Source organism: Cerasicoccus frondis, assembly GCA_031296915.1.
Classification (GTDB): Bacteria; Verrucomicrobiota; Verrucomicrobiia; order Opitutales; family Cerasicoccaceae; genus Cerasicoccus; species Cerasicoccus frondis.
The window spans coordinates 288,358-371,521 of sequence record JAVDPC010000001.1 but is presented as its reverse complement, the minus strand read 5'-3'; the positions used below and the strand labels follow the sequence as shown (position 1 = coordinate 371,521).

67 protein-coding genes, 1 tRNA gene and 1 pseudogene (1 of these 69 cut by a window edge) are annotated in these 83,164 nt (G+C 51.8%); 26 read left to right on the top strand and 43 right to left on the bottom strand.

Annotated elements, in window-relative coordinates; all coding sequences use genetic code 11:
* Positions 1–231: 231 nt before the first annotated feature.
* The 14 genes from RBB63_RS01530 to folD all read right to left on the bottom strand — a co-directional run bounded on the left by RBB63_RS01530 (position 232) and on the right by folD (position 16,225).
* A complete protein-coding gene (locus tag RBB63_RS01530; RefSeq protein ID WP_309380397.1) occupies positions 232–1,722 on the bottom strand; it encodes a hypothetical protein in 1,491 nt (496 codons plus the stop codon).
* 136 nt (positions 1,723–1,858) lie between these two features.
* Positions 1,859–4,969, bottom strand: a complete 3,111-nt coding sequence (locus RBB63_RS01525; RefSeq protein WP_309380395.1) for a glycoside hydrolase family 2 TIM barrel-domain containing protein — start codon at positions 4,967–4,969, stop codon at positions 1,859–1,861.
* A gap of 66 nt (positions 4,970–5,035) precedes the next feature.
* Entirely contained in the window at positions 5,036–6,274 is a 1,239-nt protein-coding gene (locus RBB63_RS01520) for an MFS transporter (protein WP_309380393.1), read from the bottom strand.
* 108 nt (positions 6,275–6,382) lie between these two features.
* Complete coding sequence (locus tag RBB63_RS01515) at positions 6,383–7,300, bottom strand: LysR family transcriptional regulator (RefSeq protein WP_309380391.1); 918 nt, start codon at positions 7,298–7,300, stop codon at positions 6,383–6,385.
* A gap of 202 nt (positions 7,301–7,502) precedes the next feature.
* Entirely contained in the window at positions 7,503–7,925 is a 423-nt protein-coding gene (locus tag RBB63_RS01510; protein WP_309380389.1) for a hypothetical protein, read from the bottom strand.
* Between the two features lie 40 nt (positions 7,926–7,965).
* Complete coding sequence (locus RBB63_RS01505; RefSeq protein ID WP_309380387.1) at positions 7,966–8,118, bottom strand: hypothetical protein; 153 nt, start codon at positions 8,116–8,118, stop codon at positions 7,966–7,968.
* Positions 8,115–9,881: an SLC5/6 family protein gene (locus RBB63_RS01500; RefSeq protein WP_309380385.1), complete on the bottom strand. Its 1,767-nt coding sequence runs from the start codon at positions 9,879–9,881 to the stop codon at positions 8,115–8,117. Before RBB63_RS01500 ends, RBB63_RS01505 begins: the two co-directional genes overlap by 4 nt.
* Positions 9,882–9,941: 60 nt before the next feature.
* The gene (locus RBB63_RS01495) at positions 9,942–10,742 is read right to left on the bottom strand and encodes an aminotransferase class IV (protein WP_309380384.1); all 801 of its coding nucleotides are present in this window, start codon (positions 10,740–10,742) and stop codon (positions 9,942–9,944) included.
* Between the two features lie 36 nt (positions 10,743–10,778).
* On the bottom strand, positions 10,779–12,146 hold the full coding sequence (gene pabB / locus RBB63_RS01490; protein ID WP_309380383.1) for an aminodeoxychorismate synthase component I: 1,368 nt from the start codon (positions 12,144–12,146) through the stop codon (positions 10,779–10,781).
* Positions 12,140–12,622 carry a 2-amino-4-hydroxy-6-hydroxymethyldihydropteridine diphosphokinase gene (gene folK, locus RBB63_RS01485; protein WP_309380381.1) on the bottom strand — a complete coding sequence of 161 codons (483 nt, stop codon included), beginning with the start codon at positions 12,620–12,622 and terminating at the stop codon, positions 12,140–12,142. The genes pabB and folK overlap by 7 nt, the downstream gene beginning before the upstream one ends.
* Before the next feature lie 2 nt (positions 12,623–12,624).
* Positions 12,625–13,428 (bottom strand): pyrroline-5-carboxylate reductase, encoded by an 804-nt coding sequence (proC, locus tag RBB63_RS01480; protein ID WP_309380379.1) that lies wholly within the window; start codon positions 13,426–13,428, stop codon positions 12,625–12,627.
* The gene (locus RBB63_RS01475) at positions 13,421–14,647 is read right to left on the bottom strand and encodes a response regulator (RefSeq protein WP_309380377.1); all 1,227 of its coding nucleotides are present in this window, start codon (positions 14,645–14,647) and stop codon (positions 13,421–13,423) included. Before RBB63_RS01475 ends, proC begins: the two co-directional genes overlap by 8 nt.
* Positions 14,648–14,747: 100 nt before the next feature.
* Positions 14,748–15,347 carry an RDD family protein gene (locus tag RBB63_RS01470; RefSeq protein WP_309380375.1) on the bottom strand — a complete coding sequence of 200 codons (600 nt, stop codon included), beginning with the start codon at positions 15,345–15,347 and terminating at the stop codon, positions 14,748–14,750.
* A gap of 2 nt (positions 15,348–15,349) precedes the next feature.
* Entirely contained in the window at positions 15,350–16,225 is an 876-nt protein-coding gene (folD, locus tag RBB63_RS01465) for a bifunctional methylenetetrahydrofolate dehydrogenase/methenyltetrahydrofolate cyclohydrolase FolD (protein WP_309380373.1), read from the bottom strand.
* Positions 16,226–16,452: 227 nt separating this feature from the next.
* Between folD and RBB63_RS01460 the strand changes: the two genes are divergently transcribed.
* Both RBB63_RS01460 and hemB read left to right on the top strand, forming a co-directional pair.
* Positions 16,453–17,877 carry a glycoside hydrolase family 16 protein gene (locus RBB63_RS01460; RefSeq protein ID WP_309380372.1) on the top strand — a complete coding sequence of 475 codons (1,425 nt, stop codon included), beginning with the start codon at positions 16,453–16,455 and terminating at the stop codon, positions 17,875–17,877.
* A 97-nt stretch (positions 17,878–17,974) separates the two neighbouring features.
* Complete coding sequence (gene hemB, locus RBB63_RS01455) at positions 17,975–18,985, top strand: porphobilinogen synthase (protein ID WP_309380370.1); 1,011 nt, start codon at positions 17,975–17,977, stop codon at positions 18,983–18,985.
* Between the two features lie 363 nt (positions 18,986–19,348).
* Here the strand turns inward: hemB and recD2 are convergent, their stop codons facing one another.
* The 5 genes from recD2 to malQ all read right to left on the bottom strand — a co-directional run bounded on the left by recD2 (position 19,349) and on the right by malQ (position 26,039).
* Positions 19,349–21,553: an SF1B family DNA helicase RecD2 gene (gene recD2, locus RBB63_RS01450; protein ID WP_309380368.1), complete on the bottom strand. Its 2,205-nt coding sequence runs from the start codon at positions 21,551–21,553 to the stop codon at positions 19,349–19,351.
* A gap of 23 nt (positions 21,554–21,576) precedes the next feature.
* Positions 21,577–22,140: a GNAT family N-acetyltransferase gene (locus RBB63_RS01445; protein ID WP_309380366.1), complete on the bottom strand. Its 564-nt coding sequence runs from the start codon at positions 22,138–22,140 to the stop codon at positions 21,577–21,579.
* 67 nt (positions 22,141–22,207) lie between these two features.
* Positions 22,208–24,151: a 1-deoxy-D-xylulose-5-phosphate synthase gene (dxs, locus tag RBB63_RS01440; RefSeq protein WP_309380364.1), complete on the bottom strand. Its 1,944-nt coding sequence runs from the start codon at positions 24,149–24,151 to the stop codon at positions 22,208–22,210.
* A gap of 24 nt (positions 24,152–24,175) precedes the next feature.
* Positions 24,176–24,424, bottom strand: a complete 249-nt coding sequence (gene xseB, locus RBB63_RS01435) for an exodeoxyribonuclease VII small subunit (protein ID WP_309380363.1) — start codon at positions 24,422–24,424, stop codon at positions 24,176–24,178.
* An 85-nt stretch (positions 24,425–24,509) separates the two neighbouring features.
* Positions 24,510–26,039, bottom strand: coding sequence for a 4-alpha-glucanotransferase (gene malQ / locus RBB63_RS01430; protein WP_309380361.1), 1,530 nt, complete (start codon positions 26,037–26,039; stop codon positions 24,510–24,512).
* Between the two features lie 124 nt (positions 26,040–26,163).
* Here malQ and RBB63_RS01425 point away from each other — a divergent pair, with 124 nt between their 5' ends.
* On the top strand, positions 26,164–26,730 hold the full coding sequence (locus tag RBB63_RS01425) for a hypothetical protein (protein ID WP_309380359.1): 567 nt from the start codon (positions 26,164–26,166) through the stop codon (positions 26,728–26,730).
* A 252-nt stretch (positions 26,731–26,982) separates the two neighbouring features.
* Here the strand turns inward: RBB63_RS01425 and RBB63_RS01420 are convergent, their stop codons facing one another.
* Entirely contained in the window at positions 26,983–27,900 is a 918-nt protein-coding gene (locus RBB63_RS01420; protein WP_309380357.1) for a dihydrodipicolinate synthase family protein, read from the bottom strand.
* Between the two features lie 22 nt (positions 27,901–27,922).
* Entirely contained in the window at positions 27,923–29,566 is a 1,644-nt protein-coding gene (locus RBB63_RS01415) for an FGGY-family carbohydrate kinase (protein WP_309380355.1), read from the bottom strand.
* Between the two features lie 200 nt (positions 29,567–29,766).
* Here RBB63_RS01415 and RBB63_RS01410 point away from each other — a divergent pair, with 200 nt between their 5' ends.
* Positions 29,767–30,777 carry a XylR family transcriptional regulator gene (locus RBB63_RS01410; RefSeq protein ID WP_309380353.1) on the top strand — a complete coding sequence of 337 codons (1,011 nt, stop codon included), beginning with the start codon at positions 29,767–29,769 and terminating at the stop codon, positions 30,775–30,777.
* Positions 30,778–31,013: 236 nt separating this feature from the next.
* On the opposite strand, the gene RBB63_RS01405 is transcribed toward RBB63_RS01410, so the two are convergent.
* The 3 genes from RBB63_RS01405 to RBB63_RS01395 form a co-directional block, all read right to left on the bottom strand.
* Entirely contained in the window at positions 31,014–31,745 is a 732-nt protein-coding gene (locus tag RBB63_RS01405) for a hypothetical protein (protein WP_309380351.1), read from the bottom strand.
* 109 nt (positions 31,746–31,854) lie between these two features.
* Positions 31,855–32,790, bottom strand: a complete 936-nt coding sequence (locus tag RBB63_RS01400; RefSeq protein ID WP_309380349.1) for a PEP-CTERM sorting domain-containing protein — start codon at positions 32,788–32,790, stop codon at positions 31,855–31,857.
* 190 nt (positions 32,791–32,980) lie between these two features.
* Positions 32,981–34,069, bottom strand: a complete 1,089-nt coding sequence (locus RBB63_RS01395; RefSeq protein ID WP_309380347.1) for a hypothetical protein — start codon at positions 34,067–34,069, stop codon at positions 32,981–32,983.
* A 161-nt stretch (positions 34,070–34,230) separates the two neighbouring features.
* Here RBB63_RS01395 and RBB63_RS01390 point away from each other — a divergent pair, with 161 nt between their 5' ends.
* Complete coding sequence (locus RBB63_RS01390) at positions 34,231–35,058, top strand: type II secretion system protein (RefSeq protein ID WP_309380345.1); 828 nt, start codon at positions 34,231–34,233, stop codon at positions 35,056–35,058.
* Here the strand turns inward: RBB63_RS01390 and RBB63_RS01385 are convergent.
* From RBB63_RS01385 to RBB63_RS01365, 5 genes are all read right to left on the bottom strand, one after another.
* Positions 35,052–36,242, bottom strand: a complete 1,191-nt coding sequence (locus RBB63_RS01385; RefSeq protein ID WP_309380343.1) for a serine hydrolase domain-containing protein — start codon at positions 36,240–36,242, stop codon at positions 35,052–35,054. The genes RBB63_RS01390 and RBB63_RS01385 overlap by 7 nt on opposite strands.
* Before the next feature lie 727 nt (positions 36,243–36,969).
* Positions 36,970–37,392, bottom strand: coding sequence for a hypothetical protein (locus RBB63_RS01380; protein ID WP_309380341.1), 423 nt, complete (start codon positions 37,390–37,392; stop codon positions 36,970–36,972).
* Positions 37,393–37,494: 102 nt separating this feature from the next.
* Positions 37,495–37,890, bottom strand: a complete 396-nt coding sequence (locus RBB63_RS01375) for a hypothetical protein (protein ID WP_309380339.1) — start codon at positions 37,888–37,890, stop codon at positions 37,495–37,497.
* Between the two features lie 51 nt (positions 37,891–37,941).
* Positions 37,942–39,342, bottom strand: coding sequence for a hypothetical protein (locus RBB63_RS01370; protein ID WP_309380337.1), 1,401 nt, complete (start codon positions 39,340–39,342; stop codon positions 37,942–37,944).
* A gap of 18 nt (positions 39,343–39,360) precedes the next feature.
* Complete coding sequence (locus RBB63_RS01365; protein ID WP_309380335.1) at positions 39,361–41,265, bottom strand: DNA translocase FtsK; 1,905 nt, start codon at positions 41,263–41,265, stop codon at positions 39,361–39,363.
* A 199-nt stretch (positions 41,266–41,464) separates the two neighbouring features.
* On the opposite strand from RBB63_RS01365, the gene RBB63_RS01360 reads away from it, so the two are divergent.
* Positions 41,465–43,708 carry a glycoside hydrolase family 3 N-terminal domain-containing protein gene (locus RBB63_RS01360; protein WP_309380334.1) on the top strand — a complete coding sequence of 748 codons (2,244 nt, stop codon included), beginning with the start codon at positions 41,465–41,467 and terminating at the stop codon, positions 43,706–43,708.
* A 3-nt stretch (positions 43,709–43,711) separates the two neighbouring features.
* Here the strand turns inward: RBB63_RS01360 and RBB63_RS01355 are convergent, their stop codons facing one another.
* Positions 43,712–44,599, bottom strand: a complete 888-nt coding sequence (locus tag RBB63_RS01355) for an alpha/beta hydrolase family protein (protein ID WP_309380332.1) — start codon at positions 44,597–44,599, stop codon at positions 43,712–43,714.
* A 224-nt stretch (positions 44,600–44,823) separates the two neighbouring features.
* Between RBB63_RS01355 and RBB63_RS01350 the strand changes: the two genes are divergently transcribed.
* The 5 genes from RBB63_RS01350 to RBB63_RS01330 all read left to right on the top strand — a co-directional run bounded on the left by RBB63_RS01350 (position 44,824) and on the right by RBB63_RS01330 (position 49,008).
* Positions 44,824–45,426 (top strand): RNA polymerase sigma factor, encoded by a 603-nt coding sequence (locus RBB63_RS01350; protein ID WP_309380330.1) that lies wholly within the window; start codon positions 44,824–44,826, stop codon positions 45,424–45,426.
* A gap of 83 nt (positions 45,427–45,509) precedes the next feature.
* Positions 45,510–46,154, top strand: a complete 645-nt coding sequence (locus RBB63_RS01345) for a hypothetical protein (protein WP_309380329.1) — start codon at positions 45,510–45,512, stop codon at positions 46,152–46,154.
* 230 nt (positions 46,155–46,384) lie between these two features.
* The gene (locus RBB63_RS01340) at positions 46,385–46,774 is read left to right on the top strand and encodes a hypothetical protein (RefSeq protein ID WP_309380327.1); all 390 of its coding nucleotides are present in this window, start codon (positions 46,385–46,387) and stop codon (positions 46,772–46,774) included.
* Positions 46,775–46,832: 58 nt separating this feature from the next.
* Positions 46,833–48,818 (top strand): hypothetical protein, encoded by a 1,986-nt coding sequence (locus RBB63_RS01335; RefSeq protein WP_309380326.1) that lies wholly within the window; start codon positions 46,833–46,835, stop codon positions 48,816–48,818.
* A 100-nt stretch (positions 48,819–48,918) separates the two neighbouring features.
* A tRNA-Ser gene (locus tag RBB63_RS01330) sits at positions 48,919–49,008 on the top strand.
* Between the two features lie 623 nt (positions 49,009–49,631).
* Here the strand turns inward: RBB63_RS01330 and RBB63_RS23625 are convergent.
* The 7 genes and pseudogenes from RBB63_RS23625 to RBB63_RS01295 all read right to left on the bottom strand — a co-directional run.
* Positions 49,632–50,669 (bottom strand): annotated as a pseudogene (locus RBB63_RS23625) (recombinase family protein); the annotation flags it as partial.
* Positions 50,670–50,747: 78 nt separating this feature from the next.
* Positions 50,748–51,122, bottom strand: a complete 375-nt coding sequence (locus RBB63_RS01320) for a helix-turn-helix domain-containing protein (protein ID WP_309380321.1) — start codon at positions 51,120–51,122, stop codon at positions 50,748–50,750.
* A gap of 713 nt (positions 51,123–51,835) precedes the next feature.
* The gene (locus RBB63_RS01315) at positions 51,836–53,599 is read right to left on the bottom strand and encodes a sodium:solute symporter family protein (protein WP_309380320.1); all 1,764 of its coding nucleotides are present in this window, start codon (positions 53,597–53,599) and stop codon (positions 51,836–51,838) included.
* Between the two features lie 112 nt (positions 53,600–53,711).
* Positions 53,712–55,091 carry a hypothetical protein gene (locus tag RBB63_RS01310; protein ID WP_309380318.1) on the bottom strand — a complete coding sequence of 460 codons (1,380 nt, stop codon included), beginning with the start codon at positions 55,089–55,091 and terminating at the stop codon, positions 53,712–53,714.
* Between the two features lie 111 nt (positions 55,092–55,202).
* Positions 55,203–56,021, bottom strand: coding sequence for a hypothetical protein (locus tag RBB63_RS01305; RefSeq protein WP_309380317.1), 819 nt, complete (start codon positions 56,019–56,021; stop codon positions 55,203–55,205).
* Between the two features lie 62 nt (positions 56,022–56,083).
* Positions 56,084–56,776 (bottom strand): type II secretion system protein, encoded by a 693-nt coding sequence (locus RBB63_RS01300; protein ID WP_309380315.1) that lies wholly within the window; start codon positions 56,774–56,776, stop codon positions 56,084–56,086.
* A gap of 290 nt (positions 56,777–57,066) precedes the next feature.
* Positions 57,067–59,670, bottom strand: coding sequence for an MGH1-like glycoside hydrolase domain-containing protein (locus tag RBB63_RS01295; protein WP_309380313.1), 2,604 nt, complete (start codon positions 59,668–59,670; stop codon positions 57,067–57,069).
* A 386-nt stretch (positions 59,671–60,056) separates the two neighbouring features.
* Here RBB63_RS01295 and RBB63_RS01290 point away from each other — a divergent pair, with 386 nt between their 5' ends.
* The 4 genes from RBB63_RS01290 to RBB63_RS01275 all read left to right on the top strand — a co-directional run bounded on the left by RBB63_RS01290 (position 60,057) and on the right by RBB63_RS01275 (position 64,372).
* A complete protein-coding gene (locus RBB63_RS01290; protein WP_309380312.1) occupies positions 60,057–61,052 on the top strand; it encodes a hydroxyacid dehydrogenase in 996 nt (331 codons plus the stop codon).
* A gap of 28 nt (positions 61,053–61,080) precedes the next feature.
* On the top strand, positions 61,081–61,815 hold the full coding sequence (locus tag RBB63_RS01285) for a hypothetical protein (protein ID WP_309380310.1): 735 nt from the start codon (positions 61,081–61,083) through the stop codon (positions 61,813–61,815).
* A 41-nt stretch (positions 61,816–61,856) separates the two neighbouring features.
* Entirely contained in the window at positions 61,857–63,245 is a 1,389-nt protein-coding gene (locus tag RBB63_RS01280; RefSeq protein WP_309380308.1) for a hypothetical protein, read from the top strand.
* Positions 63,246–63,340: 95 nt separating this feature from the next.
* Positions 63,341–64,372 (top strand): LacI family DNA-binding transcriptional regulator, encoded by a 1,032-nt coding sequence (locus RBB63_RS01275; protein WP_309380306.1) that lies wholly within the window; start codon positions 63,341–63,343, stop codon positions 64,370–64,372.
* A gap of 310 nt (positions 64,373–64,682) precedes the next feature.
* Here the strand turns inward: RBB63_RS01275 and RBB63_RS01270 are convergent, their stop codons facing one another.
* Positions 64,683–64,997, bottom strand: coding sequence for a hypothetical protein (locus RBB63_RS01270; RefSeq protein WP_309380304.1), 315 nt, complete (start codon positions 64,995–64,997; stop codon positions 64,683–64,685).
* A gap of 155 nt (positions 64,998–65,152) precedes the next feature.
* Here RBB63_RS01270 and mobF point away from each other — a divergent pair, with 155 nt between their 5' ends.
* A complete protein-coding gene (mobF, locus tag RBB63_RS01265; protein ID WP_309380302.1) occupies positions 65,153–67,978 on the top strand; it encodes a MobF family relaxase in 2,826 nt (941 codons plus the stop codon).
* A 151-nt stretch (positions 67,979–68,129) separates the two neighbouring features.
* Here the strand turns inward: mobF and RBB63_RS01260 are convergent, their stop codons facing one another.
* Positions 68,130–68,426, bottom strand: a complete 297-nt coding sequence (locus tag RBB63_RS01260) for a helix-turn-helix domain-containing protein (protein WP_309380300.1) — start codon at positions 68,424–68,426, stop codon at positions 68,130–68,132.
* Positions 68,427–68,447: 21 nt separating this feature from the next.
* On the opposite strand from RBB63_RS01260, the gene RBB63_RS01255 reads away from it, so the two are divergent.
* Positions 68,448–68,732 carry a hypothetical protein gene (locus RBB63_RS01255; protein ID WP_309380298.1) on the top strand — a complete coding sequence of 95 codons (285 nt, stop codon included), beginning with the start codon at positions 68,448–68,450 and terminating at the stop codon, positions 68,730–68,732.
* A 272-nt stretch (positions 68,733–69,004) separates the two neighbouring features.
* Here the strand turns inward: RBB63_RS01255 and RBB63_RS01250 are convergent, their stop codons facing one another.
* The 4 genes from RBB63_RS01250 to RBB63_RS01235 all read right to left on the bottom strand — a co-directional run bounded on the left by RBB63_RS01250 (position 69,005) and on the right by RBB63_RS01235 (position 71,022).
* A complete protein-coding gene (locus RBB63_RS01250; protein ID WP_309380296.1) occupies positions 69,005–69,439 on the bottom strand; it encodes a hypothetical protein in 435 nt (144 codons plus the stop codon).
* A 507-nt stretch (positions 69,440–69,946) separates the two neighbouring features.
* The gene (locus RBB63_RS01245; protein ID WP_309380293.1) at positions 69,947–70,528 is read right to left on the bottom strand and encodes an integrase core domain-containing protein; all 582 of its coding nucleotides are present in this window, start codon (positions 70,526–70,528) and stop codon (positions 69,947–69,949) included.
* On the bottom strand, positions 70,525–70,791 hold the full coding sequence (locus RBB63_RS01240) for a hypothetical protein (protein ID WP_309380291.1): 267 nt from the start codon (positions 70,789–70,791) through the stop codon (positions 70,525–70,527). The genes RBB63_RS01245 and RBB63_RS01240 overlap by 4 nt, the downstream gene beginning before the upstream one ends.
* Positions 70,792–70,899: 108 nt before the next feature.
* Complete coding sequence (locus RBB63_RS01235; RefSeq protein ID WP_309380289.1) at positions 70,900–71,022, bottom strand: hypothetical protein; 123 nt, start codon at positions 71,020–71,022, stop codon at positions 70,900–70,902.
* A gap of 128 nt (positions 71,023–71,150) precedes the next feature.
* Between RBB63_RS01235 and RBB63_RS01230 the strand changes: the two genes are divergently transcribed.
* The 9 genes from RBB63_RS01230 to RBB63_RS01190 all read left to right on the top strand — a co-directional run.
* Complete coding sequence (locus tag RBB63_RS01230; protein WP_309380287.1) at positions 71,151–73,331, top strand: hypothetical protein; 2,181 nt, start codon at positions 71,151–71,153, stop codon at positions 73,329–73,331.
* Positions 73,332–73,340: 9 nt separating this feature from the next.
* Entirely contained in the window at positions 73,341–74,594 is a 1,254-nt protein-coding gene (locus tag RBB63_RS01225) for a hypothetical protein (protein ID WP_309380285.1), read from the top strand.
* A complete protein-coding gene (locus RBB63_RS01220) occupies positions 74,563–76,386 on the top strand; it encodes a hypothetical protein (RefSeq protein ID WP_309380283.1) in 1,824 nt (607 codons plus the stop codon). Before RBB63_RS01225 ends, RBB63_RS01220 begins: the two co-directional genes overlap by 32 nt.
* 166 nt (positions 76,387–76,552) lie before the next feature.
* Entirely contained in the window at positions 76,553–77,674 is a 1,122-nt protein-coding gene (locus tag RBB63_RS01215) for an integrase core domain-containing protein (RefSeq protein WP_309380281.1), read from the top strand.
* A 681-nt stretch (positions 77,675–78,355) separates the two neighbouring features.
* Complete coding sequence (locus tag RBB63_RS01210) at positions 78,356–79,747, top strand: M48 family metalloprotease (RefSeq protein ID WP_309380280.1); 1,392 nt, start codon at positions 78,356–78,358, stop codon at positions 79,745–79,747.
* A complete protein-coding gene (locus tag RBB63_RS01205) occupies positions 79,744–80,361 on the top strand; it encodes a DUF1353 domain-containing protein (protein WP_309380278.1) in 618 nt (205 codons plus the stop codon). The genes RBB63_RS01210 and RBB63_RS01205 overlap by 4 nt, the downstream gene beginning before the upstream one ends.
* A gap of 525 nt (positions 80,362–80,886) precedes the next feature.
* On the top strand, positions 80,887–81,873 hold the full coding sequence (locus RBB63_RS01200) for an integrase core domain-containing protein (RefSeq protein ID WP_309380276.1): 987 nt from the start codon (positions 80,887–80,889) through the stop codon (positions 81,871–81,873).
* Between the two features lie 470 nt (positions 81,874–82,343).
* Positions 82,344–82,823 (top strand): hypothetical protein, encoded by a 480-nt coding sequence (locus tag RBB63_RS01195; protein WP_309380274.1) that lies wholly within the window; start codon positions 82,344–82,346, stop codon positions 82,821–82,823.
* 27 nt (positions 82,824–82,850) lie between these two features.
* Positions 82,851–83,164: the start of a choice-of-anchor D domain-containing protein gene (locus RBB63_RS01190; RefSeq protein ID WP_309380272.1), read on the top strand. The gene runs 8,332 nt beyond the window's last position; only the first 314 of its 8,646 coding nucleotides appear in the window; its start codon is at positions 82,851–82,853; its stop codon lies beyond the right edge, outside the window.

Here is an 83,164-nt window from a genome sequence, read left to right as displayed (position 1 = left end):
CAATGGACCGCTTCAGCTGATGACATCTTCCACAAAATTAATCAATTTTGCAATAAACTAAGCTAACGGAACACTAGGGTCACGCAGTGACCAATGGTGATGCCGGGTATTTTTGAGGGAGGTTCTTGTACCACTGTAGGTATGCCACTAAAACTCAAGCTCCGATCATAGGCCCGGAGCTTGGCGATGCCGGGTAGCCGAGTCTGGCTCCCGTTTGATTCAAGAGGTGGATTAGTCTACGTCTACGCGCTGGGTAACACTGTAGAATTCCGCATTGCCGCCAGATGAGCCTAGAGCGATCAGACTTGTGCCGGATGGCGCATCTGCTTCACTCCAGTCGCTGGGACTTCCATCCAGATTGTTACTGGTCACAACTTTTAAGTTATCGCCGCCGTTGAGGGTGATCACCGTTTCGCCGTCGACGGTAACCAGCCGCACATCAACTTGGTCGGCAAATGTTTGTGGGGCGCTTGAACTTGTTTTGGTGAGTACGTGGATATTCAACTCGTCCGAATCCAGAGAGAAATTATAGGCGAACGTCTTCGAGGCATTGATGAAAACTGGCGCGGGGTCTTCGCCATCGGAGAAGGTTAAGGTGTTGCCGCCCGCCAAGCTAAAGTCGCCATTCAAGAGGCCGCTGACGGAGCCCAGTGAGTCAATCTGTATGCTGCCCTGTTCAGTTTTGAAGTTGGAAGTGTAGTAGAGATCAACGAACAGTTCGGGCTGGCCAGTGCTGCCAGCGTAGTCGTTGATGTCACCCTCTCGGTTTGTTTCCGCGTCTGCATTGTAGTAGCTTTCACGCAAATCGACTGGCACGATTAGTGAAGCGACGCGCCATGTTCCTTCGAGATCCGATAAGCTGAGAGACGCAGGCTTTCGGGCCAGGATGATTAATTCGATGCTTTCGCCTTCATCGAAATCGGTGCACACCATCAGGTCCTTACTTTGATTTACGGAAAAGGTGAGGGAGCCAGCATCTGGATCATCCGGCATAATGAGGGCCTTGAGCCCGTTAGTACTGACTTCCCCGGAAAAAAGTCCACTGAAACTACCATCATCGATGGTAATCTCCCCCCAATAGCTCTCAAATTCGTCAGGACGATGTAAGTCGACTAACTCTTCGCCCTCCTGAGCATAGTCACTGTTATCGGCCTGACGATTGCCGGATTCAGAGGCGTAAGACTCGATAAGAGTCGCGGGAATGTAAGCGGTGCCGATTGTCCAATCGCCATCTAACTCGGCGAGGCTAAGGGTTGCTGGTTCGCGGACGAGAATCGTGAGCTCCTGGCTATCGTCTTCGGTGTCGGAGGTGACTAAGAGCTCATTGAGCAGACTCACAAACACCGGGACTGCTTCGGCGAGTGATTCGTCATTGTCCTTGGTTAGGATGCGACCGCGGTTGAAATCCAGAATTTGGCCGGAAAAATCACTCCCACTGTAAACGCCCTCGGTGGATATGTTCAATGAAGCCTGCACAGCCTCAAAGCTGGTGCTGAAATAGGTGTCGACCAGCCTTTCATTCTGTTGTGCGTAGTCTTGCGAGTTTTGGGATGTGCGGGTGGTCTGGGTATCGTAGTTGTAATACGTTTCCTTCAGAGCAGTAGGCGTCTCCAAGGTATGTTCAACCCAAGTGCCTGCAAGGTCGGCGACATCGTCAGCAAAAATGAATGAAACGGGCAGTGCGTAGAAGAGGGCGCCCAAAATCCTAAAGTGTGATATCATTCTGATAGTCTGGCAGTTACCGAATTTTCTGTCAACAGTGCATGGTGGGGTATTAGGCTCACCAATGCAGGGTGATCCGACCTTAAGCTATGGGAAAGTTACACGAAGCGCTTCTGATTTCACTTCGTGTAATTGCTCAAGCCAGACTGTAGGGGGTAATGGTGTAGCTGAAAGCGTAGCTACCCGGTTTAATACAGTACTCTTCAGATGTTTGCGGGCCACAACTGCCGGTGCCCAGTCCGCGCTGTTTGTGGTCGATGTGAATCAGCGTTTCAGCGCGCTTTTTATCCTCCAATTCATGAGGATGGTAACTGGTAAAAATATCCTCGTCGGTATAGTGTCGAACTGAGAATTCAAATGTTGGATCGGCTTTGAATTGTAAGCCAACTTGTCCGTTGTCCAGACTGAACCAGCGAACATCAGACTTGGCGCCGTTTTCTTGAGGCATGGCGTATTTAACATACTGCTCGTCGACAGTGCCTTCATATAAGCCAACTGGGCAGCAGGCATCGCGATCGATGTAATTTTCCCATGGGCCTTTGCCGTACCAACGTAAGTTCTCAAAACCTGCGGGAGTCGCCATCACGACGCCAACCCGGGGTAGGGTGGGCAATTCCTGATGATAATCCAAAGCATGGCGAACTGCCAAGACGCCGCTAGGGAGAACCTGAAGCGTTTGCTCATGTATGATCTCTCTGTCTGCATCCTGGCCGACCCAGATCGTGCGTTGAGAAACGGTTGCGCCATCAATGCTGAGACTATGGCTTTTCTTCTTTAAGTTATTGAAACCGGCATTTAGCCACATGCCCAAGGGCTTTTCATCCTGGCCTGTCCATTGTCGAATGCCGTCATTGTCTGTTGTCGCCCGCCAGCAGCTGAGTTTGGCGGATTGGCTGAGTAAGCTTTGTCCGGCAAAGTTGATGGCGGTGATTTCCTGTTCGTTGACATCTGCAATGAGCTCCAAGTCTCCACAGCTAATAGACGTCGTTGAGTCGCTCACATCGATCGTTACTTCCTGCGAAGGAGCCGGTTCCGCTGGAGTGATGTTTGTGGCTGGCATGGAAAACTGCTCCCAGGCTACTTCATGATCAGCTTCCGCCCAAGTCGTAGCTTCGCGGAGCGTGAAACTAACAGTGAGGAACGACTCCTGGTCGGCGCGGCGGGTGATCTTCGGCAAGTCGAGTTGCACAACTTCTGAAGCTTCGGGCATCGTGCTCAGCGCAGGCAGCATGCCCTCGGCAACGACTACGCCTGCCGTTTCAATTTTCCATTTGCCAACGTATTGAGCCAACGTGGTGAAGTAGTTCTTATTTGCGATTCGCAGCTTCCCCTTGGTCAGGTCGATTTGCGTAATGCCGATCGGTTGCGCAAGCTTCTTGAATTCCCAAACTGCAGGGCGGATTGTGCGATCGGGCGCGACCATCCCGTCGGTGCAAAAATTGGAGTCATGCTGGGGTTCGCCGAAGTCGCCACCGTATCCCCAGTATTCGCGGCCTTGTGCGTCGGTTGTTAAGATGCCATGGTCGACCCACTCCCAAATGAAGCCCCCTTGGAGGCCTGGATAGCTTTCAAATAATTCCCAGTAGTCTTTGAGACCACCGCAACTGTTGCCCATCGCATGGGAGTATTCGCAGTAAATGAATGGCCGGTGGTCAGTGGTTGTTTCCGCCCATTCCTTTAATTCCTCCAAGCTGGAATACATCGGGTTGATCATTTCGTTGTGAATGGGCTGCGTTTCGGCCCAGTCTTTGGGGCCTTGATTCCACTGGAAGTGCAGCTCGCCCTCATGGTGGAAAATTCGGGTGCTGTCCAAGGCAAGCATTGCCGCGCCCATCGCTTCGTGGTTGTCGCCATGACCAGATTCATTGCCCAGAGACCAACTGAAGATACAGGCGTGGTTGCGGTCTCGGAGCACCATGCGGACGCCTCGTTCTACGAATTGGTTGCGCCAACGTGGGTCGCGGCAGATCGTTGCATAGTTGGCATGGGTTTCGAGATTCGCCTCATCCATAATGTAGAGGCCGTATTCATCGCAGAGGTCATACCACAGTTCATCGTCAGGATAGTGCGACGTGCGCACAGCGTTGAAATTAAAACGCTTGAGAATCAGAATATCCTCGATCATATCCTCGCGCGTGAGCGAACGACCGGTGCGCATGTTAAACTCATGACGATTCACGCCGCGAATCATAACAGGCTTGCCGTTGATGAGCATTTCACGGCCCTCGACTACAACATTGTTAAAGCCGATACGCGTTGATTTCGCCTCAATCAATTCGCCTTCATCGTTGTACAACGAAACAGTCAGTGAATACAGGTTTGGTGTTTCTGCGGACCAGGCGGCGCAGTTCGGAATCAGCGCAAAGAAATTCGCAGCGTAATTGCTGATACGGTAGCGGGGATCGATTTCTTGACTGTCAGCGAATACAACCTCTCCCTGTGCATCGTGCAGCTCGGCTTCAACCGTCCAGCCTTGTAGTGGCCCAGTGGGCAAATGTGCGCCGATGTCCAACCCGAGCTTGATCTGCAAATCGAGTTCACCTTCCTTAGTCAGGGTGTCGTAATCGGTCTCTGCAAAAACATCCTGCAACCAAGCCTTATTAGTCGAGTACAGGAACACTCGGCGGTAAATGCCGGCATGCCAGAATTGATCCTGGTCCTCGATATAGTTCGAGTCGCACCACTTGAGCACCTTGACGGCGAGCGTGTTGGCGCCTTCTTTAATCACCGATGAAATATCGAACTCGGACGGCAGGCGATTGTCTTTCGACATGCCTACAAAGACGTCATTAACGTAGACTTCGAAATAACTTTCCACCCCCCCGAAGTGCAGCACTGTACGCCGCTCGGCCCAGGCCTTACTGATTTCGAATGTGCGTCGATAGACGCCGGTCGGGTTTTCCTCTGGAACGACTGGCGGCGTGTTGTCATAGGCCATTTTGACGTTCGTATAAATCGGCTTATCCCAAAAACCCTGTAGCGTCCAAAGAGAGGGGACTTTCTGTGCGCTCCATTCGGTGTCATCGAAGTCTTCGGTTAACATATCGTCGCTGACGTCGGATGCTCGATGAAACAGTGCGAACTGCCACTCACCGTTCAGGCAGTGCGTCCACTCGGACGGGCCACCTTGTCGTGCGGCTTCGACGCTTGGATAGCCCAGCATGCCGGAATGCATGTCGAGTCGGTTCAAGTGCGTGAGTTCGGGGATTTCCCAAAGATTTTTCGAAGTGCGAATTGGATATTCCATAGACTGCGGGGATGGAGAAATCAGCAATCCATGTCTTTACGCAGTCTGCCGCAAGATAAAATCTGCTTAGCTTGGTGACTCGGAGCGGGGATCTTTCACCCGAGAGATAAAGTAGAGTGATATGAGGATGCCTACAGTCGCGAACACTGCTTGCAGCTTCATGGAGTCATAGGCTGTCCAGAAATACGAACCAACGAGCGCGAAGATAATCATAGAGGGACCATTGAGTATGCCCGCAAGCGCTCCGTATGTGGGCCTCCGGTGATCGGGCGCGATTTCCAACATCAGCGTGATGTTGCCAATGATGTTGATGTATTTGGTCATGCTCGCGATGAAGAAATACGCCATGAAGGCCGCGTAACTCTCGGCAAATGCGGCAATCAAAAAGGACGTGATGAACAGCACGCGCGCCACGACCAGGAGCACTTTGCCCCCAATGCGGTCTCCCAAATAGCCAGCGCCGACATTGCCAAGCACCTGACCAATTGTAGCGGCGACCAATGCGTCACCAGCGAATCCCTCATTAGCGCCGAGAACCCTGATTGCGTAAATGGCGACAAAGGGCATCAAGAAATTAGATGATGGCCCCATTAACCGCATGATCGCGAAGTTACGGAAGTTGCGATCTACGCGCAGGATGTCCACTAAATCGCGTAGGTAGGCTTTGAAGCTTCGCTTGGGCTGCACATTGACAGGCTCCACCACCTTTTCTTCAACAAACAGGAAACTGATGTATGAGAAGACCAGGAAGGCAAATGCGATTAGGTGCAATAGCCCAAAGCCCAGCGAGCCGTCATAGCGATCCAAAAGCCATTTGATGATGAATCCAGCGACGAGGGCAATGGCCGCTGCGATGAGGTTGCGGTTTGCGGTGAGTGATGAACGCCGATTCGTGGGCACCGTTCGCGCGACTACCTGAACCCAGGCGCCATGACCGATGCCGCCGCTCAATCCTGATAAAATCGGCGCCAGTGCGAGGGCCGCTAATGCTATTTGAGGGTGTTCATCTCCGTACAGTATAATAATGACTCCAGCAATCAGGATTACCAGTCGTTGAGGCACGCCGGTAAACAAGACGATGCGCTTCATGTAGCGACTTCTTTCGATGAATGACGCCGTAAAGATCGGCGCCATAATCAGCCCGATGAACATGGATGTTGGCAGCAGAGATATCAGCCAGTTTGGCGCCCCCAACTGCTGCGCCATCACCGTTAGGACTGTATCGGCCGCCAGAAACGACATGCCGCCCATGAACAAACCGCCTTCGAGTGTATGCGCGAGGTAGTTTTTCCGATCCCGATTCATTGGCCGTGGGGGAGGTGAGTCCCGATGTAACGGCGTGAAGCGATTGGCTGTAGAGTAGGCGTCACTCACCTACGCTGGGCAGGAAACGTCTTTAGCGCAACTGGAATGTCAACTTGGTGTAGCGCGGGCGGAGGTTGTTTTTTCCTGCCATAGGTCACGGACGGTTTGAATTGCCGCTTGAATCATAGGCTCATCTTGGCGGCTTTTTAAGTAGCCGAGTGACAGGGTAACGGATCCGCTCAGCTGGGGAATAATCGCTACTCTGTCCCGATGGACTGAGTTCCGGACGACCTCTTCAGTTAGGACGCTTAAGCCAAGACCACTGGCGACGAAGTTCATCGTTGAGTGCTCCTCATTGTTGGAGCGAATGCGTTCTTCGATGTGGATGTTGTGCTCGGCCTGCCACTCCTTGGTGAATTTATACAGTGAGCAGCCTTCGCTGGCGAAAATCCATGGATACTCCTGGAGTTGGGCAATCGGAGCTTTGGCTAAAGCGTCAGCCCAGTCCAGAGGCGCCAATAGCAGGATGCGGCGCTTTTCCAGTGAAATGGATTCTATATCCGCATAACCGCTTTTGCCCTCAAAGAAAGCGATGTCGAATTCCTCATTTTTCAGACCACTGAGAGTGAATTGAGATGGGCCGAACTGGCAGTCGAAGCGCAGCATGGCAAAGCGCTTACCCAGACGACCAATGATTTCGTCGATATAAAGTGTCTCAGGCGGATTGTTTACTCCGATGCGCAGCGTGCCTGCCACGTCCCCTTCAAGCAATTGCGCTTTCCGGCGGAGCTTGGCAGTATATTTTAAAATATTCTCTGCATCTTCCCAGAGGGACCGCCCCGACTCCGTCAGCATCATGCCACGAGAACTACGGGTAAAAAGGCGCACACCCAGCTCCTCTTCCAAAGCTTTGATATGGGCGCTAACCGAAGGGGCGCTGAGGTAGAGACGTTCAGCGGCGCGCGAGACATTTTCTTCCTCAGCGACAACACAGAAGGTGCGCAGTTGGTGTAAATCCAAGCTCATAGCGAAATGATTCTCCCATTGATAAACAGCTTGCGGCCTTTAGGCAACTGCTGGCTGTTGAACATGGTAATTGCTGGTAGTTGCCGAAAGAGGCGGATGATACGCTTTTTCATGCGCCAAGTATAGCGCAGCGCACGCTAGACGACCATGAGTGTTCACTGAGGGCGCATTCAGAAAAGCTGAATGCAACTTCTGATGCTCATTAATCCGGCAAACGAATCTCGCTGCCGTGCTGCATTTTCAACTGATAACCAGCCTTCTGGTAATCCCAAAGATCGAGACGTCCGTCTACAAACTCCAAGTATAGATAGCCTGAATTATCAGCCCAATCCGGTGACCAAGCTCCGCTGTTAGGCGTGAGATAATATTGTTCCGATCCATCAGTGAAGGGCGTTTCCGACGGCATCGGTCGTGCGGTGTATTCCCAAGTCTCTACGTTTTCGACTTTTGATTGCGCCTGTGGAGCGCCTAACGCGATGTAAACCGCCTGTCGACTATCGCCTATGGCGATGCCACCATCAAGCGCCCGCTTTTGGGCGCCTGCGTCCAATCCTCCAAACGCCTCTGAGTATTGGCGCGCCCGGTGAGCTTGAGTGGAATCGCAGCCGCAAAGGAACACTAGCAATGCGAATATCAGACCGGCGCTTTGCTCCGCGCAGCGTCTGTTATTCTTTATCCAGTGTTTCCTCATCGACGTTGAATCCATGAATGTGCTCGGATTCTCCCGGCGTGGTCATCACTTTCCACATGCACCAACTGAACAGCGCAATAACGCCCCCCACGGAAACGATCATGAATAGCCAGCCACCTGCGGTCATGCTTCCTCCTTCCAGTTTTTATGAACAGCTTCGTAACGCCTTACGCTGGAAACCAGGACCGCGAAAAAGGCAAAAAGTATAGCGACCAGACCCAAGCTGAGCCAGGCAGCGAGATTCACAGTTTTTCCGTCACCTCCAATCAGGTCAGTCACGTAACCGCTTAAATCCGGTTCGCCGCCCGTGAAACTGATTCCGAATACATTGGTTAGGATAAAGCAGACGAAAATAATTATCAGAAACAGCGGACTGACGTACTTCATGATGAACCTATAGATCTTTGGGATGCGGATCGCCGCCCCCTCATGGGCTTCGGTAAATCCTCGGTCGATGCCAAACACCCACCCAAAGAGGATTATCTGAATTGTCGCCAGCACGAAGATCAGGAACGTGCCCACCCAGAAATCCAGTGTGTCCAGCGCTTTGATGCCAGCGCTGAAATAAACCACAAATCCGCAACCAATCGCAGTGATGATGCCGAGGATCGCGCAAGAGCGTTTTCGATCAGCCCTCATCGTCTCCTCAATGAAGGCGATGCCTGGCTGGAGCATCGAGATCGAACTGGTCATTGCTGCAAGGAAGAGCAGGAAGAACCAAAGGGCGCCGAAAGCATTGCCAATCGGCATTTCCGAGAACACTAGCGGCAATACTTTAAAACCGAGGTCGAAGGTGCCCAAACCAGCGCCTGCCAGACCCGCAACACCGATAAACGCCACCGCAGCGGGAATGGTGATCAGGCCACCGAGCGCAACTTCGCAAAATTCGTTGGCGCTGGTGGCGGATAGGCCACTGAGCACGACGTCGTCATTTTTGCGCATGTAGCTGGAGTAGGTGATGATTACGCCAAAACCCACGGAGAGGGAGAAAAATATCTGTCCGGCTGCTGCCAGCCAAAGCTCTGGGTGGCGTAATTGCTCAATGACTCCGACTTTATCGACTTCGTATTTCACGCCATCAACGGTTTGGCCATCAAGGCTGGCATACTTTGCCTTAAAGCCTTTATCGACGATTTCGCGTCGAGTGGAATCACCGGAAGCGACATCGGTTTCGACCACGAAAGTCTTCACTGGATTCCAGAGAAAGCCCAAGCCGTTGTTGACGTTTTCCTCGGGAGCCGTGACGTCCGTGGTCAACGTCATCACGCGAATCAGCACGATGACGGCGATCACCACGAGGGTGGGGACAGCAATCTTGCAGAAAAACTCAATGCCACCGGAAATTCCTCGAAAGATGAGGATGAAATTCAGGATAAACACAAAGAAGAGGTATGGGCCAACGTGTGAAACGCCAAAGCCCTGAAAGGCCTGCCCATCATTTTCAATGCCGATGAATGAGCCCCACCAGGCTTTGGATTCATCAATCGTCGTGAACTCCATGTTGCCCAGAGCAAAATTGACTGCATAGCCCAAGCACCATGCCTCAATGTAGACGTAGTACATGTAAATGACTACCGGGATGATGACGCCGATGATGCCTACATACTTGGAGATTGGGCTCCGCCAGATTGCATTAAAGATGCCCGGGCTGGAATTGAAGCCTTTTTGACCTCCGTGTCGGCCCATTGTCCATTCGGCCCAGCAGATCGGTAGGCCGATCAGCAGAAACGAAATAAAATAGGCGATCATAAAGGCGCCGCCGCCATTCTGTGCGACTTGTCCTGGAAAACGAAGAAAATTCCCCAAGCCCACAGCGCTGCCAGCGACTGCCAGAATCACCCCCAGTCGGGAGTTCCATTGTTCTTTTTCAGTATTAGTAGAAGATGCCACCTTGGGGCGGCATTTGAAGCATGAGGCGCGCCAAGAGCCAGCATAAAATGGCGCCTAAGTTTAACGAACTTCAGGAAAAGCCGCCTGAAATGCTGCAGTCACCTTGGATGTAATTTCACCGGGCGCTGTTAGTTTGTAATCCTGCAAGGTGGACACGGGCTTGATTTCAAAGGACGAATTAGTGATGAAAATTTCCGGCGAACGAAGCAACTGCTCTCGTGTCGGCGACTGCTCGCGAATGGCTGGAAAGAGCTCCATGACTTTTCCGCGAATAACGCCCGGCAGCGCGCCGCTTGATAGGGGAGGCGTGCACAGGCATTGCTCCTCATCGACCCAGAAAAAATTACTGATGCCGCCTTCGACAACTTCGCCATGCGCATTGCTGAGAAGGCATTCATCCCATTCTTCCGCGCGTGCTTCCAGATGCGCGGCGCGAAACAGCGCGTAGTTGTTGCTCTTGATGGCTGAATAAGGACTTAATCCGGGGTGGGGCCAGTCGCTAAATTTGAGGCGGTAGAGATCTGGCGGGTCTGCACGGCGTGGCGCGGTAACGAATATAGTGAAATCAATCCCTTCGTGTCTGGGGTGACAGGAAAAGCGGACCCAGCCTTCCGAAAATTCATTCACGCGGCCAAGCTCGACAATGTGTTCATGGACTTTATCTGGGTCGAGTTCCAGTTGGATATCGAGCGCCTGCATGTTGCTGGTAAAACGCTGCCAGTGCTCTTGGAAAAAACGCGGCATGCCGCCTTGAAGTCGTAGGGTAGAGAAGCAGCCCAGACCGTAGAGCACTGCAGGCTCATAGATGCCAATTTTAGCCTGATCGTGCTCGATCAACTCGCCATTGAACGCGATTTTCATGAATTTATATTACAGAAAGGTGATACAGGTGGAAGCCTATTCGCTTTTCAATGCAGCAAAAAGCGCCTTGGCTTTGTGAAGCGTTTCGTCGTATTCGGCTTCCGGCTCGGAGTCCCAAACAATGCCCGCGCCAACTCCGAAGTCGGCTCGGCCTTCCTGGCAGGTTATGGTGCGAATCGCGATGTTCAGTGCGATGTCGCCGTTGAATCCCAACCAGCCGATCGATCCGCAAAAGATATCGCGGGGCGAGGGTTCGAGTTCTGCAATGATTTCCATGGCTTTCAGCTTGGGAGCGCCAGTAATGGAGCCGCCTGGGAATGTGGCGCAAAGCAGTTCGCGCAGCGTTACGCCAGGCCTTAGCGTGGCTTCCACTTCGCCAATCAGGTGATGAACGGTAGCGTAACTCTCTAGGCGATACAGCTCATTTACGCGGACAGTCCCAAATTTTGCGAGGCGACCGAGGTCGTTACGCTCCATATCGACGATCATCAGCAGTTCAGCGCGTTCCTTGGGGCTGGCGAGTAACTCCATGCGAGAGCATGCATCATCCGCCTCGTTCGCGCCTCGTGGACGAGTGCCTTTAATCGGCCGTGTGACGATTCTATCGCCTTGAACCTGTAGGAAAAGTTCTGGTGAGCTGCTCAGAATTTGTCGGTTCCCCTGATGCAGGTAGGCGGCATAAGGAGCGGGGTTTTGCTGACGCAGGCGGTTAAACAAGGTGGCGGGGTCGCCCTGAAATGCAGTAGAGAAAAACTGCGCCAAGTTCGCTTGATAGATATCACCCGCGGCAATGTGTTGACGTGCTTTCGCAACTGCCTGGCAGTAGTCTTCCCGACTTCGATTGGGGGTAAAATCCGCGCCGCAAAACATCGGGCCATCTTCGGCGGGGGGGAGCATGAGTATGCGTTGCAGCGCCTGTAACGCCTGTTGCCCGTCTGGCGTGTCGGTTGCTCGCAATGACGCAATCCCATTGTCGTGATTGTAGACATAGACCGCCAAATAGAATTGAAACTGGAAGTCTGGCCAATGCTGTGCCCGCCCGCGCTGATCATTTTGACCAGCAAGCCGACGACCGAATTCATAGCTGAAATGCCCAATGGCGCCTCCGGCAAACTCGACTTGATTGGCATGCGCTTCAATTGTTGACGCCAAGATCTCCAGGCTGTCTCCGGTCAGGTAATCAATACCCTCGGCTGTTATGCGCTCGATGCGTGGCCCCCATGCCCGCAGGGTCATCGAGGGACGGGCGGCCAGGATGGAGTGACGTTGCAAGCTGCTGGAGCCTGAGCCGCTGTCCAGCCAGCAACAACCTGCTTCACGGCGTAAGCGCGCGAATGCCTCCTCTGGAGATAGATTGTTGGGCTCAAGCAGGGCCATCCGCACAGCCTGAGGCTCTATCAGCAACAGTCAAACTTACGTACGCCCTCGCAGCCAACTTCCTCAAGGTGCTCTGCGATGCTTTTGCCGTCGATGACGAAATGCGGGGCAAGCTCGGCCCATGGCGCTAGAACAAAGGCGCGTTTGGTGGCTTCGGGGTGGGGGAGGGTGAGCTCTGCGGTCGAAATCTTACTTTGCCCAAAGGCGAGTAAATCAATGTCCAACGTGCGTGGGCCCCAGTGAACGTCCCGGGTTCGACCGCAGCTTTGCTCGATCTGCTGACCAAGCGCCAACAATTCGTGGGGCGAGAGGCTGGTCTCAATTTCGATGACCGCATTTAGAAAGTCTGCCTGTTCAATCGGCCCAACCGGCTTGGTTTCAAAAAACGATGAGCTACGGACACTTTGGATGCCATGCGCCTGTTCAAATTCCGCCAAGGCATGTTGGAGAGCGGCGGCGCGATCTCCGACATTGCCGCCTAAGCCGATGTAGGCACGAGCCACAGTTAGCCTTGAGCCAGCTCGATGGACCGCGTTTTGGCGGCAATGACTGCATGGCGCACGATATCCCGCAGCTTGTCATCGGAAAATTGCTCCAACGCTGCCTGAGTGGTGCCTCCCGGCGAAGTCACCTGGCGGCGCAATTCTTCTGGGTCCTCGGAGGACTCTTTCAATAGATTGCCTGAACCGATAACCGTTTGGCGCGCCAACTTGGCGGCGACTTGTGGAGGCAGTCCCGCCGCGATTCCTGCTTCAGCCAGTGCGGCGGTGAATTCAAAGACGTAGGCTGGACCACTGCCGCTAACAGCGGTTACGGCATCCAACTGATCTTCAGGCACGGCGACCACTTCACCCAATGCGCCAAGGACCAATTGAACAATTTCGTTGTCGGAATCGGACAGCCGTTGGTCACTGGCATAGGCGCTGATGCCTTCGCCAATCTGGCCGGGAGTATTGGGCATGGAGCGCACGCGATTGCGGGCGTCCGGAAAACGCGCGTTGATGCGAGCTAAGGGGATGCCTGCTAGAATCGAAATGATCAGCTGGTCTTTGGCCAAGGCGGCAATCGTCGCATTGAGCCCGTTGAACTGCTGCGGTTTGCAAGCGAGCACGATGATGCTTGAAGCGCTGAGCAATTTCTCCAATTCCGGCTCATAAACGATGCCGGTGCTCTTGGCCAATTGGGGACCAGTGGGATCATCGCCACAGGTGCAGCCAATCTCAGCGGGGCTGTAATGGCCTGTTTTGAGCAGGCCGCGAACCATGGCGGACGCCATGCGTCCGGCGCCAATAAACGCTACTTTAATCATGCCGTGAAACGCTGCTCGCGATATTCTCCGTCCGCGTGGAAATTAAGGAGGCGCCTTGCGATTGATGGGTCGAACCGCTGTTCGGAATCACAGGCTCTATAGTGGGTTGCTTGACGGGATGATGCATGGTGGCGACACAGCCGGTATCCGCGCGATTTACGAGGGTTAAATCTCCTTTGAGGTTGCGCATCGCGTGTCGCGCCATGGTCAGGCCAAGGCCACGCCCAACCGAAGTTTTCGACGTAATAAACGGATCAAATATATGGTCCCGAATATCGGCCGGAATGCCATTCCCTTCATCCAGTACTTTCACCAGCAGGGTCTGCGCATCATCGGATAATTTTACCTTCAGCGCGATCTTCTTATTTTCGTCCTCAGTGCTCTTGGGGTAGGACTCCCAGGCGTTGACCAATAGTTTCAGCAAGACGCTTTCAAAGACTTCGCTGTTTGCTTCGAACTTATACGACTCTGGAATGGAGTATTCAACCGGCGCCTCCATTTCTACGTCATACTCGTCCTTGAAACGCTCCAAGGCCCCATCGATGAGGATGCCGATCTGCAATGGAGAGATTTGGACGCGCTCGTTGGTGGCAATCGAGCTTAGGTGCCGGATGATGTTCACCATGCGCTGAATGGCCTGATCCATCAGTGATACGCTGCGCTTAACCATGTCTGGGCTGTCATAGCCGTTGCGCAACAAGTCGAGATAGCCGACGACAACACCGAGCAGATTATTCAAATTGTGGGCGATGCCTTGAGTAATGGCGCCCACTGCGGCGCTACGGCGAATTTCACCCAATTGCGTCTGCAGTTCGATGTTCTCGCGATAAATCTCCTGAATGCGGAGCTGGGTTTTCACACGCGCCAAAGTCTCTTCCAGGTCGATCGGCTTGGTAATGTAGTCGACAGCGCCGACTCCAAGTCCTTCCAACTTACCTTCTTTGGATGACTTCGCGGTGATGAAAATGACGGGGATCGTTTCCGTTTCTTCGTTTTCCTTCAGCTTCTCGCAGGTCTCGATGCCATCCATTTCCGGCATCATCACGTCGAGTAGAATCAGGTCCGGCTTGCGCTGGCTGACGATGTTCAGGCATTCCTGGCCGTTGAAGGCGGTTAATACCTCGTATCCCTCACGTTCTAATTTACGCTGGAGCAGCTTGATGTTGATCGGTTGATCGTCAACGACGAGGATGAGCTGTTTTTTAGATTCGGGAGGCACTGCGCAGGAAAATTATGGTCTAAAACCGGGGTGTTGTTACTCAAATTTTCAACAGACTGCCTAACATATGAAGTCGTTTAGACGTCGCAAGTTAAATTAATCATTGGGTTTCGTCCGATGCCGCAACCGTAATCATGGCTGGAGCAGCCACCACCAGAGTCGAAGCGGGGATGTCGTGCAGCGCCTGTCGCTGTCGGTGAAACAGCATGACAAAGTAATTCACAACCAGCAATGGGACCACCATAAAGATGCAGGACGCCTTGATGCTGGCTCTGACGCCGGCTTCGAGCGGAGTGGGGGGACCCGCATGGCGCAGGCTCATGACGCGAAGCCCGAAGACGGATTTGCCCAACGAGCTTCCTTGCATGAGGACCTCGCTGAGAAAGAAATACAGCCAAACCAAACCTGCGGTGAGCGTGTAGGCGAATAGAATTCCCTCTTGGGCCGACATGGACAAAGGGGGGATTTCCGGGAAATCCTGCATGTAGGCCTCCGACCAAGCCATGTATTCTGTCCAGGTTTGAGGATACATGGTCGGCCAGAAAAACTTGCTCAGGAGAAATCCCGCCACCAATAGAATGATGGAAAAGTCCAGCAGTGCGCTGATAGTCCGCTTTTCCCGCGTTGCGACAACAATGACTGGCAATTCAGGCAGTTGTTGAGGCAGCGGGGGAGGCTGAGAGGGGTTTCGTTTCGCCATGATCAGGCGCTGACTGCGCGGCGATAGGCGCTGACGGTATTTTTCATCAGCATAGCCACTGTCATGGGGCCGACTCCACCCGGGACAGGGGTGATCTGCGCGCACTTGGGAGATACTGCGTCAAAATCGACGTCGCCGACAATGCGGTAGCCTTTTTTCTTAGTGGCGTCATCCACGCGATTGATGCCCACATCGATCACGACGGCGCCTTCCTTAACCATGTCAGCGGTGATGAAGGCGGCCTTACCCATCGCGGCGATGACGATGTCCGCCTCGCTCACTACTTCGGCAAGGTTGGCTGTGCGGGAATGCGCAATGGTCACCGTGGCGTTGCCGAACTCAGCTTTCATCATCAGGAGCAGGGCGGCGGGCTTGCCGACGATCAAACTACGACCGACGACCACGACGCGCTTGCCGCTGGTGGCGACGCCGCTGCGCTTGAGTAGCTCGATTACGCCGGCTGGCGTGCAGGCGACGAAAGCGCTTGGGTCTTCCTGGACGAGCTTGCCAATGTTGATGACGTTGAAGCCGTCGACATCTTTATCGGGCGAAACGCGGTTAAAAATGACGCGTTCTTCAATGTGGTTGGGCAGGGGGGCCTGGACGAGAATGCCGTGGACGGCAGGATCGGCGTTCAACTGATCGATCACCGCGAGCAGTTCGTCCTGCGTGATGTTCTCAGGCTGAACGTGCAGGGTGCTTTCAACGCCAATTTGCGCGGCAACCTTCTGCTTCTTGTTGACATAAAAAACGGAGGCTGGGTCTTCGCCCACGCGGACAAAAGCCACGCCGGGTTTGGGGCCATTGAGCGTGGCCAGCTCAGCCTTCAGTTCTTCGAGAATTTGCTCGGATATCGCGTTTCCGTCGATCAGTTCCATGCGGGCGATTGCAGAACCCCCCGTCGCCGATGGCAAAGCAAAAATCGCCCGATGGTAAACTTACGGAATGGAACCAATCATGCGCCGTCGAATGAGTGTCCTGCGTACTGAATTTCCCCACCCAGTCTGTTATTGCCAAATAAGAAGTCGGATTTGACCTAACGCTTTTACGCTAAATGTGTTATCGATAGTGCACCGATTATTTCTCATTGCTCGAAAACTCCAATATGAAGACACTTTTCAAATTAGCGAATGCAGTAACACTGGCGCCAGCCGCTCTGTTTTTCTCCGGCTCCATGCTTGATGCGCAGCAGTTGACGCTGAAGCAAGCCGAGGCAATGCGGGCTGATGCTGAGGCAGCTTCGACCTCGCTGGATAGCATCCAGACCAGTGCGCAGTCGCCCGAAGTCAGTGAGCAGGCACAGTCAGCGAAAGACGCCGTTGGCCGTATCGGTGAGCAGCTCGACAAATACATTGATGAAGCCAAAGCTGCTGCGGGCCCTGAGGATATCTATGATAAGGGCAAAAAATACCCTGCTGCCGCGAAAGTGCGCATCTCGAGCTTTGACGTGCCGGTTAACGCGACCGAGGTCCATGTCCCGGTGACGCTTGACCGTGAAAGCCCAAACACCGTCATTGCTTATGTGCGTGTTTATGACGGCTCTGGCGGCCGCGCCAAGCCGGATAAGACAAAGTCCGTCATCTTCTATCCGGGTGACCCACTCACCAAAACCCTGAGTTTTGACGTCACGGGCATGAGTGAGGGGAGCAATGTGCGTGCGGTCCAGCCATCGGTGCCCGATGGCGCCTATCGAGCGGGTGGGGGCATCCTGATTACCGCCAAGGCCGACGCCGTCAATGAGCCAATTACGGGCGGTCGCGAAGCGACGAAGTTTGAGCCGTTGGGCAAGCTTTGCTACGATGAGACAGGCGAAACGATCCAATTCGATGATCGCGGTGGGCCGAACAGCTTTTCCACATCGCTTTCTCATGGCCGCACTCAGGTTGGCAATGGAGAAACCGGCTACTATGGCGAAGTCAAATACGGTGGCTTCCAACGGACTGGGGAAGGACTGGTGTTGTCGACGCGGAGATTGAACGCCCCCGTCAAAGTCGGTTCGCCGGCAATTGAATACCCATTTCTCGCAACGATGCTCTCGGGGCATCGCACGCCTGAAACTCAGTTCCAATATGGCAGCGTCGAGTGGGTTGTGAAGATGCCCAACCGCTTCGGCTCCTGGCCAGCGCTGTGGCTCCTGCCAACCGCTGGATGGCCGCCGGAGATCGATGTCTATGAAGGCTTTGGCTACAACGGCGAATGGAAGTTCGCTTCGGACCTCTCGACAAACCTGCACGGTGGCGACCACTTGCGTCGCACCTTTACTCGCCCGGCAATGCGGATGTCGATGGGCGTCTTTGGTCTGCCGAACACCCTGGACACGGAGTTTCATCGCTTCGCGGTGACCGTCGACGAAGAGTGGATCACCATGTTTGTGGACGACATCGAAACGATGCGTTACGCCAACCCATTTAAGGGCGAAACCTGGTATCCGCTGACGAATGTCGCGGTGAAAGCCAAAGTCGACTCCCCCTACGATCAAGGCTCTGGCGACATGGTCGTAAAGTCGATCAAAGTGTGGCGTGAGAAGTGAGCTAGCGTAACCGCCGTTTGATAGTCTCTCTGTTCGGGAGCGAGTCCCCGAAACCTGATCTTGCAGGCTAGTCGAAGCTGGCTACGATTTCGGAGCAATGAGTGACTCCGAACCCAGACTCAATTTGACCTATCGCCCACGACGTTTGCGCCGCACGGACGCCATTCGCCGCCTCGTGCGTGAGACCGAAGTGCGCGTCGACGACCTGATCCAGCCGCTGTTCGTGATCGATGGCGACGGTGTGGTTGAGCCGATTGAGTCGATGCCGGGGCAGTCACGGTTGACGATTAAAGCGCTGGTCGACGAGTGCCTGGCTTTGCGCGATGCCGGCATTCCAGCGGTGGCGGTCTTCCCGAAGCTGGACTCGTCTCTTAAGACCGCTGATGGCAAGGAAGCGCTCAATCCCGAGACGCTGGTCCTGCGGGCGGTGCGCGCAGTCAAGGCCGCAGCGCCGGAGCTGGCGATCATTACCGATGTTGCACTCGACCCCTACACGAGCCACGGCCACGATGGCGTGCTGACCGCTGATGGGCAGGACGTTGCGAACGACGCCACCGTGGAAATTCTTTGCGAAATGGCTAAGCTCAACGCTGAGGCCGGCGCAGATTTCGTGGCGCCGTCGGACATGATGGACGGCCGGGTGGGGGCCATCCGTGTCGCCCTCGACGATGCGGGCCTCAGCAACACGGCGATCATGGCGTATTCGGCCAAGTTCAACTCCGCCTACTACGGACCATTCCGTGATGCCGTGGGCAGCGCCAAGGCCGCCGGGACGAATCTGCTGGGCAAGCACACTTACCAATGCGATCCCGCGAACCGCCGCAGCGCGATCATCGAAACCGAGCTCGACGAAATGGAAGGCGCTGACGTGTTGATGGTGAAGCCTGGTGGGCCATATTTGGACATTATCCGTGAACTGCGCAACCGCACGTCCTTGCCCGTGGCGGCGTATCAGGTGAGCGGCGAGTACTCGCAAATCCATGCGGCGGCTCAATTGGGCTGGCTCGACTATGAGCGCACCCGCGACGAAAGCCTGCTGGCGATCAAGCGCGCCGGGGCCGACATGATTTTGACCTACTTTGCCAAGGAATTGGCGCTTCGGAAGTAGCTGGTCCAAAAGTGCTTGGGTGTCTCGCCCCCTCTTTTGGGCGCTGAGTATCGCGGCATAAAAAGAAGTTGTAGGAGGGGCTATACGCCCAGATGATTAGATCAGATTTACCTTTTCGCTCCAACCCTTAGGTGTTTTACGTTAAAAACCACTAGTGTTTTCTGTCAAAATGCCCATGGGGAAACTGACGCAACCCACTGGTGTTTTCCGACAGAATGCCCCAGTGTTTTTCGCCGCAACCAATCAGTGTTTTGTGTCAGAACCCACTGGTGTTTTGCGGCACAATCCTCAAGGGCATTGCGTTGAATTGCCCCAGTGGGTTGTGTTGCGATAAGACTGGTGGTTCCGCGAATGCCCGTGTCCTTAACCGGCAAATACGTCGCTCAGGCGCTGGCCGAGACCAGTCAGGCGGCGGAGGGAGTCCACATTGCGCACGGCCATGGCGTAAGCCGTTGGATCGCCGACGATGAATACCTTGCGCCGTCCACGGGTGATTGCTGTGTAGAGCAGGTTGCGCTGCAACATGACGAAGTGCTGTTTCAGCAGTGGGATGATCACGATCGGGAATTCACTGCCCTGGCTCTTGTGAATGGTGATGGCGTAGGCGAGGGACAAGTCGAGCAGCTCGGGGCGCTCGTAATCGATTTCGTTGCCTTCGAAATTTACCGCCACGGTGCCCGCCTCGGCGTTGACTGCGCTGACGCGACCGAGGTCGCCATTGAAGACGCCTTTTTCGTAGTTATTGCGGGTCTGAATGACCTTGTCGCCGACCCGATATTTGGTGGCGCCGTAGACGATGCCGCGGCTTTGCGCATTGAGCGTATTCGGCAGCTCCTCGTTCATGCGGCCAACGCCGCCCGCGCCTTTGTGCATGGGCGCGAGGACCTGGATGTCCATGAACTTGTCGGCCCAGTCAAACCAGCGTGGCAGGTAATGCTGGATCAGCGCGGTGACTTGCTTGACCGCATCTTCGGGGTCTTCGGTCGCTAGGAAATGCAGGTCTTGCTTGGGGTCGATATCCTTCACTTGGTTGACCACAAACGGGGCTCCGGCGCGCCCTTGCAGGATTGCGTGCGCAGTGGCGACGATGGCCGAGCGCGCACCTTGGCGGAAGATTTTCTCCAGTCGGGTGACGGCCATGTGTTGGTGCGGTTTGGCCTCGATGAACTGAATGATGTCGCTGAGCACTGCGCCGGCGCCCACTGATGGCAACTGATGGATGTCGCCCACAAGCAGCAAATGCGCGGAGTCGGGCAGGGCGCGCAAGAGTGACGAGGCCAGCCGCGAGTCCAGCATCGAGCTTTCATCGACGATCATGAACTCCGTTTTCAGCTTGTTATCGTCGGTGTGGAGAAAGCCGCCCGCCTCGTGGTCAAACTTCAGGAGTCGGTGAATGGTCATCGCAAACGCGCCCGTGCTTTCGGACATGCGCTGGGCGGCGCGACCAGTGGGCGCCGCCAGGGTCAGGCGAACTTTCTTGGCTTTCAGGATTTCCACCAACGCGCGCAGGATAGTGGTTTTACCAGTGCCCGGACCGCCGGTGAGGATACTGACCTTGCAGCGCAGGCCCGCGCGAACGGCATCAGCCTGTTCCGGCGCAAATTTGAAGCCTGCCTTGTCCTGCGCCCAGTCGACGGCTTTGTCGATGATGATGGGGGGGAGGGCGGATTGGGCTTCAGCTAGGTCAGCGATGACCTGCGCAATGGCCACCTCCGAACGGCGCAGCGCGGGGAGCTGAATGAACGCTTCGCCATCGATGCCCTCGGTCGCGACCAGATGCGAGTTTTCGGTCAGCGCCTTGACGCGCGGCGAGATCAAGTCCTCAACGACGTCCAGCATCTCGGAGGCCTTCTTGACCAGATCGGAAACGGGATAGCCCGTGTGGCCGTCGACCTCCAGTTCCTGCAGGGCGAACAGCAGCCCGGCGTCGATGCGCTGCGGACTCTCGTTCGAGTAGCCCAGGTTCACGGCAATGCGGTCGGCGGTCTTAAAGCCAATGCCGGGCACCTCGCGGGCGACCCGGTAGGGCTCGTTTTGCAGAATGGTCTTGGCGGCGTTGCCATACTGGCGGATCAGCCGCAGACAGAGATTGGTTCCCACGCCATAGGTCTGCAAAAAAGTCATGACATCTCGGAGCGCGGCCTGCTCGTCCCAGGCTTTTTTGATTTCCTTGGCGCGCTTGGGGCCAACGCCAGGTATCTCACGCAGGCGGCCAGACTCTTCCGAAATGACGCGCAGCGTGTCCGCGCCGAACTTGGCGACGATTTTCTTGGCGAACTTCGGACCGACTTTGGGGATTTGCCCGCTGCCCAAGTATTTCTCGATGCCATAAACCGAGGCCGGGAGTTGCGAGGTGAACTCCTTGATCTTGAACTGTTTACCGTGGGTTGCATGGGTGGTCCAGTCTCCCGTCAGCTTGAGCGTTTCACCACACTGCACGCCGGGGAGATTGCCCAGCACGGTGATGGGGCCACGGTGGTCGCTGGCCTTCACTTCGCCAATGGTGAAGTGGTTCTCCTCGTTGTGGAAAACGATGCGATCAAGAACGCCTGTGAGGGTATCTGCCATGAAGTTGAAACACGCACTGAAAACTATTTTTGGCGATTCGCCAACCAGCTTTCCCGCGTAATGCCGAGTTCGTTCTCCTCGACCCACTGGCCGCGCTTTTGGAAGCCCTGTGGCAGGTATTGCCGGAATGACATGCCGTTTTTGCGCATGACGGCTTCGCTGGCTTTATTCCAGAGCGCGTGGCGGGCGATGATGTCACGGGCGTCGAGTTCCAGAAACCCGAATGCGATCAGCCGCGCGGCGGCCTCGGTCATGTAGCCCCGATTCTGTCTTTCTGGGTGCGTCCAGAAACCCAGGTTCCAAACTTCGGGGGTTGCTTCACGCCGAATGGCGATTCGGCCGATAAAGCCGTCATCCGAGGAGTCAATGATTGAGAAGCAGAACGCCTCGCCGCTTACCCATGCGGCGCGCATGCTTTCAAAGATCGGCAGCAGCTCATCCGCATGCTTGGGAGGCTCCCAAAGCATGCCGTCGGTGAAGCCCGGATACTGCGCTGCCGAAATAGTGTGGCGCCGGTCGTCCAGTGTAGGGATGCGGTAGCGACAACGGCGCGACTCAAGGATCAGGGATTCGGGAAAGTGCTTCATGGATTCTGGACATAAAAAAGGCCGCTCGAAGTGAGCGGCCCTTCAAAAGAAGTGTTGGAAGCAAGGACTACTTGCCGCTCGGGAATTGGATTGCGCCGTGGTTGGCGGATTCAGCCTCTACGCCAATGCTGTTGAAGCGTTCGAGGATGTCGGCCTCCATTTGCTGGGGGGACATGCCGTTGGCGGCGCGCAGTTCTTCCACCGTGCTGCCATGACCAACGAATTTGTCCGGCCAGCCAATGCGCACGACAGGTGTGCTGAGGCCTTCGTCTTGAAGTTCTTCCAGAACCGCGCTGCCGAAGCCGCCCTTGAGGACGTTTTCTTCGATCGTCGCGATCATGCGGCACTTCTTGGCATGCTCAAACAGGAGTTCCGTGTCGATTGGCTTGGCGAAGCGGGCGTTGACCACGCCAACGTGCAGGCCTTGCTCGGCGGAAATCTTGTTCGCGAGCTTGAGTGCGTCGTGAACCATTGGCCCGAGGGCCCAAATCATGATGTCGTCGCCGTCGCGAAGAAGCTCGGCTTTACCGATTTCGACTGCTTCTGGCTCTTCTTTCATTTTCACGCCAACGCCGTTACCGCGCGGGTAGCGGATGAAGGTGGCGCCCTTGTAATCGATGCCAGTCTTCATCATATCCACCAGCTCATCTTCGTCCTTTGGCGCCATGATGACGGCGCGGGGAACGCAGCGGAGATAGGAGACATCGAAAAGTCCGTGGTGCGTGGGGCCGTCATTCGGTGACAGGCCAGCGCGGTCCATGCAGAACATCACGTCGAGGTCCTGGAGGGCCACGTCGTGGATGATACAGTCGTAGGCGCGCTGGAGGAAGGTCGAGTAAATCGCAACAACCGGCTTGATGTCGCTGGTGGCGAGGCCGGCGGCAAACAACACGGCGTGCTCTTCGGCGATGCCGACGTCGAAATACTGGCCAGGAACTTCATCGCGGAGGTATTTCATCCCCGTGCCGGACGGCATGGCGCCGGTGATGCCAACCACGCGCTTGTCCTTCTTGGCGAAGTCGACCAATGCGCGGCCGAATACATCCTGATACTGCGGCGGCTTGCCGGGCTTACTGGGCTTGGATTGGCCGGTCTGCGGGCAGAACGGGCTGGTGCCGTGGAATTTCTCTGGATTGTTCAGGGCGGCTTCGAAGCCCTTGCCCTTGGTGGTCAACACGTGGAGGATGACCGGCTCTTCGCACTCCTTGGCGAAAGTCATGTACTGGTCAAGCAGCTCCTGGTCGTGGCCGTCAATCGGGCCAATGTAGCGCAAGCCGTACTTCTCAAAGAGCGAAGATTCCTGATTGCTGAAAAAGTCCTTGGTCTCGGCCTTCACCTTTTTGCCGATGTGGCGCAGGCGGTTGCCGCCGGGAACGGATTCCAGGAAGCTCTCCAGGTCGTTGTGCAGGCGGTTGTAGACCGGGTTTGTGATCAGCTCGTTCAAGTAGCTGGGGATCGCGCCGACGTTCGGGGCGATGGACCACTTGTTGTCATTCAGGATGACGATCAGCTTCTTGGTGGAGGTCTTGATGTTGTTGAGCGCCTCCATCGTGATGCCGCAGGTGAGGGCGGCGTCACCGAGTAGGGCGACGACATGCTCATCGCTGCCGCGCAGGTCACGGGCGGTGGCCATGCCCAAGGCGGCGGAAAGCGCGGTGCCCGCGTGGCCAGCGCCGTAGCAGTCGTGGTCGCTTTCATCACGGGTCAGGAAGCCGGAGAGGCCGCCGGATGAGCGAATTTTCTTAAACTCGTCGCCATAACGACCGGTGAGCAATTTATGCACATACCCCTGGTGCGCGACATCGAAGACGAAGCGGTCCTTGGGGGTTGAAAAATGACGGTGCAGGGCGATCGTCAATTCCACAACGCCGAGATTGGGGCCGATGTGGCCACCGTTGTCGGATGTCACCTGAATGATTTCCTGGCGAATTTCTTCGGCCAATTGTGGCAATTGATCCGGATTGAGCGCCTTGACGTCATCCGGGCCCTTGATGCGCGGGAGTAATTCCATATTAGCAGTCACCATTTACAGAACTCAAGAATCGGAGGCGTCCGTTAGGTTAAGCGAAGCGGCCTCGTTCTGTTTCCGTAATTGTTCAATTTTCAGTTCAGCGTTAGTTAGTTTGCGATTACAGTTTTGAAATAGGTTACTACCTTCTTCGTATTTTTCAACGAGTTCGGCAAGAGGAATATCCCCTTCTTCCAGGGAGTCGATGAGAACCTCCAGACGCTCCATGGCGTTCTCGAATGAAATCTCCTCATCTTTTTTGGCGCTCTTACCCATTTGATCACTCTTCAGCGATTAGCAAAACACGTGCCCGATGAAAGCATTTGTTTCAAGCGTAAAATTGTCAGACGATTTTGAGTTATTACTGGCAACGACCGTATTGATAACCCAATTCCTTGAGATATCCGGCGACTTCCCGACGTAAAAACTCGATGTTTTCAGGCGAATAGCGCCACTGCCAATTCCCTTGAGCGGCGCCGGGCGTGTTGAGTCGGGCGTCACTGCCGAGATTCAATAAATCTTGCACCGTGATGACCGCCAGACGCGCGGGAGAGCGGAAACAGGCGCGTATGAAGTCCCATTGGGGCGATTCATCGCCAATGCCGAAGTAGCGGCGAACGTGTTCGCGGACATGGTCTCCCTCCGACCAATACCAGCCGAGGGTCGTGTCGTTGTCGTGTGTGCCGGCGTAGACGACGCTGTTTTTCTCGTGGTTGTGCGGCAGGTAATCGTTGGAAGCATCGCCGCCAAAGGCGAATTGTAGGATCGCCATGCCCGGGAGGCCGGTTTTCGCGCGTAGCACGTGCACGCCGTCGCTGAGGTCGCCGAGATCTTCTGCGATGAGCAGGGCTTCCGGGAGCTCCTCCTTGACCTTGTTAAAGAATTCAAAGCCTGGGCCGGGTTTCCATTCTCCGGTGCGTGCATCGGCCGCAGTCGCGGGAATAGACCAGTAGTCGTGGAATCCGCGGAAATGGTCGATGCGGACGACGTCATACAGCGTGAAATTAGCCTTCAGCCGGGCGATCCACCAGTCGTAGTCGCGTTTTTTGAGCGTATCCCAGTCAAAGAGCGGATTGCCCCAAAGTTGGCCTAGTTCGGAGAAGTAGTCCGGTGGCACGCCAGCGACAGCCTTGGGCTTGCCGTCCTTGGTCATTTGGAAGATTTCCAAGGAGGACCAGGTGTCGGCGCTGTCAAACGCCACAAAGATCGGCACGTCGCCAATGATTTTTACACCTTTGCTGTTGGCGTATTGGCGAAGCAGCTTCCACTGGCCGAAAAAGAGGTATTGGTAGAACTTTTCGGCGGAAATGGCGGCTTCGAGCTTCTTCGGAAGATCGGACTCAAGCCACTGCTCGTAGGAGCGGTATTTCTTGGCCCACTGGAACCAAGGCTTGCCCTTGAAGTGGTCCTTCGTTGCGCGGTAGGCCGCATAGGGGTCCAGCCAATGGGCATGTTCTGTGATGAAGCTCTTGTAGTTGCCGTAACCGTCGAGGCTGGGAGCACCGTCTTTGGCGAAGCGCTTCGCGGCCTTGGCGAGCAAGGGCCAGAATGCCTCGTAAAGGCCGCCATAGTCGACATGATCATGTGGCAATTCGCGCAGCGGCGCGAGATCCTCTTCCTTTAACAGGCCAAACGAGACAATCGGATCGAGATCGATCAGGTAGGGGTTGCCGGCAAATGCGGAGAAACACTGGTAGGGCGAGTCGCCAAAGCCGGTTGGGCCCAGCGGGCAAATTTGCCAGTAGCCGAAACCGCCTTCGGCCAAGAAATCGACAAAATGGTAGGCAGCCGGGCCGAAATTGCCGATGCCGTGGCCTGAGGGTAGGGAGGTGGGGTGGAGCAGTATGCCGGAAGCACGCGAGTCGAGCCAATTGAAGAGAGAACTAGACATGATGTTTTAAACGAAGCCCCGGATAACAAGGCACGTGGCCAGTTGCAGCAAGCCGTAAATCCAGTTTCGGATTAATACTTTACGCGTGGAACTTTCTGTGGAAAATAGCGGTTAATAAGTTTCTATGAAGTTTTCCTTCACCAACATTAGCCTTGTCCTCCTTTTGGTCTCGATGCCTGTAATCATGCGGGCGAATCTGGAAGAAGCGCGCGAGAGCATGTTGACGAATTCCCCCTTCCAGAAATGGGAGCCGCCTGCGCCTAAAGTGACACCGCCTCCCGCACCCGTTGCGCCCAGTGGCGCCCTTAGTCGTGAAGTGGTTTTCAAGGGCACGATGCGCATTGGCGAGAACCGCTTTTTCAACCTGTTTGACAAGGTTGAAAACCGGAGCGTGCTCATGGAAATGGACGATAACAGTAAAGGCGCGCGCTTCACCGTGGTAAGCTTCAATGACTCCGGTGATCGTTCAGTCACCTTGCGCTCAACCAGCGGGATGCAGGAAACCATTTACCTAGCGAAGACGGATGGCGTTTCGATTCCGACTGCGACTGCTGCTCCAGTGAATAGCCAGGTGCCTGCGCAATTAAGACCTGAGAATAATCGTGTGATCAATCGCTCGGCGTCGACGCCCAACACGGAGCGCCGTCGTCGCGTCATCCCACGTCGCATTAACACGCAAAACGGCGAGTAAAATAGCTGGTCAAAACCGCTCCAGGGCAACTGACAAGGCCGCTGTGGCGCAAAAGCACTCGGTTCGAGCTTTGGGACCAGATTGGAAGTTCGCTACGTTGGCATCCAATCTTATCCCCACCTGATTCAGCCAACTTGATAAGGCCTATCAACCGAATAAGACTTACGCCATCAAGGAAGTCTTATTCAGTTGAAATCTTAAGCCTGCGTTGAGAGAGCTCTGCTTAATGTGCCTATGCAGCTAGGTCGGATGTTAAAGCAGGCCAGACAAGCCCGGGCGCGCATTCAGTTCCTGTAGGGCGGCGTTTACTCGATCCAGATCCTCGTCTAGAAAGCCGCGAAATGGCGAGGCCATGTGTCGTCCACAAATGCCCTGTAATTCCAGTGCTCCCTTGATGCCTTTGATGATGCTTGAGCCATGCTTGCCAATCGTGAACAAACGGCTGGAAATTTCCATCACCTCGCGTTGTAACGCTTCGGCTTCGGCGATTTTACCTTCGGCCATATAATTGTAGATCGCCACGTAGACCCGGGGGAATGCATTAGCGCCACCGTTGATGCCTCCATTGCCGCCAGCGAGAAGAGACTCGGCAAGTAATTCTTCCGGGCCGATCAACAACGTTAAATCCCGATCGCCAATTAGGCGCTTCACCTTCTTGTAGTAAAACAAGTCGCCAGAGCTGTCTTTGAGGCCGAGGCAATTCTTCATTGAAAAGCCCAGCTCAACGACGTCTAACGGCAGTGAAACCTTGGTCAGGGCGGGCATGTTATAGAGGAAGAAGGGCAGGCTTATGCTTTCAGCCATATCCCTAACGAAGTCGTGCAGCTCGGGGGCGCCGGGGATGAAATAGTAAGGGGGAGTGAAGGCGACGGCGCTTGCTCCCGCCTTCGCTGAGTGTTCCGCCAACGAAATGGATTCGGCGTAAGCCGTGTCACTGATGCTAACGATTACTGGAATGCGTCCGGCGACCTTTTCAGTAACGAAATCGATGTAATCGCGGCGATGCGCATAGCTTAGATTCGGGCCTTCTCCGGTAGTGCCGAGGATGAAGAGGCCGTGGACTCCTCCGGCAATAACGTGCTCGATTAAGCGGCTGGCGCCTGAAAAGTCCAGCGATCCGTCTGCGTTGAGTGGAGTAACTAATGGTGGGATGATTCCGTGGATGTTCATTGTGTGTTTTCCAAATTTGTAATTATTCGACGCTCATCAGAGCAGCGTAAGCCAATTGATCTTCGTAGAGACGATGAAAGACCTGATATTTAGCACCGTGATATGCCTTGGATTCAGTCGATGGCTGGATCTCAGCGCCAGGGCGGGACATGGCAGACATCGCAAGCTTGAGTGAGTCGTATTCGCCTGCGGCGACCGCCCCCAACATGGCGCTCCCGAGAATCACCGCTTCTTGCTCTTTCGGTAGCAAAATTCGACACTGTGTTATGTCTGCGTGCTGTTGAAGGAATATGGGGTTTTTTGTGCCGCCTCCACAGCAAATAAGCGTGTCGATACGGTAGCCGCTTTCATTCTTGGCTTCAATAATATGACGTGTGCCATAGGCAATGGCCTGAATGGTTGCTAGGTATATTCGCGCTAGATCATCGAGAGTCGCCGACAAGCCAAGCCCTGAAACCATGCCGACCAAGTGCGGGTTTGCGCGCGGCGATCGGTTGCCCAGAAAGTAGGGGCACACGTGCAAGTCACGTGTTAGTTCGTGCATCGGACCACCGTTAGCCAGTGATTCGAGCCGATTGTTTAACACTTCATAAGGCGTGATGCCGGACTCCCGCGAAGCACTGAGCATCTGCTCGGTGGCGCCATGGTTAAAAATAATGTGGTCGACCAGGGCGCCTGTCGCTGATTGGCCACCCTCGTTTAGCCAAAGCCCTGGAACCATCGCGGAATAGTAAGGGCCCCAGACGCCAGTGATTGAACGTTGGTTCGGTGAAACCGACATGTGGCAAGAAGACGTGCCGCCAATCAGCGCAAGTCGATGTTCCAACTGGTCGGTTTCGGCGGATTCCTCGGCCATGCCAATCATGCCAATTCCGCCTGCGTGTGCATCGATAATCGAAACGCCGACAGCTGTGCCAGGTAGCAATCCCAGCTCTTTAGCTGCCTGCGCTGACAAGCCTTCACCTACGGGTTCGCCCATTGGGCGAACCTGTGCGCCAATGCGCGCATAGGATTCTTCCACGAGATCGCTGAGCTCAATTGCATTGAAGAAGTCGTCACACCAGCCGCTGCCACCAGCTTCAACTTCGTGCGCCAAGTAGGTCCACTTGCATGTCATTGAGCAAAGAGAGCGGGTGAAACAACCAGTGGCACGGTAGGTGAGGAAATCCGGCAGGTCGAAAAAGTGAGCTGTGCGACTCCATGTTTGAGGAAGGTTACGCTTGAGCCAGAGGAGCTTGGGAGTCTGCATTTCAGGCGAGATTTTTCCACCCACAAAATCAAAAATGGGGAAATCGCCTGCGCCATTTACGAACTCTGTTTCCTTGAGTGCCCGGTGATCCATCCAAACGATTACGTTCTGCGCATCATCGCCGTTGGTGCTGACTGTTACTGGCGCTCCAGATTGGTCCAGGGCCACCAGGGAGCAAGTTGCGTCAAAGCCAATTCCCTTTACTGCTGCGGGGGCAATGCCGGACTCTCGCATGATGACCTGTATGCATGCGACAACCGAGCTCCAGATGTCATCGGAAGACTGCTCTACATGGTTGGTTTGTGGCCGCCACGTTTGGATGGGGCAGCTATGGGTAGCCAAGCGCACGCCCTGTGCGTCAAATAGACCGGCACGTGCGCTGCCCGTACCTACATCCACGCCGATAAAGTAGTTCATGCCTAGATAGTAGTTGAAATAGCCGTCAGTGAATATACCATAATGCGTCTAATTTGAGACATATTACGCAAAGTCGCATTGCATTATTACTGGGCTCTGATCTGGGTTACAGTCGTCGAGTCTTATCGGGAGTATTGGGTTATGCAGAAGCTCATCGCTTGCCTTGGTTCTTTCACCAAGCTCCACCGGACATGCGCGTGATGCCCGCACTTGAGCATTGGAGACCCGATGGCGTCATTGTTCATCTGGCCGAACGTGAACTCGCAAACCGTCTCCCGTTTTTGAATATTCCGTTGATTTCGGTTACGGACACCATTCGCTCACACGCGATTCCAACGGTCGACGTGGACAATGAGGCAGTTGGTAAAATAGCAGCTGAGGTTTTCCTCAGCCAAGGTCTGCGCTCTTTTGCTTACTATGGCAGCAGTAAAGCGTCTTTTTCATTAAACCGCGAACAAGGCTTCCATCGAAGATTAAAGGAAGCTGGGTATACTTCGGTAAAGCTTCACGCGAATTTTCTGCCACAGTCGCCTTACACAGAGAACTGGGAACTCGAAGATCGGCATGTCGAGCGATGGCTTAAGGCTCTGCCCAAGCCGGTTGGCATCTTGGCCTCGAATGATATACCAGCCCGTGCATTATGTGAACTGTGCCGTCGGGCGAACATTCGTGTGCCAACTGAGGCGGCGATTCTCGGCGTCGACAACGATCTCGCCATTTGCCGCATGAGTCGGCCGACGCTTTCCAGTGTAGATATTCCGGCGGAAACCATTGGCCGAACCGCTGCGCAGCAACTGGCCAACTGGCTTGAGGAGAAGGAGCGTCCGCCAGCGTTCACTGCACTTCCCCCTTTGCAAATCATTAATCGAAATTCTACTGACGCCGATGCGACTGATGATGAAATTGTGCAGAAGGCATTGGGCTTTATTGCGAAAAATGCGATGAGCGACCTCAACGTTGAGGCTGTCTGCAAGGCTATTGGCGAATCTCGCCGCAAAGTGGAGCGACAGTTCAAGCGCTCATTGTCGGTCACTATTTTGGAGCGCATTCACCAAGAGCAGATGGTGCATGCAAAGCGTCTATTGCTGGAAACCGAATTGCCTATTGGCATGATTGCTGAGCGCTGTGGTTTTAATAACCAGCGACGATTCAATCGCATCTTCCAGCAACATCAGAAACTGACGCCTTCTGCGTATCGAATACTGCGCTAACGGAATAGACCTTCACACGCCACGCCTCGCGTGAGCTTTTGCCATCGAATCTTGTGAATGGCGAAGCGAAATGGCGCTTTCTGCGCTATGAACCAACTCTGTCTCCAAAAATCGCAAATCGATTTCGAGTCCCAGCCTTCACACCACTCTCTGAATGGTGCGCGTATTTTGAGAATATGACGGGGCGCATGCAAGCATGCGCCCCGTCAAGCAGCAATAGAGGTGGTAAATGCTTGCTAACTTTTGCTTGGGCGACGGCGAATCACCAAGGCAGCAAAACTTGCAAATCCTGCCAGCAATGCGTAGACGCCGGGTTCGGGGACGACCGTAGGCGTTACGGTTCCTGCCAGATCAGCGGTGAAGGTGATGGGGCCAAAAGCGGTCACTTCCGTTTCATTAATTTGATAGGAGAAATCCAAACCTGCAATGGTCAGGTTCCCGTTCCACTCGCTTTCACCAGTGCCAAAGACATCGAGTACAAAGGCAGTATCCAGATCGAGGTCGATGGAAGTTAAAACACCATTGGTGAATGTCACCGTGTCGCCAGCATCGAGTGCCCCAAAAGTAATGCTTCCAGTATAATTGAAGAACCAAAGCCCTAGAGCGTAGTCCGAGATATCACTGATTACGGTAGGTGCTGAATCAGGTGAAGAGCTTGTCCGGTTGGGGTCGGCGGTCCAGAATGCACTCAGGTCGATATCAGTGATCGCCGTCGTTTCAACTCCACTGCCAGTGATGGCGCCTGCGTCATAGCTTAGGAACCCCACTTCAAAATTTTCCTCGCGGGGAAATACATCGATATCAGAGCCTAACTGAGTGGGGGTAGAGCTTCCGCGTTCATTGATGTTATATCCGCCGTCAGCATCGCCAGTGTTCGCTCCGACAGTGCCAAGTGAGCCGTCACCCAGATTGATCTGGGCAAAGGAGCCTGTTCCTTCAGCTTCGGAGATATAGCTATTACCGTTCATTACGGTATTCAGGTTGATGACTTGCGCATAACTGGATACTGCGATTACACAGCTGGCGCAAAATACTAAACTAGTTCGCTTTTTCATATGTAAACCCGAGATCATGTAATTAGGCGTTTTTCCGACGGCGGATCACGATTGCGCCTGCCAAGACCACAAGTCCGGCGATCATGGCATAAGTTGATGGCTCAGGCACAACACTGACTTCGCCCTCACGATTAAAGAGCATATTAAGATTGTTAAAAATGAATATGCTTTGGGTGTCGACCACATCAAAGGCGTAGCTGGTCTCAGTCGCACTGAAAGTCCCTGTAAATTCAGCGGAGAGGGCGCTGCTGAATGCGGTCGTGGCCGCCACGGAAAGGTCTCCTTCTATGTCCATTGAGTCGAGCTCGCCATCCACGAAGGTCAGTCCTGCACCAGTCACATTGGCAATGGAAATGTTGTAGTAAATTTGTGCATTTCCTGCTCCAGAGCCATCGTTGTATACAGTGTATATTGGCGAAAATGGAGAAATGTATTCCGGGGCTCCGGTGACTTCAAAAGGGCCACCATCGCCGGTGGTGAAGCCATCCCACTGGTAGATGTCGAAATCGAAAGTCAGATCTCCCACGCCAATGGTTTCCGTGCCGACGCCAGTCAGAACACTTTCATCGAAAATGATATGGCCGGCACTCATAGTAGAGGCATTGGCCTGTGTCGTGGTTAAATTATTAATGGTGAGAGGGGTGCCGCCATAGAAGTTCGTGCTGATGCCACTGTAGTCGTTGGTGGTGTCCAGTGGAGAGGTAATGATCGCGATGTAGTTCCCTTCATTATAATAACCCGCTGGCGCTTGGTAATTCGGGTAGTCTGGTAAACCATTATGGCTGGGGCTTGGATTACCAGATCCATCCAGTCCCTCAATGCCGTTTTGAGACGATGACGATTTAAAATTGGTCAATGCCAGGTAGCCGTTAGCCGGACCGCCGAGGTCGACGTAGCTCAATGCGGATGCGGTAGTTGCCAGTGCCGCTGAAGCGGCAAGTGTGTAGATTGCTTTCATGTTCTTTTCTTGTTAGGTCTCTGCTTAGTCGTTTGGGAAATAGATTAGCGGTTCTAACATGCAGGTTCAGCGTTTCATCGTCGGAAGTAAATAAAGAAAGAGAATAAGTCTCAAAATCAGATTTCGAGTTAATGATGCCTATTAGGAAGCTTAATGCTTGGCTCGGGCCATCTCTGAACACTACAAGCTTTTACTCATTGGGAGAGAATATCCAGCGAAGGAAAATTTCTTCAGCAACTCCTACCGTTATGTTCAGTGTAATTTCAACCAACTCGTAATCAGAGCCTGTTTCATAAATTGCTTCTGAAAGATCAATGGTCACCCCATTCAGGGACTCGCCAGAGGCTGCCCATTGGTTTAGATCGTTGGACCAATATGGTGTTGCTTGAACAGCAGACTGTTGCGTGCTCCGGCGCAGGATTACTAGCAGCTCGCCCCCGGCTGATACAGTGGTTGTTGGCTGAAAAACACTGGTTGCGAGGTTGCGTGCTGTGCCGAAGTAGGTTTCAGCGATGTCAGTTACGCCATCGTTGTCACTGTCGAGCACTTGCCAGTCATCTGTTACGTCTGGATCAAAACCGTTTTCGAGCTCCCATTCGTCACTGGCGCCATCTGTGTCGGTGTCAACTACTGGCGCGTAGAGGTTTTTAATGTCGCCCTGAGCATTGGAATACAGCTTGGCGTCTTCAATGGGGCCTACGACTGGCGCGATGATCGTCTGAGTGTGGTTGACATTATGGACAAAGCGTCCATTGGCGAAGCTGATAAGCCCGCTAAAAGCGGGAGTCGATTCAGGCTTAAAGCCATTGACGTTGCCAAAGATGACAATGGAGAGTTGCACCGAAATGTTGATGTCCGTCAGTTGACCATCGATGAAGGTGAGGCCTTCGCCGGTGACTTCAACAATATCAAAGCGTACGCCCCAACCAAACTCGTTGTTGATGTTATGGGGACCACTGTAAGGGGAGTAGGGTTCACCATCGAGCTCAAGGGAAAATTGACTAGGGGAGAGAGTCTCGGCGCCGACTCCATTCAACAGGTCATCATCCCATGACAGTTTTCCGAAGCTGTAGGACGTAGCGTCATCGTCTGTGACAGTGTTGTTTTTGATGGTGTAGTTCGCCTCTTCATCTGGGTAAGTATTTGTTGCGGCTAACGGCTCTCCTACAATCATGGTATAATAGCCAGCATCCGCATCATAGTAATATGGGTAGGCGAACTCTTTGCCCTCGGGGGTGTTGGGTTCGTCGACTTCATTGTTGACGCCCGCCGAGTACATGGACCCGAAAGCGTTCTCAGAAATCAATTCGAATTCTACCAACTCGCCATGCATTATGGGCGCTGCCGTCATTATGGAGCTCCACCATGCGGCAAATTTAATTGACTTGAAATTCATGCCAGCGATTTTGAGACTTGTTATCAGTAGGGGGCAAGCAATTTATGGACAACGGAAACAGGAGACGAATTTTGATATTTCGGGCAAGCGCTGCGCGGGGTTTTACCTTAGTAGAGCTGCTGGCATGCGTGGCTATCATCGCTTTACTAGGTGCAGTTCTTATAGCCGCCGTGAACGGTGTCAGGACACGGGCGAAAGTTGCTGGAAGTCTGTCGAATCTGCGCCAAATGGGCATGGCGGCTTACACCTACTCGGCTGATAACGACGGTAACTTAATGCCTCATGCCCTTTTCGACGAGGATTTGGGCCAGAATCGCGAGTGGTGCTACGGCTTATTTCAGTATGGCGCGACCAACCAATTTGCCGAAGGCTTACTCGGGCAATACCTTGAAGATGCGCAGGATGTTTTGACTTGTCCGCTTTGGGAACCAGAAGAATCCATTCAGACCGCAATTGAGAACGCCAGTGCCGTTCCTGGCAACTTGGGTTATGGCTATAATGGACTGCAATTGAGCAAAAAGGTTTATGAATCCGATGGCAGCTTCATCGGAAACTACTTAGGGCATTCTTACTCAGTTGTAATTAAACCCAACCGGACTGTGATGTTTGCCATCAGCGCAACGCCAGCATATAGTGGTTATGCTGCTCCGCAGGAAATGATATGGGGGCCCAGTCACCAAACGGCGGGCGCGAACCCGATCTGCATACGCTTGGTGAATAATTCCGAGACGCTGGTTTGCTGGGTGGATGGCTCGGTAGAGCAGGTGAATGCGATTCCGGTGACACATTTTGAGAAAGACGGTATTTATACGGGTTACATCGATGCAGATAATGACGGAATCGCCGACGAAGATATCTGGGCGGTTCAATAGTTCGCCTTCGCTGTGATTGGCTGATTTTTCAGCTGCAAATGGTATTCATAAATGATGTTTGCCAGCATGTTCGCCGGGCCTCGGGCGTGTTGGTCATTGGACAGATTGGTCATGGCGACGATTGCCAAGTCTAACGATGGAACGTAGGCTAGGCAGCACTGGTAGCCTGGAACATCTCCCCGGTGTCCAACCATCTTTCCGAAGAGTTCAATGCCCCAGGCATATTGCCAATCGCTGTCTCCGGTCTGAACATATTGGTGAAGTTCGGCTCTCGTTTCTTCGTTGAGCAAATCACCTTGAGCTAATGCTTTGGCTATAGCGATGAGATCGTCGATCGTCGAATACATTGCACCTGCGGCATGACTCCAGCTAGGAGAATATTCAGTCACATCATAAAACACTTCGCCATAGCCAATGGGGCGTCCTTGAGCACCAAAACGATATCCGTGGCTATTGGGTTCAGGTAGGGCGCCTGCCATGGTGAAACCACTGTTATCAAGGCCGTATGGCGTCAAAATATAGCGGGATATGAGCTCGTCTATTTTCTGGTCGCTGACGCCCTGCGCTGCCAGGGCCAAAAGAATAGTATTAGTGTTGGCGTAGCGCCATCCTTCACCGGGTGGAAAGTGACTTTCTTGCTCGAAGGCATAGGCTAGGATTTTCCGGGCAGTCCATTGCCTATCTGGTTTCCCCATGATGGCCTTCTGGAATTGAGGATTGCTGATGGCGTCGGGGAGACCACTGGTATGATTGGCGAGCTGGCGTAGGGTGATTTCGTCTCCGCGTGGAACCCCGGTAACGTATTGGCTAATTTTATCATTGGGCGAAAGTTTCCCCTCCTGCACGAGTAACAGCGCCAGTTGTGAAGTAAACAGCTTGGTGACGCTGCCGATCAGCATGTGGACATCCGAGGTGATCGGTGTTTTTAGGTCGATGTTTGATACGCCCAAGGCAACGATCTGTGCGGGATTGTCGCCTTGTTGCCATGCCAAGAGTGCACCAGGAGTTTCAGTGGCAGCCATCGCCAGGCGCAGACTTTCAGTCAAACCCACTTTTGCATCAAATGAGGGCGTTGTTTGCTCGGGATTATTGCAACTGGCATTGAACATGACAATAATTGCGATGATTGGGTAAGTCGCAAATCGGCGAATTTTTAGTGATGCAGAGATATTCGTGTAGTGCATGCGGTAGCTTCTCTGAGGTATAGCTTGGTAACATCGAGACACAATACCTATATGACTATTGGTAGGGGCTGTTCGAAAAGGTTGAGCCCAGATTTTCCTACCTGGCTAGCTGTTGCCTCTTCGTCAACCCGCTGGATAAAATAAGCCCGGTAGGGACACCGGGCTCCACCTTTTGAAATAGCTTTCTTTCATTTTCGAACACACCATTGAGTCGGAAAATGAAAATGAGCTTCGCCCTGCATCGTTAACAACTAGCTGATCGTTCTGCTTAGGGATGGAATCATATCGTATTCCGGTTAAGAAGTCTCGATTCTTAAGTTGGATTGCCTAGATTTTTCGACGGATCGCTTAGACTATTTGCCAAAACCTACAGTATCTTGACAGGATCGAATAGGTCCAACGCGGGATTCACTTGTTTTGCTCCTGGATTGAAGGGACTTTCATAAAGCATCTGATCGCACGAACACTTTCACTTTAAATTGTCTGCTTAGATGGGAGCGGACTTGATGGCAGCGCGAGGCGTAGCTGATTGAGCGGACTGGAAGCACGTGATTGAGGCTACAACAGCGACTTTTCATTTGCACCCCCAAGCTTCGACCGTGCGCTTTTGCGCGCAGCTTTATTTCTCGTTCGCTCGCAGGCTCCCAGGCGAAGCTCAACAGAGATTTTAAATACCCTTTGAGAGTTGGCCTGAAATTGCCATCGGTCGCCTTCTTGAGCAGTGTTTTTAATCCTCAGTGCTAGCAGGCAAAAATACGGCTTCGATGGGTTCGCCTTGCGCGTCAATGGTTTCTATACGCTCGATCAGGTGCACAGCCATAGGAGCTTCGAGATAGCTGGCAATCGCCTTTCTATCCCCATGAATTTCGTCAGCAATATACGAACTAGCCGCATAACAAATGCGGTAGGCGACTTCGAGGCCTTCGAGTGGGCGCAGGCGAATCGCAAGGGCTTTGGCGGGCTTTTTCTTTTTCGCCGCCTTCTTCGGTTTGCCGCATTCCGCCACTTCAACGGGTGGTGGCGGCAGGGGATAGTCCTCGCCAAATATCCCCTCGATCTGTGCCTCGATCCGGGCAATGCGCGCATAGAGAGCCTCCCGCTGGAGCAGGAGTTCCTGTAGTTCAATGCGCTGTTGCGTGGTCAATGCCATGCAGGATCGAATACGTTTAGTGAGTATAGCGTAGCGTCGGCACGAAACACGATGAGTCACTGCCATGCAGTGTCGTCGTGCAGGGGGCGTGCGATGCCAGGCTTAGCCGTTGGTTTTACCGTCGCCGTCGACTTGCTGGGTGTCTGAGTCTGTAGCTTCGGGGGCTGCATCCTCAACTGGCTCAGGCTCCTCGACCTTTGGCTGCTCAACCGGCTTGGGGGCGGGCTTGGCGACCTTCTTCTTCGCCGTTTTCTTTTGCACAGGGAATTCCGCCACTGGCTCTTCGGGGGCCGGGTAGGGGAACTCATCATCTTCGCCGAGCAGCTCATCGACCTGCGATTCGAGTTCGGCAATTTTACGGTAGGCTTCGGCGCGTTCATTGAGCAGGACATCGATCTGCTCGCGAGCCTCGAGAGCGGCGCGGATGATCTCGGCGTCTGCTCCGAGGATGATATCGTTGCGGCTTAGTTCGACGATTTTACTAGCTTTTTTAACCATGGGTCTTTGCGGTTAGTTGATTCGTATTAAATGGTAAATGATTGGTTTGCCTCAGGCGGCCGGCGATTGTTCGGCATCGCTCACCAGCATAGCTTCTAATTGAAGAATGCACTGCTGAATGGCGGGGCTGGTTTCGGGCGCCATCTCGTCAGGCGACTCCCTGGTGGGCGTTGTTTCGATGGCCATAATGCGCACGCGCGGCGCGCTGTCGTCTTTCAGGCGGTTGCGCTGCTGCAGAGACAGCTGGTGTGCGCTGGCTGCGAGTGCTCGAATGGATGGAGTGGCTACATCAGCCAGGGCGTCAGCGAGCTCTCCACGTAGCCATGGGGCCTTGATATGACAGGCTGCCAAATGGAAAATGGCGTCCGGCGACAGGCGCTCGTTGACGAGGTATTGCAGCACTTCCGGGGGCGTGCGGTCACTGCTGGCGAGTGCGGCGATGATGCGCGGCTTATTCTGCCAAGCCAGCTCGACGTAGAGCGCCTCAGGCATGGCCGGATTGTTCAGCATGGCAAGGCAGGCGTCTTCATCTTCGCCAGAAACGAAAAACTCCGCGACTTCCGGCCACAATGCCGCATTCATGGCCAAGGCTTCGCGGACGGCGACGGCGTCGTCCTGCGCCAGCTGATGTTGGATTGCCGCTGGCACATCCTCGCGAGCGGCCATTGCAACGCGTTCGGTAACGTTGTCCACTTGGCACAGACGGAGTATTTCGACTTCGCCGAGCTTGATTTTCTCAGTTGCCGCTTCGCGCACAGATGCGTGGGGGGATAGCAAAAGTGACTTCAAAATCTTATCCGCAAGTGAACTTCGGCTGAGCAGCGCGAGTTGGATTTCTTCGCGATCACTATCGGCCCAGAAGGGCATCAAATCATCTGGCGCATGATTAGCGGCAGCCAGCGAGAAGCGCACGAGCGGGCTTGGGTCAGATGAAAGGGCGATCCACAAGTCTGGGTGCAGCGATTTATTCTGAGTCAACGCCAGTCGGGCGGAGGCGTCGCCAAATGCGGCGAGGTGGGCCTGTGCGTTTAGCTTAAGCGCAGGATTTGCCGCCAGAGAACGCGCCACGACGGGGTCCTTTTCGAGCATGAGCGCCTGCATGTCGCGCGGCGGCAAGTTGGGGTTTGCTGCTACTGCCGCGTGAACCTGGACATCTCCATGTTGGAGCAGCAGCGAAAGCTCGGTGGGGGGAGTCCGTGGGTTTTGCGCCAGCTCAATTAAAACCGAAGCTGGATACTCAGCATTCTGGCGCGCCATTTCCTCCAGCACGCTACTGGGGGTGAGCATGTAGCGGGCAAGGAATATCCAGACGACTTCTGACGGGTTGGCCTGGCTGGCTTGGCGGAGAATTGAGCTGGGAATGGGCGGCTTACGGAAACGTTTGGCAACGGCATCCGCGCCATGTTTTTCAACCAAAGCGATCAACTCATCAACATCTTGTGGCAACTTCATGATGGGACCGTATCGGAGTTAGCGCGGCAGCTCTGCCGGGGTGATGAAGACTTCGCGTGGCGCAGTGCCGACTTGCGGCCCAATATGCCCGCGGACTTCGAGTTCCTCGACCAGCGTGGCGGCGCGATTGTAGCCGATCTTAAGCTTACGCTGGAGAAAGCTGGTGCTGGCCTTGCCGGTCGTGGCCACCACGGCAAGCGCGTCCATGAGCAGGGTGTCGGCGCCTTCTTCGAAGAGTTCGCCTTGCTCGCCCTCGGGTAAGTCTTCGTCGTGCAGCTCAACCCGGTAGCGGGGGGGCGCCTGTTCACGCAAATGGTCGGTGACACGGAGGATTTCATCGTCGTCTACAAAAGGGCTTTGCAGGCGCATGAGGCGAGATTGCCCGGGGGGCGTGAAGAGCATATCGCCCTTGCCCTGCAGCGTTTCCGCGCCTTTGCCATCCAAAATCGTGCGGCTGTCGATTTGTGACGAAACCCGGAAGGCCACACGGGTGGGAAAGTTGGCTTTGATGACGCCCGTGATGACGTTAACGCTCGGCCGTTGCGTGGCTAAAATCGTATGAATGCCGACCGCGCGCGACATTTGCGCCAGGCGCGCAATCGGTGTTTCCACGTCGTCTTTGGCAGTCATCATGAGGTCCGCCATCTCGTCGATGACGAGGACTATGTAGGGCAGGGGGTCAAAGCCTTCGGTTTTGGCTTTATCATTGTACCCCATGATGTTGCGCACACGACGCGCAGCCATGCGCTCGTAGCGGGACTCCATTTCGCGGACCAGCCATTTGAGCGCTTGGCAGGCTTGCTTGGCGTCGTCAACCACCGGATGGATCAGGTGTGGCAAGTCCTTATACATCGCGAATTCAACTCGCTTGGGGTCGACCAGCACGAGTTCCAGTTCGCCAGGTTTGAAGCGGTAAAGGAGCGACAGGATCAGGTTATTGATGCACACGGATTTACCGGCGCCAGTGGAACCCGCAATCAGCAAATGCGGCGCTTTGGCCAAGTCAAACACCTGGATGCGCCCGGTGATGTCCATGCCCAAAACCATGGGAAGCTGGCACTGGTTGTTGGCCCAGTTATCGCTCCACAACGCCTCCTTGAGCATGATGGTGCGAGCACGGGGGTTGGGCGCTTCAATGCCGACAAAAGGTTCACCGGGAATCGGCGCCTGGACGCGAACTGCGTTCGCCTTGAGAGCCAGTGCGATGTTGTTGTCGAGGTTGGCGATGGTTTCCACGCGAACTCCGTAGCCGGGCTTGACGCGGTATTGAGTCACACGTGGCCCGACTGTGGCGTCACAGACCAGAGCGTCGATGGAGAAATTGTCAAAGGTGGTTTGCAGCGCATCGCGCTGTTCGGCGACTTCAGCTTGGCTGAGCGCTGGCTCGGCGTCGGTATTGGGATCGGCCAGACAGTCGAGGCTGGGGGGGAGGTAGTTGCCGAGTTCGTCTTCCTTATAACCAACGGTGGGTTCGGGTGCAGGTTGGGGAGGTTCAGCAGGCTTGGCTTCGGCGATTATTTCCGGAGATTCTTCAACTGCCTCGACGGATTCGGGTTCATCTTTAGCTGCGAGAATGGATTCGATGCGGGAATGGCATTCAGCCATGCGCTTGGCGTGGGCTTTCTTGCGCTGCTGACGCGCTGCGAATTGTTCATCCAGTTCGGCGGTCCATTCGGCGAGCTTGTTCCATTCCTCCTGCCAGATGGCTTCGCGATCCTCGTAAGCTGGCTCAGGAGTGGTCGTTGGCTGAGTCGTTTCCTCAGCCGAAGGCTCAGTAGAAGGTTTTGTGGGCGTGGGATTCTCGTCCTCTGTATCGCAAACTAGATCACTTTCCTCGTCTCCTGGTGAAAAGGAAGTTACCCACTGCTTGAGGCGGTCGGTAAGTCGACTTTGGGTAATGGAACCGGTGAGTGAGCGAAACATGCCAGGGCTTTTAAAAACGGACCAGAAAGCCGGTTAAGTGGGTTCTCTTCAAGGGCATAGTTTGGATTTTTCGAGAATGTTTATTTATGGACTGTCATATTGTCTGAATCCGATTTTCGAGTAGTCAAATACCTACTAAATGGAAAATTCGATTTACCTACATGGTCCAGTTCCCTAATTTTGCAGATTTATGTTGATCATGTCAGAGATATATCGGGACCCCTCAAAAACAGTTGATGAGCGTGTGGCTGACCTATTGGGCCGCATGACACTGGAAGAAAAGGTCGGACAGTTGATGCAGCTTGACGGCGGCCGTGGCGACTTGAACGAGCTCATTAACGAAAAGAAAGTAGGCTCCCTGCTGCACATTCAGAACGAAGCAGCCGCCAAAGCCATGGATATGGCCAGCGAAACGCGACTGGGCATACCGATCCTTTTTGGCGATGATTGTATCCACGGCCATTCATTCCACGCTGGCGCCACCATTTTCCCGACTCAATTGGGAATGGCGGGAAGTTGGAACCCCGAACTGATTGAAGAGACTGCGCGCGTGACGGCCCGCGAAGTGCGCTTGACGGGACTCAAATGGACTTTTTCCCCCGTGCTTTGCCTGACCCGTGATCTGCGTTGGGGCCGCGTTGGCGAGACTTTTGGCGAAGATCCATTCCTGATCGGCGAATTTGCCTGTGCGATGATTCGCGGGTATCAAGGGGACGGCCTGGACGATCCGGAATCGATTTTAGCCTGCGCCAAACACTTTGCCGGATACTCCGAAACCCAAGGAGGGCGTGACGCCTCAGAAGCTGATTTGGGTCAGCGCAAAATGCGTTCATTTTTCCTGCCGCCATTTGAACGGGCGGCGCGTGAAGGCTGCTTGTCCTACATGACCGGTTATCAGTCCATCGAAGGGGTGCCGTCGACCGCTAATCGCTGGCTGCTCAACGACGTGCTCAAGGAAGAGTGGGGCTTTAAGGGAATTTTGGTGACCGACTGGGATAACGTCGGCCGCATGCAGTGGGAGCAGAAAATCGTTCCAACCTTGAAGGATGCCGCGGCGCTCGCAATTAAAAGCGGCAATGACTTGATGATGGCCACCGCTGGATTTTATGAGGCGGCGCTTGAGGCTTGTGCTGAAGGCATCGTGCAGGAATCGGAAATCGACGCTATTGTGGAGCGACTGCTTGCATTGAAGTTCCGCATGGGACTGTTCGAGGACCCGGGTAAGCCAGATCTAGAGCGCCAAAAAGTGGTGATCGGGTGCGAGTCTCACCGCGAGGTCAACGAAGCGATTGCGCGCCGTTCACTGATTTTATTGCAGAATGACGGCACTTTACCGCTCGATGGCAAAGCCCTTAAACGAATCGCAGTCATTGGCCCGAACGCAGACGATCAGCATGCTCAGTTGGGCGATTGGGCCGGCGCAAGCGGTCAAGTCGGCTGGATTCCCGATGGTCATCCCCGTGAATGCACCAAAACTGTGCTCGATGGCATTCGCGCACTGGCGCCAGCAGGCTGTGAAGTCTCTTACGCCAAGGGCGCTCACCTGACCACACTGGTCGAAGTGGAAGACGAGGGTGGTTATGACGATGGTCAGGTAAAAAGAAAAACTCTGGAAATCGCTGAGCCTGATGACGCGTTGATCGAAGAAGCTGTGGCTGCTGCGAACGAAGCGGATATTTCCGTTGTTGTCGTGGGTGACAGCGTTCGCCTGTGTGGCGAGTATCGCTCCACCGCGACCCTGGAAATGCAAGGCGGACAGGTTGAGCTCTTGGATGCCCTGGCGAAAACCGGCAAGCCGATGATTTTGGTGCTCATCAACAGCAAGCCGCTGGTTCTGCCAAAGTCCGTGCATAATGTAGCTGCAATTTTCGAAGCCTTCAACCCAGGCATGATGGGGGGGCAGGCAATCGCGGAAGCCATATTCGGTGAATTGAATCCATCCGGGCGTCTGACCATTTCGATCCCGTACCATGTCGGTCAGCAGCCGATTTATTATAGCCAAGTGCGGGGACAGCACGGTGACCGCTATGCAGACCTCACCCAGGACCCGCATTTCGCTTTCGGCTATGGACTAAGCTATAGCTCGTTCGAATACAAAGATTTACAACTGGAGAAAGTTGATTTGGCGGAAGGTGACGAGCTTCAGTTCCAGGTGACCGTGACCAACACGAGCGACCGCGCCGGGCGGGAAACCGTTCAGGCATACGTTTCTGATCTCGTAACCTCTGCTACCTGGGTTAACAAGGAGCTCAAGGCTTACCAGCAAATCGATTTGGAGCCCGGTGAGAGCAAGACTGTTTCGCTCAGCCTGCCTGTCGCCGAATGCAGCATCGTTAATGCAGCAGGGAAACGTGTGGTGGAGCCAGGTGAATTTGAGTTGCAAGTGGGCTCCAGTAGCCGCGATTGCGATCTGATTAAGGCAAAATTCTGCGTAGCCAATTAGCAGCTACTTCCACTCCCAAACGTCATCATCGATCAACACCGATTCGTTCGGTGCATTGCTCTGTAGCCAGGTTTTTGCATTGGCGTCATCTTTTAGATACGCATTCCAGAACTGGGTAGTGATTTCCTGTATCGCGGGATGGAATCGGGGGTCCCGAGGCGGATTTCCCGGGCGCTCGAAATCGCTGAAGATGGAATGCTGGCCGTGCGCAAAGATCAATTGGTATTTATCTCCGGTTGCTAGCCCTTGGTAGACTCGTTGACGGTCGGCGGGATCCATGGATTCTTTTAATGGATTGCTGTCATCGGTTCCCGTCATGCAGAGCACCGGGGCGGTAATTTGGCCGAAAGCCGCTTGATCGGGGAGTCGGCCGGAGGAGGGGCTCATTGCGATAAAGCAGTCGATTCGGTCGTCTTTGAATCGCGGCTTTCCGAAGCGCAAAAACCGTTGTCCCATAAGGCCTTGCGTTGTGTGCGCCCCAAAACTGTGCCCACTCATCCCAATTTTCTCTAAGTCCAATCGACCCGTTAATGGGCCCTTGGGCTTGGCATTTTCCAGTTCTAAATAATCCAGGATAAAATGGACATCTTCGAGCCTCTCCATGAAGGATCGCACGCTCGCTGCGGCTTTCAGGGCAGCCATGCGCTGATCTGGTTGCAAGTCGCGCCACACTTCAACGTCACTGCCTTGATGTTGCAGAAAGATCGCTATATAGCCACTTTTCGCCCAATACTCACCCAGGTAGGCATTTCCTTCGCGAGAGCCGCCAAGACCATGGGAAAACAAAACGACTGGAGCTGGCACCGTAGTGTCAGGAAGGTAAACCTTAACGGGGACGCTGCGTTCGCGACTGGCATCAACAGGCGTCAGCAACAGCGTTTGCACCGCCATTAAAGCTGGCGCCAGCACGAGTGCGGCAAGCACATGGAGGAGTCTCATGCTATTTCAGAACACGAAATGAAGCAAAAAGTTGTCATTTTCTTTAGAAACGCCGCTATTTGGGGAGTTTTTGCAACGATGAGCTGAATTACTGGTTCGTACTTGTATTATTAGTGATATTTAGTAGAATAATCAGGAACAAAAATTCTTCGGAATACTCTAAACTCTCAAACGCTATGGCTGATAGAAACGAACAAGCGCAAATTGATGCAGTCCTGCTGGAGCGCTACCGCAGTGGGGACGCAGCCGCATTCAATGAGGTTGTCACCAAGTATTGGGACCGGATTTTCGCCCGTGCTTTCCATTTGCTCAAAAATCGGGAAGACGCAGAAGAAATTGCCCAAGACACCTTCGTTCGTGCGCAGAAAGGGTTAGAGAATTTCCGTGGAGATTCTTCATTTTCGACCTGGCTTTACCAGATCGCGACCAACCTCTCGCACAATCGTTATTGGTACTGGTTCCGACGCAAGCGTAGCTCATCCATTTCACTGGATCAGACCTTGGGTGATGAAACCACCTCGACATTGGAAGACATTCTGCCCGCAGAAGGAGAAGACCCGGGTGAGGCCACTCTCACCAACGAATTCGTGGCCGAAGTTTCGGCCCGCATGAAGGACTTGAATCCGAAACACCGGGAAATTCTGGAACTGCGGAATGTCTACAATCTGTCCTATGAAGAGATTGCGGAAGAGTTGAACATTAGCGTTGGCACAGTCAAGAGCCGCATCGCACGTGCTCGTGACAGCCTTCGTGAAAAACTAGGTCGTGATTTCGAATGACGGAAGGGCGTTTTAGAGAATTAGTTAATTTGTATTTGGATCACGAGATTTGCCCTCGTGATTTCCAAACTCTGCGAACTGAATTGGCAGACGCCAAGCGTAAGCAGCAATTTGAGGCGTTGCGTCGCATTCACACCGCTGAAAAGCAGGCTTTGGCGATCATGTGCAACAACCCGCAGACGGAATTGCGGCGTTGTAGCCTGACACAGCGCGCCACCCGCGCCATCAACGACGCTCGTGTTCAGTTCGAAGAGCGACGCAAGGGCTTGGTTCTATTGGTGCAATTCTCAGCGGCTACGGCGGCAGTTGCGGTGACTGTAGGCATGCTTTATCAGGATTCAGTTCAGTCATTGAATGTGGAACTCAGCGATGCGCAATTGGCGAATTCATCAGCTGAAGGCATTCGAGAGCACTTAATCGCGCAAATAAATTCGGACAATACCAGTTCTCGCCTGTTGGTTGACCATTCCGGCCGCGCCTTGGCGTTGGTGTCTTATCGCGATCAGGGAGAAGTGCAGATTCAACCACTACAGACTGTTCCAGAAAGCAATATTTTCAGCTTAGGCCGCGCCTTGGAGGCAGCACGCCCACAAATGCCGGAACCTTCTGAGCTACTGGAAAATCGAAGCCCGACCATCCCCGTGCGTCAGCTTCCCGGCACCGCAACTCCAATTGTGTTGGTTGAAGAAACGCAAGGCGCTGGTGCGATTGTTGGCTTTGCCTACTAGTGAGTGTTTTCAAATTTAAACAGTTGATGGCGGCTTTAATTTGAAAACGCTCCCTCGGCTAGGTTTGAGGCGATTTTGCGTTTTGGTCTCTTGCGACGCTGCATTTACCTTGTTTGCATGCTCGGGTGAAGTCTAATATATATACTTATACACTATTTCACTTGGCAAAAATGCAACTTTCGCTAACTCTATGGGTTTAAGTAGATGACCAATCCGCAGTCTCTCCCCTAATGTTAGATCGTAAAAATCGCCCTGGAAAGTTTAACGCTACTGTCGCCGTCTCCGTTGTCGCGGTGGTCGCAGCAATCGTCATTGTTTTAGTGCTGGCTTTACAGGGCGGCTCTCGTTCGCGTCTTGAGCCATTCCCAACGGCCGCTTATCTCGCATCGCCACAGAATTTCCTCGGCAATTCTTACCAGGTTGATGCTCAGGTGGATTCAATGCTCTCGTATCGTCCGGGACTAGGCCGTTTGCTCGTGGTTAAGAGCGAAGGCAAAGCGATTCCAGTATTTCTGGAAGAGGGATTGGCGGACAGTATCCACACCGGTCAGCGCTATCATATGGACGTGAGCGTTGGGGATGGTGGCTTGCTCTACGTCATCAATCTCCAAAAATACTGACCCACTCTCACTATTACCAGCCAGTCGTCGTCTATTTGAATATTTACCGTTTCGCGCCATGAATAAGCCCTTTGCAGCCATCGTCTTCCTCATTTCCACCTCAACAATCCTTTTGGGGCAGGCTTATGATCAGTCAGGAGGTTCGCCTAATTTTTTTGGCTCTGGCAGTGAGGCTAGCAGTGGCAGTGGTGGCGCTTCCCAAGGGGGAGGAAATTCAAACAACATCATGAATGTCGGATCTGGCGCCGGATTGTTTGAAAGCCAAACCTCGGAAAACATGGCTGATCGTGTTTTCAATGTGGACAGTGATTCAGTCAATTTTGAAGACGGCACATTTAATTGGAAAGGACGCACGTTCAACCTAGGCAACAACCGGGCGGCGCGCGCTCGATTTGAGCGTTACCTGGCTACTCCAGATTTGACGGAAAACGAAGAGATTTATTTGAGCATTTTAGAGCGAATCGCGCAGTTGCTCTCACTCGTTGGCGAAAATAGCATTAAGGACACGGCGACGCTTAATGACGAAGTCTTTCAGGCTTGGCAGATGCTTTTCAAAGCAGGCCGTTACGAGATGGATCAGGGGATTTCCCTAACGGTGGCCAATCAAGTTTACAACATTTGGCGCATCCGAGATGAGAACAGCAATATCAATAAGGCGCGCCAATTGATGGATGAAGAGCGGGCGGAAACGCAGGGCCAATTGTTGTCTCATTCCGCACAGGATGAAAGTGATTTTGAGCGCCGCCAGCGCTTGAAGGCCGAAGGCAGACACACTGGAGCAGAGTATGAAGGCGTCACCGAGACCAGCGTCAAGGCTCAGGAACTCATCAATATCGAAGCACAAATTGCCGCCATGGAGACTGTTAAAGTCGCCAATGGAGCCGCCGCGAAACTTCAGTTTCAATCTCAGTTGCTCAACCTACTGCTTTCTCGGCGCTTTGAGCATTGTCAAATTGCTGCCCAATTCTATCGCTACGCATTCAAAGGCTCACACCAAACAATTACCGTTGGCAGCGAGCAATTAGCTGGCTTTGTGCCGATTTCGGATTTCACCCCAACGGTAGAAACGGTCGAATTATTAGCGCGTGAGGCAGAATCAGACGTTCGCACAGGGATGAAGACCGTAGAGAGTCTTTACGATAGCAATGAACTATACGGCGCGCTTGAGCGCTTGCAGGAGACTTTCTTCCTCGGTGAGTATCAACCCGAAGTGCTGGAGTTTCCAGCCGAGAAAAAGCGTAAGCTGCTGGAGCTTTATCGCATTACTCGTGAACTGCAGGTGCTCTTGGACCACAAGGATTACACCACGATTGAGACACTGACCGAGAAGGCCAAGAATATGGCCTATGACTTTCCAGCCTCGCAAGTGCTTTCCGGAGTTCAATCCGTCCAGCGCATGAGCAATCTCGCGTTGATGGCTGCGCGCCAGGCTGTGGGGCAGGGGGATTATGCGAAGGCTGAAACCATGCTCGAACGCGCTACTGGCCTTTGGCCGCAAAATCCGGCTATCAGATCCTACATGAGCGAAATGGCGAATAAGGCGGATATTGGCACTCAGGCTTCGATGATGTTCGACGAAATGTATGCCCGTCAGGACTATCGCGCCATCTATGAAGAGAGCGCCAAGTTTAGCGGTGCCTTGATCAATGATCCTGTTCGTCGCGAGCAACTCAAGGACGCCGTCGACAAGATTGCGCGCGTAGATTTCTTGATCGTAGGCGCCAATGAGCTGGATGGTCAGGGGCATTCCTACGCAGCGTGGGAAACGTTGGCGGATGCCGAAAAAATTTATTCCGACGACCACGTTTTGGCGCGGGCGCAGGCGAAACTAGCTCCGCGCGTCGCTGATTTTGTTGGTGCAATCGACCGTGCTGAGCAGGCTGAGACGAATGGCCAATATGCCCTTGCTCTGACTCGTTTTCTAGAAGCAAAAGAGATTTATCCGACCTCCAAAATGAGTCATCACGGCATTGAGCGAGTGAGTGAGATGATCATGGATGGCATACGGCCAACTGCCCCCGCCACTCAACCGGCTGGCAGTTAGTTTGGAGGCGAACGCTGGTGTAGATTTTTTTGCCTTCAGGGCTTGACGGGGAATCATCCGTTAAACATACACATACCCTTTGCCATTTGTGGCAGCACCTGGAGAGGTGACAGAGTGGCCGATTGTGCTTCCCTGGAAAGGAAGTGTGCCGGAAACGGTACCGAGGGTTCGAATCCCTCCCTCTCCGCCACTAGGGACGAAACTCGAACTTTCACCCCCGATTCTGGAAAGCGTTGGCATTAAGTCACTTGCGATAAATTCCAGTTGAACCAAATAGAGAGAAGTTCGTATTTTGAGCGTGGTGCATGGTTTTCCGCTGGGTAGGCGGTCATTTTCAGGGTCGAACTTTTTGATGCAAATGCCCTTTAGAATGAGCCGTAACGCTTCCTTCTGGTCTTCATAGGGGAGCGCGTCGAAAGTGTCTTTAAAGTGGCTTAGACGGCTTGCAATGATCTCGTGATCGGTGACGACACGCTCTTTGTAATCAATGTCGATCCTGACCTTATCGCGCTCGATTTCGATAGAGTGCTTGTCGGCGGCGAGCTTTTCCGCCTCGGCTCGAATCTCAAAGCTAAAATGCCGGTCGCCTTTGCCTGCAAGCTCAAGGTAGTGGCGCAACTGACTGCTGATTTCGCCGTGACGCTTATTGAGCTCGGCGAGCTTCTTCTTGAGCGGGCGCAAAGACTTCTGTTTTTGGCTGTTGGATGCGGCAATCGACTTCTTGATGATCGCGGGATTCCGGCCCAATTCGCCAATCAGTTCGACGACAATCTTTTCGAGTGGACGGGCTGGGACGCTGCGGAGCGGGCAATCCGAATGCTGTCCGTCCCGGTTCACGCATCCGCACTTGTAATAAAGGTATTGCTTGCCGTTGGCGTCCTTTTTGCCGCTGGGATGAGGAATCAGGCTGTTGCCGCAATGTCCGCAATGGGCAAGCCCTTTGAGCGCGGCTTGATGCTTGTCGCTCTGCCGAACGGCGGGCGCGGGTTCGAGTTCTCGCTTGTTCAAGGACTCGTTGGCTTTATCCCAAAGCTTGGAGGAAACAATGCCCGCATGTTCGCCGGGGTATTCCTGATCGCGGTGGCGAACCACGCCCTTGTAGAGCGGGTTGGCGACCAGTTGCTTGATTTTATCGGAACGGAAGCGTTTGCCGCCGACTTGCTTTTCGCCGCCCCGCGACTGGTAAACACGTTGGCGGGTGCGGGCTCCTTCGTCGTTGATCTGCTGGGCAATCATGGTGGCGTCGCCCCATTCAGCGGCCAGCGTGTAAATGCGCTTAACCAGCGCGGCCTCGTCTTGATTCGCGTTGAGTTTCTTGGTTTGCGGGTCGTAGTCGTAGCCGAGGGGGATGGTTCCCCCGGCCCATTTGCCGCGCTTGGCGCGTTCGGCCAGTTTGTCCGAGATACGCTCGGCGGTCAACTCGCGCTCGTATTGCCCGAAGCCGAGTAGCATGTTGAGCATGAGCCGTCCGGCAGGTGTGCCGGTGTCAAAGCTCTCGGTGGCTGATACGAAATTCGCTTCGTGGTCTTCAAGCAGTTGCCAGAAGTCGAAGAAATCACGCACTGAGCGGGCAACCCGATCCAGCTTGTAGGTGACGACGACATCAATCTCACGCCGCTTGATCGCTTCAATCAACGCCTGAATCCCGGGACGTTCAAGGTTCTTACCCGAAAAACCGGGGTCTTCAAAAAAGTGGGTTTCCTGCCAGCCTTCGTGTTGGTGAACGCCTATAAGGTGACGGCAAATGTCGTGCTGACTCTCCAGCGAATTGTAATCGCCTCGCGTTTGGTCATCGGTGGAAACTCGCGCATAAATGGCGCAGCGGGCATATTTTTTGTTGGGCGCAATCATACTAGAACATATCGGGATTGCGCCGGAAAGGGAAGCAAAAAGGGCTCAGCAAGCCGCTTTTTATGCTTGCGCAAACGCCTAACTAGCAAGGCGATAGCGATTAGATCGCGTCCGTCCAAGCTGCTCGACCTTGCCCGCTTGCTTGAGCTCGGCCAGTAGCCGGTAGGTCTTGGAGCGCGATAAATCGTGGCTGTTCTGAATGTCGCGGGGCGAGGCTTCGCCAACTTCCGCCAAAAAGTGAATAATCTTGTCGGAAACGGATTCCGGTTGCTCCGGCCCGGCCTGTTCGGGAGCTTCTTGCTCGGCGCTCTTGGCTTCCTCGGACACCGCCTCCTGGCGCTGTTCGGCCCTGTTCCGTTCCTCGGCCAGATAGACCGCCTTAGCCATAATCGCGCAAAACCGATCAAGCCGGTCTTCCGTCGATAAATGGTTGTAGGGGTCGTATCTTGCCATGACCCCGCTAGTTTACCAGAGACCCCGGAGTTTAATAGGGAATGGTTTCCCTGAGCAATTTCCCAATTATGTAGGTTAGGCGTCATTGTTGGCTCTCTGACTGTGGTTTCCTATATAGAGGCTGTCTTATTCCAAGGGGCGAGCAGTGCGAACCCCTTTCCCAATTGATGGCCCGGAACCGCCCAAGGACAAGGCATGGGAACAATCCGGCAAGCATTCCAAACGCGCCCAATTATTTTTCTTTTGGCTGGCGGCAATCCTCAACGAAGTGAAGTCAAGTTGGAGCGCAGCGTAGCGAGCAATAGCTTGACCACGGAGTTACAATATAGCCCGCAGCCAATTGAAAATTGAAAAAGATTTATGGTCAAGTTACCCGATATGCTCCACCTCGTTTGTTAGCCTGGCGGGTTGGTTGATGTGGTGATATAGGTGCTTGAGGAAGTCAAGGCCGGGGCATGGCGATGGACAAAAGCGGAATCCTCCGTTTCAGCCGCTGCGACGTGAAGGGGAGTCAGTGCTTCACCTTCCTCGGGTTCGACTACTACTGAGCGAAAACCCGCTAGGGCAAAACCACGGTCAAACGGCGGACGTCCAAGAAGAAGGTTCAAAGCGTCGTTGGCCAGTCTCAAAGAGTGGATGCGCAACAACCGCAGTCGACCTCTGAGGGAACTGGCGACGACGCTGCGCCGTATTAGAGTCCGGGATTGTACACTTTAAGACTTTTCTTTCTGTACCAGTGACTCAACTCGCTTTCGAACCCGATCTCCACTCCTATGGAGTAATGCTCCGATGAAAATGATCGAGAGCGCTACGCTCAAGATGCATATACGGGCCGCCAGATCATTAGGCACGAAAAGGATAAAAAGAATCAGGCCCCCAACGCCCATCACGGATTTCCCTAATACAAAATACTGAGCGTAATCAACCGTGGAAGAACCGATTTCCTTTTCGTAATCAACCGGCGTATGCATGGTCTCGAAAAACTCCCCGATCTTTTCCCGACTCTCAGTCGAAGTGGTGCGATAACAAAAGCGGCAGACGAGAGTCGCGCCTATTCCAAAAACAAAGATCCACATCGTTCGATCCTGAACGGTCCAGCTAACGTCATTCAGGGATTCGTCCACAAAAGACCAAACAGAGGGCAGCATGCAACCAGCGAAGATAGGAAAATAAGACCAGCACGGCAACTTTTTGACCCATAGCCCCACTAACATTGGGAACGACATCGGAATACCAATGACTGAACCAACTAATAAGAACACATCGAACAGCGCGACCTTATCCTGGGTCGCAATGATCAATGCATAAAATATGATTAGTACGCCTAGCATTAAGGTTGCCAGATGACAGATGCGCACCTCGACTTTGCTTGGTAAAGGCTGATTGTAGCCAAGCGCTCCTCGCAGCCTTGGAATGATGTTTCTAACCAGACTGCCCACTTGGCCGTTCAAGCCCGAATCCATGCTGCTCATGGTGGCGGCGAACATCGCCGCAATCAGCATACCGAGCATCCCATTTGGCAAAAGCTTGGTCGCGATAAATGCGTAGGCGCTTTCCGAAGGTTTGTCCAAGCCGGTAGCCATCATCTCTCCCTCATACAGCATTCGACAGACCATTGGCGGGATGAACCACAGCAGGCTCCCCACGGCCATCAGCACGAAGGCCATCCACGAGGCGCGCGAAGCTTCGCGTCCGTCTTTTGCTGAAATATATCGCGAGGCCGAACTGAGACTAATCTGCCCGCTAACTTGCATGAAGAAAATCACAATTGCCCATTTTACCGTAAATCGATCTCCATGGAACGCGCCTGGTTCCTTGAAGAACTCAAAGCTTTGGGCGATGGCCGGCGTTTTCCAATGATCGATAAAACCTGAGACACCGCCTACGGCGCGTAGGGAAAGGTAACACACCAGAATGGTAATGGCATACATAATCAGCCCCTGCACGAAGTCTGTCGCCATCACTGCCCACTTGCCCCCAGTGGTGGAGTAAAAGACCACAATGACCGCAATCGTCACCATGATCGGAATCAGCGGCATATCCAGCACAGTGCTCGCAAACAGCGAAAGCGCATAGAGCTGAACTGCGGCATAAAGCGGACCCATGAAGAGGCCGACAAAGGCTGAAAATTGCTCGACTGAAGTCCCGAAGCGTGCCCTCACAACATCAGGCGCGGTATACGCGCGGGTCTGGCGAAGCCACGGCCCAAGAAAAAAGCCGCCAATGGCGAAACCTGCGCAATTGGCCACATAAATAATCAACATGCTCGGACCGGCCTCGTAGGCAGCGGATGCATTACCAGTAAAGGTAAACGCGCTGATACCGCTCATCAAGATGCTCATTCCAACCATCCACCAGGTTCCCTGTGCTCCGCCTCGCACAAAGTCGCTCAGATTCTTGTTGAATCGGGCAAATACTGCGCCCAAAGCCAACAGGACGCCGAGATAGAGGATTAAAGTGATGTATTCAATTTTCATCGTTACCCGATCAAGCCAATGCGCTCCAATGTAGCCTTGTCAGTTGCTGAAGACGCGTGCCAGGCAACATCGATTACTTCCAGTAGCCGAGCTCCGTTTAATCACACCATCATTATGGATTCGCCTGTTTCACAGGAATATCCGACGTTGATTCTTTTGCGCAAACATCCCAAAAATCGTCCATCTTCAACTTAGGCCGATTACGATCTGCCAGTTTATAGAGGGCGGTACGCGTCCGGAAAGCCATGGATGTACCGTTGATATTACTCTGCGGTCCAGCTTGAGCGGGAATTTGCCCAATGTACAGATCGTTTGGACAAACAAAAAAGCGATCGGGAAAGCTACTGAATGCGCCATCATCCTGGCGATAGCGTGAGAGTTCACGAGTAGCAAAATTGATGAAGGCGACTAGTTGCTCATCCGTCAGTTCCCTGCCCGTTTCCTCAACGAGCATATTCAGCATATCACAGGTATTGCGAATGAAGAAAATTTTCTCGGTCTCCGGTTCGGATTCAAGCCAGTCAAAGACGGATTCCTGGATTGCTTCCGCATGGGGCACGGGTCGGTTCACCGCGCGACAAAAGAGAATGAGCTTAAATCCACCAGACAAGCGCACTGCAATGTTACCGCCACCTGCCAGTCCAGTATCCGCATCTTGCCTTTCCATTACGTAGCGTAAAATTTCGTCAATGATATCCGTCCGCAGCGGTTCGGGCAAAGCGCGAATCAATGTGCTCTGCGACTGAATGTTATCCAACGCCGTCCACGCATGCCCCCAGGGACGTTCATCCATCCATTGGCGAATGGCTTCTACTGAGACGAGATGAGGCGGGACTCCAGATAAATCTTGAGCAGGCACAACATAGATATTGTCGGAAACATTCTTTGGTGGCGTATATTGCTTGGCTGGGGAAATCTCTTTGGAGACGCTTGGCTGTGCTGCTTTGGATTTTTGTGACAACTCCGTTTTTACCTCTGTTGCCTTGGCTTGGCGTGGATTAGGTCGAGGCTCCCCTGGAAGCGGATATAAAGGATCACTGCCCAATGTTTTGAGTGCCCCGACCGAATAACCCAATGCGCGTCCCAGCACACGTTGATTTTCCACCATCTCCGGGTAATCAGGATCGACAAAATAACCCGTTTCTGGATTTTGCCGACTTTCAAAATAGTGAATCAATTTATCTTTGGCGAGTTGAGGCGCGTTCTTGATCAGCCCGTTGCTATTGAGCAAGATGATAACTTGCGCGGTGGCTTGGATATCTGGCCCATAACGCTTCAATTCCTTATCTTCCTTCAAACCCACTGACTCATAAAATCCACCGCTCTGTGGATCGTATAACTTCGCCATCCATGGCAAACTATCTTGATAAAGAGCCTCAAAGCCTGCCAGTGCAGCATCCAGTTCCGCATTTTCGGCATGCACGGTCATTCCAATTGAGACTGCAATGAGCGGCATGAAGCAATTTAATATAGATTTGGTGAAAAATGTCATTAGTGTCAATGTTGCTAATTTGCACAAACAAAGCCGTTCACCATACTACTATGGTGAAAACAATCTGAGCAAGAAGGTGCTAAAGGGTTTCCTTAGGAATAACGGACCAGCTTAACGTCGGCCAGTTGAACGTTTTCTCGATGCTGCAAACAGGAGCATACCCAATCCGGCAAACAACCCGTAAGTAGAGGCTTCGGGAATGGCAATCGGCGTGATGGATACATTATCAATGCTGAGTGCCTGATTTACACCGGAGCTGTTTTCATCTAGCCAGCGGAACCAGATCGTGTCTCCGTTGCCGAGTGATATGCTTGGAGTGCTGCTAGAAATAGTCGTGTCCAAAACGCCTGTGGTCGTTGCGAGGCCAACATAATCAGTGCTCCCAGAGTCTGCAAGGCTGTCGAAGGTCAATGATTCAACCGTTGTCCAATTGCCGGTGCTAAGGGACGTTGCGTCTGTCGAATATTGGAAAATGAGCTTATCTGGTCCACCCGTATTGTTCTGCCACTGCTGCCCAAGATAGCTAATTGAGAAACTGCCAATGCCTGAGCCCGTATTATTGGTAATCTGAACTCCGATTGCAGTTAGGCCGTCATTGTCAACGGCCCGCAATGTACCGAAGGAACCACTAGTACCACCAGTGCGGAACAGGTATGTTGATGGATCACCGTCTCTGTTGTTACCATTGGTGGCAAAGTACGTCGCTGCCGCGACATCATCCTGCATAGAATACCAGCCAACGATGCTGCTATTATCCGTCCAGGTGTATTCTCCGAATGAACTGATATTGGTGCCGGAACTGACGCCATTCTGACCGGTAGTAAATGGTTGGTTGTAGGTAGAGAAATCATTGAAGGCAACTTGTGCGTTCGACAGGCAGGCGTTAAATGCCAGAACCGATATAACTGAGGCAATCGAGGTATTTTTCATACTAATATAATTTTTGATTTTATGTTGTTTGAGGATAGAAAGATAAGGCTTGCGTATTGTAATTAGTCTCCAACTAACGCCCAAAGATCGAGGTTGTCGATCACGTCTTCACGGCTAAGCATAGCGGTATGACCGTCAAAGTAGACTACGCCAGCATGGTCATCGTAACGATACGCAATTGCATTATTTGAGCGCTCGTTCAGCGTATCATTCGATCCGACATAGCGAGCGGCACCCGAGAGCTGTATCTGCCAGTCGACGGCGTCAGCAAAAGCAAGTTTTTGCGATGGTTGGACTACCTGATAGACTGTTGCCTCGCGAGTGCTGTTGGCGACTCCGTAGGCACCTAGTCCGGTAAAGTTATACCCATAACTATGACCGACACTCTCTACTGGCGCGCCAGTCGGATATGTCGCAAGAGGTGATACTAACATGCTTTGAGCATTCTCTAGTTCCAGACCAACGTAATTCTCGATGAAGTTCTCATTGGTAAACCAAAAACTTCCGTATTTACCATCTTCATCAAAGCTGCCCACAGGAATGTAACTACCGTTATGATCATTTGCGTAGAGAATATTGGCGAGCTGGATCATTCTAAGATTGGAGAGATTTGTGCTGATCTTAGCCCGTTTACGCACAGAGCCAACTACAGGTATTAGCAAGCTGGCGAGAACAGCAATGATGGCCACAGCGGTAATAAGCTCAATCAGAGAAAAACCGCACGACGGTTTACGTTCCTGAAAACAATCTTTCATCTAAAAAGGGGTATATGGTTAAGGGCGCAAGTAATCAAACGATCTGAAATCCTGTCTCACCAACTGTATCTGCCAATTGAATCGACATCGGGCATCGGTGTTCTAAAGATTTTTAGAATTAGGGGCATGATCTCGGGATCTTCTGAGACAAAGCTATATTAAGCTGTATAGATATCAAATGAAACGAAATCTATACATATAAATTTTCTGATTTTGGACAGCAGAGAGCATCCAAATACTCATCATAATAACGTCCAATTCAGAAAAATGATCTCGTCTCATCGAAGCGATCAATCGACACGTAATTTGATTTGAGTTACTGATTGATTCCATTGTCTGGTGATGGCGAGGCAGCCCGAGAGTATTTGATTATAGCCATGTGGCTGACCATCAATTGAAACTTGGTATTTGAAATTTTGCGGCACAACGATGAGCAAAGCACGCTCTTGCTCAATCGCGCCATGATAACTCAAGCGAAGTGAGCCTACTTTAAAATCAGGACTCCAGTCCTGTTCCAGCAGGCAGCAATTATGCCCACCCGTAACCGTCCCCGGCTTATAATGCGCCTCAAATAAATTCAGAAGTGGCGCTGAGAGACCGCCAAAATGGTGCCAGCCTGCGCCGCGCTTGCTCTCAACCATGAAGTGCTCCCAGCAAGCATAGCGTTCCTTTGTTTCCAAACCATACATCTTCAGTACGCGAGTTGCGAGTTGCTGCGCTTGATCGAGCATTCCATAGTCAAGAAGCGCCTTCCAAAAGAACCACTGATAGGGCATCCAAACACTACCATTCCAGTATCCATCCTGCCGATAGTAGGAGGCTTGCCGATCCACCGCCGATAAGCCCAATGGGGTCATAAAGCGATTGGCGTCTAACAAGGTCCGCCATAGCCGATCTGCCTGCTCTGGTGTCACTGCATCAGCCAACAGCGGACTCAAGCCATCCATTCCACGATTGAAGTTTTCGCCTGATTCAGTTCTCAAAATATTCAATACCTGCCCCTGATCGTCGTGTTCAACGTAGCCAAAAAAAGCCGACGTCTCATCCCAGGCATAGGCCTGCAGGGCATCCGTCAAGCGACTGCTATTTTGGAGAAATGGCGTTGTGTCCAGATTCAAAATCTCTGCGAACATAGCCATTATTTTGGCGCAGCGGATCGCCATCGCCGTTGTAATACACGGCGCAACGCGATTCCGCCGCTTCGTGAACTCAGCTAGCATTTTCTGTGGCGGATAATCATCCCAACCGCCGGAATTATAAAAGTAATCCCAAGGCCTGAGTAAACCCGAGGTAAATGGACTCATGGTTGAGCCTGGCGACAACCCGATGAAGTATTCGTAATATTGAAGGAGTCGTGGCCAGACAACTTCCAGAAATGTTCGATCCTGCGTTTTGTTCCACAACTCCAGCGCCAGAAAAAATTGCGTTGGCACCATCGATCCATGATGAACAAACGCAGCTTGCTTGTCGCCCGCCTCAGTCAAATAAGCAAACAGGCAATCGACCGCGCGCTGCCTATCAATAGTGGCGATTCCTAGCCCGATGCATCCGCTGTCCCAAGTATACAATGAATCCCACCACCGCCCCGGTGTAAGATGTCGAATCCAGCGACCTTGATTACGAATTGGAAAGACGATATTTGTCATGACAACAGCCTGAAGCCGCTCCTGACCAAAGCGGATTTCTTCCGGACAATCATTGAAATCAATGTATGTCTTCTGCGGTGACAGGTCTTTGACCGCCGGCACGTCAGTCACTTTATCCAGTTGGGCAACATCGAAGGAGAGCATGCGACTACTCTGTGGAGCTACATTAATGGGGCCGAAAAATATGTCCGTCATGTGGCCATCGCCACCGGCATCGACAACATCCTGAGTGTGCTCATGCAACGTGCGCAATACACCATCCTCCAAGTCGTCACACAGGACCTCACGTATCCATGCGCCAGAATCGCTCCAGGATAAAACATAGCTTTGTTCTTGATAGTGCAAGGTGAGCCCCTGCTTGCTCTTAACCAAACGTGGATGGGTCTGAGGATGTAATGCCTCAAAACTCACCTCGTCCGAAAAGTTGGACTGTCCAAAAGCCAGGCCATCAATTTCCAATGGCTGATGATTAGTGCTACGGAAAGTAATATGAGTCGCATCGCTTGGTATGGCTAGCGAAAGGAGCGTGAAAGCTCCAACGGGAAGCGAACGCCTGGTTGAGCATTGGCCTACGATAATGATTATCTCGCACGGCTGATTGCCGGCTCCGCGACAACGGATCAGGCACTCCTGTGCATGCTCCGGGATGACATAAGAAACACGATCACTACGGTTACCACCGAAGCTCAGGGCAAAGCCATTCGTTGAATTGTTGACCTGAGTTTCGCCACTCAGAACCCCGTCATAGTTGAGCCCCGAGTAGATTGTTGGAGATTTCAGAACCAGGTCATGATAGGCCAGCCCATCGACCCACTCACAGTTACTTGGCAAAACCGCCTGCACATACGATATTGCTTTGCCGGTTTGAGGAAATACGGGCGTTGAAAGACGAGCACACAGATGCAGAGACAAGCACTCAGTGTGTCTTGTCTGGTTAACCAAATCCACCTTCATCTGAGCCCCATCCGCACCAGGCGCAAAGCTTATCTGGGCATAGACTTGGTCCTTCCAGACGATCTGCTGTCGATAGCTGTAATTGCGAAGACCTTCATTTGCCGACCATGGCAACCAGCCGGAAGGTCGAATAGCCTGGGCCGTGAAAAACTCACCCCGGAAACGGCCCGGAACAAAAGACAGATCGAATCGCATGCCCAACTGCTGGTCGGCGATATCACTGACGCCAAAATACTCTTTAGAATACGGTCCCCATAAGGGGAGCGTAAGATCGTGATCGCAACGTAAGTTCATGATGATAAAAGGACTCGTGAGTCAGTGAAATGATGTGAAGCCATTAGTGCTTTTAAACCGAATGGCGACTGCTTCTAGGTGCTCGCTGCTATTTAAAAGTAGCATGTGTGCAAAATTCGATCTCGCTGTTGTTTATATGTATAGACTCCCGAAGGACTTGCGAGAGATGCCGGACAATGAGAGCATATGTTCTTGATGTAACTTGTCCTCTTACCCGTATGAACACCCCAGAGCAGAATGTTTTGACGATTAACGCGTCTTAAATAACAAAGCGATTCGCTTCATGGCGCACGCAAGTCGCTCTAGCGGGCGTCGCTAGCCGTTGAGCAAACTCACACCACTAGGATTGTCCTTCACACGAGCCTTAATATATTCGCTGTAGCTTAATGAAAAAACCCCGAGGTATTTATCTGATTAGAAGTAATTCTTTCCCGCTCATTTACGGTGATGAAGAGCGGGCAGTAATTAATCACTTACTGGACATTGCTCCTGCCCCAGTATGCCTAGCCGATGTGCCCAACACCGAATTAGAGCAGGTGGAATGCGTATTTTCGGGATGGGGCGCTCCGAAGTTTGATCAAGACTTGCTAGAGCGGATGCCTCGCTTGAAAGCTATCTTTTATGGCGCTGGGACGGTGAAGGGATTTGTCACCGATTCCCTTTGGGAAAGAGACATCACGGTAACCAGCGCATACTATGCCAACGCGAAGCCGGTGGCAGAGTTCACGTTTGCTCAAATCATCATGTCTCTGAAGCGCACCTGGCAATACGTCTTCAAGCTCAAGTCAGAGCGAGCATGGACGCAAGCACTCGATATTCCGGGTTGTTTCGACGGCACCAAGGTCGGGCTCATTGCCTTGGGTGCCATTGGGCAAATGGTGTGCGAAAGGCTTCAACAGCTTGATGTGGAGGTGCTGGCTTACGACCCATGCATCAGTGAATCGAAAATGGCTGAGTTGGGTGCGCGAAAGGTTGGCCTTGAACAACTTTTTGCGGAGTGTGATGTCGTCAGTCTTCATGCGCCAAAACTCGATGCAACATTGCAGCTAGTCAAGGAGGGGCATTTCAATCTAATGCCGAGCGGCGCGACATTTATTAATACCGCACGCGGGGCCATCGTCGATGAACCGGCGATGATCAGAGCCCTACACAAACGCCCGGATTTACTTGCTATTTTGGATGTAACGGAAACTGAACCACTCGAAAATGGCTCGCCTTTGTTTACTATGCCCAATGTGCTGCTAACGCCCCACATTGCAGGATCAATGGGTCGGGAGTGTCGCCGTATGGGGCGCCTCGCGATCACCGAATGCCAACGCTATCTCCGTGGAGAATCACCGCTTTATCCGGTCACCCAAGAAAATTACCAACTCATGGCCTGAGCCCATAATTAATCAACCAAAGACAACGATGTATAAACCCGCAATATTCCTATCCTGTTTGACACTAGCTTTCACGAGCGTTTCACCAGCTAAAGTCGTTTTTAAAGAAGACTCAGAATATTATCAACCTTTCAAGGAAGATAATTATGGCGTCAGCAATGAGACAGAGATCAATTCGGCTGGCAGCAAACCATGGACCGACAATGCAACGGTCGTTGGCTGGTACGCCATTGTCGATGAACAGACACCTGCGGAATACAAGGCTTCGAATGGAAACAATCAGTCAGGAGCGCCCGGTATATTTCTGTTTCGCCCTAATGGATCTAACGCATCTTTTGGGACGATTAGGGCATCCTCCAATGCCGGATTTACCGCGATTGGACTGGAATTGGGCAATGAAACAGGCTCAGTCATCACTGGGTTTAACGTCAGCTATGTAGGACAACAATGGCAGCATAATTCTGGCGGTAAGGATAAGCTCACTTTTCAATATTCCACCGACGCCACAACGCTCGATTCTGGTAACTGGATAACCGTCGATGACCTGAGTTTCGAGAGCTTACAGGACTCTGGATCAAGTGACCATGTGGGCCTTACGATTACCACCGGCGTACCGAGCACCGATGTGTCCGCCAAAATCAAAGGACTTAGAATACGATCCGGCCAAAGCATCTGGTTCCGTTGGGTGGATGAGGATAATGAAGGCGTCGACCAGGCTATGAGCATCGATTTGCTTTCTATACGTCCTATCCTTTCCCGCTAACAGAAACACAACTGACCAATCAGCATGAGAAAGCGTAATAAATGATTTCATTTCGTTGCTTACAGCTCTATTTCCTGCCACTGTTGATTGTGCTTCCGGCCTTGCATGCTGAAAAAGACAGTGAAGAGCTGAATGCTGCACTTCGTGAATTGGATGCGCTTTATGCAGAGGTACTCCCATGGATGGCGCAGCTTTATGATCCAGAAAGCGGTGGCTTTTATGAATCAATCGGCCTAAAGGAAGGCAAAGAACCCGGAGAGTATGGTCCGGACATCCAATCGACTTTCTTTGCCATCATCATCCTTAAAAACACCGGTCTGCTGGAGACAATGCCTACCCATGCTAAAGAGAAGATGATCCACTATTTTCAAAGCCGCCAGGATCCGCAAACGGGTTACTTTGTCGATCCAGATTATCCTGACATGTGGGATAATCAGCGTGTACTAGGGAGAGCCCTCTCATTTTCGGTTGGCTCATTGGAAATGTTGGGTAGCGAACCGCTTTATCCACTGCCTGGTCAAGCTCGAAAATCAGCAACAACCAAATCTAGTGATGACGAAAACGCTGCACTACGGGATGCTTCCAAACAAATCCAAGACAAAAACGAAACCCGAACCGGCAAGACTAAGAACCTCTACATTGTGCCCAAGGATGCAACGCTTTCAAAACAGGAAGTAGCCGATGCGCCGCCGCATCTGGCTTCCGTTGAAGCCTTTCGTTTATGGTTGGACAAGCGCCCGTGGGATTATTCCTGGACGGCGCTGGATAACCTCTCATCGCAAAGCCGACTGATCAACGCTCTGCCCCCGAACTTGCGTAATGCGCTCATTAACGAGGCCATCCGCTATGTCAGCGCAATACAAGAGCCTGACACCGGATTGATCGGTGGTGGCGATCCGCAAGTTCGCATCTCCGGGGCATTCAAATTTGTCAGTTTCTGCAAGAATTCGGGCCGCCCGGTTCCCCGAGCAGATAAACTCCAGACCACAATAGGCGAATGGTTTACCAGTGATCCGGACATAGACAAAATATTTTTCATCAGAAATGCTTGCGACATGCTTTTCTACTTATCCCGACAAACTGGCCAAAAGCCAACGGAACAAGAACTGGTCAACGTAGTTAAATTTGCTACGAATCAGTTAAAGCAATTCAGACAGGACGACGGTGCGTTTCGCAGTTTCACTTCTGGATCTTTCGTTAGTCCGAATGACCTTTACATTGATAACAACAGTATTTCTGCCCAAGCAGGCGACCAAAGTGAGATGAATGGTACATCCAATGCACATCGCGCCTGGAAAGCAGTCTATTGGATAATCGATAAAGAACGCCCACGAATGACCATGGATAACTTCTGGGAGGTTTGTCTGCAGCAAGACATACCACTGCAAACGGAATCTGCGGGCGTCAATAGCATCTACATTGTCCCCTAAGACAACGGGCACGTTCGTCCGGACCTGTCTTGAAAGGTGGGTTTCAGTGTATCAGAATCTTGAGCTTCCGGCTAAACTTGCTAGGCTATTGCTTGATGTTCGACCATAGACCCACCCAGAAAGAAATCGCGAAGCTGACCCAACTGACGCAGGCAACGGTATCTATGGCTTTGGCGGATAATCCACGTGTTTCCAAAGCAACACGCAAGCGCGTCCAGAAAGTCGCCAATGAATTAGGCTACCGACCCGACCCTCACCTTACTGCGCTTTCCACTTACCGCAAACGTTCGACTTCTGCCAAATACCAGGCAACGCTTGCTTGGCTGGTGAATGATCCGGATAACGAACAATGGAAGCGATTACCTGCGTTTTATAATGAATACTATCTTGGCGCCATCGATCGGGCCAAAGAGCTTGGTTATCAGCTTGAGGAGCATCAGTTACAGAAAGACGGGATGTCGGGCAAACGATTAGCGTCTCTCTTGTGGGCGCGGAATATACCCGGTATCTTATTAGCACCGCAAGCAGGTCCAAATACATGCCTGGATTTCGATTTTTCGCAGTTCTCCGCCGTGACCTTTGGGCACAGCCTGCAATCGCCAGAACTACACACCGTGGTTTCTCATCAAGCAAAATCCATGACCCGACTGATGCGACATATTTTGGACCTTGGATATCAAAGGCCCGGCCTCGCGCTTTCTACACAAAGCGATCAGCGCACCATTCATAACTGGTCGTCGGCGTTTTGGGGGGCACAGCAATCTTTAAAAGTTAAAGATCGCCTGCCGATACATACCAAACCGCAGATTACCCCGGAGGGATTGGCTCAATGGTTGAAGCGATATCGCCCGGATGTCGTGGTGACTGAACAGAGGCACGCCAAAAAGTGGTTATTGAGCATCGGCGAGCAAATCCCAGAAACATTGGGCTTGGCGATTATTACCATCCAGGAACAAAGTCAGAACTGCTCCGGCATATTGGAGAATTCCCGGTTGATTGGTGCCCGCGCCATCGAGTTTCTGGTCGATCTTCTGCATCGTCGAGAATGCGGCGTTCCTGAAATTCCCATGACGCTCATGATTGATGGCAAGCTAGTGGAGGGAGAGACACTCCGGTGCCAAGCTTAGGCCATTTCTTCAAAGAATAAGTTTATCCATGGCGACCACACATTTCGTACACTCGATTCAATATGAACAAGCATCAACTAAAGAACCCCTTGATTGATTACCCCGGGCATGAGTGATTGTTTTTTATCGACGGTTTTCATCATTTATGGGATTGAGTTGTGAGTAAGATCCTCCCGGCGAATGGCCTTATACATCGGTTCTCATCGAACAACCATCTGGATTGATTCGTTTTGGAAGGATCGGCAATGGCTGCGGTTCAACTCTTGACCTGGTTCTCGAAGAACGTTGTGGAGGGGGAACTCGCAAGCCATTACCAAAGTTTGAGCATCGGCGATTGAGACAAGTCCATTTTTGATGACGAGCTATCCCCTGATGGGCTCATCAAAAATAGCCTTCTCTCAATACTGAATGAATGGGTGAATGGTATAAGGTGGAGGCGCAGCATTACCTTGAACCGCGTGATACCATTGGAAAAAACGGGGACAGTTTCTTTTCCGGCGCGGCCCAATGCGCCGCAATTTTCGCCCGAATTCAGGCGCCGTTTTTGAGCGCGAATGCGCCCAATTTTTTTGCGCGATTTGATGTTAATTGGTGCGCCGAAAACTTCGGCGATGACTGGCGCCATAATTGGGGAATCACGCCTTGGACAACTTCCCTATTAAGCGGGTGAATCCTGCGATAATATAGCCTTAGCTCGTAAGGGGTAAGGCGTCCCACACCTAAAGAAACGCCCAATGCGTTTCAGAACATAAATAACACCGCGCCAAGTCGCGTCAAAACATGCTCAGTCCTAAGGCACAATACAACCTGCGCAATGCAAAGGAATACTTTCGGGAACACTTGCAGGTAGGCGACTACTACGCCCAAGAAAACGAGGTACAGGGCGAGTGGTTTGGGCAAGGAGCCGAAAAGTTGGGGCTGAATGGCGCCGTAAAAGAACAACAATTCGAGGCCTTATGTGAAGGCAATAATCCCATCACTAACGAACGCCTAACTGCGCGTAAAAATACGACGCGAACGAAGGACGGCAAAGAAGTCGCAAACCGGCGCATCTTCTACGACTTCACGATAAGCCCGCCCAAGAGCGTGTCGATTGCCGGGCTCTATCAGGACGTGCGCATCGTCCACATTCACAATAAAGCAGTCCAAACAGCGATGCGGGAAATGGAAAAATTCGCCATGACCCGCGTCCGTAAAAACCGGCGCTCCGATGACCGAGCAACCGGTAACGTGATCGGCGCGGCCTTCCGTCACGATACGAGCCGGGCGCTTGATCCGCATTTACACACACACTGTATCGTCATGAATGCGACCTATGATCCGGTCGAAAATCGGTGGAAAGCTTTGCAGAATTACGAGATGCTCAAGGCGCAAAAATTTGTCGAAAACTTGTATTACCACGAGCTTGCCAAGGGACTCAAACAATTGGGCTACGTGATCGAGAACAATGTGCGCGATTTTGAAATCAGAAGCATATCGCCCGAATTGATTGAAAGATTCTCGAAGCGTCACCAGCAAATTGACGCTGGTGTAAGGGAGCATTTATCGAACGGAAATCGCCCCAAAAATTTGAAGGAATTGCGGGCGCAGATTGCGCACGAAAAACGGGACCGCAAAATCAAGGAATCGTCGGCGTCGAACCTGCACGCTCATTGGACCGGCCAAATGACGCCTGCGGACATCGCTTCGCTCGCGCCTGAGAATGCGCCCAATTCTGTCGATAAAATCACGCCGGATATAGGGGCCATTGTCACTTGGGCCGATGAACGGGTGTTCGAGCGTAAGTCCGTGGTGGAAGATTACCAGCTCAAGGCGGCGGCATTGATCCGGGGGCAGGGCGAGGATTTTACCCTCCAAAATCTGGACGCCGAAATCGACTGCCGAAATTACCTCAAAAATGAGCGCGATCACAACATTACCACCCACGTTGCAATCGACCGCGAACTCGCAATCGTGGACACCGCCCAAAAAGGGCGTAATCAGCACGCGCCATTCTGCGAAAATTATCAGCCGTCAATTGCGACGATAACCGGCGAACAAAAATCCGCGGTTGAGCGGATCCTTGGGAGCCAAGATTATGTGACGCTTTTCCGGGGCGGAGCCGGGACCGGCAAAACCTTCGCGCTCCAAGAAGTGAATCGAGGATTACAGGATGCGGGTTATTCGGTGGTCGTTTTGGCCCCGCAACGACAGCAAGTTATCGACCTGCAAAAAGACGGATTTGCAGCGCAAACCGTCGCCCGGTTTCTGGCGAAAAGTGATCTTCCCAGTAATCCCGTCGTCATCATTGACGAAGCTGGGCAGATTGGCGGAAAGCAAATGTCGGACCTTTTCACCACGCTGAAAGCGAGTGAAACGCGCATCATCTTGTCGGGCGACACGCGCCAGCATGGTGCCGTGGAAGCCTCGGACGCGCTCCGGGCCATCGAGAAATACGCGCATCTCCACCCCGCCGAATTAACCGCGATTCGTCGCCAAGACCCGGGCAAGGGGCGCGACGAAAACGAGCGCGTTTTCATTGGCGAATACCGTGAAGCGGTGAAGGCCGCTTCCAAGGGCGAAGTCGTCGAGTCGTTTGAACGACTCGACTCCCTTGACTGCGTGGTGGAAGTCGACGAGGCGAGCCGACAGGCGACACTCGCCGATGATTATTTGCAGGTGCGTAAGGCTGGGGAAAGCACTCTAATTGTCTCCCAAACTTGGGACGAAATTCACGCCGTCAATGCGGCGGTGCGTCAGCGCCTAAAGGACGAGGGCCAGTTGGGGAAGGATACGAAGCTGGCTTTCTACGAAAGCCGCGACCTGGATAATGCGCAAAAGCGCGATGCGCGTTACTACGAGCAAGGCGACTACGTTTACTTCATCAAAAAGTACGGTCGTTTCGGCAAAGGCGAACTCGCAAAAGTCGAGAGCGCCAGCGAACAAGGCTTATCCCTGTGTAAAAATGGGAAGGTGACGACAGTCAGCTTCAAGCAGTCCAAGCACTTCGTGGTCGCTCGCCAGAGCGAGCTTGATCTGGCTCCGGGTGATTGCCTCCAAATGAAGTTCAATGGCAAATCCGCCGATGGCAAACCTATCGTCAACGGCGAGTTGGTGACGGTTTCCCGTATCGCTAAAAGCGGCAAGATTGCAGTCGTCGATGACCGGGGCCAGCGCAAAACTTTGGCGCCTACGCAGCGTCTAGCCAATCTCGGTTACGCCGTCACGTCTTACGCCTCTCAAGGTAAAACCGTGGATACGGTTTTATTTTCGGACTCGCAAAATCGAGCGGCGACGAATCGCAATCAGTGGTACGTGTCGATTTCGCGGGCGCGGCGAAAGATCAAGATTTACACTTCGGATAAGGAAGCCTTGCGGGAAAATCTGCTGCGTCTCGGCGAACGCGCCTTGGCAATGGATTTGGCGACGAAGGCCAAGCTGTCCGACTCTTTAGCGAAAGAATCCATTAAGTTGGCTCAACGCTCCCGCATGATTGCCGAGCAAATTGCCAAAGGGCAACTGCTGAAGAAATTGCGTGAGCCGCCGCCTTCGCCCCTTCAGCGCATCCAGCCGCCCCGCCGCACACTCAGCCGGAGCCAAAGCCGGGGTATGCGTCAATCATTGTAAGGCGAACCAACATTGATAACGGGCGTCTTATATAAGAAATATACACGCACTCTCGTGGGATTCGTGTATAACTGCCTCAGAATTGCAGTTTGATCTGTGCCTAGTTACATTCTCGGCAATGTATTGAACCTAAGCTGTGGCCATTCGCCAATCAATCTGAATCTCGTAATGGCGTGTTCTTAGCTTTTTTGGCAGGGCGACCTGGCCCAAGCTTATCAATCGCCTTGTCCGCTGGAGCCGAGCGTAGCAACTGCCACGCTTGTTTGCCGTAGGCGCTGGCCAGCTTTTCGACCGTGGACAGGCGCAACTCGGGTCGGCGTCCGGCTTCGATTCCCTGATAATGCTTGTAGTCGATACCAGCTTTTTCCGCAACTTGCTCCTGCGTCAAGTTGTTCATTTCGCGCAAATGGCGAAGATTGTGGATGAGGGCTTCATAGGAATTAGACACCTGAACATCATACTAGGTGACATGCCTTTAAAAACACCGCATCTATTAGAGTGTTTAAGCTTGATGTGTCTCTCACTGCATGGTTCGCATGAACCAACGCCTGTTTTTGCTTTCCAATTGCCAATCACGAGAAATATCGAATCACAACCAATGGAAAGAATTTCCAAGATCAAAAAGGGAATCGCCTTGCTCAAAGGAGATTTTGCTATCGTCACACTCGCCGAACTGGTCGGCTTTTGGGTCTGCGGATTGATTCCGGGGTTGCTGATCGGCGCGGGCACCGTCTGGCTCATTATGGGCCGCTGAATGGCCAAATGCCATTCATTGTACAATCTTCCCGTTTCTCGGGATCTCCCAATCTTGGACAAATCCAATAATACCCGCCGCATGGCGGCGAATTTTTCGCAGCGAAGTTATTCACATCGCAAAATGGCGTGTTTTGCGTCGCATCTAAGCCGCTTTACTTCAATGGCTTATCCTATTCGATTCATGTTGAATCAAATGGTGCAACCGAAATTGAACGTTATTCGGCGGCTTATTGCCTCAATATCACCGCTCTATTTGATTCATAGTCAGGCTTAACGCCTGCTTTGCGCCTCCCATCGCTGCTGTAGTTTAGCGAATCCCGCGCGTTGCTCCTTGGCGCTGAGATAAACTAGGCCTCGCAGCCGTCGCTCGCTGTAAAAGGCGATTTCTGCGGGATTGGTAAGGCTGCTTAGAGCCTTCTGCACGTCTGAGGGAAGCCGCGCCAAGCGTAGAATGCCCCGAATGTGCGTGCGTGAAAATCCCTCGCGTTCAGCGATTTGCGTAATCGTGAAGCCCGGCGTATTGGCAAGCTCCTGCGCCCATCCTTGGGCAAGGTGGATCGGGTGTTGATCGGCAGCGCCTTTGGTCTGGCAATCCGTCTCCGGCCCCATAATCTTCTCAAGGTATCCGGTCGGTAGTTGGAACGGTTCGACGGCAAACGCCTCCCCACGCCAGCGAGCACCCGGCAACCCGACAACGCAATTCAACTCAAAGTTAGTTCGACTTACGACACCGCGCACTCCGCCATCTCATTTTTCATGTATGAGATGCATTTCCCTTAATTGCTGGAAACCTCTCTGTTTAAGCCGTATTTCGGGTGTTTTTAGCACCGAATTCTATAGCAGCCCAAATTCAAGACGTTGCGTTTTCTCGGATAATATCCTAACTGAGTTAGGGGAAGCTGAACTTCAACGTTCAAAAGAGATAACTCTTATTGTATTCATCTCTCGGGTTTTTTTGAACAAGAAGTTTGCCCCCGAGTTTTCATACATTGGTCGGGCTGCGGGGATGTATTTCATAACTCTCTCGTACAAACTTTATCCCCGCAGGTTCGCCTAGCGTGATCTATTTCATAAAATCAATTTTGCGCCGTTTTGTCCCTATTGCTGCTTTTTGCCCCTTTAAACAGGGGAATTCGGTTTGCATCCCCACAGGTCTGACCTGCGGAGATAAGTTTCATAAAATAGAAAATCGGAACAATTTACTGTGGATTTTTAGGCTGCTTTTAGTTCCTCTTTTCCGTTGTCTCGGTAGTAGTAATTTAAGAGGCCACCGAGCCGCTCAAATTTACGAATCTCTGAGGATTCATCGGCCTTAGCGGAGGCATAGGGAAATGGAATCACATTGTCCAACCCATGGTGATTGCGCTCATGGTGAATATGCTTCATATATTGAGAAATAGCGCGTTTGAGCGAATTTTCTCCGAGGAATATGAAATGGTCGAGGCACTCGCGTTTGATGCATTTAACAAAGCTTTCCGCGTAGCCGTTTTGCTCAGGACAGCCTCTCATTGTCGGAACCACTTTCACGCTGGACTTCTCGATGATATTAATGAAGGCAGGAGTGTAGAGCGGATCGTTGTCTACTATGAGATATTTCATGCCCCGAAGTAAGCCATCGAAATCGTTAGTGAGCTCTCGTGCCAAGTTGCACATGACCTCGCCATTGACCTGACAGCCAGTGTGGACAATCTGGACTTCGCGTTTAGCGATGTTGATCACAAAAAAGCTCAGGTAGCGAACCAGTCCGTGTGGCGTCCAGACTTCTGTCGTGAAGAAATCGGCGGCGGAGATCACTGATAGTTGGTTTCGCATGAACCGTTTCCACTGCTTGCGTTTGGCGCGTTCAGGGGAGGGGAGGATACCGTTTGCCGGAGGATGTTGCCAACCATAGATTCGCAGACATCATAGCCAAGATTGGCCAGTGCGCCTTGAATGCGGCCATAGCCCCAGTCGTCATTTTCTTGTGCGAATTTGATGCACAGCTGCCGAATGGTTTGCATCCGCTTCTGGCCGTCGGTGTTAACTGTGCGCTTGGCTGTATATTTGAGCGCGATCAAGCGGCGATGTCAGGTCATTGAAGTTTTCGGGGTGACCAGATTGGCAAACCACCGCAGCTGTGCCCAGCCGAGCTTCTTTCCTTTCTTGGCCTAGCTCCGACGTTCCTTTTAGTTCAAACGCAACTTATTACCTGTGGCATCGAACTGTTCCTTGAGGTTCCGGTTCTCCTCGAGCAGATATTCGATCACCAACTGCTGCTTGCGGTTCATCCAGCCAGCCAAAGTTGCCAAGAAAAATCAGAGTTGCGCTTTCAAGGCTAGATACTTATTAATTTCTAGCACAGCAATATTGCTCTTTGTTCGTGCTACCAGTGATTGTGGCTATTGGTAAAAGTCGCAGACATCTACTACTACAAAATATGAAAAATGTAAGCCTAGCACTATTGATGGCTATCTTTTGGGGCTTTGGAAGCTCGGATGCCATGACGCACACTGAGTTAATTGACTCAATGAATAAGTTTGTCATGGCGCATCCAGCGCAGATCCCGGATGGCTATCAGTGGGATGTCGCGGACGAAAATGGTGACAACCTTATTACAGCAGCTATCAAGCGATGCGATAATCCTAGCATACTGAATGCGATAAAAACTAGGTTTAATGTCACCTACACTCTTGAACATGCCAGGCTAGCGATTGCGAATAATCGTTATAATATGGAGTTTTATATCTATCGTGGATTGCTGCCAGAAGAGATAAAGGAGACTAATACTACTGTCGCATTCATTGCATTGGTTGCTAGTGATAAAATGGTTTATGCAAAAGCAATGCTCGAGGGTGGGTTGATTCCTGTAAAGCATCATGAGCTGAAGGCACCACATCCACTTCTTTGGGCTTTGAGGAAGAAGGACTTTGATTTGGCTAGGGACGTTTCCACGCATTTTGATGTGCTTGAGTTCGAAGAATGGGTCTACTGGTGTGATAAGGACTTGGATTCCCCGCAAAGCTGGCTAGATGATGGTGGATCAATTTTCTATCCTTACTTGGCCTCAGTGCATGAGCCAGAGGAGAGTCTGGGCGGAAACCCATTTGGTAGTGAACCTAAAAAGATAACCATAGTCGATGAAGTGAGAGGCATTCCACTCGATCTTTCAAAGAACGGTAGGATTTTGCAGATGCTTAATCAGCCTGGCAAAGAGAAGTTGAGGCTAGCGGTCTACAAGGCAATACTTGGGGATCTCCAGATGGAAATCAATCAGGTATCAGATAATAGCATCCGTGATTTCGATAATTACAACAAGATAGATGGTGCGGTGACAAATTTCTCCTTTGGCGTGAGTGGGTCATACCAACTTGGTCGCAATGCGCGGCAAAGTTTCAGCACAACGGGTAACTATACTTCTACAAAGACAGAAAGCACCACAGACGATGAAGATGTACCGACTAAAGTTCAAATAATTGTTGAGGAATTCGTAAACGAACAACTAGCGGAAGGCTTCCAGGGCAATATATTGGAAAACTTCAATCCTTTTACCCAGGTTGGAGTGCCTCCTCAAATTGGCGGTCATACTTTCCGCCTGATATCCCCGCTTTACGTCGCCCAAGGTTCATATACTACTTTTATTGCTGCATGGGGAGGGTGGCATGATAGAAATTTTCCAAGAGATGATGAGCCAGCCACCGCTCGGGTCGACTATTCGTCAAGGGGTAAGATTGCTATAAAGGGGTGTGGTTTGACTGATGGCCTGTATCCTAGTGCATTGCCTTACGTCTGTGTGGATATTGGCTCCGGGCCTAGTGCACAAAGTATTAAAGTTAGCCAGAATGGTGTAACCAATACCTTCAGACCAGGGACTATCCATGTCTTGAACCGATATGAAGGCGATATTGAGATTACTATGGCGCATTCCGACTCCATTGTCGTTTCTGGTTCAAATGCACATAGTAATCAGAAGTCATCTGGGGTATTCCTCTATTTTCAAATCGATGATTTATTTCCCAAAATTTTTGACCAGTCTGCCAAATTAGCAAATAGAATCCAAGTTTACTGCGGAATTGGGCAACTCCGAGCAAGACTGCAAGACCGTGACATAACTGAAATTGAGAAAGTTACGACCGAAACCTATCTGCATTTACTATCCGAATTCGCTCATAAGCACTATAAAGCGGCCATTCTGCAGGATCTGGATCCTGTAGCCCGCTACATCCAAGAGGTGGATGCCAGTCCTCTCAATCGTAGTTTGCTAGTCTTGCTTGAAACGCGAGATGTAACTTTGCCTGAAACGCGAGATCAACTTAGAGACTTGTTGGCATCGATAATGGCAGACATTTCTGCTGAAGATGTAGATCGATTGGATCAAGAGGAGGTCGCATCGATGACAAGGTTACTTGCCTCATTTGATACGCAAGGCATCGACGATGTTATCCAGAACATAACGTCGTTTAAGGAAAAATACCTAAGAAATACCCAGGCGAGAATTAGCCTTTACAGGCTATACGTTGAGGAATTGAAGCATTATCTTCGCAATCAAACGTTGAGGGAACTCCTTGATGACAATAATATTCCGATTGTCGTCGGAGGTCTGGATGAGGGCGAGAATTAGGCACTAGCGATGAAGAAACTTATCCTACAGCTTTTGGGTTGGGCGGCATGTGCCAACATTTCATATGCTGGACTATTTGATGATGCGAAGTTCGGTGATAAGTTCAAAACTTGGGTCGATGACAAGGCGTATGAGCACTCCAAACAGCTGGTCAAAGCTGATTTGCCTGTGAGATGGCATCGAACTTTTGTCGAGGTATATGAAAGGAATTCTAGAGAGTTAGAGGAGGCCTCGGAGAGCTTAGCCACGTTTTATGAAAAGCTCAAAGACTCTACACCAGCAAGTAGTAGAGAACTTAACTTGGAGATTTTGATTGAAGACTTTAGTGAATGGGAGACCAGGGTTTTGGAATTGAGACAAGTCCGGAGGAAACTTTCAGGGGTATCGAAAGCATTGGAAGAAATTGAGGAATCCGATGGATATGATATAGCTTACGCTGCCGGCCTGGTTGGTGTTTCAAAACACAACGTGCTCGAATCGGTACTTCCTATTGGTCATTCAGGTTCAATTGATTTGCGTGGCAGTTACTCAATTAGCTTTACATATACTTGGTCTTATGGAGAAGGTGGCGATGCTAGTGATGGAGAAGGTTCAGTGAACGCTCAGTATAGTGGTTCGTTCGTGGGTTTTTTGCATGCGATACTAGAGAGTCTTCCTATAGTTAATATGGGATATTACTATGCTAAGAACGATGTTGAGAGAGAGCAGATGGAGGTTTTCCATAATGCGGTAAGACGATTCAATGAAGTATCGCTAGATGCTAGCGAAGTGGCAGAGATCAGTCGTGACAACTATCTTGAGATTCAAACGGCTTACGAATCGACTCATGATTCGCAGCGAGTCAGTCTGCAAATGCTGGAAGCGGTGTGTGCAGATGCCCTCCGGTATTGTTTGTATGAGAAGGAAATAAACTATCGAAGGCTGGAGCCTTATAAGCGGCAGTATAACGAAGACAAACTACAGATACAGCCGGAGATTCAGCGTATTATTGACGATGAACGTGCGTATTTGAGGTTGAGAAAAGTAATTGGGAGATTTGGAGAAGCGAGTGCATTGTTAGAAGAGGCTGAGCTAGAGGACGATGAAATTGAGTCGGCCCTACTGGCTGACGAAAGTCATGACATACTTAAAGAGTTAGAGTTTGTCATTCACGACCTAAGGTCGCTGCCAGCTTCATTCATATACTCAGATTGGATTGAACGTTATGAGCAAAGAATCAAAGGCGCATTAGATGAACATCCTTATGCTCAGTCAGAGATTTAAACAGTGTTCGTTGAATCTCTTTGTTTTAATAGGGGTTGCTTGTATGGCATCTGGGCAAAGCTCATTCGTTCTCAATTACGAGAGCTTATTTCGAAAGTATGATGGAGGTGGATTAACAGATGGTCGTAGGCATGAGCTACTGTTGTCAATCGATAGCGAAGGAGAGCTCACCAAGACATTAGATGAAGTTTTTGAAAGCACCTCTGAAAATTTGGACTTCAGAGTAGATGCCCTGCGTAACCAGCATACAGTTTACGAAGATAAAGTCCCTCTTTTCAATCAATACAATTTACTAGGCAAAGACGCGATAACTACGCAACTTGCTCCACAAATTGAGTCCTTCAAGCAGCTTAATTTAGAAGCAGAAAAAAGGCTCTTTAAGACAGATTTAGAACTAGCCAAGTTTAATGCGAAAATGGAGGAAACAGAGAATATTACAGATCTTGCTCAGATCGATTCGATATCAGTCGCCGATGCTTCTGTGACCGCTGGAATAATACCACCAGGATCACCTTTTGATCGTCAGACGAGTAGTGCTCAAAGTGCTAGCCTGTATGAAAGGAAAATTGCTTTTGAGAAAGCTAAGTTGAATGATGCGTTCCAACGAGTGGAGGATCGCCTTTTTAAAAACATTAGCGGGTCAGAAGAAGATCCAGTCTTTGCTTCACCTCAAGAGATGGTCTCTCTGTTCCGGTATACAGAAAAGCTGCTGGACTACGCTAAGCTCCATCAAAACCATTTAGGTGAGAGTGCTGGAGTTGATTTGCTTCGAATTGCAAGGGCAACGAGGCTCTATGCTGAAGGAAAAGTGTCAATCCTGCCCTTGTTCATAGGGGACACGGAAGCTGGCTATGTGAAATATCACCGAGGTCCTCAACCAGGCATTGACGCGATCGAGCATTCAGATTGGGCTCTTCATACTTTTAGCAACCGAGTAGCCTTGCAGAGACTAGCATATTCATTTATTCGTGATCAATGGGAAGTATTTAAGATTGCAGATAAAGAAGGCAGAAAGCTGATATTGGAAGTTGGGTTATTTTCGCCAGCGGGAATGGCAGGAGAGCGATTTGGCCAAAGGCTTATGCTGAACGATTTTAGTGAGATTGCAGATCAGGGTATCTCAACCGAAAGGATGCTTGCTCTTGCAGAGCGTCTAATACCGGCATTTTCAAACAACGGGGACCTCCCGTCATTGATTGCGCGATCTATGCCTGACACGACTGGAGCACTTCTTATCGCTAAAAAGATTGGAGTATCTAAATATTGGGGGTGGTCCTACGGTCATGATTCAATTAATCAAACTATAGGCTGTACGACCTTCCTCTCTGCTGTGGTAGGGGGTATCGTAAAACACAGGCTTACAGATGCGAAGTGGAGAAAGGTAAAAAATGCTATTAATATAGTTAGTAGTAATGTAGATTTGAGTGATCCTGATTGGACAACAAACCCTCTTGAACATGTGAAACTAACGGGGATTCAGTATGCGTTAACGTCGGTATCAGACTTGGGCAGTTCCGTTTCAGAGTTAAGCGAGGTACGCAAAGGTGATTTTGTTCAATACTGGGAGTGGAGTAGCAGCAGAAACAAATGGGTTGGGCATGCGGCCATTGTTGATGAGATTACCATATTTACTCTTGATGATGGCACTGTTGAGTATCGGGCCACTTTGTTTGGGTCCCACGAGTCGACCAATGGCATAGCAACGACTAATTTCGGTGTGGAGGGGGGACTTAATTTAGGCAAACCAACACGCAAAGTTTTTGTTGTTAGACTAGAAAAGTCTTCGCCCTAATTGCTTTCGTGGTCACGTGACGCTTACGGATTTCATAACCGTTTCGCAATTTTTCGCATTTCACATGTCTCCGCAGGTACGTCGACCCCGTACTACCTAAAAATTCATCCCGGTCGCATAAATGCAAGGATTGCGGACGTCATGCTTCAGCGTCAAATTGCTTCGTATGGAAGGAAAGGTATTATTGGCGAAGCTGCTGGCGTTGTTCACGGATCGGCTAAATCAGGAGTTACTGGATGCCATCGACTATCTTCAGGAGGAGATTCGTGTATTGCAGCATCATCTGAAAAAGAAGTGTCCCAAATTGGTTGATGCTCAACGCAAAGTTCTTGCTGTGAAAGCCAAGAAATTAGGCAAAGCCATTGAAAAATACGCGAATATTGTGTCGCCCGATACACTGTATCGTTGGCATCGTCGGCTGGTGGCACAGAAGTTTGATGGTTCCAAGAAGCGGACGTATCCAGGCCGACCGCGAAAGCCGAAAGAAGTGGAGGACTTGGCTGTGCAAATAGCTCGCGAGAATCCGCGTTCCGGCTCTTTGGACATTGCCAATCGCATGTGTAATCTGGGGCATGCGATCTGCAAAGAAACGGTTCGCCAGATTCTGGAGCGTAACGGTATTGATCCAGCGCCTGAGCGTAGGAAACACACGAGGTGGGCCGACTTCATTGCCCGTCACAAAGATGTGATCTGGGGCTGCGATTTCTTTACTGTCGAAGCTTGGAACGGTTTTCATCTGGCAACCTACTATGTGCTCTTCTTCATTCATTTGGAAAGCCGTCGAGTGATTTTTGGTGGTATGACCGAGCACCCAACTGGCGAATGGTGCGAGCAACAAGCCAGAGAACTGACCGGTTTTGATGGTCCGATTCAAGGCTTTAGGCGCAGGGGCTACCTCATTCATGATCGTGGCAGTAACTTTACCAGAGCATTCGGGAAGGTTTTTCGCAGTGTTAATATCCGGGCGCTGAAGCTTCCGGCACGTTCACCGAACTTAAATGCGTTTGCCGAGCGGTTTGTCCGATCGATCAAGCATGAATGCTTGAATCAACTGATCCTCATCGGTGAAGGTTCAGTGCGTCGAGCTATCGAGCAGTATCTGGAGCATTATCACTCAGAACGGAATCACCAAGGATTGGATAATATGATTCCGTTTCCTGGCCCGGAGCATCAGCAGTCAGCTAGCGGCGAGGGTAGGGTGGTCAAGGGCTCCCGTTTGGGCGGACTGTTGAACTACTACCATCGCGAGGCTTTGCAGCTTTGGGTTGGCGAAGTTTTGCTGCACTGAATGCAAGTGATATCAGCTTGTCCTTTGTGCTGTACGGATTCGGCGAAAACCCCTGATTTCGATTGGCATTTGTAAGAGATGACTGTCAAGGAACTATGCTTCGCATGAAAGTTTGGCGATTTTCGGAATGTCAGGCAATGCTCAAGCCCCGATGATTGTTGAGATTTTTGGTATTTTCCTTCTCGGATGAATTTCTAGGTAGTACGGGCTGAAAGATGCAAGAGCAACCTGTCGGTTTTACGAGGGAGAAGCAGTGAGAGGCGGGCAGGCTGCTTGGATGTGCGGAGCGTAGGTGAAGTTTAGGGCAGATGCTATGATGAAGTCAGAAAGGGTTTAGGATAACGTATTGGCCGTTGGACTTGAGCGGAAACGCAAGTCCTGCCGATTAGCGATCTTAACCAGTTCTGCTTCTACCGCATCGAATAAGTTGATAACCGAGAAGCTACTTTATTGCTTAAATTTTCAAGGGACTTGGAATGGCCGTAAATCCCATGCCTATGGTTGGCTCTGCAAAAAAGTTCTAATGATGAAATTATATTATTTATAATATAGGGAATTGACATTTCTCTTAGCAGGCCATTTTTATCATTATTAATGTTCTATGCTAGTAATATCAGTGTCAACAAAACGTCACACAATGCGAGATCATACAGCTTAGTCACTGGCATTCAAACTAGAGCTGTGCAATTATTAATATCTCTGTTTTCATTTCTGGTTCTTGGAAACGTAAATGCCGAAGAAGAGTCGACTCTGGCTGAGGCAACCATCCCGGCATCGAAGCCTCTGCTGTCGGAGAACGATGAAGGCTATAAAACGCTCGAAGTCATCCAACAAAAGTTCTACACTCAGAATCCAGCATACCGTCATAAAGTCGACTATGATGAAATGGTCAGCTTCTTGGATCAGCTTTCACAAGAGATCGTTGCTGAAGATATTTCAAAAGAAATGATTGCGATGTTCAGCGACCGAGTTTCCACGAAGTATGAGATGCCCGGAGTTCACTTCATGCTGAAAGGATATTACGATGATGTGCAAGCAGCCGCATCATCCATTGGCTACGAAGCCATTCCTGAACCCATCTTGGGTTCACTCCCCATTAAGAAGATCAACGTTATCGTTGGCAAGAATCAGGATGATGGCCGTTCGATGATTCTGTTTAATATCCGCTTCTTCGAATTTGCCTATGAGATAGCAAAAGTAGTCGCCAAGACGATTGTGATGAGGGAAGAGGGACAATACGTCGTCATCGACTCCAGTGAAGAAGCTTTTTACCGAGCCTTGGAAAACAATCCCGAAATCCTACACGACTACCTGTTGGTCATCTTGGAATTTCTTGAGCTGGGTAGTCGTGAACGCATTAAACCAGATGCGGATAGATTGATAGTGCTAAGCCTTTATCACCGAGGCATTGAAATGTTCGCTATGGCGCACGAGATCGGCCACGTCCTCATGGAGCACGATGGCAAAGTCAACGCACTCGAACCCAGTGCGTTGGATGGCGTCAGCGTCATACTGGGAATGGAGTCATCGGCGACCGCAAATTGGTTGCAAGAGCTTGAGGCAGACTACGTGGCTGCGCAGATCATGATCGAACTGTCCAAAGGTGATATCTCCAATAATCGCTTTATCGATGTCGGCCTGCGAGAGACGCCAGAGTTTTACTTCATTACCCGTGAGATCTACGAAGACCTGAGTCTGCTCCTCAGCACCGGCAAGCAATATCGCCAGCCGGGTGCCGGGGAAGAAACCTTCATCAACTTCGCGGTCGACGCAGTTGATATGGATTCGACCGATGGGTTTCCTGAATCATTTTCCCAGAAGTTTACGGTCGTCAAACATGCCAATGTGCACCCCCATCCAACGATCCGAAGGCAGTTCTGGGAGGAAATCACCGACATCCCCACGAACAACGCAGAACAAGAGGCGATTCTAGCAATCACCGACATCATGAATCGCAATGCCATACTACTATGGGAAAGAATACGCCCTGTCATCGTGGAGAACCGCGAGGAAATCATCAAACTGCTTTCAGAAAGCAAAAAGCACCCTTCAACTGAAACTCCTGACCAATGAGATCGAAAACCAAGCTTCTATCTGGACTCATCATCGCGTTCCTTTCCACAGCAGGCATAACCCATGCAGATGATGGGCAATTCATCGGCCGTGTTGCCGTAGTCTGGATCATTGGAGATGGCAGCCACCGTGACATGCAACTCTTGGAAGACTTCCAATATATTGATCCAGATGGCAAGTCGTGGTTTGTCCCTAAGGGAACCATCGTGGATGGCGCTTCCATCCCGAGGGCGCTGTGGTCGATCGTAGGTCCTCCGTTTGTTGGAAGATATCGCCAAGCCTCGGTCGTTCACGATTACTACTGCGACAAAAAGAACGAAAGCTGGGAAGACGTCCACCGCATGTTCTATAACGCTTGCTTGAGCGCCAGGGTCAATATCCTCAAGGCCAAGTCAATGTATGCCGCAGTTTGGAGTCGCGGTCCTCGGTGGGAGATCATCAATTTCAAAGGGTTAATGGAAGAGATGGCGCCTGTGGAGATCATGATCCAGACATCAATCGAGGATGAGCAACTCAAGAGCATTCAACACTGGATCGAAAGTGAAAATCCGCCCCTCGAAGACATAGAGAAACGGGTCGACGCCTTCGTTCAGGTAGAACAGATCCTACAATAGCTGCTTTGCCGAATCTCAGGGCGCAGTCAGCCCGTACTACCTAAAAATTCATCCGACCGCATGAATGCAATGATTGCGGTCCTTCGGTAGCGGCTTCAAATTGGTTCGAATGGAAGGAAAAGTATTGTTAGCGAAGTTGTTGGCGCTGTTTACAGATCGACTGAATCAGGAACTTATGGATGCGATTATCTTCAGGAAGAGATTCGTGCACTCTAGCATCATCTGAAAAAAGAAGTGTCCCAAATTGGTCGATGCTCAACGAAGAGTTTTAGCGGAGAAGGTGGTCGGCCTGCGGGATGTATTTCATAACCCTTTCGCAGTCGATTCGTACAAACTTTATCCCCGTACTGCCTAGAAATTCGTCCGACCGCATAAATGCGAGGATTGAAGACTTCCGGCAGCTACGTCAAATTGATTCGCATGGAAGGAAAAGTATTGTTGGCGAATCTGCTGGCGTTGTTCACTGATCGACTGAATCAGGAACTGTTGGATGCGATTGATTATCTGTAGGAGGAAGTTCGCGTATTGCAGTATCATCTCAAAAAGAAGTGCCCTAAATTGGTGGATGCTCAACGCAAGGTGCTCGCGGAGAAAGCTAAGAAATTAGGCAAAGCCATCGATAAATACGCTAACCTTGTGTCGCCCGATACGCTGTATCGCTGGCATCGAAGGCTGGTCGCGCAGAAGTTTGATGGTTCCAAGAAGCGGCAATACCCGGGCCGACCTCGAAAACCGAGAGAGGTGGAGGAGCTGGTCGTTCGGATGGCTCACGAAAATCCGAGATCAGGTTCTTTGGACATTGCCAATCGGATGAACAACCTGGGCCATTCGATTGGCAAAGAAACGGTTCGTCAGATTTTGGAGCGTAACGGTATTGATCCAGCACCAGAGCGCAGGAAACAAACGAGGTGGGTCGATTTCATTGCTCGGCACAAAGATGTGACCTGGGGCTGCGATTTCTTTACCGTTGAGGATTGGTCTGGATTCCATCTAGCAACCTACTACGTGCTCTTTTTCATTCACTTGGAAAGTCGTCGGGTGATTTTCGGTGGTATGACTGAGCACCCGACCGGTGAGTGGTGTGAGCAGCAAGCCAGAGAACTGACTGGTTTTGATGGGCCGATCCAAGGCTTTGGCCGCCGAGGCTACCTCATTCATGACCGTGGCAGTAATTTTACCAGAGCCTTTGGTAAAGTTTTTCGCAGCGTGAATGTCAGGGCGCTCAAGCTTCCGGCGCGTTCACCGAATCTGAATGCGTTTGCTGAACGGTTTGTCCGATCCATCAAGCATGAATGCTTGAACCAGCTAATCCTGATAGGCGAAGGTTCGGTGCGTCGAGCCATTGAGCAGTATTTGGAGCATTACCACTCAGAACGGAATCACCAAGGTTTGGATAATATGATTCCGTTTCCTGGCCCCGAGCACGAGCAGGCATTAGGCGGCGAGGGTAGGGTGGTCAAGCACTCCCGATTAGGCGGACTCCTGAATTACTACCATCGCGAGGTGGCGTAGGCTTTTTGCCGATCAAATTACGTTGTCTACTGAAAGTGAGTTGAGTCAGCTTGTTCTTTATTGCTGTACGGATTCAGTGAAAACGCCTGCGTTTGGCTGACATTTGTGAGAGATGACCGTCAAGGAACGATGTTTCGGATGAAAGTTTGGCTATTTTCGGATTCTCAGACAATGCTTAATGCCTGATGGTGGCTATGATTTTTGACGTTTTTCGGCTTGGATGAATTTCTAGGTAGTACGGCAACGGAGATTAATGCCGTCATCATGGAAGAACTCAGTCAGGTAATTCCCAGCGATTTGGCTTCCATTGGCGTTTTGGCTCCAGGACGGAGATTGATTTGGCTACCTTAGCGATAGCCCGTGGATTATTTTATTCTGCCATAAATGAGATAAAGTTGTTGTTGCTAAAATTTAACATAATCATTCAGAAAATATTTGATCTGGAACAAATTTAACTGTTCTTTAGTGTGATGGAGTTCGATTTCAGATGTTCTACTCTGCTTTGTTCGCTTGTTTTAATAGTGGTGGGCTGTTCCGATGGAGATTTGTCTGAAAAAAACATTACTCAGCGATTGGATGACGCTTTGGTGGAGCATGCTCTGCCAAATGAAAGGCAATTCAGGTCGGTTTTCTCTCTTGAAGGATGGTCGGCTTCAAAAGCGCGAGTCGTCGATTTGAGCGTTAGTGTTGATGGTGAACAGCTTCGAATGCCTGTCGCTGCTTTCGACGGTCTGCAGATTAATTTTGATGATCCAGACTTCCGAATCTCCCAAAGAAAGACCGAATTTACGATGCTATTTACTGCTTTCTATGATAATCGGATCGTGGATGTTTACTTAAATTCTCAGGATGGCATTCTCTTTACCCGAAAAGTCAGCTTCGAGGGAGAAGTCCTATCCGAACAGCGATTTTTATCAGAGCCAATTATCACCACGAGCACCCTCCCGTGATATAACATTCCTACGCGATCTACTGCTATGAATTCCGTATCGATAACATTTAAAAACATCATATATTCAGTATTTTTTCTTGGCGCATCTATACTGAGCGCGGCACCTGATCTTGCTGGTTATAATGGTCTATTTGGTGACAACACATCCACCCCCTTTGAGGCGTTCAACGTTAGTCCAACATGGGGAGGATCGGCTGAGATTCAGCTTTCTGTAGTCAATTTTGGCAATACGGCCTCGGGTAGCTATGATATTACGTTCTATCTCTCTACAGATACATCCTTTGGGGACGCCAATGACTATCAGCTTCAAACCTACACTTTGTCTTCTATTAGTCCCGG

Bases quoted from the DNA above. Each gene is read 5' to 3' on its own strand.
- RBB63_RS01530 (WP_309380397.1), bottom strand. From the start codon at position 1,722: ATGATATCACACTTTAGGATTTTGGGCGCCCTCTTCTACGCACTGCCC.
- RBB63_RS01525 (WP_309380395.1), bottom strand. From the start codon at position 4,969: ATGGAATATCCAATTCGCACTTCGAAAAATCTTTGGGAAATCCCCGAA.
- RBB63_RS01520 (WP_309380393.1), bottom strand. From the start codon at position 6,274: ATGAATCGGGATCGGAAAAACTACCTCGCGCATACACTCGAAGGCGGT.
- RBB63_RS01515 (WP_309380391.1), bottom strand. From the start codon at position 7,300: ATGAGCTTGGATTTACACCAACTGCGCACCTTCTGTGTTGTCGCTGAG.
- RBB63_RS01505 (WP_309380387.1), bottom strand. From the start codon at position 8,118: ATGACCGCAGGTGGCTGGCTATTCATGATCGTTTCCGTGGGGGGCGTT.
- RBB63_RS01495 (WP_309380384.1), bottom strand. From the start codon at position 10,742: ATGAAAATCGCGTTCAATGGCGAGTTGATCGAGCACGATCAGGCTAAA.
- proC (WP_309380379.1), bottom strand. From the start codon at position 13,428: ATGATTAAAGTAGCGTTTATTGGCGCCGGACGCATGGCGTCCGCCATG.
- RBB63_RS01470 (WP_309380375.1), bottom strand. From the start codon at position 15,347: ATGGCGAAACGAAACCCCTCTCAGCCTCCCCCGCTGCCTCAACAACTG.
- folD (WP_309380373.1), bottom strand. From the start codon at position 16,225: ATGGAACTGATCGACGGAAACGCGATATCCGAGCAAATTCTCGAAGAA.
- RBB63_RS01460 (WP_309380372.1), top strand. From the start codon at position 16,453: ATGAAGACACTTTTCAAATTAGCGAATGCAGTAACACTGGCGCCAGCC.
- hemB (WP_309380370.1), top strand. From the start codon at position 17,975: ATGAGTGACTCCGAACCCAGACTCAATTTGACCTATCGCCCACGACGT.
- recD2 (WP_309380368.1), bottom strand. From the start codon at position 21,553: ATGGCAGATACCCTCACAGGCGTTCTTGATCGCATCGTTTTCCACAAC.
- RBB63_RS01445 (WP_309380366.1), bottom strand. From the start codon at position 22,140: ATGAAGCACTTTCCCGAATCCCTGATCCTTGAGTCGCGCCGTTGTCGC.
- dxs (WP_309380364.1), bottom strand. From the start codon at position 24,151: ATGGAATTACTCCCGCGCATCAAGGGCCCGGATGACGTCAAGGCGCTC.
- xseB (WP_309380363.1), bottom strand. From the start codon at position 24,424: ATGGGTAAGAGCGCCAAAAAAGATGAGGAGATTTCATTCGAGAACGCC.
- malQ (WP_309380361.1), bottom strand. From the start codon at position 26,039: ATGTCTAGTTCTCTCTTCAATTGGCTCGACTCGCGTGCTTCCGGCATA.
- RBB63_RS01425 (WP_309380359.1), top strand. From the start codon at position 26,164: ATGAAGTTTTCCTTCACCAACATTAGCCTTGTCCTCCTTTTGGTCTCG.
- RBB63_RS01420 (WP_309380357.1), bottom strand. From the start codon at position 27,900: ATGAACATCCACGGAATCATCCCACCATTAGTTACTCCACTCAACGCA.
- RBB63_RS01415 (WP_309380355.1), bottom strand. From the start codon at position 29,566: ATGAACTACTTTATCGGCGTGGATGTAGGTACGGGCAGCGCACGTGCC.
- RBB63_RS01410 (WP_309380353.1), top strand. From the start codon at position 29,767: ATGCCCGCACTTGAGCATTGGAGACCCGATGGCGTCATTGTTCATCTG.
- RBB63_RS01405 (WP_309380351.1), bottom strand. From the start codon at position 31,745: ATGAACGGTAATAGCTATATCTCCGAAGCTGAAGGAACAGGCTCCTTT.
- RBB63_RS01400 (WP_309380349.1), bottom strand. From the start codon at position 32,790: ATGAAAGCAATCTACACACTTGCCGCTTCAGCGGCACTGGCAACTACC.
- RBB63_RS01395 (WP_309380347.1), bottom strand. From the start codon at position 34,069: ATGTACTCGGCGGGCGTCAACAATGAAGTCGACGAACCCAACACCCCC.
- RBB63_RS01390 (WP_309380345.1), top strand. From the start codon at position 34,231: ATGGACAACGGAAACAGGAGACGAATTTTGATATTTCGGGCAAGCGCT.
- RBB63_RS01385 (WP_309380343.1), bottom strand. From the start codon at position 36,242: ATGCACTACACGAATATCTCTGCATCACTAAAAATTCGCCGATTTGCG.
- RBB63_RS01380 (WP_309380341.1), bottom strand. From the start codon at position 37,392: ATGGCATTGACCACGCAACAGCGCATTGAACTACAGGAACTCCTGCTC.
- RBB63_RS01375 (WP_309380339.1), bottom strand. From the start codon at position 37,890: ATGGTTAAAAAAGCTAGTAAAATCGTCGAACTAAGCCGCAACGATATC.
- RBB63_RS01370 (WP_309380337.1), bottom strand. From the start codon at position 39,342: ATGAAGTTGCCACAAGATGTTGATGAGTTGATCGCTTTGGTTGAAAAA.
- RBB63_RS01365 (WP_309380335.1), bottom strand. From the start codon at position 41,265: ATGTTTCGCTCACTCACCGGTTCCATTACCCAAAGTCGACTTACCGAC.
- RBB63_RS01360 (WP_309380334.1), top strand. From the start codon at position 41,465: ATGTCAGAGATATATCGGGACCCCTCAAAAACAGTTGATGAGCGTGTG.
- RBB63_RS01355 (WP_309380332.1), bottom strand. From the start codon at position 44,599: ATGGCGGTGCAAACGCTGTTGCTGACGCCTGTTGATGCCAGTCGCGAA.
- RBB63_RS01350 (WP_309380330.1), top strand. From the start codon at position 44,824: ATGGCTGATAGAAACGAACAAGCGCAAATTGATGCAGTCCTGCTGGAG.
- RBB63_RS01340 (WP_309380327.1), top strand. From the start codon at position 46,385: ATGTTAGATCGTAAAAATCGCCCTGGAAAGTTTAACGCTACTGTCGCC.
- RBB63_RS01335 (WP_309380326.1), top strand. From the start codon at position 46,833: ATGAATAAGCCCTTTGCAGCCATCGTCTTCCTCATTTCCACCTCAACA.
- RBB63_RS01320 (WP_309380321.1), bottom strand. From the start codon at position 51,122: ATGGCAAGATACGACCCCTACAACCATTTATCGACGGAAGACCGGCTT.
- RBB63_RS01315 (WP_309380320.1), bottom strand. From the start codon at position 53,599: ATGAAAATTGAATACATCACTTTAATCCTCTATCTCGGCGTCCTGTTG.
- RBB63_RS01310 (WP_309380318.1), bottom strand. From the start codon at position 55,091: ATGACATTTTTCACCAAATCTATATTAAATTGCTTCATGCCGCTCATT.
- RBB63_RS01305 (WP_309380317.1), bottom strand. From the start codon at position 56,021: ATGAAAAATACCTCGATTGCCTCAGTTATATCGGTTCTGGCATTTAAC.
- RBB63_RS01300 (WP_309380315.1), bottom strand. From the start codon at position 56,776: ATGAAAGATTGTTTTCAGGAACGTAAACCGTCGTGCGGTTTTTCTCTG.
- RBB63_RS01295 (WP_309380313.1), bottom strand. From the start codon at position 59,670: ATGAACTTACGTTGCGATCACGATCTTACGCTCCCCTTATGGGGACCG.
- RBB63_RS01290 (WP_309380312.1), top strand. From the start codon at position 60,057: ATGAAAAAACCCCGAGGTATTTATCTGATTAGAAGTAATTCTTTCCCG.
- RBB63_RS01285 (WP_309380310.1), top strand. From the start codon at position 61,081: ATGTATAAACCCGCAATATTCCTATCCTGTTTGACACTAGCTTTCACG.
- RBB63_RS01280 (WP_309380308.1), top strand. From the start codon at position 61,857: ATGATTTCATTTCGTTGCTTACAGCTCTATTTCCTGCCACTGTTGATT.
- RBB63_RS01275 (WP_309380306.1), top strand. From the start codon at position 63,341: ATGTTCGACCATAGACCCACCCAGAAAGAAATCGCGAAGCTGACCCAA.
- RBB63_RS01270 (WP_309380304.1), bottom strand. From the start codon at position 64,997: ATGGCGCCAGTCATCGCCGAAGTTTTCGGCGCACCAATTAACATCAAA.
- mobF (WP_309380302.1), top strand. From the start codon at position 65,153: ATGCTCAGTCCTAAGGCACAATACAACCTGCGCAATGCAAAGGAATAC.
- RBB63_RS01255 (WP_309380298.1), top strand. From the start codon at position 68,448: ATGCCTTTAAAAACACCGCATCTATTAGAGTGTTTAAGCTTGATGTGT.
- RBB63_RS01230 (WP_309380287.1), top strand. From the start codon at position 71,151: ATGAAAAATGTAAGCCTAGCACTATTGATGGCTATCTTTTGGGGCTTT.
- RBB63_RS01225 (WP_309380285.1), top strand. From the start codon at position 73,341: ATGAAGAAACTTATCCTACAGCTTTTGGGTTGGGCGGCATGTGCCAAC.
- RBB63_RS01220 (WP_309380283.1), top strand. From the start codon at position 74,563: ATGAACATCCTTATGCTCAGTCAGAGATTTAAACAGTGTTCGTTGAAT.
- RBB63_RS01215 (WP_309380281.1), top strand. From the start codon at position 76,553: ATGGAAGGAAAGGTATTATTGGCGAAGCTGCTGGCGTTGTTCACGGAT.
- RBB63_RS01205 (WP_309380278.1), top strand. From the start codon at position 79,744: ATGAGATCGAAAACCAAGCTTCTATCTGGACTCATCATCGCGTTCCTT.
- RBB63_RS01195 (WP_309380274.1), top strand. From the start codon at position 82,344: ATGGAGTTCGATTTCAGATGTTCTACTCTGCTTTGTTCGCTTGTTTTA.